Consider the following 115,343-nt stretch of genomic DNA (forward strand, 5'->3'; position numbering starts at 1 on the left):
TCAGCGATCCGTCCTCTTCCACCTGGTGTAAGGAAAGAACTCCTTTAATAATCGACATTTCCACAAAACAGTTCCAACAATAGAATTGATTTGCCCCGATTTTCCCTATATTTTTACTTTTACAATTTGGACATTCCATCTCCATATGCCTCCTAATCCAGCTATTTAAGAAGATATACACCATCCTGTCCAGTTTGAAATCATTCTATACGGCATTTGTAAAGTAATCGTTTCTTTTCAACAGAGCCTCATGTTCCTAAGGCGTGAATTACCTAGTAAAGCTAAATAGAAAAAAGCCAGAGATTTTCTCTGGCTTCTACATCGACTCTTCAATTGTCTTTTGTTCCCCAATCATTTCTTGCAATTTCTCCGTTAATTGCGTGTTTCGAACCTGATCATCTTCTGTTTGGATAGCTAGTTTAATGGCCTCTTCTTCTCCACATAAAATCAAATAATCCTTACTCCTTGTAACGGCTGTATAAAGAAGATTTTTTCGTAGCATCCGATAATACCCTCTTACAATAGGAAGAACAACAATCGGAAACTCACTACCCTGGGATTTATGAATGGAGCAGCAGTAGGCATGTGTTAATTGATTAAAGTCAGGCCTGTCATAAACTACTTCTTGTCCATCAAATGAAACAACAAGCTGATCCTGCTTTTCAATATTTTCTTTCGCAAAAAATACAGAAACAACTTCGCCCATATCACCATTGTAGACATTGTCTTCAGGATTGTTTACAAGTTGAAGAACTTTATCACCGACTCGATAAACGATATCTCCATGCAAAAGCTCTCTTCGCTGCTCTGTTGCAGGATTAAACAGCTTTTGAAGCTCCTGATTTAGCCGATCCACTCCTGCCGATCCTCGATACATTGGAGCCAGAACTTGAATATCCCGAGGAGAGTATCCCTTCTTTAATGCATTGCCACACACTTGCGAGACAACCTCAATAATCTGTGCTTGGGAACAAGGAAAGAACCTCCGATCAGGCGTTGGTTTCCGAAACTCTTCTGGAAGCTCTCCTTCTTTAATAGAGTGCGCGAGATCAATAATCGAAGAGCCTTCAGCTTGTCGATAAATGTCCGTCAGTTTACTAACGGGAACTGCATGTGAATCGATCATATCCTTGAGCACCTGTCCTGGCCCTACCGAAGGAAGTTGGTCTTCATCACCAACAACAATCACTTGAATTTGAGATGGTAAAGATTTGAATAATTGATTGGCAAGCCACACGTCAACCATGGATACTTCGTCGACAATTAACAACCTGCCTTCAATCGGATTATTCTCATCATGCTCAAATCCCGCCTCACCTTTCCACCCAAGTAATCTATGTATCGTAAAAGCCGGTAGTCCTGTTGCTTCACTCATCCGTTTCGCTGCTCTTCCTGTTGGTGCTACAAGTAGCACTGGAAACGGCTTATCCTTTGAGTAATCTTTCGGTTCGAGTGAAAGTCCATTTAACTCAGCATAGAGCTCAACAATCCCTTTAATAACCGTGGTTTTCCCCGTACCTGGTCCGCCAGTTAAAATCATAAACGGAGAAGCGATTGCTTTTTGTACCGCTTCACGCTGTGAGGGAGCGTATTGAATACCAAGTCGTTCTTCAAGGTCTCCTAGAGCACGATAGAATTCAGATTCCGGAAAAGAGTCAGCATACTCCGTTTGTGACATCACATTATTTAATCCAGTCACAAGACCTTTTTCAGCATAGTAAAGTGAATGTAAATAGATTCTCTCTCGATCAAGAATCAATTTATCACTCTCGTAAAGAGAGATCAGTTCCCTTGAAATATCTGCTTCATCAAGCTTATCACCTAGTAACTCATTCACAGATTGAATCAATGCATCGTACTCAAGATACACATGTCCCTCCTGTAACGTTTGTTCATTTAACGTATGAAGACATGCTGCCCGAATGCGATCAGGATGCTTTCCTTCAATACCAATCGATCTCCCTAAATCATCCGCACGTCGAAAACCAATACCTTCCACATCTTGAATAAGCTGATATGGATTTTTCTCAACAATCTCGAGCGTTTCTTGCTTATAGGCTTTAAAAATTTTCATCGATAGTCTCGGTCCAAATCCTAACTCAGTTAATCGAATCATAATTTGGTCAAGCCCCTGATGCTCCATTAGAGAATCATATAGTCCCTTTGCTTTTTCTTCAGATAGCTTTGGAACCTTACTTAATATTGATGGATCACGCATAATTTTAGCTATGGCGCGCTCACCTAACACATCAACAATCGATTCAGCTGTCTTTTCACCAATTCCATGGAATAAATCACTAGATAAGTATTGGATTAGCCCTGGCTTTGATTCAGGCATCTGTCTCTCAAATGATTCAACAGCATACTGTTTCCCATAACGGGGATGATCCGTAAAGCGTCCGTAAAATACATACGTCTCATCTTCAAGAAGTCGAGGAATCATTCCATTCACGACGACTTCTTTCTCATCATAAGGTTCGTTCGTTTCAGAAATCCGAAGTCTTGCCACTCCATACAAACTATCTTCATTAAAAAAAATCATTTGAATGGGTCTTCCTTTGATATACCCTTTTTGTGGCTGATCCATAAGATCTTCTCTCCAATAACTTAAAATTTAATTGTTATTGTTCATCGCTTGTTCCATTTGTTTCTTCCCGTTTCCTGCTAAGAGATGATCTGGTTGGATAGCGAGTGCACGATCAAAACAGCTTATTGCTTTCGTCAAATTTTCTTGATAAGCATAGCTCACACCTAAATTAAACCACGCATCGGCATGATCCGGATCCTCTTCAACGACTCTCTCAAACTGAGGAAGCGCTACTTCGATTGCCCCATCTTGCGCGAGACAAAGTGCATACTGAAAACGCGCTTCCGTATCTTCCTCATTGAGCTCAACAGCTCTCTGGAAGAAAGGTAATGCTAATCGAAGTGCATCCTGCATCATAAAGCACTGACCAATCATAAAGTGAACATCACTTTGGTCAAGCCCCTGCTGGATTGCTTTCTGGTACATGTCTGCAGCGTCTTTATACTGCTCTAATTCAAAGAATGCGTTTCCTGCGCCATAAAAAGCAGTCCCTTGCGTTTCATCCAAATCAATCGCTTTTTCAAAATATGCGACAGCCTGCTTAATTTCTCCTGCCTGTGCGAGGAGATTTCCAATATTCGTATAAGCAACTGGATCTTTAGGATTCTCTTCTATTGCTTCATAAAGTAGCGTTACAGCTTTTTCTAATTGTCCATTATTCATTGCTTCAATCGCTTGTTCATTTTTATTACTCATTTAAAAAACTCCTTATTTCTTTAACTTAATCTCTAGTTTAGCATAAGTTAGCGGCGGTTTCTCCACCTCAAAAAACAGCCTCATTTCATTTCGAAATGAGGCTACTTGTTAAACGTATGTTAGTTCACTTGCATTCTTAAATACTTGATCAATCGTTGCTCCGCCGAGACACTCATCACCGTTATAGAAAACAACGGCTTGTCCAGGTGTAATAGCGCGTACTGGTTCATCAAATGTTACTTTCAAGCGATCGTCATCCAGCTTTTCCACCGTAACGCCTGAATCTTTTTGACGATAGCGGAATTTCGCTGTGCAAGAGATATGCTCTTCTATCGGAAGATTCGAAACCCAGCTTGAATTCACTGCAATAAGGGAATCAGAGTATAAGAGATCATTATGGAAACCCTGGTCAACATAAAGAACATTATCGTCAAGATTCTTACCTACCACGAACCACGGTTCACCGTCGCCACCAATTCCAAGGCCATGACGCTGACCAATTGTATAATACATCAATCCATCATGTTGTCCTTTTTCTTCTCCACCAAGCGTCATCATTTTGCCTGGTTGAGCAGGAAGATATTGTCCAAGAAATTCTTTGAAATTACGCTCGCCGATAAAGCAAATTCCTGTGCTATCCTTTTTCTTAGCTGTAGCAAGACCCGCTTCTTCCGCAATCTCTCGAACTTTTTTCTTCTCGATGCCTCCAAGCGGGAACATTACTTTAGAAAGTTGCTCTTGCGTGAGCTGATTCAAAAAGTAAGTTTGATCTTTATTGTCGTCTACACCACGAAGCATTTTGACTTCTCCGTCGCGTTCGACCACTTGCGCATAGTGCCCTGTCGCAAGGTAATCTGCTCCAAGCGTTAGTGCATGTTCAAGAAATGCTTTGAATTTAATTTCTTTGTTGCACATAACATCAGGATTTGGTGTACGTCCACCTTTATATTCATCTAGGAAATAAGTAAACACTTTATCCCAGTATTGCTTCTCGAAGTTGACTGCGTAGTACGGAATGCCGATCTGGTTGCATACACGAATAACATCATCGTAATCTTCTGTTGCTGTGCATACCCCGTTTTCGTCGGTGTCGTCCCAGTTTTTCATAAAAATGCCGATCACGTCATAGCCTTGTTCTTTCAACATTAATGCAGCTACTGATGAATCAACACCTCCGGACATTCCAACCACGACTCGTATATCTTCATTCTTACGTGCTGCCATGGTTGCACCTCCTCTTCTTTAACACAAATTGTGTCCTGACTATTTTATAACTTCTTCAAACGATTGACAATCTTAACGACTTCACTCGCAGCTTTTGTGGCATCTTCAATTGCATTTCCATATCCAAAGCTAAAACGAATGGCCGTTTGTGTTCTCTCATTATCACCAAACATCGCTGTCAACACATGTGAAGGTTCATGCGATCCAGCCGTACAGGCCGAACCACTGGATACTGCAATACCTGCAAGATCTAGATTCATTAACATCGGTTCCACTTTTGCATCTAAAAAACTAACATTGAATACATGTGGAAGAATATGATCCTGATCACCGTTGATACGATAAGGAATGGATGCTTCTTCAAAAACACCTAGCATCACTTGCTTCATATTCTGATAAAGCTCCACTTTCGCTTCTCGATCAATCCGCATTAATTCAGCTGCCTTCTCCATTCCTACAATGCCAGCAACGTTCTCCGTACCTGCTCGTCGTTTTCTCTCCTGTTCACCGCCAAATGAATGAGGCAACAGCTTTGTCCCATCCTTAACATAAAGAAAGCCAACGCCCTTTGGACCGTTGATTTTATGTGCTGAAACAGAAAGAAGATCTACGCCAAGTTGCTTTACATCAAGATCGATTAAGCCATACGCTTGAACGGCATCGGTATGAAACAGAATATCAGAATCGTTTGCCAACCTGGCGATCTCTGCAATTGGCTGTACTGTCCCAACTTCATTATTACCATACATAACTGTTATTAAGATTGTCTCTGGCCGAATCGCCTTTTCTAGATCATCTATAGAAATTCTACCATTCTCATCTACAGGTAAGTACGTTACGACAAATCCTTCTTTTTCAAGTACTTTACAAGCATTCAGTGCAGCATGATGCTCAATCTCTGTTGTGATAATATGGTTTCCTTTAGCAAGGTTTCCTTTAGCAGCTCCTACAATTGCTAGATTATCTGCTTCTGTCCCCCCACTTGTGAAAATAATTTCATTAGCTCGAGCATGAATACTGCTCGCAAGATTGTTTCTCGCTTCATCAAGTGCATGACGCGACTTACGGCCAAACTGATGAATACTTGAAGGATTACCAAAATCACTTTTTAGTGATGAAACCATCGCTTCAATAACATCGGGATGGACCGGAGAGGTCGCAGCATGATCCATATAAATTGCACTCATTATTAGTCACCTCTTACTACCAGCAGTGAGCCGGCTACTAAATATAAAACATATAACTATCTTGCTCTCCTTCACCTTCATAGGTGGCAAGATCTTCTAGCGTTGTAGAATCGAGAACATCTTTCACAGCGTCTCGTATTTTTAACCACAGATCACGTTTAGCAGGTTCTTCATCGTCCATAACTTCAACAGGACTAATGGGTCCTTCTAGAACACGAATGATATCTCCCGCTGTAATTGAACTTGCTTCTTGCGCTAGAATATAACCACCATATGCCCCTCTAACACTCTTAACAAGACCAGCATTTCTTAATGGAGCGACTAGCTGTTCAAGGTAATGCTCTGATAAATCTTTGCTTCTAGCAATGGACTTTAAAGAAATCGGACCATCACCGTGCTTTTTTGCTAACTCCATCATAATTGTTAACCCGTATCTTCCTTTTGTTGATATCTTCAAATCTGCCACCTCTTTCTATCAATCGAGCCACAAGTTTTTTGCACTGTGGCAATGAATAACCCACAATTGGCCCTATCGTAATACAAAACAAAAGTGTTCCCACATGAATAGGACCATTCAAAAGCCATCCAAGAGAAAGGACAACTATTTCCATAGTAAGTCGGATATGTTGTACCTTCCATCCCGTTCGTTCTGTTAATACAAGCATCAAACTATCTCTTGGACCTGCTCCACGATCTGCTGCAATATAGAGACCGATGCCGTACCCCATGATCAGAATACCACTAACAAGCATAACCAATTTGCCTATCAAATGTTCCGGAGTTTTAAAAAAAGGAACCCATAAATAAATATCGATAAACACACCTACGAGCAGCATGTTTAGAAAAGCACCTAATTTTGGCCAGGTTCGATCTAATAATGAAGTCGAGCCTATAATCAGAAAACCAATTAGAATTGACCATGTGCCAATTGTTAATCCAAACTGCTGATACAGTCCAATATGGAAGACATCCCATGGCGCGCTACCGAATTCAGCTTTAATCATCAGAGAAATGCCAAAAGCCATAACCAAAAGACCTAATACAAATATTCCCCAGCTCATCCAGAACCATGGTATGCCTTTGTTATCTGGTTTCATCTCATCCCTCTTAACTCAATCTTCTCTCATCTATTTAGCCATTGATTCTGTTAGTAAACCTTCGCTATTATAGCACGAACCGGTTTTTCTTGCATTTCCAAAACCCGTATAGTATGTTTCAAATAACTATGAAAGGACGGGTGTTCTATGGATTTATTTGATTACCCAAAAGAAAACAACAATACTTCTTCTGGACCTCTCGCTAGCAGAATGCGACCTAGATCCATTGAAGAATTTATCGGCCAAGACCATATTATTGGTGATGGCAAATTATTGAGAAGAGCCATCCAAGCTGATCAACTTACTCCAATGATTTTTTTCGGTCCACCAGGAACCGGTAAAACAACACTTGCACGTATTATAGCCAACACTACATCTGCTCATTTCGAACAGTTAAATGCTGTTACTTCAGGAGTAGCTGACATTAGAAGACTCACGTCTGAAGCAAAAGATCGCTTAAAGCTTGATGATCAAAAAACGGTGCTCTTTATAGATGAAATCCATCGCTTTAATAAATCACAGCAGGATGCACTTCTTCCTTTTGTTGAAGATGGAACGATCGTGTTAATCGGAGCAACAACAGAAAGCCCAATGTTTGAAATTAATGCGGCTCTTCTTTCTCGTTCAAGATTATTTCGATTTGAACATCTTAATGAAACAACTATTAAAAACATTCTTTATCAGGCGATTAACGATAAGGATCGCGGCTTTGGAAGATACGATGTTGAAATCGAGGATGAAGCCATTGAGCATCTCATAGACGTTTCTAATGGAGACGCTAGAACAGCTCTAAACGCGTTAGAACTCGCCATCCTTACAACGACTCCAAATAAAGATGGGAAGCTTGTAATTAGTCTTGCAATTGCAGAAGAATCCATCCAGCAACGCGTGCTTCAATATGACAAGGATAGCGATAATCACTACGATACCGTTTCGGCCTTTATTAAAAGTATACGAGGATCTGATCCAGACGCTACGCTTTACTGGTTAGCAAAAATGATCTATGCAGGTGAAGATCCTAGATTTATCGCGAGACGCCTTTATGTCCATGCTGCCGAGGATGTTGGATTAGCCGACCCAAACGCACTTCTGATTGCCCATGCGGCCAGCTATGCGGTCGAATTTATCGGTATGCCGGAAGCTAGAATTCCACTAGCCGAAGCAGCGTTATATCTTGCCACCGCTCCAAAAAGCAATGGGGTGATTTCAGGTATAGATGCTGCACTTGCAGCAGTAAAAAAAGAAAAAAACGGAACAGTTCCTATTCATTTACGTGACTCACACTACAAAGGAGCTTCAGAACTAGGGCATGGGATTGACTACAAATTCCCGCATGACTATCCAGGAGGATATGTCCCTCAACAGTACCTTCCTGATCACATGGTCAGAAAAACGTTCTATAAACCTACTGAGCGCGGGCACGAAAGAACGATCCAAAAGAGACTTGATTATTTCGCTGAACGCATCAAATCCGATAGCAAGAAATCTTAACAGCAGGGCTTATGCTCTGCTGTTTTTTCTATTCACTCTTGCAATCTACCTCAAATTTACAAGACTTCTGTATAAATTCTTCCATACTGGCAAAGCTATGATTACTTTCAAAACGCAAAAATGTTAATCACATAAAGGAGCTGAATGAAAATGAAAGTAAGACAAGATGCCTGGTCTCATGAAGATGATTTAATGCTTGCCGAAACAGTGCTGCGGCATGTAAGAGAAGGCAGTACGCAATTAAAAGCCTTTGATGAAGTTGGTGATCGACTAAGTCGCACATCAGCCGCTGTAGGATTCCGCTGGAATGCCATTGTCCGCGAAAGATACGAGCAGGCCTTAAAGCTAGCGAAAAAGCAGCGAAAAGAAATGAAACGAGCCGAACGAAGGCAGCCTGAATACACAAATAAAGAAACACATACGACTGTTTCCACCCAAGAACAACCAATCTCACAACCATTAATTGAAACTTCAATATCATATACCGAACCGGTACAAATGAAAAAAGAAATGACTATGAGAGAAGTAATCTCATTCTTATCAAACTTAGAACAATCCGCTTCCTCAACAAACAGACTTAGAACAAATGTCGAGAAACTAGAATCAGAGAATCAACACCTAAAAGAAGAAAACACCCTTCTTCATCAAAAAATCAAAACACTCGAGAACGAACAACAAATCATGAAAGAAGATTACCAATCCCTCATCCAAATCATGGACCGAGCCAGAAGAATGGTCGTCCTAAACGACAACGAAGACCACAACGTCCCAACATTTAAAATGGATAAGAATGGGAACCTAGAAAAAGTCGCAAGGTGAAAACGAAAAGCAGAAGTGGGCGTTTAGACACGGCAGGCACTGGAGCCTTTTCATTTGAACACGCTCTTTGTGTTCGGATGAAAAGGTGAAGTGACCGAGTGGCTGCCCACTGCAGCTAGATCATGAAAAGCGGAAGCGTCCGTTTAGCCTCGACAAGCGCTGGAACCCTCTAAAAAGAACACGCTCTTTGTGTTCATTTTAGAGGGTGAAGCGATCGAGAGGCTGGGCGCTGCAGCTAGACACGAAAAGTGGAAGTGGGCGTTTAGACCCGGCAGGCACTGGAGCCCTCCAAATTGAACACGCCCTTTGTGTTCGAGTTGGAGGGTGAAGTGACCGAGAGTCTGCCCACTGCAGCTAGACACGAAAAGCGGAGACGAGCGTTTAGAAACGGAGATATTGGAGCTCTTGAACTAGAACACGCCTTTTGTGTTCTAGTTCAAGAGCGAAATATCGCAGTTTCTGTGAGTCGCAGCTAGACACCAAAAGCGGAAGTGGGCGTTTAGACACGGCAGGCACTGGAGCCTTTTCATTTGAACACGCTCTTTGTGTTCGGATGAAAAGGTGAAGTGACCGAGTGGCTGCCCACTGCAGCTGGACAAAAAAAGTGGAGACGAGCGTTTAGAAACGGAGATATTGGAACTCTTGAACTAGAACACTTAATAAACCATTCAAACAGAAAAAGCATCCGTTCAAAATGAACGGATGCTTTATTAATTGTCATAAAAATAGAAGAGCCCCAACTGTGCCGTCCTTTCCATAATCGTTGAACCTGCATTGGCAGGTGGGTGCCTTATCCCATTCTCCGTAAGTCCTCAGCTACCGAGGCATGTACTTTGAATGGAAAGAGTCAGGCTCCCGTTGTAAAAGTGTTGGCTCAAATTATTATGGAAGTAAACGAACACTTCAGGACTCTTCGTTAACTTGTAATTGAATTATAGCAGACCTTCAAACCGATTTCAATCATCAGGTATTAGGTCCTTTTTATTATTTTTTACTCTTTCTCAGCACCCACTGGCTTCTTAGCTAGCTCAAGATTCAGCTCCTTTAGTTGATCCTCACTAACTGGAGAAGGAGCTTCTGTTAACAGGCAGCTTGCGCTAGCTGTTTTAGGGAAAGCAATTGTGTCGCGAAGGTTCGTTCTTCCTGCAAGCAACATCACGAGACGATCAAGACCAAATGCAATTCCACCATGTGGTGGGGTACCGTATTCGAACGCTTCAAGAAGGAAACCAAATTCTTCCTCTGCTTCTTCTTTTGTAAATCCTAACGCTTTAAACATTTTTTCCTGAATATCACGCTGGAAAATACGTTGGGAACCTCCACCTAACTCATAACCATTTAGGACAAGGTCATATGCATCTGCACGAACTTTTCCTGGCTCTTCTTCAAGAAGATGAAGGTCTTCTTTCAACGGCATTGTAAACGGATGATGTTCCGCAAAATAACGATCAGCTTCTTCATCGTAACTCATCAGTGGGAAGTCCATGATCCAAAGGAAATTAAACTTGGAATAGTCAATAAGGTCGAGGTCTTTTCCAAGCTTTGAACGAAGAGAACCTAGACTGTCTGATACAACAGATTTACTGTCAGCTACGAACAGAAGAAGGTCACCCGCTTCTGCATCGAATGCTTCTTTTAGTTGAGATGCAAGAGCCTCGTCAAAGAATTTAGAAATAGGGCCTTTCAAACCATCTTCCTCTACTTTTAACCATGCAAGTCCTTTTGCTTTGTACGTTTTCACATACTCTGTTAAAGCATCGATATCTTTACGTGAGTACTTACTTGCTGCACCTTTTGCATTAATACCTTTAACAGCTCCACCAGAAGAAACAGCACTAGAGAATACTTTAAAGTCAGAGTCTTTTACAAGATCAGATACATCCACAAATTCCATTTCAAAACGCGTATCAGGTTTGTCTGATCCGTAGCGATTCATCGCTTCAGCATGAGTCATGCGTTGGAATGGCTTTTCAATTTCTAATCCCTTCGTTTCCTTCAATACCGCACTCATCATTTCTTCCATCATCGCAATTAAATCTTCTTTTGGAAGGAAGGATGTTTCAATGTCGACTTGAGTAAATTCAGGTTGACGGTCCGCTCTAAGATCCTCATCTCGGAAGCAGCGAACGACCTGGTAATAACGTTCAAATCCTGAAACCATTAACAGTTGTTTAAAGAGCTGCGGAGATTGCGGAAGAGCGTAGAACTCTCCTTCGTGCACACGGCTTGGTACCAAGTAATCACGAGCGCCCTCAGGTGTACTTTTTGTTAACATTGGAGTTTCAATTTCAAGAAATTCATTATGATCCAGGAAATCACGAATGACTTTAGTTGTTCGATGACGGAGCTTGAATGTCTCTTGCATCACCGGACGTCTCAAGTCCAGGTAGCGATATTTCAAGCGAATATCTTCTCCAACTTCTACATCGTTCGCAATGCTAATGGGAGGATTCTTCGCAGCATTGAGGATTTCAAGTGATTCAGCATGTACCTCAATCGACCCTGTTGGAAGATTCGGATTAACCGTTCCCTCCGCACGAGATACTACTTTACCAGTAATGCCTAGTACGTATTCACTTCTAACTTTCTCAGCAAGTTCAAGCGCTTCTTTTGAAAGGTCTGGATTGAATACAACCTGTACAATACCTGAACGGTCTCTAAAATCAATGAAGATTAATCCACCAAGATCACGACGCTTTTGAACCCAACCTTTTAATTCTACTGTTTGCCCGATCTCGCTTTCACGAATTTTCCCGCATGAATGGCTTCTTCCGATCATTCTCCAACTTCCTCCTTTAATTTCCCTTTCAGATAAGAATCAACATGTGTTAAATCTATTGATTCTTGCTCACCTGAGTTCATATCTTTAATGTTAATTTCATTCTTTTCAATTTCTTCATCACCTAGAATAGCTACGTACTTTGATTTGAGTCGATTAGCCGCTTTAAACTGACCTTTCATCTTCTTATCAAGGTAGTCTCGCTCTGTGGAAATCCCAGCATTTCTAAGCTTCTGAACAAGGCCATTAGAAACCTTTTGTGCTTCTTCCCCCATTGTGACAACATAACAATCAATTGTCTTTTCAATCGGGAGCTCAACACCTTCTGCTTCCAATGCCATTAATAGACGCTCAATGCTCATTGCAAAACCGATTCCAGGTGTTGATGGGCCACCCATCTCTTCAACAAGTCCATTATAGCGACCACCACCGCTCAACGTCGTAATAGCTCCAAAGCCGTCAGCGTCGCTCATGATTTCAAATGCTGTGTGATTATAATAATCTAATCCGCGTACAAGGCGGTCATCAAGAACATAATCAATTCCCATTTGATCTAAGGCTTCTTTTACTTTTGTAAAGTAAACAGTCGATTCCTCATTTAAATAATCGATGATGGAAGGCGCAGTTCCCATTAATTCATGGTCACGATCCTTTTTACAATCAAGAATACGTAAGGGGTTTTTCTCCAGGCGATTTTGACAATCGCTACAAAACTCTCCGATTCTTGGCTCAAAATGATTAATTAATGCCTGACGGTGTGCCTCACGACTTTCTTTATCACCGAGACTATTCAAATATAGTTTAAGCTTTTTAAGTCCCAATTCTTGATACAAACTCATCGCAAGCGCAATAACCTCGGCATCAATCGAAGGGTCATTACTTCCTAACGCTTCAATTCCGAACTGAACAAATTGTCTCATCCGCCCAGATTGAGGACGTTCATAGCGGAACATAGGGCCGATGTAATACAGTTTAACTGGCTGCTCGGGTAAACCGTACATCTTGTTATTCACATAAGCTCGAACCGCCGAAGCTGTTCCTTCAGGTCGGAGTGTTAAACTACGATTACCGCGGTCTTCAAATGTATACATTTCTTTTTGAACGATATCTGTTGTATCGCCTACTCCGCGTTGAAATAACTCGGTATGCTCAAATATTGGCGTTCGAAGTTCATGATAATTGTATCTGCGGCAAATATCTCTTGCCTTATCTTCAATGTATTGCCATAACTCCGACGTACCAGGAACAATATCCTGAGTACCTCTAGGAATTTGAAAACTCATGTTTATATCCTCCTTTAATCACTAGCAAGAAGCTCTTCTAACGGCTAATTCTAATGGGCTAAATCCTTTTTTTGGATACAAAAAAACTCCCATCCCTGAATCGAAATTCAGGGACGAGAGTTACCCGCGGTGCCACCCTAATGGAAAGATAAATCTTTCCTCTTAAAACAGTTAACGCCTGTCTACGTCGTCCCCTACTGAGTTATCTGTTCGGAGACGATCCTTGGAAGTGTCTTTCAAAAAAGCGGTATCGAGAAATGCTCTCAGCCTAGCGGCATTTCCTCTCTGATCAACCCGGTATTTTTTTACTTTTCTTCCTCATCGGAGCTTCGTATCGATTTACTGAATTGTTTTCTATCATACGAGTCAGTGATTTTTTTGTCAAGTATATTAGGATTGGTTTTACAAAACATTATCGCTTCATTTTTTGTTTCATGATTTTCACACTTTTTAATGACAGTCCAAATTCTTCCGCGAGTTCCATATTTGACAAACACTGTTCTTTTTGTAGAAAATCATGAAAGTCGATACCAAATTCCGGCTGTGACATATGATAGCTCATCATTTCTTTATTAGTTGATCTCACAAGACCCCACCCTTTTATTAGTTCAATTATTTCTTAGTTTCACCAAAAAGAATGCATTTTACTACTTAACGAAGGAATCTTTTTATCCGATAAAGAAATTATCTATGAAAGCAGCAGGCGTCATTGAAAGGAGTCATCACTTGAAAAAAATGATTTTTGCATTTTTATTTTTTGTCATATCCATTATTTTCTCTACTTCTGCTTCGGCTGAGAAAAATGCTTATTTTGAGGAAACTGTAAATGTTCGCGCCGAACCCTCTCTTACTTCATCTGTTATCACACAGGTTCATAAAGGGGATTCAGCCATCGTTCTCGAAAGTAAGACCGATTGGACAAACATTCAACTTCATACTGGGGAAGAAGGTTGGGTTTCAAGTAGACTAGTAAGCATTTCTTATGATTCCAAAGAAAGGAAATCAATACAATCAACCGTGTCTGATCTTCAAGTCCGTGCTGGCCCTGGTAAAGAATACAAAGTTATTGGAAATATCACTCAAGATTCTGAGTGGAATGTGCTTGAGACTGCAGGCGATTGGACCTCCATTCAATTTAAAGGACAGACCGGATGGGTAGCGTCCTGGTTAGTAAGTTCTACAACAGCTAGCCCAGATCAAAAAACAAGCCAGGTAAAAGAAGTAAAGGCGCGTATCTTAAACGTTCGTGACTTCCCAGGAACAGAGAACCGGATCATATCTCAACTCCCTTCAGGAACAATTGTAGAAGAAGTTCGTCAAGAAAAAAACTGGAGCTTCATTCGCTATCAGAATGGACAGACTGGTTGGGTAGACAGTACCTATTTGCAAGAAACAGACAAACAAGAGGAGTCAGAATTTCTTACAATTCTATACCAGGCAACAAACTTAAGAAGTGGGCCGGGGTTGAATTATGAAGTTATTAAACAAGCGCCTGCAAAAGCGCGCTACAAAATAGCTGCAAAAGAAGGCAAATGGTTTCGTATCCTTCTTGACGATGGTCGTTCAGCATACGTTGCTGACTGGGTCGTCTCTACTGCATCTAAACTATCCACTTCGCCTGTCTTGAAATCTGGAAAAACAGTTGTTCTTGATGCTGGTCACGGTGGCTACGACAGTGGTGCCCTAGGCATTACGACACTTGAAAAAATCCTTACATTGAAGACGACAACAACTATCGCGGAAAAATTAAAGAATGCAGGGGTTCAAGTTATTTTAACGAGAGATGATGATACATTTGTCTCTCTTTCTGAACGAACTCTTTTATCAGATCGTTATAAAGCCGACGCATTTGTAAGTATTCATTTCGATAGCACAGTTGATCCAACTGCAAATGGAGCAACAACGTATTATTATGGTGAGAATGATATGCCCCTAGCTTCAGCGATACACGCCAAAATCGGAGATGATACAACTTTGAGAGATCGCGGTATTCGATATGGAAATTATTATGTTCTAAGGAACAATAAGCAGCCTTCTGTCCTTCTTGAACTTGGCTTTCTCTCAAATCCATGGGAAGAGCAATTAGTGAATAGGTTGGATTACCAATCAAAAGTGACTACTGAAATTTCAAATGGCATCCTTACTTTTTTACAGTAGTAACGCTTAAGATGAAGAACAGTTTGACTTGCTTTTCTATCTATATGGATGAACCAAAAAACCGCAATTCCAATTAGGAATTGCGGTTTTTTGTCATTCTTTGCTCTCAATGATAAGAGTTACAGGTCCATCATTCGTAAGCTGTACGTCCATCATCTCACCAAAAACACCTGTCTGCACCTCGAGACTCTCTTCTCTAAGTAAAGCGTTAAACTTATCATAAAGTACGCTGGCTTCAGGAGGTTTTGCCGCCTTCATAAAGTTTGGACGTCGCCCTTTACGACAATCACCATATAACGTGAATTGTGATATAGATAGAATAGCTCCACCTTTGTCTTTCACTGACAGGTTCATTCGATCATTTTCGTCCTCAAATATACGAAGGTTTGCAATTTTAGTGGCAAGATAGCCTGCATCCTCTTCTGTATCCTCGTGCGTGACCCCTAGGAGCACCACAAGGCCATGTTCGATCTCACCTGTAGTTTCTCCATTCACGGTGACTGAGGCTTGCTTTGAACGTTGTATAACGGCTTTCATGGAGAACTTCCTTTCTTAACTACTGCATAATTCTACGAACAGCATAAATATCTGGAATTCGTTTAACGCGCTCAACCACTTTTTGAAGATGAGCTGTGTTCCGAATGGAGACAGTCATACTAATTGTTGCCATCTTGTTATTATCTGATCGACCTGAAACAGACGTCATGTCGGTTTTGGTTTCTGCTACAGCCTGAAGAACCTCATTCAGAAGACCTCTGCGATCAAAACCACTGATTTCGATATCAACATTATAGTTTTTTGGAGAGTCACTTTCCCATTCAACCTCTAAGAGGCGTTCCTGACCATTCTCTTCATTCACATTAGGACAGTCTTTCCTGTGAATCGAGACACCTCTCCCTTTCGTGATATAGCCCACAATATCATCACCTGGAACAGGGTTACAGCATCGTGAAAGGCGGATTAACAGGTTGTCTATCCCTTTCACTCGCACACCCGACTCTGCTCTCTTTGGCGGCCGAGAAGGTGAATGAGTCTTACCTTCAATAATTGATTTTGCTAGCTCTTCTTCCTGCTCTTTCGTCCGTTCTTTACGAGCCTTATCTGTCAGCCTTGTTGCGATTTGTGCAGCTGTAATTCCACCATATCCAACAGCTGCGTACATATCTTCTTCACTTGTAAAGTTAAATTTCTTAGATACATTTGCAATGTTATCTGAAGTCAAAACAGCCTTTAACTCAAAGCCATGGTTTTTAATTTCTTTCTCAACAAGCTCTCGGCCTTTTTCAACGTTTTCTTCACGCTTTTCTTTCTTAAACCATTGCTTAATCTTATTCTTAGCGTGGGAGCTTTGACTGATTTTTAACCAGTCTTTACTTGGACCATAAGAGTGCTTAGAAGTTAGAACTTCAACGATATCCCCTGTTTTCAACCGATGATCTAGTGGTACCATTTTGCCGTTCACTTTTGCGCCAATGCAATGATTCCCAATTTCAGTATGAATGCGGTAGGCGAAATCAAGAGGTACCGAGCCAGTAGGCAATTCAAATACGTCTCCTTTAGGCGTGAAGACAAAAACCATATCACTGAATAGATCAATCTTAAGAGACTCCATAAATTCTTCAGCATTCGAAACATCATTTTGCCATTCAAGAATTTGCCTAAACCATGATAGCTTTTTCTCAAATGAGCTATTCACCTGATTCTCATCGCCTTCTTTGTAGGCCCAATGAGCGGCAATCCCGTATTCAGCAACTTTGTGCATATCAGACGTTCGAATTTGCACCTCGAGAGGATCACCTTTTGGTCCAATGACTGTCGTATGAAGCGATTGGTACATATTCGCTTTTGGCATAGCAATATAATCTTTGAAACGACCAGGCATAGGCTTCCAGCATGTGTGAATAATGCCAAGAACGGCGTAGCAATCCTTGATGCTATTCACAACGATACGTACCGCGAGCAAATCATAAATTTCGTTAAATTGCTTATGTTGCTTAGCCATTTTCCGATAGATACTATAGATATGTTTCGGACGACCTGAAATTTCAGCTTCAATGGAAACTTCTTTCACACGCTCTTGAATTTCGTCCACAACTTCATGGACAAACCCTTCACGCTCAGCCCGTTTCTTTTGCATTAAATTCACGATGCGATAATACTGCTGTGGATTTAAATAACGAAGCGCCGTATCCTCAAGCTCCCACTTAATAGTGGAAATACCTAGACGATGGGCTAGAGGCGCAAATATTTCTAGCGTCTCATTCGCTTTTTGCATTTGTTTTTCTTTTGGCATGTGCTTAAGCGTACGCATGTTATGAAGTCTATCAGCCAATTTAATCAGAATGCACCTAATATCTTGAGCCATAGCGATCATCATCTTCCGGTGATTCTCAGCTTGCTGCTCCCGCTTGGACTTATACTTGATTTTCTTCAGCTTCGTAACGCCATCAACGAGCATGGCAAGTTCCGGGCTGAATTCATCAGAAATTTGTTCAAGCGTCACGTCGGTGTCTTCAACGACATCATGAAGAAAGCCCCCAGCCACTGTCACAGGGTCTACTTCAAGGTTCACAAGAATGCCAGCAACCTCAATAGGATGAATAATATAGGGTTCACCCGATTTGCGGTACTGGCCTTCATGTGCGTTTCGCGCGTATTCAAATGCTCTATTAAGATAAGAGAGATCGTCCTCAGACAGATACTTCTCCGCTCTTTCCATCACTTCTTCTATCGTCATCAAATCACCTTGATTACTGTTGGTATATTGCTTCTATTATCGTTAAAAAAAGTCAGCATGTAAAGAGATTAAGAGAAAAATGTCGTTTTCCCTAATTAGTAAACGCTCAATCTTTGTGTCTAAGGTGCATAAAGAGAAAGAGCGTCCGGCTATTCGGACACTCCATTCTTTAGTATGTCATTAGAGTAAAGATATCATGGCGGTCAAGGTTTTTACGCCCTTCGAGATAGGAAAGCTCAATCATGAAAGCAAGTCCTACAACAACTCCACCAAGCATTTCAACTAGCTCGATCGTTGCATTGATCGTACCACCAGTCGCAAGCAAATCATCCGTAATCAATACTCGTTGACCTGGCTTAATAGCATCCTTATGAATCGTAAGGACGTCTTTACCATATTCAAGACCATAGTCTACTTTAGCTACTTCGCGTGGTAATTTACCTTCTTTTCGAACAGGTACAAAACCGATACCAAGAATATATGAAACCGGACATCCTACGATAAATCCTCTTGCTTCAGGTCCTACAATAACATCAACATCTTTATCTTTCGCAAAATCCGCAATATCATTAACGACTCCTCGGTAAGCTTCGCCGTTTTGCATTAACGGAGTGATGTCTTTAAAACGAATACCCTCTTTCGGATAGTCTTCAACCACTGCGATATAATCTTTATAATTCATTTACTTAATGGCCTCCTCAGTGCTATTGAAACAATTAACTGATTGATCGAACCAACTTTTCAAAGCATGATAGGAGGAATAGCAAAAATCATTTTCGAGCTTTGCTTTTTCAAGCTTACTCCTATACGTTTTAGAAGAAGTTAATTCACTTTTTACAGATTGTGGATTTAGAGAAATCAGTCCATTATCCATTTTAACAAAATCTAGCTCAAAAAACACCTCTGACATAAACGGAACTGTTTCTTTTGACCAACCTTTATGCTTTGCGAGCTTTTCAGCATCGCGTAAGTTAAAGCTACCTCTCTTCATTAAGAAAGCATAGAACCATTTAAAATCCTCACGTGACGGAAGCGTTGAGAAAAAGTGATCCTCCTCATGCTCAAATACCGCATACGTTCGATCTGGTAATCCACCTTTTCGAAACAGATTGACAAGGTCTTCCTCTAAATCCGGAAGATCGAGTAGCATAACATATTTATTCTCAATTGCTAGTTTCTCTTGTTCTGTTGGATCAACAATAATGTAGTCTTTCCAATTCTCAAGTCCAAGCTTTGTCATGGTGTTTTTTTGGAAAGCTACCATAACAAGCTTATCGAGCGGCAACATTTCAAGTCGTTTTTTCAAATCTCGAATGCCACGATAATCAAAGAGCTGCCATTCATTCACAGCGATATCTTTCACAAAGATTTGTGGCTTTCGAAGTCCATTCCACTCGTTGACGGAGAGTTGGCCAATTACGCTTACAGCAGCTCTTGATGCTATTTCTTCAAATGCATAACCGAAATGAAACCCTACGCCATCTAGCGTAGCGCCGTTTTCCTCAAGACCTACCTTGAGGTGATTGTCCTGACTCCCAATCCTTCTGATTTGAGAGAGATGAACGTCTTTTAGCATAACGACTGGTTTCGGATTACTTACTCCAAAAGGAGCCAAAAGATTCATTTCTTCAATTGTCTCAAGAGTAACATCCTCTACACGACAGTGAAGATCTACTTTTGTAAGTGGTGTCAAATCTTCTTCTGTTAATTTATCTAAAGCCTGTTCGTTTAATCTTGAACGCAAATCTTCTAGGTAGCTTAAATCAATGGTCATACCAGCGGCCATTGGATGACCACCGAAGTGAGGGAGAATGTCTCTGCACTCAGAAAGGTTTGCAAACATATCAAAGGCCTCAATACTTCGTGCAGATCCTTTTGCGACACCTTTCTCACGATCAATACTCATCACGATGGTTGGGCGATAATACTTTTCAACAAGTCGTGAAGCCACGATTCCAATGACCCCCGCATTCCATCCTTCCTTAGCAATGATGAGTACACGATTGCTTTCATCACTCAAGTACTTTGACTCAACCTCTTCAATCGCTTCTTTCGTCATTGTATTAACTAGTTCCTGACGATTCTTATTAAGAGCATCAATATCAGATGCCAGCTGTTCAGCAAGAATCGGATCATCTGTTGTCAGCAGTTCAACTGCTGGGTCTGCACTATCAAGACGGCCCGCAGCATTTAGTCTCGGTCCTATCTCAAAACCAAGATGCTCTTCGTTAAGCTCCTGACCCTTTAGACCACATACATCTAGCAAAGCTTTTATTCCTGGCTTATTTGAATTTTGAAGGGCGCGAATACCTTCGCTTGCTAAAAGACGGTTCTCATCCTGAAGTGGCACAAGATCAGCTATGGTACCCATTGCGGCGATCTCTAATAAATCCCCTGGAATTCTTCCAAGCAAAGCCTGCGCAAGTTTAAATGCAACCCCTACTCCTGCTAAACCTTTGAATGGATAACCACACCCTGGCTTTTTAGGGTTTATTGTCGCGTAGGAATCGGGCAGAACCGGAGGAGGCTCATGATGATCAGTAATAATGAGATCAATACCGATTTCTTTAGCAACTTCCGCCTCATGTACACCGGATATCCCTGTATCTACAGTCACTATTAGTTGATACCCATCTTCTTTTGCCTGCCTAAAAGCAGCTTCGTTCGGACCGTATCCCTCTGTAAATCGATTAGGAATATAGTAATCAAATATAGCGCCAAGCTCGCGCAACGTATAGACAAGTACAGTCGTGCTGCTAACGCCATCGGCATCATAGTCACCAAAAATAAGGATTCGCTCACCAGAAGCAATCGCCTGTTGAATTCTTTCGACCGATTCCTTCATACCATCCATTAAATATGGGTCGTGATAAGTTAAATTCTCTTTATATAGAAATCTTTTCGCTTCTTCTTCTCCCTCAATACCTCGATTAACTAAAAGCGAAGCAGCAAGTCGAGAAATTCCAAGTTCACTCTGGAGCCGATCAATGTTTGTTTCATCTGTTTCAGCCAGTTTCCAGCGTGTTTTAGACCTTAACATCGAATCACCTCTTAACTTGTTCATTATATATAGTTTCAGGAGGTTTGACCATAGTTCAAGAAGAGGAATCTTTTACAATCCCTCTTCACTCCACTATAAAAAGCCTTGAACTTAATCAAGGCTTTCTCGTCATTATTCCCCTTCAGTACCGGTGCCCTCATCTGCTGCCTCACCATCAAGTGGAGTATGGACAGCTTTTGATTCATTTGATACTGGTTCTGTTATTAACCTTTCATTTTCTTTTTGTAACTTTCTCAGCTCTCTTTTCAGTCTGTAATACTTAACCATTCCAAAACCAAGCACAAGAATCGCACCCATCAATACAGATCCCAATATAACAAGCACAAGCGGCCAATCCGAAGTTCCAAATACATAGTTCACCTGTACAGGATCTACATTCACGACTGAAAACACCGCTATAATTAAGGCGAAAATAAGTGCTACAACTAATCCCCATTGTCCCTTCATCCTTATCTACCTCCTCTTCTACTACAATACCTATTCCATTACTCTCTCTTTTTTTCCTTCGGTTCATAAGGATTAATGTGGACTAACACATCATGCACGTCATCTTCTTCAAGAAGTCGCTTCTTCACGTCCTTACCGATGTCATGTCCTTCTTTAACAGAAATATCCGGGTCTACACCAAGCTTGATATCAATAATAACATAGTGTCCGTGCTCTCTAGCATAGAACTCATCAAGGTTCACAACCCCTGGCATCCCGGTAATCACTTTTTTATACTCCGTCGTATCCTCCTCATGCAGCACATGATCGAGTGTTGTGTGAATGGATTCGAAACCAAGCTTCACAGCCATTTTAGCAATCAGAACAGAAACGAAAATTCCTGCAATCGGATCGGCATAAATGAGCCATGGCAAGCTAAATTCGCTTCCTAAAATGGCACCTGCAATCCCTATTAAAACAGCAATAGAAGAATAGACATCTGAGCGATGTTCATACGCATTCACGATCAGTGCATCACTTTTTATCTTTTTACCCAACCGATACTTATATCGAAACATCGCTTCTTTGACCACAATCGAGATGAGAGCTGCATAGAGAGCAAGAGTACCGGGGGCCTCAATAGGTTCGAATATCGCCTTCCCTGAACTTATTCCAATTTCAACGCCAACTAATAACAACAACACAGCTACAATAATAGCTGCAATTGACTCTGCTTTACCATGACCGTAGGGATGATCTTTATCGGGTGGTAGCTTAGCGGCTCGCAAACCAACAAAAACAGCAAATGAGCCAGCTACATCTGATGCCGAGTGTGCGGCGTCGGCAATAAGAGCTCGACTATTGGAGATCGACCCAATAACGCCTTTAAGTACTGCTAGGATAATATTTCCTAGTATACCAATGATCGCTGCAATCTCAGCTTTTCGAAACCGCTCTTCTTTATTCATTTTTTCACCTCTTACGTAACAAGTCATTATAGCTTTTCCCTTATTTCAAAATCTCACACCGCACCATTTGGACACGTAAAAGCCATGGCTAAGCCATGGCTTCACTTCATCCGGGCACCCTCAAAGGAATTCTCTTATGCTTCACCTTCAACAGGGGCGAACTTTTTCTTCTTCAATTGTTTCCCCTTCCATACTGCCCAAAGCTGCGAGGCAATGAAGAGAGATGAATACGTACCTGCGACTAGTCCAATCAATAAGGCAATCGCAAATGGTCTAATTGCTTCGCCGCCAAAGGCCGTAAGAGCAGCAGCAGCAAAGACAACCGTTAGCACTGTATTAATGGAACGAGCAAGCGTTTGAACAAGACTTTTATTCACAACACGTGCGACGTCCTCAAATGTTTTAACCTTTTTTTCAAACTTCATATTTTCACGTATGCGATCAAAGGTAACGATCGTATCATTTATGGAATAACCGACAATCGTTAGTACTGCTGCTATAAACGTAATGTTCACTTCAATCTGCAGGATACTGAATACCGCAATTATGAAGAACGCATCATGGAATAACGCAACGACAGCGGCAAGCCCTTGTAACCATTCAAACCTTAGTGCAACGTATACGATAATTCCTATCGAAGCAATAGCAACTGCGATAAACGCATTCTTAGCAAGATCAACTGCTACATCAGGTGAGACCGTACTAATACTTGGTTCAGCACCATAAAGCTCTGTGAAGTGATTTTTAATTTCAGCAACTTCATCTTTGTCAAGCTCATCCTTAAATGCAGCAACGGCAATATCACCACCACCAGCAAGAGTTACTGATTCGGGTTTATATCCAAGTCCATCGAATTCGTCGCTTACTTCTTCTGTTGTTAGTTTACTATCAGATTGGAGATCAACACGTGATCCACTAGAAAAATCAATTCCTAAATTTAGACCAAATATAGCAATCGCTAACCCACCAAGAACGATTAAAGCTAGTGAAATCGCAAAAAACTTATTTCGATGTTTGACAAAATCAAACTTAATGTCTCTTACTTTAGAGCTCATCGATTTCACTCTCCTTTACGCCAAAAAGTCCGGGCTTTTTATTCAGTGCCCTGCTCTTGACCCATAGGCCGAGAAGAATTCGTGAACCCCAAACGGCAGTCAAAAAGCTAACGACGATACTAGTAATTAACATCACTGCAAATCCTTTAACAGAGCTTGTTCCATATGCAAATAGAACTCCTGCTGCAATTAACGTCGTGATGTTTGCGTCAAAAATAGTTGTAAACGAACGTCTTCCCCCAGCCTTGAAGGCCGACATGACGGATTTACCTGAACGAAGCTCTTCCTTAATTCGTTCATACGTAATAATATTCGCATCAACCGCCATCCCTACGCCGAGGATGAGTGCAGCAATACCAGGGAGAGTTAATACTGCGTTCATCCAATTAAAGACAACAAGAATCAAATAGATGTACGTAGTTAACGTAATCACCGCAATTGCTCCCGGCAAACGGTAATAGAACAGCATGAATAAGAAAATCAAACCGACTCCAATAAATCCTGCTATAACCGTTTTATCAAGAGACTGTTCGCCGAACTGTGCACCAACTGAAGTTGAATAAATTTCATCTAGCTGAACCGGTAAAGAACCTGCGTTTAAAAGCTCTTTTAGATTTTCAGCTTCTTCAAGCTGAAATGGTGGTCCTGAAATGACTACAGTATTTTGAGAAAGCACTTGATTGACCGCTGGATCGGAAATAAATTTCTGTTCATCAGCTGGCTTTGTAACTTCCTCTTTATAAGAATCGCCTTCTTCATAATCAAGCCAGATCACTAGTCGATTATCCGGCTGAGGCAATTGACTGAGGTCTCGAGTTATATTTGCAAATTTTTCGGGATCCTTAAGCGTTACCTGAACAACGGGTTGGTTGTTATCAAATACAACCTTGGCGGCGCCTTCTTTAAGATCAGCTCCGCTCATTTTCTCTTCATCATCCGTGGTTCGGAAGGTGAGCTCAGCCTGAGTGGAAAGAAGTTCACGCGCCTGGTTTTGATCTTTCACTCCAGCGAGCTGAACGCGAATGCGATCTTCCCCTTCAATCGTAATACGAGGTTCTGAAACCCCTAATACGTTAATACGCTTGTACAAAGCGCTTACTGTGCTGTTTAACAGGTCCTGACTAAGTTCCTGGCCCTCTTGAGCCGGTTCTACTTCATATAGAACTTCAAATCCACCCTGCAGATCAAGGCCTAATTTAATATCTTTTGTTACACCCATGACGGTTGTTCCAATTAATCCGCCAAGTAAAAGGACGATCAAAAAGAACGCAACGATCCGGCCTTTTTTTACCATGGAATAAAACTCCTCTCTAAACCCCCAACATTAATGCTTATGTAAAACGGATAGCACACAATATTAGCTATTATATCGAAATATGAATTTTTCTGTCAATTTTAGTCTTTTCTAAGTCTGACTTTCAAACGTTTTCGTACCTTTATACGCATGAATGGTTAACCAATTCATATATTCATTCACCGATAAACGCATAATTTCATTCACAAGTCTGTGCAACTTTACTTCTTCTAATTCATTGTTTCTTTCAAGGCGTGCAAGGAGACATTCCCAGATTTCGTCCATGGTCGCTCCACTATACCCTAACAGCAAAAACTCGTCTCTCTTGCTTTCAAGCGCTGGGGATATTTCCTTCTTCCACTCTTTCATCTCGCCGTCTCCTTTCTCAAATAAGCTAGCGTCCAACATAGCATTAAATCAAGAGGCGCTATAACCTTTCAAACATTTTACACTCTGGATTAAAAAATGGAATAAATCGCTGCGCCAACCCCAAGGCCTGCAATAATGACTCCTGTGAGGATGGAAAGAAAAGCATATTTAAAACGAATCGCAAATAAAGCAGCAGCGACACATGCGCTATATGCCCCAGTCGTCGGAAGCGGGACAGCGGTAAAAAGAATAAGCCCGATTGCACCGTACTTATCGACATTTTTACTTTTGCTTATCGTTCTATGATAAAGCCAGTCATAAAATCGTTTATACCAGCCAAATCTCATTAGCCAATTGCTTAACGGCTGAAAAAGAAGAAGCAATGGAATAATCGGTAACACATTTCCTAAAAGACTAAGTGAGAACGCCTTTAAAAATGAAAAATCAAAGGTATACGCGAGAGGTAATCCACCCCTCAGCTCTAATATTGGAAGCGCTGAAACAATAACTACAATCACTTCATGAGGTAGAAAACCAAGGTTCTCTACGACAAATTGTTTAATTTCTTCTTTCATTGAAACACTCCTATATGCCTGTCATGCTTTGTCCCCTAATAAGCATATACATAGTGATAAAAAATATCTAGACTTTTCTACAATTTCGCAGGTGCATTCTGGATAGAAAGTAGGGTGAATATGTCAAAGCAAACCTTTCTTAGAGGGACTCTTTTTCTCATTCTCGCCGGGTTAATTACAAAGGTACTAGGCTTTATTAACCGTATAGTGATGGTTCGTGTGATGGGCGAAGAAGGTGTCGGTCTTTATATGATGGCTGTCCCAACGCTAATTCTAACCATTACATTAACACGTATGGGACTCCCCGTTGCAATCTCAAAGATGGTCGCGGAAGCGGATGCCGGTGGAGATCGACAAAAGATTAAACGAATTTTAATTGTATCGCTCTCCATTACCACTGTCCTTAGTGTCATTTTTACGACAATTATGGTACTAGCTGCACCTTTCTTATCAAAAGAAGTTTTCACAGACGACCGTACCTTTTATCCTCTTATTGCTATCGCTCCAGTTGTATCGATTGTAGCTCTTTCCTCTGTGCTAAGAGGCTATTTTCAAGGATTACAAAACATGCGACCTTCTGCTTATTCCCAAGTAATCGAGCAAATTGTCCGCATTTGCCTTGTAGCGGTTCTAACAGGAGCTTTCCTCCCATACGGTGTTGAGTTTGCAGCTGCGGGCGCTATGATTTCCGTTGTTCTCGGAGAACTTGCTTCCTTACTATTTATGTTCTCGATGTTCAAAATGAAGAAGCGCATTAAAATTCGAAGCGGTTTTTTCAATTATTTAAAAGGCGGGAGGGAAACATTTAACAGCTTAATGAAAATTTCCCTACCTACAACAGGAAGCCAGTTAATTGGTTCGTTATCTTATTTCTTTGAGCCAATCATGGTTGCCCGTAGTCTGGCGATGGCTGGTGTTGCGACAACGCTTGCCACCACACAATACGGGCATTTATCAGGCCTTGCCATCCCACTCCTTTTTCTGCCTACTTTTATTACGTATTCCTTACAAGTCTCACTCGTCCCCGCAATCAGTGAGGCTCACGCTCAGAAACAATACAAACAGATTCAGCATCGTCTCAGCCAGGCGATTCGACTATCCATGGTTGCAGGTGGCCTTTCAGTTGTTGTTACGTATATTTTTGCCGTTCCTTTAATGGATATTATGTATCAAGCACCTCATGTAGCTATCTATGTGCAAGTAATGGCTCCTTTCTTTTTCTTCTACTATTTTCAAGGACCACTTGCGGCCGCACTTCAAGCTTTAGATTTAGCTAAAGCAGCGATGATCAATAGCTTCATCGGAGCAGGCGTAAAGCTCACCGCCATCTTCTTCCTAGCTTCAAGACCTGAACTCGGCATTATGGGGGCTGCTCTAGCGATTGTTATTGGGATATTACTTGTAACGCTTCTCCATTTTGCAACACTCGTAAAAGCAATTGGTTTCTCCATCGTAGTGAGTGATTTATTGAAAGGGGTTGCGTCCATTATTGGTGCCGGAGTTGCTGGTCACTTTCTGTATGAGAACCTCGCTTCTTCATCATCAGATATACTCGGTACGTTTGTTGCTATTTGTGTAACATCAATTATTTATTGCATCGTCCTTCTATTACTTGGGTTAATTAATCGAAATGATCTTAGAAGAATCCCTCTTATCGGAAAATATGTGCATTAAATGAAGAGAAAAAAAGGTAACCGCTCTGGTTACCTTTTTTCATTCTTTAAATCAATAAAAAAGCTGCCATTCTTATGAAGAGAACAAAATGAGATACGTTTAATATCCTTATGACCCACTTTTCTTAATTCCTGACGAAGCCATAAAGCTGTTTTTCCAATTCGTTCAAGATGTTCCTCCTGTACTTTCCCGTCGAGAATGAGAGGGAGTGGCATCAATGTCTCTGGATGTTCCTTCTTATCATCTTCCTCTTTTCTAATGACAGATAGCTTTCCAGAAGGCTCAAGGATGGCGAATTCCACGTCCGAAACAGAAGCAACGTTATTTTCTCTCAGTTGAATAAGCAAATCATCAAAGTTATACCGTTGTTTTTTCATTTCGATCTCATCAATTCGACCACGATCAATTAAAACAGACGGCTTTCCATCTACAATTTCTCTAACCTTCTCACTTTTTAATGAAATATAAGCCATAATCATTTGAATAAGTACTAGAATGACCATTGGAACAATTGTATTTATCATTGGCGTTTGAGGGTCTTCAATTGACATAACGGCAAGCTCAGCAATCATAATGGAGACAACAAAATCAAGAATGCTTAACTGACCAATTTCTCGTTTTCCCATGACTCGAAAAACAAAAATGATGACAAAATATAAAACAAGTGTCCTCATTATGACTGTCATAAATTCCATCCCTGAATCCCTCCTTCCAGTCTTGTTTTGATTAGTGTAACCATGTTTCAGCTCAGCATGAGGGAATGTATTGGAAAAACGGATTTTTACATTTCATTAAAATAACGTGTGAACCAAAGATAGGATGATCTTAGCACAAATAAAAAAGCTTCCCTCAATAGTAGGGAAGCAAATAGCGGAAATAAATGTAGATTGTACTAATGGCAAGTGAAACACAAACAACAGGTATTCCGATTTTCAAAAATTCAATAAAGCGAACTTCTTGTTTATCTTTCAGCGCTAGACCTGCTACTACTACGTTTGCTGAAGCACCGATTAACGTTCCGTTCCCCCCAAGACATGAGCCTAAGGCAAGCGACCACCACAATGGATCAAGGTTTGTCATTCCATAACCCGAAAATTCCGTAATGACAGGAATCATCGCTGCTACAAATGGAATATTATCTAAAAAGGCTGAAAGAAAACCAGATCCCCATAAAATCACAAGCGATGTTTTAGGCAAATCGCCGTCCGTGTATAAGAGAATACTTCTCGCCACTTCATCAATAATCCCTACTTCCTCTAATCCACCGATTAAAATGAACAATCCAATAAAGAAGAACAGGGTCACCCATTCAATTGACTCGAAAACCTCTTCAATCTTGTGTTCATTTTGTGTGATGAGTAATAAGAGGACCGCTCCTGCCATCGCAATGTTAGTTAGCTCTGTATGTAAAATAGGATGTAGCAGAAAGCCTGAAATCGTCATTAGCAGAACGACCGACGATTTATAAAGAAGAGGCCCTCTCTTTAAATAATCATCTGCATTAATTCGAAGCAACGTTTGTCGATGGTCGTCATCTACAGTCAATCCCTTTCGATATAAAAATAAAAGACCTGTCATGATCACGGCATAAATGACAACAACCACTGGTGCCAGATTATATAGAAAATCATTAAAGTCTAAATGATCAACAGCCTGCCCGATCATAATGTTCGGCGGATCACCAATCAACGTTGCTGTTCCACCTATATTAGAAGATAAAATAACAGTTACTAAAAAGGGCATGCTTGTAATTTTAAGTATCCTTGTTAAGGTAAGAGTAATTGGTACGAGAAGAAGAACGGTGGTCACATTATCTAATAAAGCTGATCCAACTGCAGTCAATGTCCCTATTACAGCAAGTAGCGGCAGCGGTTTTCCTTGTACCTGTTGCGCAAGTTTGATGGAAATATATTCAAACAATCCATTCTGACTTGTAATGGAGACAAGAATCATCATTGAAAACAATAATGCAATCGTATTCCAATCAACGTGGTTCATGAAAGCAGAATCTGTGGTTGTAATTCCTGAAAGTAGCATGAGAAGACCACCGCCACAGGCAACGATCGCACGATTAATTTTCTCAGTTAATATGCCGACATAAGCAAGAACAAATATGATGAGCGCGATGATCATTTCCAATCCATGCTGCCCCTTCCCTGTCCCGTTTCTAACATCGTATGACGAGCTGTTCGATTTCATGAATAGACTTCTATTTCCTTCTCAAACGAATAGAATGTACAAACTATCTCGTTTAAGGAGGAAGACAATGAGATCGAAACATGCAGTCTCAAGTATGGGCTCAGGGCTATTAGCAATAATCGTGATTGTGCTTGCAACTAGCGTGCTTTTTTCTTTAATTCTTCGTTTCACATCTGTATCAGAAAACGGACTGAGCCCGTTCATTATTGTTGCTACCGTTATTGCATTTTTTATAGGTGGCTTTATTTCAGGTGGGAAAGGAGGAGAACGCGGTTGGCTACTAGGAGGAGGAACAGCCATTATGTACGTCATTCTCCTCTTTCTCATTCAGTATCTGGGTTACAGAATAAACATGAATCTTGAACAATTGCTTTACCATGCTGGTTATGGTCTGATTTGCATTCTAGGAGGAATCATGGGGGTAAATGTTAGAGGCGGAAATCATCGAGAGGCTTAGACGAACAAAGAGCGCCCTCTGATGAGGACGCTCTTTATTATGTTACTTGCTGTTTTCAGTGATTGATTCGCGGATAGCCGCTCGGTCAAACACCATTTTTGTACCGTCTGTAGTACGGATTGTAATTGTACCTTCATCCATTGCATCAATGATGCCATGCATACCACCGATCGTTACAACTTTATTTCCTTTTTCTAAGCTTGCTTGCATTTCTTTCGTTTTCTTTTGACGCTTCTGTTGCGGGCGAATCAAAAGGAAATAGAAAATCGCAAACATTAGTAGAAGCGGGACTATATTCATTAACGTAGAACCCATATTCATTTCACCCCTTTCCAGCAATCATACAATCTATGGATTAAAAGTTTTTCGCATTTGGTTTATTAAACCCATATTGTTCAAAAAACTCATCCTTAAAGTCCAGGAGACGATCATCCATAATCGCCTGCCTAACTTGCTTCATCAAGTTTAACAGAAAATAGAGATTATGGTAAGTCGTTAATCTAAAGCCAAATGTTTCATTGGATTTTACAAGATGACGAATATACGCCCTTGAATAATTGCGGCAGACATGACAATCACAATTCTCGTCAAGCGGACGGAAATCACGTGCATATTTTGCATTTCGAACGACTAGACGACCATTACTAGTCATTAGTGTTCCATTTCGCGCGATACGAGTAGGAAGAACACAATCAAACATATCCACGCCTCGAATAGCTCCGTCAATAAGAGAATCTGGTGAACCAACCCCCATTAAATAACGAGGTTTCTGAGTTGGAAGGTGAGGTGTCGTAAACTCGAGCACGCGATTCATCACGTCTTTCGGTTCACCTACTGAAAGGCCTCCAATAGCATAGCCCGGGAAATCAAGTGAAACAAGATCCTCAGCACTTTGTTTTCTTAACTCTTCATACTCTCCACCTTGAACAATTCCAAACAACCCCTGGATGTCTTTTCGTTCATGAGCTGTCAGGCATCGTTCAGCCCAGCGACTCGTACGCTCAACAGAACTTTTCATGTAATCAAATTCTGCTGGGTATGGAGGACACTCATCGAATGCCATCATAATATCAGAACCGAGTGCATTTTGGATTTCCATTGCGCCTTCTGGAGATAAGAATAACTTCTCACCGCTCATGTGATTCCGAAAATGAACGCCTTTTTCCTCAATCTGTCTCAGGTCACTTAAGCTAAAGACCTGAAATCCTCCAGAATCCGTAAGAATCGGCTGATCCCAGTTCATAAATTTATGAAGGCCCCCAGCTTCTTTGACAATATCATGACCAGGACGAAGCCAAAGATGATACGTGTTACTAAGGATAACGCCAGCGCCCATTTCTTTTAGTTCTTCTGGACTCATCGTTTTCACTGTCGCAAGTGTTCCAACAGGCATAAACATCGGTGTATCAAACGTACCATGTGGCGTGTGCAACTTTCCAAGACGTGCCCCACTTTGTTTACACGTTTTTATTAATTCATAGCGAATTGGTTCTGTCATTCTTTCATACTCCCTTCCAAAATCAACATTGCATCACCAAAACTGAAGAAGCGATACTCTTCCTCAACAGCCGTGCGATAAGCAGAAAGCACAAAATCTCTTCCCGCAAGGGCACTCACGAGCATGATCAATGTTGACTGAGGCAGGTGAAAGTTTGTAATCAGCCCATCGATTGCTTTAAAAGTATAACCCGGATAAATAAAAATGTCGGTCCAACCAGAAGCTTCTTCAAATTGTCCATCATGTGCTGATGCCACGGTTTCAAGTGTTCTCGTTGAAGTAGTACCGACAGAAATGATTCGGCCTCCCGATTCCCTTACACTGTTCAACAGTTCAGCGGTGCCCTTTGTCAGTTGATAAAATTCCCCGTGCATTTCATGTTCAAGAATATTATCGACGGAAACTGGTCGGAAAGTGCCAAGACCCACATGAAGTGTGATAAATGCGACATGAACACCTTTATCTTCAAGACGCTGAAGCATTTCTTCTGTGAAGTGGAGGCCAGCAGTTGGTGCTGCTGCAGATCCTCTATGCTTAGCAAAAACGGTTTGATATCGTTCTTGATCATCGAGCGTTTCAGTAATATATGGTGGAAGAGGCATTTCGCCAAGCTGATCAAGAATTTCATAGAAAACGCCTTCGTATTGAAACTCTAATACTCGTCCGCCATGTTCAAGTGACTCTTTGCATACGGCTGTTAGACGTCCATCGCCAAATGAAATCACAGTGCCTGGCTTCACTCGCTTAGCCGGTTTAACAAGAGTCTCCCATTGATCCTCTTCCATTTGCTTAAGAAGCAGCACTTCAATTTTAGCTCCTGTTTCTTCTTTTAATCCATACAATCTAGCTGGCATGACTCGTGTATCATTCAACACAAGACAATCACCGGGATTTATGTAATCCTCTAAATTGGAGAATTCGCGATGCTGAAGCTTTTGCTTTAATGGATCTAATACCATCAATCTGGACTTAGTCCGTTCCTTTAACGGCGTTTGAGCAATTAACCGTTCTGGAAGTTCAAAATCAAAATCATTTACGTTCATTTTATTCACCACTGTTTCTAGAAAGTGTTCAACTTTATTGATTTTACCACAGCTCTACCTGTTGGCGCACCCTTAAGGGGCAGTTCCCCTTCTACCATGTTGAAAATGGCGTTTGGAAAGCTGCCCCTTATCTGAACTTACCTATAATAAAAAAGAGTAAAGACAAGGCAATACTAACGACTATTGAGGTTACAATCGGGAAAAAAAACGTAGTGTTTCCTTTTTTGATTACGATGTCACCAGGTAATTTCCCAATAAAGGACCACAACACACCAATGGCCAAGAAGGCGATCCCTAAGATAATAAACAGTTTTGAAATTCCCATCGCTATTGAGGAATCTCCATACCAAAGTGATCATATACCTGATGAGTAACCATACGTCCACGAGGTGTACGCTGAAGAAATCCAATTTGAAGAAGATAGGGTTCATACACGTCTTCAATGGTATGACTTTCTTCACCAATCGTTGCTGCAATTGTATCTACTCCTACAGGACCTCCACGGAATTTCTCTATGATGGCTAATAGAAGCTTGTGATCGATATGATCAAGTCCAAGAGGATCGACTTGCATCATCTCAAGAGCCTGAGAAGCAAGCGAATGCGAAATGACGCCATCCCCTTTCACCTGTGCAAAATCCCTTACACGTTTTAGCAAGCGATTGGCAATTCTAGGGGTCCCTCGCGATCTTCGGGCAAGTTCAACAGCAGCAGCGTGGTCCATTTCAACATCGAAAATGTCAGCTGTTCTCATTAAAATAGTTTGAAGTTCATCTTCAAGATAATACTCTAATCTACTCAGTACGCCGAAACGATCTCGTAAAGGCGCCGTTAATAGTCCAGCCCTTGTCGTAGCGCCTACTAGGGTGAACGGTGGCAGATCCAAACGAACAGATCTTGCCGTTTCGCCTTTTCCTATTACAATATCTAGACAGTAGTCTTCCATCGCAGGATAAAGAACTTCTTCAACACTTCGAGGTAGTCGATGTATTTCATCGATAAATAAAACATCCCCAGGTTCAAGGGCGGTTAATATAGCTGCAAGATCACCAGGTCTTTCAATCGCAGGACCTGATGTTGTACGCAAATTCACTTCCATCTCGTTTGCAATAATGGCCGAGAGAGTCGTTTTACCTAGACCAGGAGGGCCGTACAACAGCACATGATCTAAGGGCTCTTCACGCATTTTAGCCGCTTCAATAAACACTTCAAGATTTCGCTTTACCTTTTCTTGTCCAATATATTGACTTAATCGCTGAGGACGGAGGCTATATTCTACGGATGAGTCGTCACCGACCTGCTCTCCTGATAGAATTCGATCTTCCACTTTACTCCCTCCTTATTGCTTCAGCATAAGCTGAAGGGCTTTTTTAATATACTGATCTGTCGTTAACGTTTCTTCAACTAGCTTTGGTTTAATCTTCTTAATTTCTCGTTCAGCATACCCAAGAGCTTTCAATGCTTCTAGCGCTTCTTCTAGCTCATGAGCACCCTCTTCTTGAACTTCATCCACTGCAAACAATCCCTCAGTGGGAGCGCCAAAGCCTTTAAGCTTACCTTTTAGATCTAGAATGATTTGTCTGGCAGTTTTCTTACCAACGCCAGGAAACTTTGTTAGAAATTTCTCATCTTCCATTTCAATGGCACTCACAACTTTATCAGGTTCACCAGTCGCTAAAATGGCCACAGCTCCCTTAGGACCGATACCGGAAACATTTAGAAGCTTCTCAAACAAAAGTCGCTCTTCCCGTGTTGGAAATCCATAAAGGGCAATGAGATCTTCTCTAACGTAATGATGCGTAAAAATTTGAATCGATTGATTACGGTACTTCTGAAATTCAAAAGGATTCCCACAATAAATTTTATATCCTATCGCATTCGATTCTACAACAATGTATTCTGTATCAATATATTCAACCGTGCCTTTAATATATTCTATCAAAGCTACTCTCTCCCCTGTACATACGAACATGTATTTCTATCTCTCCATTCTACCATAAAAAGATGAAAAGCGGAGACGAGCGTTTAGAAACGGAGATAAGCGTCTAAATCAAAAGAAGAACCTGCCCTTACTGGACAGGTTCTTCTTTTTTAATTTTAGAAAAAGACTGGATGACGTCTTCAAACTGATACCATGACTCTACTGGAATTCCTTCCATAAGCTGCTCTCTTCTTTGACTTTCTAGCTTTCCTACATCAATTTGAAAAAATGTTTGAATGACTTTCTCTTCTGCCGGAATTCCATCAAATATCGTAAGAATGCCATCCTCTGTTAATCCAAAATGTCCATTTTGTTTACTCGCAGGCGAAATATCTTCTAGATTCCGTTCAAATATCATTCGTCCTTCTTCTTGATCTACAAGTTGCCAATCAGCGTATTGACTCCAAAAGTCTTCCATTGCCCATATGGTTTCATATACAGATTGGTTCGTTGAAACACCGTCCGCATAATTTGTTCTCAATACAACTTCAACAACTAGTGGTCCTTTTTCTTGAGTTTTGGTTCCTGTAACCGGTGATATGCCATCTCCTTCATAAGCCACGGCCGATGTTCCTCCAAGAACAAGAAGTATACCTAATAGAAGGAGTGGATAAAGGCTTTTCATATGTTTCCAACACCTTTCTTCCATTTTCAAGAAGTTCATGCCGTTAGCGTTTCCATTTTATTGAGGAATATGCATCAAAAAAAGCTACAGAAAAACTGTAGCTCACAATTGATCATAAACATCATCATTTATTTCAGCATTATGATAAACATCTTGCACATCATCGTTATCTTCAAGCATATCAATTAGCTTTAACATATGAAGCCCATCTTCATCTTCTAGTGGAGCATACGTTTCTGGAATCATCGTGACTTCAGTGGAAGAGAAACTTAATCCGCTCGCTTGTAATTGGTGCTTTACATCTTGGAATTCCTGGGGATCGGTATAAATCTCATAAGCATCCTCATTTGTTTCCATTTCTTCAGCCCCGGCTTCAATAACCTGAAGCATCAATTCATCTCCATCGAGATCATTTTCGGAACGATCGATCACAAGGAGACCTTTTCGGTTAAATAAGAATGAAACACAGCCATTTTCGCCCATATTCCCTTTATTTTTACTAAAGGCATGACGCACATCTGCTGCAGCTCGATTTTTATTATCGGTAAGTAGTTGAACCATAATGGCGGCACCACCTGGGCCATATCCTTCGTATGTCACGTTATCATATTGAACACCGTCTAAATCCCCTGTAGCTTTCTTAATTGCTCGATCAATGTTTTCGTTAGGCATATTTGATGATTTAGCCTTGTCCACAGCAAGCCTTAATGAGGGATTCGTTTCCGGATCGCCCCCTCCTTGCTTGGCAGCTACAAAGATTTCCTTAGCTAGCTTCATAAATACTTTTCCACGTTTAGCATCTTGAGCGTTTTTTCTACGCTGTATATTTTTCCATTTGGAATGTCCTGCCATCTAAGAGAACTCCTTTCAAATGAACTGATTTCCCAACTATATCATAGGGCTCAAGTCTCCGAAAAGAGTTTTGCATATGTAGTCGAGCAGGCTACTGCCCGCTCGTTATTTTTATTATTTATTGTTTTCAAATGGACGTTTTGCAGCATTTCCGATGTCATCTAATATGCCATTCACATCTGCCTGTACCTCTTCAAAACCATCTCCATCTTCGAGACGGTTATTAACATCGCCCATTCGACCAAACACATTTTCATCTGTTGAAATTGACACATTCTTTTGCTTTGTTACTTTTGCTACCTCGCTGCGAACCTTGTCTTTAACATCTGCATCGTTTTGGTCGTTTGTATCAACGGCAATCATAATTTGATCACCATATACGATAACTCGAGCATCATCCACGTTCTTAAGCTTATTGATTCGTTTAGCTAGTCGTGTAGAAAGCTCATTATCATAACCTGAATAATTGTTATCTGTACGCATATATCCAGGGCCATTCATGCCATTTCGCTTATCGATTTGCTTTTTGTCAGGGGCCTTAACTCCGTTTGAATAGTCACGATCAATCATATCCGTTACTGCACCTTCACGGTAATCACCGTTATTATCTTCACTCGTGTAGTAACCAATTGGACGTGCGGAGTCGTTATAACGCGTATCCATCGCCTCATTATCAGCTGTACAGCCGATCAAACCACCTGCGAGCATCATCGTTGAAAGCGTCAAGACTGTTTTCTTCATATTTAAAACCTCCTTTCACCTTTAGAATGTGAGGAGGCTTATCATTTTAATCTGTTAGTTCTAGGTAACACAGGGACCTACTTCAGAATCGAATTAATAAACCGTGATCTAAGGTTGTTTTGTTGTCTCATTTTAACTAATAGGGCACTTCTTCCATTTGGATTCATCAACCATTCTCGGTAGAAATCGGCAGGATAGGCTAGAAGCCTACACAACAAAGGGTTCTCTAAGCAATGTCGAACAGTCGGGATATGAGATCGTGACCATTCATCCAGTGACCAGTTAGAGTGAGGCAGCATTCGATTCATTAACTGCAAAAAGTCATATTCATGAGGGGCATAGTTCGCTAGGTCACCATCAATCAATAATAATGTATCCGTACGAAAGATAAAATTATGATGTGCGGGGTCGCCGTGAACAATGCATTTATCACGGAGAGCATTTCGTTCCAATTCTTCGATCGGTGTCATACCCGAAATGACTTCTTCCCCTACAGAAATATAATACTGAATGAATTGTTTTTCATTTGCAGATATTAGAGAAGATCCTACTTCATTCTTGAAGCGAATTAAACGGTTCGTCCACTTACGAGTAAGTGATACGGGAAAAATATCCTTACTGACTAATCCTATACTTTCTTGATGAAAGTGTGCTACTTTCTCAATCGCTAAAAGCCGATCTTCTTTCAATGAGTAATTGAGCGTTCGTCCCTCCATTGTTTTCATACAGGCAAAATATACTCCCCCGTCTTCCTTAAGCCAATCGCCATCTGGAAATGGAATGAAAGTAATAAAAGAATCTGAACAGTGATGTGAGAGGTGTATTTGTTTTCTTAACGTTTCCTTTTTTACAGATCCTTTCATATAAACCGATACGCCAGTAATCAATCTGCCCTTCCAAACAAATGAATTAACACGTTCTAAATGAAGAAAAAAAGGACGTACCCTTTCCAGGATACCGTCCTCTTTTTCCTTAGCGTGATTCTGCATAGCTACTTTCCATGCCCATGTAATCATCCATCATTGGCGCTTTATTCGCTCCCTGAACAAATCCCGGATTCGCATATTGCGGCATTTGGTGATATGGTGAAACGTTCGGATTCCCACCACATCCACAGTCGTGCTGTTGATAAGGTGATACCATTGGCTGGTTCGGATAACCCGGAGGCATCATCATGCCTGCTACGTTCTCATTTGGATAGCCATAAGCTCCCATTACAGCTTCAGGATATTCTTCATTTCCTTTATGGCCATAAGGTGATGGCATACCATTCCCATTCATTGAAGCACCTGCGACGTTTGGGTAGCCCATATTCATTTGCGGATAACCGGAAGCTGCACCTGCTACAGCACCTGGGTATCCACCATTGTTCCCTTTGTGTCCGTAACCTTCATACGCACCCGCTACGTTTTGATTTGAATAACCCAGGTTCCCATCATATTGCATGCCACCTACTGAGCCTGGGTACCCACCATTGTTATCTTTGTGCCCATAACCATCATACGCACCCGCTACGTTTTGATTTGGGTAACCCTGATTCCCATCATATTGCATGCCACCTACTGAGCCTGGGTACCCACCATTGTTATCTTTGTGCCCATAACCATCATACGCACCCGCTACGTTTTGATTTGGATAACCCTGGTTCCCATCATATTGCATGCCACCTACTGAGCCTGGGTACCCACCATTGTTATCTTTGTGCCCATAACCATCATACGCACCCGCTACGTTTTGATTTGGGTAACCCTGATTCCCATCATATTGCATGCCACCTACTGAGCCTGGATAGCCTGACATTTGTTGATTGGCTTTATGACCGTAGCTTGCTCCTGCTACATCTGAACTTTCTTCGCCCATTCCATAATTACTTTTATTGGCCCCACCGACCGAACTTTTATTTCCATATTGATATGCGCCTGCTACATTCTGATTAGGATAGCCGTTACCTTGATTATACGCGCCTGCTACATTCCCAGAAGGCGCACCGAAATTCGGCTGACCATACCCTTCATAAGCCCCAGCTACTTCAGAGCTTTCCTCTCCTTTATGGCCGTAATTATTCATTTCTGCTCCTGCAACTGAACCTGGATAGCCACCTTTATTTCCATAGCCTTGATACATCCCAGCCACTTCTCCTGGAGAGGCATTTTGATAACTTTTGTTCCCATAACCATCATATACACCAGCAATATTCTGGTTGTTAGGGAAGCCCATATGCGCTCCGCCTACAGAAGTTGGATACCCCGGGTAACCTCCATTGTATTCTTTGTTCGCATAATTCGTTGCACCCGCTACATTATTAGGATAGCCCTGGTTCATTGGCGGTGGGGGCATTTCCATTGATGAGGATTCAAATTCGCTCAGCACTTCTTCGTCATTCATTGGATAGAATAAATTTTCTGCTTTCTTCGCTTTCTCAACAGGTTTCTTCGCAGCTGCCTTTTTCTCTTCTACTTTCTTCTCAGCCTTCTTTTCAATAGGCTTCATTTTCTTTTCAGGCTTTATTTCTTTTGGCTTAACCTTTTTAGGCTTCTCTTCTTGAGGCATCATGTTCATATTCATGTTCATGTTCATATTCAATTCATTGTTGATCGGCATTGTCATTGAAGGCTTCTCTTTCGGCTTCATCATTGGCTTTTCTTTTTTCTTAGGCATTTCTTTTTTCATTTCTTTAATCGGCATTTCCTTCTTCTTTACCGGAACACCGCCAGATGGTATTTTCACTTTCATACCAGGCATAATCATATTAGGATTGTTAAGCTGTGAATTAACAGCTTTTAGTTGTTCAAAATCAACACCATATTTTTTAGCGATTTTCCACAAAGTATCGCCTTTTTGAACGACATGTATTTTCAAGCTAAAAAACTCCCTCCTGTAATCAGTACAATGAAATTCAGTACAGTGTATGCGTGACTGGGCAGATTGCTACCTTTTTTAAAGGATAAGATCATCACATTAATATGCAGGAGTAAGTGTAGCTATGTATAGTGTCTCTCTCTTCAATAAAAAAAGGAATCAAACATCAAGTCTGATTCCTTATCCATCATGCTCGATCAAGCATTCGATTCAATGATTTAATTGCGTAGAAAGATGTTTCTTGATCAACGATTATTTGATTCGTTTTCTTTCCACTTTGTACTTCTTCAAGCGCCCAAAGAAGGTGGGGCATATCGATTCGATTCATTGTAAGACAAGGACACATATTTGGGTTTAAAGAAACAATTCTTTTATCTGGATGTTGTTGAATGATCCGATTCACAAGATTCATTTCTGTTCCGATTGCCCATTTCGTACCTGGCTCTGCTTCCTCAATGGTTTCAATAATCATTTTAGTAGATCCTGATAAGTCAGAACGTTTAACAACGTCAAAACTGCATTCTGGATGAACAATGACGGACATATCAGGATCATTCTCTCGAATTTGTGCGATGTTTTGAACTGTAAACTTTTCATGGACGGAACAATGACCTTTCCAAAGAATCACCTTAATTGCATCATAATCTCCTTTATATTCAAGCGTATCCGTTATTGGATCCCACACTGCCATCGCTTCAAGTGGAACACCAAGGTCGTAAGCTGTATTCCGCCCAAGATGCTGATCAGGTAAAAATAGGATACGTTCTTTTTGAGTAAAACCCCACTCAACCATTGCTACAGCATTTGAAGATGTAACAGTTGCCCCTCCGTTTCTTCCAACGAATCCTTTAATAGCTGCCGTTGAATTTACATAAGTTAGGGGGAGAATGGTCTCTCCAAAAAGATTAATGAGATGGCTCCAAGCACGTTCAGTTTGATAAATATTCGCCATATCAGCCATCGAACACCCCGCTCGCATATCAGGTAAAATAACCGTTTGATCTTCTTCAGTTAAAATATCTGCTGTTTCGGCCATAAAATGAACACCACAAAAGACTATTGCTTCTGCCTTCTTATTCCGAGCGGCAAGCTGGGCAAGTTGAAGTGAATCTCCGGTATCATCTGCAAATTGAATGACTTCATCTTTTTGATAGTGATGGGCAGGTAAATACAAACGATCCCCCATCTCTGCTTTAATCGCTGTGATTTTTTCTACCATCTCTTGATCTGATAGTTCTTTGTATCGATCAGGAAGTCCGTTCGATCGCTTCAACGCATCTAAAATACTCATTTCTCTTCCCCTTTCATTCGTAAGCTAATATCAAGGCTTTTAACAGAGTGTGTTAAGCAGCCGAGTGAAATAAACTGAACACCTGAATCACGATAAGTTGCAAGGTTCTTAAGCGTGATGCCCCCAGAAGCTTCAGTTATAATGTGGTCAGGTACTAACTGCGCGTATGAAGAGACTTCTGTAGGAGAACAATTATCAAACATAATAATATCTGCTCCCGCATTCACCGCTTGACGAACTTCTATTTCAGATGACGTCTCAACTTCAATTTTGGTCATATGCCCTAAGCGACCTTTCACATGTGCTACAGCCTGTTCGATACTACCAAACTGGGCAATGTGATTATCTTTTAACATTACCCCGCTATCAAGTGTCATTCGATGATTAAATCCTCCTCCACTCCTTACTGCATACTTCTCATACATTCTTAACCCAGGCGTCGTTTTGCGTGTATCACAGATCCGAATCGATGAATCCCCCAAAATTTCCACAGCATGAGAAGTCATCGTTGCAATACCGCTCATTCGCTGTATCATATTTAAAACAACCCGTTCTCCCGTTAATATTGTGCGAACATTTCCTTTCACAGAAGCAATTACTTCACCAGTTTGAACGTGATCGCCATCTTCGACGTAAACCTCGACACAAATATCCCGATCAAGAAGTTCAAACCCGGTCTCGATTACCTGATGCCCACAAAAAACGCCAGCCTCTTTCATTACAAATAACGCCTCAGCTTGATCCTCTGAACGAAATAACAACTCACTTGATAAATCAACATTTCCAATGTCTTCAATAAAAAACTGTTCGAGATCTTTTTTGACTTTCAGCCCAATCATCGTAATATATCCCCCTGAGTATTCTTTTTTGCTTCCACTCTTGCTTCTGATCTGGATAATCTGCGCGATAATGCCCTCCTCTGCTTTCTTCACGAAGAAAAGCTGAAGTTGCCATTAACCACCCTACCTGAAACATATTGTATCGCTCGATTGACTCTATTTTTAAATCCTCAACTAGCCTCATTTCATCCAGCTGAAGCATTCTTAGCGAGTAAGCTAACCCATCACTTGTTCTCACCATTCCTACATGTTGCTCCATTATGTTTTTTAACTCATTTGTTGTTAACAAAGGTTCATGAAGTTGAAAATGTGAGCTCTCCAATTTACCTTCCGTAACGTTCCGTTTATTTTGAAGAATCCACTCCGACGCTTCACTAGCAAATACAATTCCCTCCAAAAGAGAATTGCTTGCAAGACGGTTAGCACCGTGCACACCTGTATGAGCGACCTCACCAAGAGCAAATAAACCTTCTATGGATGTTCTACCAACCTGGTCCGTCATTACTCCGCCCATAAGAAAATGGGCGCCTGGTTTCACGGGAATGAGTCCCTCAGCTAATCTTACGGCATGACTTTGACACTGCTTAGCGATTGTTGGAAATCGTTCTTCAAACTGTGAAACCTTTGATATGTCAAGGTATACAGTCGAAGCCTCTTGTTGAATCTCTCTCGCAACGACATCTCTTGGGGCGAGATCTAATTGGTCATGCTTACCTTCCATTAAACGCTTGCCTTCAACCGTTACTAAAATGCCGCCTTCTCCTCGGACAGCTTCTGAAATAAGGAACGATTGCTCGGTGTCTCCTGCATACATTGTAGGATGAAACTGCATAAATTCTAGGTCGGCTAGAACGGCTCCGGCACGATAAGCCATCGCAAGACCATCGCCCGTTATTGATAGTTCATTTGAAGTAACAGGGTAAAGTTGCCCCGCTCCTCCGGTAGCAAGAATAGTGTACGCTGCATTAATAAGCATTCTTTCACCTTCTTGATTGATCGCTTCAGCTCCAATACACTGCCCATCTTTCATTGTTAAGTCAACGATTTGATGATGCTCAATGATCGTACACTTTCTTTGAACACGCTTCATTAGCGTTAAAACAATTTCTCTCCCCGTCGCATCTCCCCCAGAATGATAAATACGTGAAACACTATGAGCTCCTTCTTTACACCTTTTATACTTTCCATCAGCTTCTTGATCAAAATGAACCCCTAAGTTTATGAGCTGATCGATTTGATCTGGTCCTTTTCTGACCAAAAGTTCCGTTAGTTCTTCATTATTATGAAAAACCCCAGCACGAATCGTATCAAAAAAATGATTTGTCCAGCTGTCTTCATCAGCTGTAGCTGCGGCAATTCCTCCTTGTGCAAGCATTGAATTGCTTTGTCCAAACTTAGACTTTGTGATAATAGTCACATTCTTTTGCGCCGAAAGAAGTTCGGCCACCATCAATCCACTCACGCCACTTCCAATTACTAATACATCTGTTTTTAGCTGATTCATGAAATCCCTTCTCTCGCTGAACAATATGGAGATTAAACCAAAGTAAATTAACATGTGTCTTGACACCTATATTTACATATATTTAAATAAATAACAAGACAGAATATAAGCGAGGAGATTAAAATGATTTATTTAGACTACGCAGCTTCAACACCGATGTCAGAAGCTGCAATTGAGGCATATACTCATGCCGCACAGCATTTCTATGCAAATACACAAAGTTCTCATGATGCTGGCACCAACGCTTCTCATTTACTAGAAGCTGCGCGTAGTTCAATCGCCTCTCACATAAATGGCGAACCATCAGGAGTTTATTTTACATCTGGTGGAACAGAATCAAATATACTTGCTCTTAGAAGTTTAGTAAAAATGTATGCTAAAGGACATTTGATTACTTGTGCTGCAGAGCATTCTTCCGTTTTGCATACATTCTCTCAGCTAGAACAGGAAGGATATGAGGTAACATATCTTTCTTATGATCATAATGGGCATGTATTACTTAGTGAATTGTTAAAGACTATTCGTGAAGACACGATTTTAGTATCGGTCGCCTTTGGCAATAGTGAAATAGGATCCGTTCAGTCAATGAAAGAAATCGGAGAAGAACTTGCGAAGCGTCACATTCTTTTCCATACAGATGCGGTACAGGCTTTCGGCAAAATCGCGATTAATGTCAAGGAGATGCATATCTCTGCATTATCCGTTTCATCCCATAAGGTATATGGACCAAAAGGTGTCGGTGCATGCTATATTGCACCGTCTTTAGCATGGAGGCAGAATTTACCCGGAACCGTTCATGAAAAAGGATTTCGCCCTGGTACCGTAAATGTTCCAGGCATTATGTCCTTTGCTGCAGCAGCAGAAGAAACGATTCATGCGTTGAACTCGAACCAAACAAAATATACAAACTTACGTGCCTACCTCGTGAATAAACTTACTCATCCGAATATTGTCATCGAGGGAGAGCAAGGACTACCACATATTATCGGACTTCGAATCAAAGGGATGGAAGGACAATATGTCATGCTAGAGCTGAATCGCAAAGGAATTGCTATTTCAACTGGATCAGCCTGTTCAGTTGGCCAACAGCAGGCTTCAAAGACATTGCGAGCAATGGGAAGATCGGATGATGAAGCTAGAGAGTTAATTCGTATAAGCTTTGGAAAAAGAACTACACAGAAAGAAATAGAGAAAATAGCAGACGTATTTAATGAAATCCTTACACGCACTTCCGTAACAAAGATATAATAAGGGTACACATCGTGGTCTTCGAAAGGAGTTTTCAATAGTGGGACAAGAAGGAGAAAAAATACTGGGTGAGAACAGGAGGTTACTCATTCTTCAATGGCTGAAAGAGAGCGAAAAGCCTTTAACAGGAAGTGATTTATCAAAACGAACCAATGTCAGCAGACAAGTGATTGTCCAGGATATTTCTTTGTTAAAAGCAAGAAATGAACCGATTATCGCTACTTCCCAAGGATATGTCATGTTCTCTTCAGATCGGAAAGATACAAAGCAAGAACAAGTGATTGCATGCAAGCATTTACCAGAAGATACAAAGAATGAACTCTATACAATAGTTGATAACGGAGGGACTGTGAAAGACGTCACCGTTGAGCATCCTCTTTATGGACACTTAACAGCTTCACTTTACGTTGGAAATCGCTTTGAAGCAGATCAATTTCTTTCTAAGCTCTCTATGACAAATGCTTCTCTTTTGTCCGAGCTTACTTCTGGTGTTCATCTTCATACAATCGAAGCAAACTCTAAATCACAGCTTGAGGCTGTTATCAACGCATTAAAACACGAAGGGTTTCTTTTAGAACAGGACTAATTCTAAAAACTTTATTTTCCAATAAAAAAGAACGGCTCAGATGCCGTTCCTTTTTATTGCATTCCTATCGCTATTTATTCGTTACAACAAAGCAGGGGTACTCTCCTAATACAGAAATACCAATACCAAGCGCTTGAATTTCTTCCATTACACCTTTTAAGAGTACATCGCGGTTAGGACGTTCGACATCAATAATAAAGAAATAGTTACCAAGTCCTGTTTTCATTGGGCGAGACTCGATTTTCGTTAAATTGAGATTACGCCATGCAAATGCCGCAAGCACTTGATGGAGGGCTCCAGGATAATCTGAAGGAAGAATAATCTTGTAAGTGACGCGGTCTTCCCGAAATAGGTTAGTTCTCGGGAGTGGTTCAGCCGTTTGATGTAAAACAAGAAAGCGAGTATCATTATCTTCTGTATCATGTATGTCAGCCTGTGCAATGGTTAATCCGTATTTTTCTGCAGCAAGTTCATTACCAATTGCTGCCTCTTCGATCTTTCCGGTACTCTGCACATATTCCGCTGCAGCACTTGTAGACGCTGCATTACTAAGCTCAGCTTGAGCTAACTCCTTTTGGAGAAAAACATGGCATTGGGCTATCGCGTGCGGATGCGAAAGAACTCGAGTAATCTTTGTCCAATCGTTTTGATCAGGATGGATCAGTAAGTGCTGTCGAATTGGCAATACAAGCTCTCCTACGATTGGAAGTGAAACTTGCTGCGAAAGAAGATCAAGCGTCATATTAACGGAGCCTTCAATCGTATTCTCTAGAGGAACAACGCCATAGTCAACAGAACCATTTTCTACTGCTTCAAGGCATGCGCGAATCGTAGGAAAAGGTGTCCGATCCTCGTCTTGAAATAACGTTTTTGCTGCGATTTCTGTAAAAGTTCCTTCTGGTCCAAGAAAACCTATCTTCTTTTGATTATCCATTTTCTCCCCCTATGCTCCAGATCCAATAATTTCAGCATTGTTTACGGCTTCGATGTCTTTAATTTTCTCAAGTAAATTGCTTAAGCGTAAGTTTGTTTCACCAATTTCCATTGTTAAAATAACCGTGGCATAGCCCTGTAGGGGAATCGTCTGGTTAATCGTCAATAAATTGCAACCAAGTGAGGCTACTGTGCTAAGCACTCTAGAAAGCGCTCCTGAACGATCTTCCAAATGAACCGAGAGCGTTACGATCTGTTCAATGATCATCGTATGAAACGGTAAGATTGTGTCACGATATTTATAGAATGCACTCCGACTTACGCCAACTTCATCAATGGCTTCTCGAACTGATTCCACAGTGCCACTTTCAAGAAGAAGCTTGGCTTGCAGCGTTTTCAACATCGAATCAGATAGGACATCTTCCCGAACGAGATAAAAATTCTTATCGTCTTTGCTCATTCTTCCCCTCTCCTCTATCGCGGCCAGCTACGACCGATAATCGTATACCATTCACAGGTTTGCTATGTTCATGTAGCTCTATGTAAAAAAAGACCGCCCTTCCATGAGGACAGTCTTCTCCGTTTATCAGTCTACGAACTCAAATTCGAACTCCAGAATTCGAACCGCATCTCCATCCTCAGCTCCACGCTCTCTTAGCGCATCATCAATTCCCATGCTACGCATTTGTTGCGCGAACCTGCGAACATTGTCTTCTCGGTTAAAGTCTGTCATCTTGAATAGCTTTTCAATTCGTGGTCCGTTAACAACGAATGTTCCGTCGCTATCACGCGTTACAAAGAACTCAGGTGCACCTTTTTCGTGACGGTACATCACGCGAGTCTCTTCTTCCTTCTCTTCATCAAGAGGGAACTCAGGTGTTGTCTCAAGCTTGTCTGCAATTTCAAACAATACTTCCTGGACACCTTGTCGCGTTACAGCAGAAATCGGATAAATCGGGAAATCTTCCTCAAGCTTTTCCTTGAAAATTTCAAGATTTTCTTCAGAATCTGGAAGATCCATTTTATTAGCGACAATGATTTGCGGACGTTCCATTAGACGCATTTTATATTGCTTTAACTCATCATTGATCTTCAAGTAGTCTTCATAAGGGTCTCGCCCTTCCATACCAGACATATCAATGACGTGAACGATAACTCGTGTTCGTTCAATGTGTCGAAGGAACTGATGGCCAAGGCCAACGCCTTCATGAGCGCCCTCAATTAATCCAGGTAAATCAGCCATAACGAAACTGCGTCCATCTTTTGTATCAACAACACCTAGATTGGGTGCAATCGTTGTAAAATGGTATGCTGCAATCTTGGGCTTCGCTGCTGATACTACGGATAGAAGCGTTGACTTACCTACACTAGGAAACCCAACAAGTCCAACATCAGCTAGAACCTTAAGCTCTAAAGTAACATCTTTTTCTTCCCCAGGTTCACCATTCTCTGAAAGCTCTGGTGCCGGGTTAGAAGGTGATGCAAAACGTGAATTCCCACGTCCGCCTCGACCGCCACGCGCTACAGTTGCTCGTTGCCCATGCTCAGTTAGATCCGCAATAACTTCTCCCGTTTCCGCATTAGATACAATTGTACCAGGTGGGACCTTTACAACCATATCTTCTGAATTACGGCCATGCTGATTCTTCGAGCGACCATGCTCACCTGTTTTGGCTTTAAAATGACGATTGTAACGGAAATCCATAAGCGTACGAAGACCTTCTTCTACTTCGAAAATGACGCTTGCGCCTTTTCCTCCATCGCCTCCTGCTGGACCGCCATCCGGTACATATTTCTCTCGACGGAAGGCAACCATACCATTTCCGCCATCGCCTGCTTTAACAAATACTTTGACCTGATCTACAAACATACTTTCACCTCATTTAATCAAAAACGTGCTAACTAGCTCCTGACCCGTTTGCTCTAATTCAATCAATTTAGCGCTTTTCACCTCAGGATTTTCGAACGCCAGCTTGAGCTTGTTTTGATCGGAAACTTCACCTTGAAAATCAAAAACAAGATGAATTTCTTCGTGGTACAACTGAAGCGTTAATAACAAGTGATGATCTGATGGAACTTTCACATGAGAATCAAGCACTGTTGTACATCGAGAGATTAACTCGATAAGATCCGCTTCATAAACGCAAATATCATACTCGTCTCCGATCACTTCAAAATCCAACTGAAATAAATGGTTACACCAGTTAAACGTTAATATATTCTGCAAGTTTCGGAGCATTTAAATTCGATAATTTTGCTTCCTGTCTCGACTGGATAATAATTTCTTCGATAATTTCCTTTGCCCTGTCTACATGATCCAGCGCAAGGTTTCCCTTGATCAGCTGCAAACGATTTAACCAATCATGACGAGAATGGCGCAGAACGTCAAAGGTATTCCAATTTTTAGACATAATTGCACTCCCAATGCTCTAACCATTTCCTTCATTATAACAATAGATCTTTTCTGTATGTTACTTTGGATTAAAAGAAAACAATCTTACGCGAATTCATTGTGCATCGTCACTTATCCATCTCATTTTCTCCATTATATCAAAAAACTCTAACCGTTCGGTTAGAGTTTTTCTTAAGTTGCTTACGCTTCCTTAGCAACTGGATATACACTTACTTGTTTACGGTCACGTCCAAGACGCTCGAATTTCACGACGCCGTCGATTTTCGCATATAGAGTGTCGTCTCCACCGCGGCCAACGTTTGTACCAGGGTAGATCTTAGTTCCGCGTTGACGGAAAAGAATCGAACCGCCGGATACGAACTCGCCGTCTGCGCTCTTCGCGCCAAGACGCTTGGAGATTGAATCACGGCCGTTTTTTGTACTACCTACACCCTTTTTCGATGCGAAAAACTGTAGATTCATTTTCAACATATTGTCCCACCTCCTATGTGTGAGTAATTTGGATGTGCTTGCCATATTCCTCGGCAATAGCAGAAATGGATACTTCCATTCCTTGAAGGAGAAGTTGAACATTCTCATCTATACGTTGTTCCAGATGATCCGGAACAGTACAGCTGAGGTAGCCGCCTTCATCCTCCATATCAACTATGAGAGTTACATCGCAAAGGGATTCAATCGCATTCACCGTCCCAATCGACACAGCAGAAACACCTGCACAAACTAAATCATAGCCATAAGGGCCAGAATCAGCGTGTCCAGAAAGGGAAAATGAAAGGATGCGATTGTTAGAATCTCGCTTCACCTTGAAACGTATCATCTTAGATATCCTTAAGCGTTAATTTTGTCGATAACTACTTTAGTGTAAGGTTGACGGTGTCCTTGCTTACGACGGTAGTTTTTCTTTGGCTTATATTTATAAACCGTGATTTTCTTACCTTTACCGTGCTTATCAACTTTACCAGTTACAGTAGCGCCATCTAGCATAGGAGAACCAACTTTAATGTCATCTCCACCTACCATTAGCACACGGTCAAAAGTAACCGTTTCACCAGCTTCAGTGTTTAGAAGCTCGATGTAGATTTCTTGACCTTCAGTAACCTTGATTTGTTTACCACCAGTTTCAATAATTGCGTACATACGTGCACCTCCTCTAATACTAAGACTCGCCATTGCAGGTGCTAGAAACTAGCTTAAAAACCTGTTCTTGAGCGGTTGTAGCTCTTTGGGTGCTTCCAAACGAACTAACCACTAAATCATACCACAGCTAAAATTGCCATGTCAATGCGATTAACGTGACTTATTTTACACAAACCGACTTAACGGAAGTCCGGACTTTTTACGTTGCATCTCAAATAGTCCTAGCTTTGTAAATCCTCCAACTTTTAAGCGTTTATCTGTTTCTTCTTTGCTTTTCATTAACGCATGAAGGTTCTGTTGCTCTTCTTTCTCGACTCGTAAAAAATCGACGACAATCAATCCACTAATGTTGCGAAGTCGAAGCTGTTTCGCAATTTCGTCCACCGCTAATCGATTCACTTCGAAATGAGTTTCATTTTTCGTCCCAAGCTTTACTCCTCCAGTATCGACGTCAATAGCTGTCAATGCATGCGTTTCTTCAATATGAAGATTCGCTTTCCCCATTTTAATGGTTTTCTTCATATTCAGAATGGTATCTTCAAGCTTATCAAGCTTTTTTTTCTTCTCATTCAATTCCATCAGGGTCGCATTCTTTGATAAAAGCGGAAAAAACGAGCTAACCGCTTCGGAGGAATTTGCCGCTAAACTACTCACCCGATGAAGGGGGTATAGTTTGCTCACTTCCTCCCCAAGGCCACTGTTTTTTTTCACCATACTAGGCGCTCGTTGTGAAGAGGATTGTTCGAGAATACGCAGCCATTCTTTACGATGAGACTGTAATTCCGCTAAAAGAGCTTCTTCCTTTATGTATCCTGCACTAGTTCTAAAGATAACACCTTCTTGCTCTATACAATATTTATCTGCAAATTGGAGTAGTTCTTCACGATTTGTAGTTAACTGCTTCGATACAGCTGAGTATCCTGCATAAGGCATGTAGACTAAGTGATCCAACGTCAGCTTAATTAGCTCTGTAACAATTGGGCCCTTCCGATCAACGCCTGGATGCTTTACTTGAACAAGAATAGCCTGTCCTTCTTGAACGCATTCAGAAACAGCCGGTAATGGTTCTCCAGCTGTCTTTTTCCCTTGCGCTAAAACAAATTCTTCTCCATTTAATAACCCGGGTTTTCCACTGCCTAAAGAGATAAAGGCGGCGTTTTTGCCATCTAATACGGAAGACACTTTTCCGAGAATAATATCTCCTTGAGAAGGCTTCCTATTCGTCAACGTTTCCGCCCATATATCTGTAAGTTCATTATTTATTTCAATAGCTGCTGCCCGCAATTGATTTCTCTCAAGAACAATTAATCGCATAGCCGTTCTCCTTTAGTAGCTTTTCTTTAGTTTACCTAAATAGCGTTCCCACTGCACAGGCAATTTGATTTTTTTTGAAATAAGCCTCCAGTAAGAAATGTTCATCTGTTTCAATATTCAAATCTTGTATGAGGATATGGTAATGCTTCCCTCGTGAAAAGGTTGCTAGCAAGTCATTTAAGCGCATATCTGGAGCAATTGTAACAACCTGTTTTTTCCCATTAAACGATTTAGAATAGCGTTCAAGTAAAAATCTAAAATAAATATAAGGATGATGTTTCCATTCTTTAAATTGTGATACAGACAGAAACACAATCACCATCCACAAATTAAGATGAAAAGGAAATAATATCGCTGTTAAAATAATAAGAAGTGAAAAGCAAAACAACGAAGAATATAGCATCATTTTGTGAGCCGATTTAAAGGGAAGACGCAAAGAATAAAGAAGAAAGAGGAGCTTCCCGCCATCGAGTGGCCAAATCGGCAGCAAATTAAACAAAAGAATCATGATATTATGAAGCATAAAGAGAGCGAACATGTCATTCCATATTCCCATATAATGGAGCGTCGCGCCAACCCCCATCATCCAAACATGCTGTAACGGCCCTGCGAGAATGACAATAAGCTCTTCTTTCAAGGGACGATTCCCATGTTCATCAACTACGGCTACGCCCCCAAATGGTAATAAAACGATCTCATTGATACGCCATCCTAAAATACGGGCTGCCCCCGCATGCCCTAACTCGTGAATGAGGACAACTAAGAAGAGCAGCAGCATCTCTCTAAACCTACCTGTTAAGATGGAAAGACCAATCGTCATCCAAAATAGTGGATGGATCGTTATCATTTTCACCATTATTTGATTGGCACAACTTGAAGCGGATCAATAAATGCTTCGTTCTTCTTAATGGCAAAATAGAACGTTCCTGTCTTCCCATCATCAGAATTCGACACGCTTCCAAGTTGATCCTTTGTTTGAACAAAATCATAGATCGATACATCCACCGAATCTAGCATCCCATACCATGATTCACTACCATCCGTATGCTGAATCACTACTGTTTGGCCAATTCCTTCTTTCTCACCTGCATATGTCACTACTCCTGCATCGATTGCTTCAACATCGGAGCTTAAAACCGTTTCAACCATGATTCCTTTGCCCGTCGATTCAAAGCTTTCAAGTACTTTTCCGCTCGCAGGAAGGGCATAGCTTGGTGCTTCCCCTACTGAATCAGTTTCAGGCGCTGTCGGGAACAATGCCACAGGATTCCCAAACTTTCCTTCATACCAACTTTTCACAGTGGCAAACTGAAATTCTTCTACCATCATGTCTGACACATACTCCTGAACAGGCGCAACCTTATCGCTCTCTGCTTTAAATAGTATTCCTGCAGCAAGAAACAAGCATGCCGCAACCATCGAGCGCATTAAAAAACTTTGCCTGTTAAAGAGAGGATGGATTTTGACCTCCGTGTTTTGAAAAGAAGATGAAGGGATAGCATCATGACGTCTTTCCATTTGGGGAACTGCTCGCCGCTGTCTTTTTCTTGAATGAAGTCGTTTCCTTACATCATCTAGGTCTCTCCGCATTCTTCACCCAACCTTCCTATAAGTAGTACTCAGTTTATGACTTGTCCTGTGGGGATATGTCATTGAGAATACTTTCTTTCACAAGGAATTGAATGAAATGAAGATCACACAACCGATCAAAAGCCGTCTTACTTTGATAAGGAAGAAGGAATAGCAAGAAACAAAAAAATCCCGGCCGCAGCCGAGATTTAGGAACGCATTCCAAAGAATTTCTTCACTTTACTAAACATCCCTCGTTCTTCCTGGAGAGAAAGAAGCGGAACAGATTCACCTAAAATTCGTCTCGCGATATTGCGATAGGCAATGGATGCTTTTGAACTAGGGTCGAGCGCAATGGGCTCTCCTTTGTTAGATGCTGTAATAACTGTATCGTCATCGCCAACAATGCCAAGTAGATCGATAGCAAGAATAGAAACGATTTCATCTACATCTAGCATTTCTCCACTTTCCATCATATGGTTTCGGATACGATTAACAACAAGTTTTGGTGCTTCAATACCTTCTTCTTTTTCAAGAAGGCCTATAATACGATCAGCATCTCGAACAGCCGACGTTTCGGGAGTTGTGACTACAACCGATTTATCCGCGCCTGCAATCGCATTCTTAAAGCCCTGCTCAATGCCAGCAGGACAGTCAATGAGAACATAGTCATAATCCTGCTTTAACTCACCAATAATCTTCTTCATTTGCTCTGGCTGCACAGCAGATTTATCTTTCGTTTGAGCTGCAGGTAGCATATAAAGCGCTTCAAAACGCTTATCTTTTATTAACGCTTGATGTAGTCGACATCGCTCTTCAGCAACATCGACAAGATCGTAAATAATACGATTTTCAAGTCCCATGACTACATCAAGATTTCGAAGACCTATATCTGTATCTACCAGACATACTTTTTTCCCCGATAGTGCAAGAGCTGTCCCAATGTTTGCTGTCGTTGTGGTCTTACCCACACCACCTTTTCCGGAAGTAATGACGATAGCGTCTCCCACACAACATTCCCCTTTCTGTCTACAACCTAGTCAAATTCGGTCGAACTTTAGTCAGTATTTGAACGCGATCAACGCTAATTTCAGATTGCCCGTCCTTAACAAAAGCACATTCTGCTTCATGAATACTTACTCCTGCTTGATCAGGTGGCCTGCTTATTAGTTCAGCGATTTTCAACTGAGATGGCTTCATAACAGATGCCGTAATCACGGCATTTATATCGCCATAAGCCCCTGCATGTGCGATGCCTCTAAGCGAACCCATTACGAATATATTCCCTGCAGCTATTACGGTGCCACCAGGATTAACGTCGCCAATCAAAAGAAGGTCTCCTTCTACTTCAAGTACCTGTCCGGAACGAACGGTTCTCGAAACAGATGTTACAGTTGTTCTTTTTCGCTCTGCTTCCGCTTCACTCCGAGAGATGACATTTGAATCAATCCGATCAACTTCAAGGTTTTGCTTAGATTGAATCATGGCACGAAGCTCTTCTTCTTGTTTGTCTGTTAAATATCGATTACCCAATTTAAGGGTAACAGTAATCGTATGACCTTCCGTCTGCTGTATATGACGAGCGGAAAGTTTTTCATCAAGTTCATTTATAACATCACGAAAAGCGCAAGAATCATCTAGAATCAGATTCAAGCCATCTTTCGTTCCTTTAATCGTGACAAAATGCTGTGTTTGCTTTTGTACCATAGACAATTTCATTCACCTCAACATAGAATAATTCAACGTTGCTAAAGGAAACTCCTTCTTTTGGCCTGATTTTCTTGTCTACGGTTTTCCGATAAATCATCCAGCAACCGTTTAACAGGATAGTAAACAATAAGCAAAAAGATTCCATTTAAAAGTAATGAAGGAAGATAGCGTTTGTAGAAAAAGGAAGAGAAAGAAAGATCCGTTACATTAATAAGTGAAAATAGTTCATACACATAGAATTCCACCAATGATACGCCCAGTAAACCGAGGATAAGCGTTGTAAACCAATTCAGGTGAAATACTTTCGATAAATAACCGATTATGTAGGCTGCAACAGACATTCCAAACATATAGACACCAACAAGATCCGTGTAGATCAAATCGTGCAATAGACCAAATACGACACCGTACACTACACCATAAGCAGGGGAGAGAATCATTCCAATCATAATCACAATCACCGTAACAAAACGTGGGATTAATTGAAATTCAAATCCAAATTGCTCAGGGGCAAACACCTGAAAAACGGTACCTTCAAGAAGAAAAAGAACAAATAGCGTTCCAATTAGAAGAAAACGCCTCATTCCTCTTCACCTTCTCCGTCATCAGGCGTAACATCCTGCGCTCCACGATCGATTACCATAACATTGTTAATATCATATAAATCGGCCGCTGGTTTCACATAAGCCGTCTGAGTCGTTCCAACGTTGTCTGTTTCAACATCTACAATTTCCCCGATGACAATACCTCGTGGAAAAATGCCTCCATTACCTGCCGTAATAACAGTTTGACCTTTTTCAACCTTTGTATCTACTGGAATTTTCGAGAACATAAGCACTTCTTTTTCAGTATCATAACCTTCTATTGTACCGAAAACGTTCTTATCTTCTTGAGTCATAGCAGCGATTCGATTCGTCCGGTCTACATCACTCACTAGCTGGACAGTCGATGAAAAAGGCTGAACGTTTTTCACTTTACCGATTAATCCATCCGGTGTGGCAACAGCCATATCCGCTTCTACCCCGTCCTGTTTACCTTTATCAATCGTTAATAAATCATTCCACCGATCTGGAGATCTTGCAATCATATTTGCGTGAAATGTTTGATAGCTAGCTAACCCAGTTGATGAATCGATGTTTAATTCGCTTTTTAAGTCTTCATTTTCCTTCTTCACTGTTTTGAGCTCTTCTGAGACAGCAACAAATTCATTAAGTCTCGATTTCAATAGCTCATTTTCTTCGTACATGTCCTTCATATCACCAATACTCTCAAATAAACCCGCTACTGAATTAGCGGGTTTATAGAAGATTGATTGAAGCCAGCCAACGGAATCTTTGAAAAATTGCTCCGGCATCGTGAGAGCATCACGTTCTTTCATAGACGTCCCAATTAACGCTACAAGAATAATGATACTGACAAGTAATACAATGAGTCGTTTATTCGAAAAAAATTGTGGCATGCCTTACACCTTCCAACTACTTCTGTTTTGAGCGGGAAGTAATACCAGCTCTAGATTTGAACAGATGAATATTTTCTAGCGCACGCCCAGTACCAATCGCTACGCACTCAAGCGGATTCTCAGCTACAATAACAGGCATTTTTGTTTCATCGCTAATCACCTGATCCAAGTTACGAAGCAATGCACCACCGCCTGTAAGAACAATTCCACGATCCATAATATCTGCTGCAAGTTCTGGCGGTGTTTTCTCAAGTGTTACTTTAACAGCTTCCATAATGCTATTAACCGTATCACGAAGAGCGCCCGACACTTCATCAGCGGATACGCTGATCGTCTTTGGAAGACCCGTTACAAGGTCACGTCCACGAATATCCATCGCTTCAATACCTTCTGTCGTTCCAGCAGATCCGATTTCAAGCTTAAGCTGTTCAGCTGTACGCTCACCAATCATTAAATTGTATGTTTTCTTCACATATTGAATGATAGACTCGTCCATCTCATCACCAGCAATGCGAATCGATTCACTTGTAACGATTCCACCTAATGAGATGATCGCAACTTCTGTTGTTCCTCCACCAATATCGACAACCATACTACCAGTTGGTTCCCAAACTGGTAGATCAGCTCCGATTGCGGCTGCAAACGGCTCTTCAATTGTATAAGGTTCACGTGCTCCAGCTTGACGAGTTGCATCTTCTACTGCTCTTTTTTCGACAGCCGTGATCCCTGAAGGTACACAAACCATCACGTTTGGCTTACGTGCGAACACAGAACGGTTTTTCTGTGCCTGTTGAATAAAATATTTTAGCATTGTAGCCGTTGTTTCAAAATCAGCAATAACGCCATCTTTCATTGGACGAAGTGCAACGATATTACCCGGTGTACGTCCAATCATGTTCTTTGCGTCGTTTCCGACTGCTTCAATAGAACCTGTATCTGTACGAAGTGCCACAACTGATGGCTCTCGAACAACAACGCCTTTTCCTTTTACATATGCCAGCGTATTAGCTGTACCTAAATCTATTCCCATATCTCTTGAAAATCCACCAAACATTTATGTTAAATCTCCCTTCAATTCAAGCAAAACTCATAAATATGATTATACTGCATCAGTATTGAAAACGGTAGTGGGAATACGTGCTATCCCACGTCCGATTTATACATACCCTTTTTCTTTTAAACTAATAAACTTCTGATCTCCGATAATAATATGATCTAGCATATCAATACCAAGCATTTTACCACATTCTGCAAGACGTTTTGTCACTTCAATATCTTCTCTGCTCGGTGTTGGATCACCGCTCGGATGATTATGAAAACAAATTAATGAAGCTGCCGACCGCCTAAATGCTTCACGAAAGACCTCACGCGGATGAACAATCGATGCGTTTAGACTTCCAACAAAGACAGTTTGACGATGCAGTACCTGATTCTTCGTATTTAAGTATAAGCAAACAAAATGTTCTTGTGATAGGAAGCGCATGTCTTCCATCACATAATTCGCACCATCTTCAGGAGAACGAATCGTATAGCGCTCTTCTAATTGAAGGCGGCTAACTCTTCTACCGAGCTCCATCGCTGCGATTAGCTGAACCGCTTTAGCAGTTCCAACGCCGTTTAGAGACGTTAACTCTTCAATACTTGCATCTTTCAGAAGTCGAAGTCCTTCAAAGTTCTGGATAATGCGATAAGAAAGCTGAAGTACTGACTCCTGCTTTGTTCCTGTCCTGAGGATAATAGCTAATAATTCTTGATTGGATAAGGTCTCAGGACCATCCTTCATCAGACGCTCTCTCGGGCGCTCTTCTTCAGGATAATCTCGAATCATTAAAGGTGTTTTCAACAACACGCTTCCTCCCTGGATTCATCTTCATGACTGACTACCGCTGAATCTCCGGAACAATTCCAAACGCACGAAGCTCTCGTAGCGTTTTCGAAATAGGAAGCCCTACCACACTATAATAATCACCATGAATTCGCTTCACAAAGGCGGCACCGAAACCCTGTATGCCATAACCTCCCGCTTTATCAAAAGGCTCTCCTGTATCCAGATAATTCTCAATCTCCTGATCTGTTAACTCCCAGAATTCTACTTCAGTTGCTTCAAAGAATTGAGAACTTCGTTCACTGGATAGAATGGCCACACCTGAATAAACGACGTGAGATCGTCCTGATAAGGCTTTAAGCATCTGCCTCGCATGCTCGCGGCTATCAGGTTTTCCAAGGACCTCATGGTCGAGTGTAACAACCGTATCTGCACCTAGCACGACAGCATCTGAAGTATTTGTATACACTTCATTTGCTTTCCCTAAGGCAAGCTGTTTCACAAGTTCTGAAGGTGGGACAGATTGAGAGAGATGCTCTTCAAAGCGGCTAACGATAATCTCAAATTGGAGATTCATTTGATCTAGAAGTTCTTTTCTTCGTGGAGACCCTGAGGCTAAGACGAGGCGCTTCATTTTACCACCCTTTTTGTAAATGATTCATAAGTGGGAAAAGGGCTTGATAACAGCTTATCAAATCCCTTTTCTTTCCACAATTTAATTTTCTAACGTTCCTCTACATTTTTCGTTTTCTTTCGTTTCTGTATGTGCATACAGTTTAAATTTGTTTAATCTTATTTTAATTCGTTAAGAAAAAGTCGTTAGGGAGGGTCGCTCCCAATACTCATATCGTACCGTTAATTGAGAATCTCCGCAAATAACTGATTATTTCAACCTTTCCACTACATTTTGAAATGCTACCATCCCGTCTAATAAATGCTGCTGAGCAACCCATAAAGACGGTACTGTTTCGTCAGAAGCGTACATTTCAAGTTCCTCCAAAGCACTGTTCAGACTTTGTTCAAGCTCTTTCCCGCCGATTTTATCCCACTCTTTTCTCCCCGAGCCACTCTCATTCCAGGCTTCAACTTCTTTTTTTATGTCACTCATTTCAGCTTCTTTCAGCTTTCCATCAGATAATGCGACAAGATCTAGCGTCGTTAATTTTTCGAGCAACGCTTTGCCTTCCTTCATCTGACCCGCCATTTCGTCACTCACAGATGCTTTCTGACCATCAATCGACCACACCTTCTTATAGACATCCTGTCCTTTTCCTTCATAATAAGCTCCAAGTGCATCCTGTCCTTCAGCAGAAGGAGATACACCTATAAACAAATAGTATTTCTCTCCTTTAAAAATAGCTGCCGGAAATCCATTCTCTTTTAACTTGTCTTGAAACTCCTTCGCAGACTCCTCTGTTTCATAAGCTCCAGATTGAACTACGTGAAAATCTAATGATAAGTCCAAATCCGTGGTCGTTGTAGCTGCTTCTTCATATCCATCATCTATCGTCGCCACGCTATCCCCACTGAATACCATTAATAAACCAAATCCAAATAAAATCCCAAGAATAATAGCAAAAGCAGCGGAAGCCACCACTTTCTTTTGTAGTGTAATAATAGGTTTCTTATTAACTAAGTGTTTTTTCTTTTTGCGTCCAACTGGGAGCCTTGGACTTTTCTTTTCATAAAAAGCTCCAGCTTTTTTTTGAATGTGCCTCTTTTTAAGTTCTACTATTTTCCTCGAATCACGCCGTTCGGGTAAAATCCACTCAAATTCCTTCTCCTCAGCTGCTGCGCTTTCTTCTTTATGTGTTTCGGGAGGCTCGCTTTTCTCCTCATCATTTAATCGGATTGAAATCGTCCGTCTCTCCTTATCCATAATCATCCTCCTCGGTACCGGCTTGTACTACAGTCTATGAATTCTGACGAAATACTAGAACTGAAAATACTAGAGTAGATCAGGATAATTCAGACGATAAAAAGAAGCCTCCGTTAACCGACAAAGGCTTCCTCCACTTGCTATATCACTTGTGATTATAAAAACATCATTACTCCGAAGCTTCTTCTTTATCAACCTTTTCATACAATGGATTGTCTTTATCTGCAGGTTCTGGATAATCAATCGATGGCGTTTGCTCTGCTAGATCCGTTAAGGTGGGATGTGAAAAGTAGCTACATTCGCCGTATATGTTAACTCATTTTTCTCAGCTTCATCTAGCAACACAGCATCCGTTTCACTAATCTACTCATAATCAAAACGAAATTCAGAAAAAGAAACGTGATGCTCGCCCCAAATTCAAGGTACAAGTAGCCTTTAATGTCATCGTTAGAAATGGCTCGCGGGATCTTCTCATAACGGAAAACAAGATAGGCATTAGGCACAAGAAAAACGACCCGCTTCCCTTTAATTCCCCACTCTTCTAAAATCACGAAGAGCGTATCACACTCCATAATTTTCCGTCCTTAACAAACCCTTCAGGTATAAATCGTTCCTGATAAGAACGAATCCCCATCGTAGAAGGCGCGAGCTCTACCACCCGAATCACATGATCATGCAGAATCAAACTAATCTGCTTTTTTTGGCTTGAAATTAAAAAGTCCTATCGTTTATTCCCTCCATCATGAAAGAAAACTAAAATACCAGCGCAAAATTTGTTCGCCATAAAAATACGTTAAGATCGCGCCTAGCGCTATCGATGGCCCAAACGGAATGTGCTGCTTTCGCTTTACTCTTCCAGTCGATAGCGCTGTTACGCCAATGATCGTGCCACATAAAGTAGAAAAGAAAAACACAAGAAGTAATTCCTGATAACCAAATACGAAGCCTAGTACCGCAAATAATTTAATGTCACCGCCCCCCATTCCCCCTTTACTAATAACAGCAATGAGAAGGAGTAATAAAAATCCTCCAGCCGCTCCAATAAAAGGGCTATACCACGGATCCATTGGAACAAGGATTCGACCAACAATAAAGTAAGCAGCAAAAAAGAGAAGAATACGATCTGGAATAAGCATATAGGTGATATCTGAAACAAAAATAATCACAAGAAGCGAAATCAATCCATAAGAAATGATCAATTCTTTTGACCATCCCACTAAAAACGGTGCAATCGTAAAAAGAAGTGCCGTAGCGAATTCAACACTGGCGTAAATAGGTGAAATGCGTGACGCACAGCCTTTGCATTTCCCGCGCTGGAATAAATATGAGAAAACCGGCACAAGCTCAAGCAGTGAAAGCTCTCGTTCACATGTTGGACAGGATGAGCGAGGGGCCACAATCGATCGTTTGACAGGCACCCGCAGACCTACGACATTATAAAAAGACCCAAGCGCAAGCCCAACTAGAAATAAATAACTATGTAAAATGCCCCCCATATGTTCCCCCCCCCTCTTCGAAAGAGTTTAGTAGGTTAAGAAAAACGGTATGTATATAAAGTGATTTCAGGATTAATAGTTGTTTTAATGCTATTAAAGTGAAACGAAAATCACCTTACCCATATATCAACAAATATTAGAAATGCGGTTATGGCTATTTCCAACAAAGAAATTTTCAAGAAAATGTACCCCCACCGACTACAAATCACTTACCAACCAACGATACTCAGAACATCTTCCTACTTCAAGACCGTACAACCCTGTGTTTTAAGTAAATTGTTGAACCCGTTCCAATTGAACGTTCCAAAAGGAATTCTTATAAAATCCCCGTTCTTCACAATTCGTGAAGAACGGGGATTTTCTTATTTATCCAACATAGCTCGCAACGCGGTTTCGCCCCTGCTGCTTTGCTCCAGTGTACATCGCTCGATCCGCGTTTCGTATCAACGTTTGCGCATCCTCTCCCTGATCAGGAGCCGTGGCCACACCAATACTAGCCGTTACGTAAATAACCTGGCGATTGCCGTTATCGAGATCATTATAAATTTCAAATGGACGATCCGCGATGGAACATCGTAAATCTTCTGCTACTTGAACACTCTTCTTATGAGAATGATTTTCTAGCAAAACGACAAACTCTTCTCCACCAAATCTTGCAACGGTGCCTCTGCCTCCAATTTCTTCTTCAAGTCGATTTGCTACCCCACAAAGCACTTCATTTCCACTAGGATGACCAAACGTGTCATTCACTTTCTTGAAATGATCCAGGTCGAGCAGAATGATAGAGAACGGATCAGGCGTTTTGTCAAAACGCTTGTATTTCTCATCCAATAACTCCCCAAAAAACCTGAAGTTGTATAAATTCGTTAATGGACATCGTTCACTTCGCCTTTTCGTCTCTTCATAATGCCTAGCATTATCAACAGCAACGGCTAAATAGTTAGCTAGTATTTGCAGGACAAGAATGTGATGTTTCTCATAAGAACGGACGCGGTCTGAAGCAAGAGTAATGATGCCTACAACATTTTTATTCCGCTTCATTGGGACGGAAATTACTGAGTTGGCAGCATCAGAAAGCACACCTTCCGTAAGATTCTTCCACTGAGACCTCTTCGTATACAAGCGGCTTCGTCCGCTTCGCCACACCCTTGAACTGATACCTTCCTGGTATAGGTTACTTTCTTCTTTTGAAACGATGCCACGCTCATTCTCATATCGTTTAATAACCGTTAGTCGCTTCACATGTTCGGCATCCATAATATAAGCATAATCCACAAGAAACATATCTTTCACTTCATTTAAGAAGACATTTAATATTTCATCAGTATCGAGAGATTGTGTGATTTGCTGTCCTATTTCACTTGTCTGCTGAAGAAGATTATTTACTTTTTGGCTGGAATAATAGAGCCTGAGCATAAGAGAAGCCAGTATAAATGGTACGCCTACAAAGAAAATAGCGACTGTACCTAGATATGTATGTAGCATATATAGTAAGAAGCCAACAGGAAGAGTCACCCCAGTTGATATCGCTTCCCAGAGCATATCTTTACCAAAAAATTTAGTATCAGCTTCTTTGTAAATATAAATTTTTAAAAAATGTAGGAGAATTTGATTTACAACTATAAGCGATAAGATGTATGCAATTGAAGGAACGAGCTGCGTAATCGCATCACCAGAGAATTCACCTACTGAACCACCGAGTAAATAGAAAAGTCCTCCGGAAACGAGTGAAACAAGCATAAACATCAGCATGTTAACAGGATAACGATGACTATCTTTTTTTGTGACACGTAAGTTTAAAAGAAAAACGAGTATCGCTAACTGAGTTAAGATCATTTCGACAAATAGACCATACCTTAAGAACACAGCAAGCGAGATCCCCTGGATAAAAAAAAGGTCAGTCCCCTTTACATTAATTGGAATCATAGCAACAACAGCAAGAAGCACAAACAATGCAAGAACATCTGCCCAATTTCCTGATAATACAGGAGGAAAGAAATAGAACGTTGCAAAAATGAGTAGTGGCCAGAACAAAAGCCATACCAACCAAACTTTACGTTTCATTAATGCAGTCAATTGTTTCCCCCTCCATCTTCCAAACTCAGGAAGAATATTTTTCCATATTAATGTGGTTAAGTTCTATTTTAGCAAAAAATGGCGAAAAAGTCCTAGCTTTTTCTATAAAATTCTAATTTTTTAGAAAACGGCGAACTTCAGAGACAAAGTAAAGAGAGCCCGTTATCAGAAGCAGGTCATTTTCAATCATCTCATCCATCATCACCTGGATGGCTTTCCGCCAGTTTTCCTCATATCTCTTATTAGCAAAAGTCGCTTTATTCGACAACTCCTCACCTGATATAGCTCTTGGAAATTCAAAGGTAGTAAACGAAATAGTCTCAATTAGAAGATAAAGTGGTTTTAGCATCGATTCAATATCTTTATCACCAAGAGCACTAAAGATAACATGTATGCGTGTCTCAGGGTAATGCTGCTTAAGCGTGTTAGCAAGACTTTCGACACCTTCCGGATTGTGCGCACCGTCCACAACAATAGTCGGATTTGAACGAAGCTGTTCAAATCGACCTGGCCACGTTGCTCTCTCCAGTCCGCGCTGAATCATATCCTGTTCAATATGTAGACCATAGAAAACACGTAAATATTCAAGTGTCATAAGCGCTGCGCCTGCATTTTTTACCTGGTGCTCACCCTTCATCTGAATGTGTAGATTTTCTAGTTTACGGTAAGGTGATTGAAAAGAAAAACGCTCCCCTTCCTTATCACTCATTTGCTCCTTAATAGAAAACTCTTCATTCAATCGATAAATTTTCGTCTTTTTCGATTTGGTCGTTTCATGTAAAAGAGTGAGTACCTCTTCTTTTTCAGCAGTTGTCACAAGAGGAACCCCTGACTTAATGATCCCCGCTTTTTCATAAGCAATTTGCTTAATATCACTCCCAAGGATGTGCGTATGATCGTATCCGACATTTGTAATCACACTTACAAGCGGGTGAATAATATTGGTTGAATCAAATCGTCCGCCAAGACCAACTTCCATCAAAACAAGGTCTGGATAGGCAATTGTCCCAAAATATAAGAGAGCGATAACCGTAATCACTTCAAATTCAGTTGGTGACCCAAGCGGAGAGACAGCAGCCATCTCAACAAGAGGCTGAACACGATTGCATAGAGCAACTAAGTCTTCTTCATTAATCGGTTGTCCATTAATAGCGATTCGTTCGCTAAACGATTCAATATAAGGAGAAGTAAAGCTTCCTACTTCATATCCTGACTCTTCGAGCACCGTCCGCAAGTACGTAACGGTTGATCCTTTTCCGTTCGTTCCGCCAACGTGTACCGTTTTTAACCGTCTTTCTGGATGATCGAGCTGATCCAGCATCCATTCCATACGCTCTAAACCTGGTTTTATGCCATGATTTAATAAACTATGAATCCAACTCACCGCTTCGTCATATGAGTGAAACATGCGTCCCGCTCCTTCCTTAAAAGAAGACGAATCTCTAAAAGAGATTCGTCATTTTCTTATTTTTTTAGTTCGTTTATACGAGCTTCTACGTTGCTTCGTCTCTCAAGATAATCCTTTTCTTTCGCTCGTTCTTCTTCGACGACTTTCTCAGGAGCTTTGCTAATAAAGCGTTCATTAGCGAGCTTCTTCTGAACACGATCAACTTCAGAATCTAGCTTCTTCATTTCTCCTTTTAGACGCTCGATTTCTTCATCAATATTGATTAACCCTTCAAGCGGCAAGAATAATTCAGCTCCAGATACAACAGCCGTCATCGATTTTTCCGGTGCCTGAAGTTCCGCTGAAATAGTCAAGGTTTCTGGGTTACAGAAGCGTTCGATGTATTGACTATTTTGCTCAAGCTGTTTCTGAGTATCAGCTGATTTCGGCTTAATACGAAGTTCAATCGGCTTGCTTGGTGCCACATTCATTTCAGCTCGAATGTTACGTACTGAACGAATAACTTCCGTTAGAAGCGCCATATCAGCAGCAGCTTCTTGGAAGTGAAGTTCTTCGTTCTTTACTGGCCAGCTTGCAACGGTAATCGATTCACCTTCATGAGGAAGGTGTTGCCAGATTTCTTCAGTAAGATAAGGCATGAATGGATGCAGAAGACGCATCGTTTGATCAAGTACATAAGCTAGAACAGAACGAGTTGTTTTCTTAGCTACTTCGTCTTCACCATAGAGCGGTAGTTTAGCCATTTCAATATACCAATCACAGAAGTCATCCCAGATAAAGTTGTAAAGGTAGCGACCCACTTCACCAAACTCATAGTTATTAATCAGGCGCGTCACTTGTTCAATCGTATCGTTTAAGCGAGTTAAAATCCATTTATCAGCTGTCGATTTTTCACCTGTTAAATCAAGTTCTTCATACGTCATGCCATCCATATTCATTAAAGCAAAACGAGAAGCGTTCCAAATTTTATTAGCAAAGTTCCACGTAGACTCTACCTTTTCCCAATAGAAACGGAGATCCTGACCTGGTGATGAGCCAGTGGATAGGAAGAAACGAAGGGAATCAGCACCGTACTTCTCAATGACATCCATTGGATCGACACCGTTACCGAGCGATTTACTCATCTTACGTCCTTCAGAATCACGTACAAGTCCATGAATGAGGACGTCGTTAAACGGGCGCTGCTCTGTAAATTCAATACCCTGGAAGATCATACGAGCTACCCAGAAATAAATAATGTCATAACCCGTTACTAGAACGTTTGTTGGGTAGAAACGGTTAAAGTCTTCAGCGTCTTCGTTTGGCCATCCCATTGTAGAAAAAGGCCAAAGCGCTGAACTAAACCACGTATCTAGAACATCAACGTCTTGCTCCCAGTTTTCAATATCAGCTGGCTCTTCCAGTCCAACGTGGATCTCTCCAGTTTCTTTATGATGCCACGCCGGAATACGATGCCCCCACCAAAGCTGTCTTGAAATACACCAGTCACGAATGTTCTCAATCCAATTTAAATACGTTTTTTCAAAACGCTCAGGTACAAAGTTCACTTTGTCGTCTGACTTCTGAAGAGCAATCGCCTGCTCAGCAAGAGGCCCCATTTTAACAAACCACTGTGTTGAAAGATAAGGTTCGACAACAGCACCGCTTCGCTCAGAATGACCTACGGAATGAACGTGCTCTTCAATGTTAAATAAGATTCCTTTATCCTGTAAATCTTTCACAAGTTTCTTACGGCATTCAAATCGGTCCATGCCCTTGTACTCTCCGGCATTCTCATTCATTGACCCATCTTCATTCATTACGAGAATGCGCTCAAGGTTATGACGGTTACCAATTTCGAAGTCATTCGGATCGTGAGCTGGAGTGATTTTCACAGCGCCTGAACCAAATTCCATATCAACGTAATCATCCGCAACAATTTCAATTTCACGACCTACAATTGGCAAAATCGCTTTCTTGCCAACTAGGTGCTTGTAGCGCTCATCTTTTGGATGAACCGCAATACCTGAGTCACCTAGCATTGTTTCAGGACGCGTTGTTGCAATTTCGATATGTCCTGAGCCATCTGCAAGAGGATAGCGCATATGATAGAAGTGACCAGTTACTTCCTGGTGAATAACTTCAATATCTGAAAGGGCCGTTTTTGTTTGTGGGTCCCAGTTGATAATATATTCACCGCGATAAATTAAGCCCTTCTCATATAGCTTCACAAATACTTCACGTACTGCATCAGAAAGACCGTTATCAAGTGTAAAACGCTCTCTTGAATAATCTAGAGAAAGACCAAGCTTCGCCCACTGGCTACGAATAAAATCCGCATACTCTTCTTTCCATTCCCACGACTTCTCTAGGAACTTCTCTCGGCCAAGGTCATAGCGCGAGGTACCTTCTTCGCGGAGCTTCCCTTCAACTTTTGCCTGTGTCGCAATCCCAGCATGGTCCATTCCTGGAAGCCAGAGAACATCATATCCCTGCATACGCTTTACACGCGATAGAATATCTTGAAGCGTTGTATCCCAAGCATGCCCGAGGTGTAGTTTACCTGTAACGTTCGGCGGGGGGATTACAATTGTATAAGGTTCTTTATCTTTATCACCTGTTGCCTCAAAAAATTTGCCATCTACCCAATACGGGTACCATTTCTGCTCTGTTGCCTTCGGGTCGTACTTCGTCGGCATCGTTAGCTCTTTATTCGCCATTGTCACTCTTCCTTTCCATTCAATAAGTCTCAGGACATTTCTTCGGCTTTCCTTGTTCTCTTTCCACGAAGGTGTAAGCTTTTTAGACAACAAAAAAACTTCCTCCATCCTTAGGAAAAGGACGAAAGAAGTATTTTCGCGGTACCACCTTTATTTACAGCTAAATAAACGTTAGCTGTACGCTTCATTCGAATAACGGGATTACCGGATTCTCCTACTACTCGTTCAGAGAAACAGCTCAAGGGCGACTTCGAATGCTACGATCCTGAGAAATCTTTCAGCAAATGACTTCTCTCTCTGAAGGGTTCACATTCTACTACTCCCTATCTTTGCCTGTCGACTATTTGTATCACTAAGTTTACCTTTTTGATTCGAGATCGTCAAGATCATAAGAGCCCTTTTTCTTAGCTTAGCCAGTTCGCTCCCGCCTTAATCACCCAATTCCAACTTCCCACATAGTCTATTTGTAACAATAACTGAAAACAAAGGGGAATACCTGATATGAAAAAACGGTTTGGTGGAATGAATCGCTTTCAGATCCCACCCTCGTTATATAAGTTCAGAGATATTTGCGCTCAGTTCGTACCTCCGTTTATTGTGTTTCAAACGATCCGAACAATCCTTTTTCCAACATCTATAGATGTACTCATATTAATAATCCTTGTTGCCTTAGAAGTGTGCTTTTACTTTGAATGGATCTAGAAGCTTTCTAGAACGTTATTTATCCCATTCATCACTTCTATTTTTTTCGTAAATAGGCGGACATGCTTAATATGTGGCCATTGTTGTCGGTTTTCATTAAATAATGACACGCTATTAAAAACCGACTCTGGAAAATATAAATAGCTTGCAAGAAGCTCCTTTTCCTCATCATTAAGAGAAAATTGGGCTTCATATCTGGCAAGATGAGCAGTTGTGGCAGCAGGGTTGAATTGAAAAGGTTGAATAGATGAGCGAATAAAATAAGCAACATCCCTTATAGGAGTATCGCTAACTGACTTTTCGAAATTAATGAAATACCCTCTCCCCCCGCTTGATACATAATGAGAAGGAGAGCATTTTCCGTGACAGAGAACACTTCGATACCGTTTTGTTTCCAGAATTTGCTCATACCAGTCATCTAATCTTCTTTTCGCGAGCTCACAATACCTCATCAGCATGTGAAAATGTGATACAAAGGTAAGCTCAAATGGCGAAAGATAAATGCGTTTTTCAATTTGACTTACGTATTTCTCCATTTCAAATTGTCTACTTTCTCTTAATAAAACCATTTTCTGATACGACTGTTTGATCACTTCTTCAGAAAAAGCTTGCTCTTTAGCAGTATAGCCATGTAATTCAGCTAGGTTATGAACGAGAAGCTCATTTTTCTGAGCCGGACTTGTTTCCCTTTCATCTACCCATGGCGTTAAATAAACGATGTTGTTCCCTTGATAAACGAAGGAATCCCCATACTTTGTTCGAACAAGCGGTACATAACCTTCGAATTTCAGCTGTTTAAACCGCTCCTCTAGATAAAGCATACGATCCATCTGTTCTTTACTAAGCTTCGTTTTTTTTAAAGCAAACGCGCCTCTCTCTGTTTCGATCTTTGTGATTTTCCCCATTTGTACAACCCGTTCAGGATATAAATCATATTGAAATAAGAGTGCTGGATCGCTCATTAGAAGGTAACCCTCCTATCTGAAAGGGAGAGCTCAAGTTCCCTTAACATATCTCTATTTGCTTCCCACTTATCAATAAACTCTTTCATGACCTGATCAGGGTCATTCATATTCGATTGCAATGCCTGAATACACTCCTGCCACTCCCATGGAGCAAAAATAGCCTGAATAAGTCTGTGTTTCATATCGTCTTCCACGCCATTCACTAACGCTTCAAAGCATTTTACAAAATGATGGGAGTTTTTAAGAGCATACCAGGATTGAACTTCTTTCCTAATAACTTCGGAAGCAGAAACAGGTGATTCGTCGCTACTTTCAAAGTAGATTTGGCCTAAAACCTCTTTTAAAACTTGGTGAGTAAATGGAATGAATGGAAGCGAATAACACACCTCAAAATTCAGACGCTTTTTCACTTCTGGAATAAGGTTAACAAGTAACAAGTATTGTTCCTTATACGTTAATTTTATAGATGATAACTCTTCTAACGTCTTACGATAAGGGAAATCTAATGTAAGAGTAGCCTTCTCATCTCCGGTACTTAGTAGTGTCGCAAGTAAATATCCTTTCATTTCAGGAACGACGTCCAATGGGTAAACTTCTTCTACATGATCATGTATAGTCAAATAATCGTTTTCTATTCGGATAAATCCTTTCCCTTCACTTGTTCGAATCATTCGATTACAAAGAAGTCCATGTTGAGAAAAAAGACGGTCACGGAAGTTGAGATGATACTCAAGCAAATCCCGATCCCGCCAGTATGATAGTTTTCTTTTACCTAAATGGGTCATGATCAATTGTGGTTTCTCTAACCATTGGACAACTTTTAGATCATACTTCTCTTCAATGATCGCTACGAGATCCATTTCAATTACCCCTTTATCCCCTACCTTATTTGCAACATTCCAAAAGGTAGGGGCAGCAAACAATTTAAGTTAACGATTGACAGGAATATATAAGATCTGTCCTTCCTTCACTTCATCTTCCTCAAGTCGATTAACGCGCGCAAGATGACTTGGTAGGACTCGATAGCGTTCCGCTATTTCGGTTAACGAATCCCCAGGCTGGATAATACACATCTTCATTCTCGAAAATTGTTCTTCTTCTTTTGTCAGCATACTTGTAAGATAGAGCGCATTTTCTTCGCGCGGTGCTTGATTCCGGTTTTCCTGACGCTCTTGTTCCTCCTCTTCATAGTTATAATGATCGTCTTGATATGACCTCGTTTCTTCTACGATTGGCTGGTTATTATATTCATTGGAACCATCCATTTGCCTAGCCATTCTCGTGAGAAAGTCATACGTGGGTTCCGGCTGCTCTTGATCATCGTTCTCTAGTTCATTTACTTCATATGAGTCTGACTTAGCTCTCATACCTACTTGTGGAGCGCGTAAATGATAGGCCTGTTCCAATGATTCTTCCTCATTGTCATCAACGTATTTAATATCATTCTCCCAGATTGCATCTTCCTCTGTTGTATAATCCTCTGTCCCTTCGTCCTCTTCTACAACGTATAGTTCAGCTTCGTCCTCTTCCACACGATTTTGATCCCCCTGAATGCCACTAATGGAAATATCTGCTTTCAACTGAAGGCAATTCTCTTCCACTAGAGAGTAATCAAACGTGTCAACCGTAACGAAAATTTCCTCGAGACTCCTTATACGGCTTGCTGGAATCGTAATATCAACAGGGAAACGATGCCCCATTGACGCTGTACCATCTTCTCTAACGTTCACCTCATGAATGGAACGATAAGGGGAAGCTTCGTTAATAACTTCCTCATCTGTTTGGTCACGCTGCAAATATTCACCCGTTAAATATAAACAGCCTTTCACAGCTACATAATCCTCATACTCTTCAATCGAAATTTCAGGGTCAAGTGAGATAGATAGAACCTCTTCAACTTCCTGTCCTTTCTTTAACCAGACCTGCTCCTCCACGGAGAAATGCAAATATGAGCCTTCAGGCATGCCTTCTCCTCCTTTCAAACATTATCCATACATTACACATGTATGAGTGATTCACAGGATTATGTCTAAATTGAAAAAGAATGAAGAAGTTTTCAATTTCTTATCATAGAAAAAGCTACCGGCAAATGCCGGTAGCTTTAGGTTAGACTAGTTTAGAGAAAGCCGCTTCTGCAGCCGCAATCGTTTCATCAATATCGTGATCTGTATGGGCGGTTGACAAGAACATTCCTTCAAATTGAGAAGGGGGAAGTGAAATCCCTTGTTCAAGCATTTCTTTAAAATAGTTTGTAAAATGTTCAAGATTTGAAGAGGATGCTGTTTCAAAATTAATCACATCTTCATTAGTAAAGAAGAAACCAACCATCGATCCTGCACGATTTACTGTATGAGGGATATTGTATTTTGCAGCAGCTTTTGAAAGTCCTTCTCCAAGTCGCTCTGCTTTCCGTTCAAATTCCTCATAACTTTCTGGTGTGAGTTGCGATAAGGTTTCATACCCAGCCGTCATAGCTAGCGGATTTCCACTTAACGTTCCCGCTTGATAAATCGGACCGCTTGGTGCGATTTGGTCCATGATTTCTTTCTTACCGCCGTAAGCGCCAACAGGGAGCCCACCGCCAATAACTTTACCTAGACACGTAAGATCGGGTGTAACATTGTAATATCCTTGAGCGCAATTATACCCAACGCGGAAGCCTGTCATAACTTCATCAAAAATAAGAAGTGTGCCATTCTCTTCCGTTATCTTACGAATTTCTTCAAGATAGCCCTGCTGTGGTGGGACGACCCCCATGTTACCTGCTACAGGTTCAATAATGACGCCGGCAATGTCATCTCCAAATTCTTTGAATGCGTAACGTAAGCTTTCAAGATCATTATATGGAACCGTAATCGTGTTTTTCGCAATTCCCTCAGGTACGCCAGGACTGTCAGGTAGCCCAAGCGTTGCAACACCTGAACCTGCTTTTATTAATAACGAATCCCCATGACCATGATAGCAGCCTTCAAACTTAAGGATTTTATTACGGCCAGTATATCCTCTAGCTAAACGTAAAGCACTCATAGTGGCTTCCGTTCCTGAATTCACCATACGAACAATTTCAATAGATGGGACTCGATCAATCACTAGTTCAGCTAGTTTCGTTTCATACTTACTTGGTGCACCAAAGCTCGTTCCAAGCTCTGTCACAGCTTTAAGGCGATCAACAACCTGTTCATCAGCATGACCGAGAATAAGTGGTCCGTACGAAAGGACGTAATCAATATACTCATTTTGGTCGATATCATAAATTTTAGATCCTTTTCCTTTTTCCATAAAAATAGGATCCATACCAACTGATTTAAACGCCCTAACTGGACTGTTCACACCACCTGGCATTACTTTAGATGCTTCTTGAAAAGCTTCCTTAGAACGATCAAAATTACCCATTTTTACAACCCCTCTCTTTCAGTTCTATTGATCTAGCCAGCGAGCAGCATCTTTCGCAAAATATGTGATAATTAAATCTGCTCCTGCGCGCTTCATGCTTGTTAATTTCTCAAGGACAACCTCTTGTTCATTTAGCCACCCGTTCTGACTCGCAGCCTTTATCATGGAATATTCCCCACTTACATTATAGGCAACCATCGGTAGAGGATAACGATCTTTCAGTTCACGAATGATATCAAGATAAGAAAGAGCCGGTTTAACCATTAAGAAATCTGCCCCTTCTGCGATATCGCTCTCTGCTTCTCGAATAGCTTCGAGTCGATTAGCAGGATCCATTTGATACGTTTTACGATCTCCGAACTGCGGAGTACTATGAGCCGCATCGCGGAAAGGACCATAGAAAGCAGATGAGAATTTCACAGCATAGCTCATCACCGGGACGTCAACAAAGCCCGCTTCATCAAGACCCTTGCGAATAGCTGATACAAACCCATCCATCATATTCGACGGTGCAATCATATCTGCTCCAGCTTTCGCTTGAGAAACCGCTGTTTTAGTAAGTAACTCTAGAGACTGGTCATTTTGTACATACCCGTTTTCGATCACACCACAATGGCCATGATCCGTATATTGACAAAGACATGTATCTGCAATAACAGTTAATTCAGGAAACGCTTCTTTAATTTGTGCAATAGCTCTTTGCACGATTCCAGTATCACAGTATGCTTCTGATCCAACCGCATCCTTGTGATTTGGTACACCAAACATCATAATTGACTTAATGCCAAGGTCAACAACTTCCTGTACCTCTTCATTCAAACGGTCTAATGAATAGTGATAAACACCAGGCATAGAAGGAATTTCGCGTTTTACATTCTCTTCTTCAACTGCAAATATGGGATAGATGAAATCCTCTTTATGTAAATAGGTTTCTCTCACGAGTGATCTCATTGATTCAGATCGTCTTAAACGACGATGACGATGAAAGTTTCCTGTTTCCATTATACTTTCCTCCTATTTTTCAAAGAAATGCTCAAGGCTATCAAGCATTCCTTCAATTGTATATTGATCAGGGACTACCTGAGGTACGATCCCATAAGACAGTAGCGTCTTTTCAGTAATAGGTCCGATTACCACTATTGTGATCCCTTTAAGCTTATCTTTCAAATTCTCGGCTTGAAGAAGTTGATTAAAATGGTGGACCGTTGACGAAGAAGTGAACGTAATCACATCACACTCCCGCTCTTCAATCACTCTTTTCAATGCTGCCCTGGACTCGTAAGGAATGACTGTGTCATAGATAGGTAAGTCAGTTACGTTAAATCCAAGATCCCTTAATTGCCCCGGCAATACTGCTCGACCAAGATTCCCTCTTGGTAATAGCATCTTCTCATTTGGGTCAGCCTTGCGAGACAAAGCAGCTACAAGCCCTTCTGCTATAAAATCCTTTGGCATAAGATTGATTTCAATCCCATATCGCTTTAGGGCCTTAGCTGTTTTACTTCCAACCGCTGCAACCTTTACACCTATTGGAACCTTCGCTTGCTTCAAGAAAAACCGCACACCATTCGCACTTGTAAACACAATCCAGCTATATTCACTCAACGTGATCGAATTCAACAATTGATTCCGAGATTCGAATGAAATAAGAGGGATTTCAATAGAAATCCCCTCTTTTTCTTCAATTAATTTCGTAAATGATGTTGCCTGCTCCCGAGCTCTCGTGACCAATACACGCTTTCCTGAGAGCGGCGAGATCATTGGTCTAATTCTTCTTTCACACGGTCGAGGATATCCTTAGCTCCCTGTTCTTTCATTCTATTTGCAAGTGTGTTCCCTACCTGGATAGGATCATCACCAATTTCCATTTCTTTAATAATGATCGAACCATCAGGTTCTCCCACTAATCCAGTAACCGTAAGCGTCTCATCCTTAAGCGTCGCATGACCGGCAATCGGCACCTGACATCCACCTTCGAGGGTATGAAGAAAAGCTCGCTCCGCTAATACTGTTTTCGTCGTTTCATAATCACTGAATTGATTTAAAATAGCTCGTAGCTCATCATCACTTTCTCGACATTCAATCGATAAAGCACCTTGTCCAACAGCCGGTACACACAAATCAGGATCAAGGTATTCTGTAACAATCTCCTTTGACCACCCCATACGGTGTAGACCCGCTGCAGCTAGTACAATGGCGTCAAAATCTTCATCTGTAAGCTTACGTATACGCGTGTCAATATTTCCGCGAATCCACTTAATCTCCACATCCGGACGAATGGCTTTCAACTGTGCACCACGTCTCAAACTGCTAGTTCCTATTACGGCACCTTCTGGAAGCTCTCTGAACGTCTTCTTCGATTCAGAAATAATCACATCTCGATGATCTTCACGTTCAGGTATACACCCAATCATTAATCCTTCAGGCAAAATAGAAGGCATATCCTTCATACTATGAACCGCCATATCAATATCTCCTCTTAACATGGCGTCTTCAATTTCCTTCACAAATAGTCCTTTTCCCCCAACTTTTGAGAGCGTAACATCAAGAATTTTATCACCACGAGTGACAATCTCTTTGATTTCAAAATCAACATCCGGATTTAATTCCTTTAGTTTACTGATCACCCATTTTGTTTGAGTGATCGCTAATTTACTTCTTCTTGAACCAACTACGATTTTACGCATTATTTATCCTCCAAACTTTCAGTGCTCCCCTTATACATACCAGAAATGGAATTCTGAAAATGTTCCAGAAAGGAAGACATTAATTAAAACGATAAGAAACGCCGCTACGTTCCATAAAGCAAGGGATTTCCCTTCCATATCTCTAGCTACCTTTTGATATAAATACGTACTATATGCGCCAAGAACAAAGAAAGAGATAATAACCTTTGCATCCAGTAAGCTGAATGTATCTACTTTCAAGATCGCCCATACGATTCCTAAAATCAGGCTCAGTAACAAAAGCGGCACACCCAGAACGCTACATAAATAAGACAATTTCTCAAGCTGTGACAAATCCCCAAATCTTCTCAGTCGTTTGCTCCACTTCTTGCCTTTTAACATTTGATAGAGAGTTAAATACATAATCGAGAAAATAAAGGAAAGTGAAAATGCTCCATATGATAAGAAAGCCATCGTAATATGAATAATCGAAAGCTCAGACATAAGCTGTTCTGTGAGTAAACTCGATGCCTGCTCTCGAGTAGCAAATAAGTTGATGGCCATGATACTGAAACCGAGTACATTTGCAAAAAAGACAAAGAAATCGACTCGAAAAAACCAATTAATTAAGAGTGATAGTGAGACAATCACCCACGCATAAAAAAATAACCCCTCAAAAGGTGTTAAAATCGGGAAGCCGCCAATTTCAATAATCTGCGTTACAAGAAACGCACTTTGCAGGATCCAGACAATAGAAAGCAACCAGAAAGCAAACTGATTTACTTTCCGGTTGTTCTGCAAGAAATCAATAAAATACCCAAGTACACTAAGTGCATAAAGTAATATCGTTATATCATAAAGCCAGCTGGCGTTCGTCACAAATCATGTCTCCTCTCCTAGGAGCGCAACTGCGATACCTGTAATAAAGGGGAGTAGTCAACGGATTCATGCTGTCTTTTTTCTTCGTTTTCTTTCACTCTTTGCTTATGGAGTTCTCTCTCAATCTCTTCTTCAATCGCAAATATTTTAGTGAAGATCTCAAGCGACTCTTCTGCATTTGGCTCTGCAGCCATCTCCTTCACTCGCACTATAGGATCACGTAGCAGCTGGTTCACTATACTTTTCGTATGCTTACTCAATACTTTTCGTTCCCGATCTGTTAAATTAGGCAGTTTGCGTTCAATACTATTCATTGTTTCTGCTTGAATCGCAAGTGCCTTCGTACGTAATGCTGTAATCATCGGTACAACTCCAAGTGTATTGAGCCAATCTCTAAATTGAACTAGATCTTCTTCAATCATAAGTTCAATTTTCTCTGCTTCCTTCTTACGCTCTGCAATGTTTGTTTCGACAATCCCTTCTAGATCGTCAATATCGTATAAGAAAACAGAGTCCATATTATTAAGTGATGGATCTAGATCTCTTGGAACAGCAATATCTACCATAAACAATGGACGACCTCTTCGCTTTTTAAGTAGAGGTTTGACATTTTGTTCTGTTAGAACATAACTTGTTGAGCCTGTTGAACTGATTAGAATGTCTGCATCAGCAAGCGCAGTTTCTACTTCATCCATAGAACGAGCCTGTCCTTTAAAACGCGAAGCAAGCTCTGTCGCTTTCTCAAGCGTTCGATTTACGACCGTCACTTGGTCTACACCGTTGCTTTGCAAATTCTTAGCAGTGAGTTCCCCCATTTTGCCTGCGCCAAGAATGACAACGTGTTTATTTTGAAGTCCACCAAAGATCTTCTTGGCTAATTCGACCGCAGCATAGCTCACCGAAACGGCATTTTCTCCAATTTCGGTTTCGGAATGTGATCGTTTAGCAAGAGTAATCGCTTGTTTAAAAAGCTGGTTAAAAATCGTTCCTGTTGTCTCTGAATCCTGAGCAAGCAAGAAAGCATCACGAACTTGTCCAAGGATTTGCGTCTCCCCGATGACAAGCGAATCAAGTCCAGCGGCTACACGATAAAGATGTTCTGTTGCCGCATCGTTTTCGCGAATCACTAGATATGGTGAAAATTCTTCTTTCTCAATTCCAAACCATTCAGATAGAAAAGCTTTTGAATAATATCTCCCTGTATGAAGCTGATCAGCAACAACATATAACTCTGTACGGTTACATGTTGATAAGATCACCGCTTCTAGAATACTTTTAGAGTGACGCAACTTATCTAGCGCTTCAGGCAATTCGTTCTCCTGAAAGGAAAGTTTCTCTCGTATTTCAACAGGGGCTGTTTTGTGGTTCAACCCTACGACCAGGATGTGCATCGTTCCACCCCCAAAAAATTGTTAGCTAAAACTAATCTTTTGCTATCATACCGTCTCTAATTATTGTAACATGTGACAAAACTCACAGAGTTATGAAATGTGAACAGACTATGAAAGCAATTATGATATGATGAAGAAAGTATTATCTCTGCATATTATTAGTAGTCATACAACTATTAATGTACCAGAAAATCAATTGTATAGCAAAAAATGCGTATTTCTGACAATAGGAGGATTTTCATTGAAACGTCAAAGTATTTTTCCGGGTGTTTTATTTATTGGAATCGGCCTTTATTATCTCTCACAAACGTTAAATCTGCCTTTTTCTGAACAACTAATGAATTGGCAAATAATCCTAATCGTTATCGGTGTAGCGATGATGATTCAAGGCTTTATTGCGAGAGAAGGAAACATGCTTTTTCCTGGAGTACTCCTACTTGGCCTTGGTGTCCATTTCTACTTCGTCAATAAACTCGCTATCTGGCCAGACAGCTGGGGCATGTATACCCTTATATTAAGTGCTGCCTATCTCGTTACATATTATAAGACCAAGAAAACAGGCCTCATTCCAGGTTTAATTCTACTTGCCATATCCATTATTGAACTTCTATACACCGGGTTAGAAATTTGGCTTACGACTACTTTTTCTTTCGTAGGAAAATTCTGGCCTCTTGCTTTAATTGCAATCGGTATCTATCTTGTAACAAAAAAAAAGTAAGGAGCAGCAGCTCCTTACTTTTTTATAGAATTGAACTTAAAAAGTCTTGTGTTCTCTGTTCTTTTGGATCGTTGAACAGTTCGTTCGGGTGACCCTTCTCTACAATTTTACCGTCGTGCATGTATACGACCCAGTCTCCCACTTCGCGTGCAAAGCCCATTTCATGTGTGACCACCACCATGGTCATTCCCTCTTTCGCTAATTCCTTCATAGTTGAAAGAACCTCTCCTACAAGTTCAGGATCTAGCGCCGAAGTCGGCTCATCAAAAAGCATAATGTCTGGCTTCATCGCGAGTGAACGTGCTATTGCAACTCGCTGCTTTTGCCCACCTGAAAGTTTGTTCGGATACACATTTGCTTTATCAGCTAGCCCTACTTTCGCAAGAAGTTCTTTGCCTTCTTTCTCAGCCTCAGCACGCTTCAATTTCTTAACCATTAACGGTGCTTCGATAACGTTTTCTAAAACGGATTTATGGGGGAATAAGTTGAAATGTTGAAATACCATTCCAACACGCTGCCTTACTTTATTTAGATCATTTCTTTTAGGATCGATTGTTTCACCCTCAATGATGACATTCCCGCTATTCTTGATTTCAAGAAAATTCATACAGCGTAGCAATGTGCTTTTACCTGAACCACTAGCTCCAATCAGAACAACAACGTCACTTTCATTAACTTCAAGATCAATATCCTTAAGGACATGGAGGTCACCAAAGGATTTGTTCAATTTCTCTACTCGAATCATTTCAGCTTTTTCGGCCATTTCTAACACCTCTCTGGTTTCTTAATCACTAGCTGATAGTCGTTTCTCAAGAAGGTTAACTAAGAACGTAAAGATTAGAACCAACACAAGATAATATACAGCAACTATAAGTAAATACGTCATTTCATCAAACGTTCTTGCTCCCTGCGTAGTCGCAACGCTAAACAATTCTGGTAGAGCAATAAAGGCTGCTAGAGAGGAATCTTTCAAACCAATGATAAATTGGTTACCCAGTGGCGGAAGTGCTCGTCTGAATGCTTGTGGAAGGATAATCCGTCTCATAGCAAGAGTATGACTCATTCCAAGAGAGCGTCCTGCTTCCATCTGACCTTTGTCGATTGATTGAATCGAACCTCGAAAGATCTCTGCAATATAAGCCCCATTATGGAGAGCAAGTCCGATCGAAGCAGCCCAGAATTTCGGAATGTTGAATTCAGTTAAACCAAAATAGAAAATAAAGATTTGCACAATAAGTGGTGTACCTCGAATGACAGCGATATACACATTCGCAATCCAATTAAGTATTTTTGATTGAGATATTTTAAAAAGTGCAAAAAACAGTCCAATAAAAACAGCTATCAAAACAGATACAAATGTAACTCGAATCGTTAGCCATAAACCTTCAAAGAAAACTGGGTAGCTTTCTAATAATGTTTCAAAAAAATGAGCAAAAGTTGGCAAGTGCGATCAGCTCCTTAGAATTCGGTAACGTAACAGGTTAAAAAAAGGAATGTGCGCACATCGCACACATTCCTTTTCCTTACTCACTGTCAGGACTCTGGGTGATGTCTACTCCGATGTATTCCTCACTTAGCTTTGTTAGTGTTCCATCTTCTTTTAACTCTTCTAAAGCTTTGTTAACGGCTTCAAGAAGATTTGAGTTCTCTTTCTTAATGGCAACAGCTTGTTCACTTGTACCAAGTTGCTCAACCTTCTCAATCTTGAAACCTTCTTCGATTGCTTGTTTACCTGTAATGTCATCTGTAATAACTGCATCATGCTTTCCTTCACTTAATGCACGCAGTGCAGTTTGATCACTATCGTAATTTGAAATCTTATCAGTGTACTCTTCGGCTGATTTTTCGTAAGTGGAACCTTTAGATACAGCGACATCTTTGCCACTTAGATCTTCTACACTCTTAATATCGCTCCCAGGCTGAACATAAAGTACAGGTCCCGAATAGTAGTATGGTTCACTAAAATTAACTGCTTCTTTACGCTCATCCGTAATCGTATGACTAGCTACTGCCGCATCATAACGACCTGACTGAATGGCCGATACCATACCGCTAAATTTAAATTTCTCTACAGCGGGTTCAAGATCTAACTTTTCTGCGATGGCTTTACCAACTGCTACGTCAAAGCCATCAAGATCTCCATTCTTATCTACTGTACTAAACGGTGGGAATTCACCCGAAACGACGTAGCTGAATTTACCGTCTTCTGTTAATTCTAGACCGTCGTCTCCTTCAGAACCAGATGATCCACTTTCTTCTTCGTTCCCTCCACAAGCGGCTAAAACAAGCACAAACAATAACATTATTGCGGTTAGAAAACTCCATTTTCTTTTCATCATCACGTGTCCCCCTTGAACGACTTTTCAAACTTGCAGTTATGATTATGTAAACTGCGATACTTTTATAATACCAATTTTTAGACATTTCTATCAATTCTGACTTGTGGCTTGTACACCTCCTAATTCCTCCTAAGAGTGGATAACAGAAAACCAGCCTCTATATCCTTCTGTTTGCTTCATTTTATTTCCATTCCCTTTCTATTTGAATTAAAAACCTTAAATTGCTAATTATCTGAAAAATAATCATAAAGAAAAACCCGATCTATTGACCGGGCTTGATAACTACAAATAAGATTTAATTGCACCCCATACATTTTCTTTACCTTGTCCAGTATGAGAAGAAAACGTGACGAGCTTGTCGGATGGTTCAATTTTCAGCGTCTGGTTAACAACTTTTAAATGTTTATCCCATTTTCCTTTAGGGATTTTATCCGATTTCGTCGCTACAACAATTACTGGTATTTCATAGTGCTTTAACCAGTCGTACATCACGACATCATCATTAGATGGAGAGTGACGTAAATCAACAATTTGAATGACCGCTTTAAGCTGATCTCGATCAGTTAAATAAGTCTCAATCATACGCCCCCAGGCATCTCTTTCTTTCTTGGATACTTTAGCAAAGCCATAACCAGGAACATCCACAAAATACAAAAGCTCATTAATCAAATAAAAATTAAGCGTTTGGGTTTTACCAGGTCTTTGTGATGTTCTAGCAAGATTCTTTCGATTAATTAGCGTGTTAATAAGAGAAGATTTCCCTACGTTAGATCGGCCAGCTAAGCCAATCTCAGGTAAACCATCTACAGGATATTGCTCTGGCTTAACAGCACTAATTATAAAATCTGATTTCGTTACTTTCATTTATTCTCCCCCACAAGTGCGGTTTTTAACACTTCATCCAAATGTGAGACTGGAAGGAATGTTAAATCTTTGCGAATGCTTTCTGGAATATCATCCAGATCTTTTTCATTTTCCTTTGGCATGATGATAGTGGTTAAACCAGCTCGATGCGCACTAAGCGATTTTTCTTTAAGTCCACCAATCGGCAGAACACGTCCACGTAACGTAATCTCACCGGTCATCCCTACATCTCTTCGAACAGCCTTGCCTGTTAATGCGGATACAAGAGCCGTGGCAATTGTAATCCCTGCTGATGGACCATCTTTTGGAGTAGCCCCTTCTGGTACGTGAATATGAATGTCGTTCGACTCATGGAACGACGGGTCAATGGATAGCTCTTCTGACTTAGAGCGAATATAACTAAACGCAGCTTGAGCTGATTCTTTCATCACATCGCCAAGTTTCCCTGTTAGAATGAGCTTACCTTTACCAGGTGATAGGGAAACTTCAATAGCAAGGGTGTCTCCACCAGCCGTCGTATAAGCTAGACCCGTGGCCGTTCCAATTTGATCTTCCTTCTCAGCTTCACCATAACGAAATTTCGGATGTCCAAGCAGCTCTTCAAGCATAGTTTCAGTAACAATAACGCGTTTTTTCTTACCTGAAACAATTAATTTCGTTGCTTTTCGACAAACCGTAGCAATTTGGCGCTCAAGATTACGAACACCAGCTTCCCTCGTATAGTGACGCACAAGCTTATAAAGACTCTCTTCTCTGAGCTGAAGATTTCCTTTTTTCAATCCGTGCTCTTCAAGCTGTCTTGGTACAAGATAATTCTTAGCAATATTCACTTTTTCAATTTCAGTGTACCCTGCAATTTGAATGACTTCCATACGATCAAGAAGTGGTTCCGGTATCGTTGCAAGATTATTAGCTGTTGTTACGAACATCACTTTCGACAGATCATACGGCTCTTCAATATAGTGATCACTAAATGTGTTGTTTTGTTGCGGATCAAGCACTTCCAATAAGGCAGATGATGGATCACCACGGAAGTCATTAGACATTTTATCGATTTCATCTAATAGAAAAACAGGGTTAACAGTGCCTGCTTTTTTCATCCCTCTGATGATTCGACCTGGCATAGCTCCAACATAGGTTCTACGATGACCTCGTATTTCAGCCTCGTCACGCACACCACCAAGAGAAATTCGCACAAACTCTCGTCCAATGGAACGAGCGACAGATCTTGCAAGTGATGTTTTACCTACACCAGGTGGTCCAACAAGACAAAGAATTGGTCCTTTGAGCGATTTGGTGAGTTGCTGAACAGCAAGATATTCTAGCACACGTTCTTTTACTTTCTCAAGACCGTAATGATCTTCATCAAGAATCTTTTCTGCATGATTAATATCTAGGTTATCCGTCGTTTCTTTTGACCAGGGTACTTGAATTAACCAATCAATATAATTACGAATAACAGAACTTTCAGCAGAGCTTTGCGGAATTTTCTCATACCGATCAAGCTCTTTATACGCCATTTCTTGAACGGATTCGGGCATATCCGCTTCTTCAATTTTCTCTTTCAGTGTTGCGATCTCACCAGTTTTACCTTCTTTTTCACCCAGTTCGTTTTGAATCGCCTTCATTTGTTCGCGAAGATAATACTCTTTTTGTGTTTTCTCCATCGACCGTTTTACACGCTGACCAATTTTCTTTTCAAGATCGATTACATCTTTTTCATTTTGAAGAATTTCAATCAGCTTATTTAATCGTTCTTGTGAACTATAGGTTTCTAGAATTTCTTGCTTTTGGCGAATCTTTAATGAAAGATGAGAAGCAATAATATCAGCAAGCCGTCCGGGCTGCTCGATATCACTTACAGAAGCAAATGTTTCCGCGGTCACTTTCTTCGAAACTTTAATGTATTGTTCAAATAAATCAAGAACTGTTCGCATTAATGCCTCTTCTTCAACATTCTTATCTGCGCTTTCATTAATTTGCTCTACTTCAACCTCATAAAACTCTTCTGTATCTTTAAATTCTACAATTTTTCCTCGTTGGAGCCCTTCAACAAGCACTCTTATTGTGCCATTTGGCAATTTCAGCATTTGCTTAACCGTTGCAAGTGTTCCAATTTCGTAGATATCTTTTACTTCAGGTGTTTCAATTTCCACCTCTTTTTGTGTAGATAGAAAAATTTTCTGGTCATCCATCATAACCTTCTCAAGTGCTTGTACAGACTTCTCACGTCCTACATCAAGATGTAAAACCATTGATGGGTAAACAAGCAAACCTCTTAAAGGCAGCAATGGCAATGTTTTATGTTCATTCTTCAATCACGGCACCTCCAGACAACAAACTAAAAAACGTTATGATTCGCAATTATCCGAGCTTATTCTATTGATAAGTTGTACTTCATTGTATCCTAAGTTTCTTCTACTTGTCTAATCATCCCTGCTCAAACTCCAAAAAAACTTACTTACAATAGAAAAACGCGCCTGGCAGTCTTTTTTAGCTATGTTAGCTGATCTAATTTATTTCACCTTTTTCTTTAACTTTTCTTCAATGCACAAAGAAAATCCCCGCCCCCTAACTTCCGGGCTGGGATTTTCCTATTACAATGGAAGGAAATTCTTGCGCTTTTTCAATCATAAAGGCTGCGTCAAATACTTCTGACAGATGTTTTACCGGTACTACAGTAATACCTTTTATGACTTTCAGCATTTCTTCATTATTCTCATATGGGATGAGGACTAATTCAGCACCAGCATCCCGTGCAGCTGTTACTTTGGCAAAAACGCCCCCGACAGGTTTAACAAACCCATGAATGCTAATTTCGCCAGTCATTGCAACTTTATGATTAACAGGACTTCCCTTAACAGCAGAGTATATACCTGTCGCAATAGCAACCCCTGCTGAGGGACCATCTACAGGAACACCTCCAGGAAAGTTAATATGTAGATGATAAGCCCCCACTGGTATCCCCATCGACTTTAATACGGTCATAACGTTTTCAACAGAAGATTTCGCAAGGCTCTTTCTTCGAATCGACTTTGACTGATTCCCGATGCTTTCTTCCTCAACAATACCTGTAATAGTAACAGAGCCTTCTTTTTCTAGTTTCCCTTTAACGGCTGTCACTTCAATTTCAAGTAAAGCTCCCATGTTTGGTCCATAAACTGCGAGCCCATTAACAACACCTGTTGCTGGGGAAAGAGGGATTTTTCTTTCTGGTCTCGGCGTAAGTCGACTGGCATGGATGACCCATTCCATATCTGCCGCAGTAATGCTTCCTCTATTTTCTGTAATCGCCAGTCCTGCCGCAATTTGCATTAAGTTAACCGCTTCACGACCATTTCTAGCATAGCGACTAACCCGCTCAATACCATCGTTATCGAGCGTAAGGTTTAATTTCTTCGCTGCTCTAGTCGCTATATGAGCGATTTCTTCCTGGCTCAGCTCACGGAAATAAACTTCCATACATCTAGAACGAATGGCCGGCGGAATATCTTCTGGAGTTCTCGTAGTCGCTCCAATCATTCTAAAATCTGCTGGTAATCCATTTTGGAAAATGTCGTGTATATGGTTAGGAATATTTGTATTTTCTTCATTATAATAAGCACTCTCAAGATACACTTTTCGATCCTCTAGAACTTTTAGCAGCTTGTTCATTTGAATGGGATGAAGCTCTCCAATTTCATCAATAAAGAGAATCCCTCCATGCGCATTCGTAACAGCTCCTTGCTTTGGCTGAGGAATGCCTGCCTGCCCCATAGCTCCCGCACCTTGATAAATAGGGTCGTGAACAGAACCAATTAAAGGATCAGCAATTCCTCTTTCATCAAAGCGGGCCGTAGTAGCATCTAGTTCTACAAAAACGGCTGAATTTTTGAAAGGCGTTCCACGGTTTCGCTTAGCTTCCTCTAGAACGAGGCGGGCGGCCGCTGTCTTGCCTACCCCAGGCGGTCCATATATAATCACGTGCTGCGGATTAGGTCCACAGATGGCGGCTCTTAACGTACGAATCCCTTCTTCTTGACCAACAATTTCAGAAAACCCAGTTGGCCGAATACGTTCTGATAGCGGTTCGCTTAGCGAAATACTTCTTAATCGACGTAAATGCTCCATTTCTTTTCGCGATTCTTTATCTATTGAAACTTTCTGGGTTCGCTGATTTCGAAGCAAATTCCAGAAATACAATCCGATCACTATTCCAAAAAATAATTGTATCGCAAGTGCTATCCCTGTCCAATTCATACTCCTACCTCCTGAAGATTGATCAATAGAACTAGTATCTCCTGAGGTTTCGTTCCATAAACCGGCAATCCACAAATTGGATAGGGCATCTCACAAAAAAGCCAATCACCCGCAGGCGATTGGCTTTGAAATTATGCACTTTCTTTAGGTGATTTCTTATCTTCGTCGATAACAGAACCATCTTCGAGAATCAATTTAGGCGTAGTCTTCTCACTTACTGTAGAAGCTGACAAAACGCACTTCTTAATCTCTTCACGAGCAGGAAGGTCATACATAACATCAAGCATAATTCCTTCAATAATCGATCGAAGTCCACGTGCACCAGTTTTTCTTTCAATTGCTTGTTTCGCAATTTCTACTAGTGCATCATCTTCAAACTCCAGTTCAACATCGTCAAGTTCAAGAAGTTTTTGATATTGCTTCACTAATGCATTTTTAGGTTTTGTAAGAATTTCTACTAGTGCTTCTTCGTCTAGAGGCTCAAGGCTTCCAATAACCGGAAGACGGCCAATAAATTCAGGAATCAGTCCAAAACGAAGGAGGTCTTCAGGAAGAACCTTACCTAGGTATTCACCTGGTTTAAGATCTTCTTGTTTTGCTTCGCCACTAAATCCAATAATTTTCTTACCAAGACGACGCTTGATAATTTGTTCAATTCCATCAAACGCTCCCCCGCAAATGAAGAGAATATTTGTTGTATCAATTTGAATAAATTCTTGATGAGGATGCTTACGTCCACCTTGCGGAGGCACACTAGCAGTTGTACCTTCAAGAATTTTGAGTAGCGCTTGCTGAACACCTTCACCAGAAACATCACGTGTAATAGAAGGATTCTCAGATTTACGAGCTACCTTATCAATTTCATCAATGTAGATGATCCCTTTTTCAGCTTTTTCTACATCGTAATCTGCAGCTTGAATGAGTTTAAGAAGAATATTCTCAACATCTTCCCCAACATACCCAGCTTCAGTTAATGAAGTAGCATCCGCAATAGCAAAAGGCACATTCAGAATTCTAGCTAGCGTTTGTGCGAGAAGCGTTTTACCGCTCCCTGTTGGTCCAATTAGTGCAATATTACTTTTCGCAAGCTCAACATCATCAGGTTTAGATGATGCATTAATACGCTTATAGTGATTATAAACGGCTACTGAAAGTGATTTTTTCGCCTTTTCCTGCCCAATGACATAGTCATCAAGAATTTGGCAAATTTCATGAGGTTTCGGTACTTCTTTGAAGTCCACCTCTTCTTCAGTTCCAAGTTCTTCTTCAACGATCTCAGTGCATAATTCAATACACTCATCACAGATATAAACACCTGGTCCTGCTACTAACTTACGGACTTGATCCTGCGTTTTACCACAGAAAGAACATTTAAGTTGTCCTTTTTCATCGTTAAATTTAAACATGAATTCACCCCTAACCTTTGATCTCGATGAAATCCGAGTAGGTCTATCTGCAAAGGAACTCCGTCAGTCCAATTGAACTTTAATTACTCATGAAGTAATCTTAACGGGCATCCACCACTGGTTTCTCATCCTATTTATGTAATGAAATTGTATCATATAACGCAAAAGGATACGAAATAAAACGACTCTTTAAAGCTTATTATGTATCAAGTTCTTTGTCTTACTACTATGTTTAGCAAATTTGTTACATTTCATTACTACTTCTTTTTGTAAAAACAAGGCGCGATTAAGCGCCTTGTTTTAAATAAGCCAATCTAATAGCTTGTATTAAGCTTTTTTACTGTTGTCTACAAGAACATCGATTGCTTTACGGATGCGTAGGTCACCTTTAAGTGCATCAGTGCCGCCCTGCATAGTAAGCATTGAACGAATTTGTTCTTCTTCCATGTTGTACATTGCAGCCATTTTAGAAAGTTCTTCATTCACTTCTTCTTCAGAAACTTCCACATTTTCAGCTTCAGCAATTGCTTCAAGAGTTAGGTTAGTACGCACGCGCTTTTCACCGTCTTCTTGCATTTGCTCACGAAGTGCTTTTTCATCCTGACCAGAGAACTGGTAGTACATTTCAAGGTTCATACCTTGTTGTTGAAGACGCTGTTCAAATTCTTGAAGCATGCGGTCAACTTCTGCATCTACCATAGCGGATGGAAGGTCAATCTCGCTGTTTTCAGTAGCTTTTTCAATCAACGTGTCTTTCTTTTGAACATCAGCATCTTCTGCTTTTTGTTTCTCAAGATTTTCTTTCGTTGTTTTCTTAAGCTCATCAAGTGATTCTACTTCTTCGTTTACATCTTTAGCGAACTCATCATCAAGCTCAGGAAGTTCTTTACGCTTAATGTCGTGAATTTTAACTTTGAATGTCGCTTCTTGACCAGCAAGATTCTCAGCATGATACTCTTCAGGGAAAGTAACTGTTACTTCCTTCTCAGCACCAGCTTTCTCACCAATTAGTTGCTCTTCAAAGCCAGGAATGAAAGTGTTTGAACCAATTTCTAATGAATAGTTGTCGCCTTGTCCACCTTCAAATGGTTCTTCACCAAGGAAACCTTCGAAGTCGATTACTGCTGTATCGCCTTCTTGAAGTTCTCCATCTTCAACAACAACAAGCTCAGCTTGCTTTTCTTGAAGTGACTTAAGCTCTGCTTCCACTTCTTCATCTGTAACGCTTGTCTCTTGTTCTTCAACTTCAAGACCTTTGTATTCGCCAAGTTTTACTTCAGGCTTAACAGTTACTGTTGCTTTGAAGATCAAGTTTTGACCTTTTTCCATTTGCTCCACGTCTACTTCCGGACGATCAACTGGCTCGATACCAGATTCATCGATAGCTTCTGAATAAGCTTTAGGAAGAATAATATCAAGAGCATCTTGATAAAGAGATTCTACACCAAAACGCTTTTCGAAAAGAGAGCGTGGCATTTTACCTTTACGGAATCCAGGTACATTAACCTGTTTCACGACTTTTTTGAACGCTTCGTCCAGCGCACTATTAACCTCAGTAGCGTCTACTTCTACTGTAAGAACGCCCTGATTACCTTCAAGCTTTTCCCAATTTGCAGTCATTTACACATTACCTCCAACAATAAATATATTTCCACTAATCGAGCGTTTAAAAAAGATGACGCCTTTTGGAGTATAAAAGCGTCTGCTGTCTTTTAAACGGTCTCTTTTACTAGTAAATATGGGTTTGCAACCATTTTATTATAACATAGAACAGTTACTTTTCAACACATACGGTATGATTGTAAACCGCGTAACCATAGTACAGCTTACCTATGTTCCCGAATGATCGCAAGGCAAAACATTCTATTTCCATGTATTTCTACTCAAACGGGCGATAAAATGGCTGATTTTCAATGTTCATGATCCGATTTGCAGCCACCTCAAATTCTGAAGACTTAACTTCATAATAATCGCTAAGCTCCTCATTTAACAAGTCTTCACCATTCATTTCAGAAGCCACTTTATGAACAGCTGCCGCCCAAACAGCACTGTTCGATGGTTCGGCTTCAAATGGCGAAATGGCGAACAAATAATGCCACCAAATTTGCATACACATCTCAAAAAGAGCTGGGTTTTTCTGTTCCACCACATGAGAAAGTTTCGATTTAACGCTTAAAGAAAAGTCCTGCAGAAAAATATCCTTCAATTCGGAAGGATTTACAGTAATCTCTCTTCCAAACTTATGTACGATAACTTCTTGATTCAACTCTTTTTCTCTTAAAACCTGTAACACCAGGCTTTTAAGGAGGGGATCCTTATCTGTTGCATTTAAATATGTAAGATAAACTGGAATAGACTTTTTCTCATTAACAGCGCTCAGTTTCTGTATAGCCAACCACTGTTTTTCCGTCTTATTGCTTTCTAAATAAGCAATTAGCTTGTCTGCATCTTCCTCTTGGACAGTTTCAAACTCATCGTCAGAATCGATATCATAACTCGTCATTTGCCTGCTGAAATGCAATAGCTGATAGAGCGATTCCGCTATATTTGACGGAAGTTGATTTTCTTGCAATACCGCTTCGATCATCGTAACTACATTCTGATACTTTCCAAGCTGAACTAAAATTGATATGTATACTTGAAAAATGTCGTAATAGTCCCCGATACCCTGCTGCATCATTGTTTCACAGCGTTCAGATGCTTCTTTTAAATCGCCCATTTCAACCAGGCTTAGGACCATTCCAAAATTCCCTTGAGGATGATCTGGTTCGATTTCAAGTAGCTGACTAAAATGTTTATGTGCCTCTTTAATTTCTTTAGCTTTAAGTGCTGCCATTCCTTTTTCGACAAGCTTGCCTGCCACGTTTGGAAAATAAACTATTTTCCTCTCATGCTTTTCTTTATCCATGACGTAATCGCTCCACTCTCTTATATTCTCTATTAAAAGAGTTTACAGCAGGAAAGGCGCAGCTACGATTAGGTATCAGTTTATCAGTATCCACCTGTAAACTCAAGTTGAAGCACGTTACAGGTTCTATTCCCGCTTGTTTATTGTTTAACACGCTCTATTAGTAAAGCGCTACGATAAGTGATTGTTCCCCTGAAAGCAAGTCACAGTACAGCACCGTTTCTGAACGTACTCATTAATGTGTAAGCTATGTTAGGTTATATTGATGAAATGTCGTTTTGGGCTCATTCAAGTGAAACCTTATTTTCACATCGTGAAAATAAGCCAAAAATCAACAACGTTCATTCACACAGCTCAAAGTATAAAAAAAAAGCCATCTTATCACAATGATAAATGCCTTTACGTTATAGATATGGTGTCCCAGGAGAGATTCGAACTCCCGACCCACAGCTTAGAAGGCTGTTGCTCTATCCTACTGAGCTACTGGGACATTGTTTAGTTTGTAGCGACATTTATTAATATAACGAATATCAAAAATAATGTCAATAGAAAAACTAGAAAAACACAGCCTTCGCTGTGTTTTTTCTTAAGTGAGAGAAAATATTTTTGAAAGATCTTCTACTATTTCCCCAGTTTCATCACGATACGTCACGCTAACATCATTTTCAGACCATTCTACAATCGCATAAGTTTGAATCGGCGGTTTTCTCGGAAGTTTGACACTACCAGGATTAAGAAACAGTGTTCCTTCCTCATATACAGATAGGACCTCATGAGAATGACCAAAACAAACAAGATCCGCTTGTACTTCTTCAGCTTTATACTGCAATTTCATTAACGTCATTTTCACATTATATAAATGTCCATGGGTCGTAAAAACAGTTTTGTCCCCTACTTTATCGACCGATTCATCTGGATAACGATGGTCGTAATCACAGTTTCCACTCACTCTCACCTGAAAAGGTAGCATTTCAGATGCATCATAATCAAATTCTGAATCTCCACAGTGGATCATACATTCGACTTCATTTTGATGTCTCTCTACAAGATTCTGCAATTCTTCCTTAGAACTATGATTATCACTTACAACTAGAACTTTCATCTCACGTCACCTCTTCAATTTAGAGTCGAGTCATGAATGCTATTAATGTTAACTCAGGCAAAGAAGCCGTATATTCAACGAGTTCAAATCATTAGTTATCCATATGTTTTAAAATAAATCCTTAAATCCCTTTTCTAAACGATCAAGAGCTTGTCCTCTATGTGAGATAGCATTTTTTTCTTCAGGAGAAAGTTCAGCCATCGTTTTACCGTATGAAGGCAGGTAGAAAATCGGATCATATCCGAACCCGTAGTTTCCAGAACGTTCAAAAGCAATTGTCCCATTGCATGAACCCGAAAAAACTTCCGTGTTTTGACCAGGGATGGCGACCGCTAGAATACATTGAAAAGAAGCTCCACGATCTTCTTCAGGTACATTCTTCATTTCTTCGAGAACTTTGTCCATGTTTGCTTCATCATTTTTATCGAGTCCTGCATATCTAGCCGAATAAACCCCGGGATCACCATCAAGTGCATCTATGACAAGCCCAGAATCATCCGCAATAACCGGTTGGTTTGTTAATTTCATAATGGCTTCGGCTTTTAGTACGGCATTCTCCGCAAAAGTATGACCAGTTTCTGCCACGTCAGGCGCGTCTTCGAGATCCAATAAAGAAACTACAGTAAGCTCTTCTGACTCGAACCTTCTCTTAAATTCCCTTACTTTACCTTCATTCTTTGATGCAATAAGAAGTTTACGCATCGTCCGTAGATTCCTCCTTTATTTTTGAAGCAAACTCACCGATCACTTCTGTTTGCTTCTGAATCAATTTCTCAACACCATCTTTACCTAGCGCAAGCATTTCATTTAATTGATTCATATTAAACGTTGCTTCTTCACCTGTTCCCTGTAGTTCCACGAATTCCCCACTACCAGTCATAACAATATTCATATCCACATGAGCTGAGGAATCTTCCTTATAGCAAAGGTCCAATAAAGCCGTTCCACCTTGATCAATTCCTACCGAAGTGGCTGCAAGAAAATCAGTTAATGGCATTTTCTTAATTTGCTTTCGATTCATACCTTTTTCTACAGCCAGTGCAAGTGCTACAAATGCGCCAGTAATAGAAGCAGTTCGAGTGCCGCCATCTGCCTGAATCACATCACAATCAATCCAAATCGTGCGTTCTCCAAGCGCTTCAAGGTCAACTACCGTACGAAGTGCTCTTCCAATTAGACGCTGAATCTCCATTGTGCGACCAGCAACTTTTCCTTTACTTGATTCACGAATGTTTCTTTGTTCAGTAGCTCTTGGCAACATAGCATACTCGGCTGCAATCCACCCTTTCCCCTGTCCTCGCATAAAAGGTGGTACGCGATCCTCTATTGATGCAGAGCAAATCACTTTTGTATCTCCTACAGTAATTAATACAGAACCTTCCGGATGCTTTATATAATCTCTTTCAATATGTATCGCTCTAAGCTCATCTTCCTTACGTCCATCAATTCTCATACTCTTCCTCCTGTTCCCCATCTCTTTCATTACTAAATCATAACCATTTAATGAAACTACCTTTTATCTTTTCTAGACTATGTTAATAAACGTTACTGAATTTTAGATGACCCATGAATTTAAACGTAATAAGCCTAACTAACCTTCATTTAAATAGAAAAAGAGGCAGTACACCTGCCTCTTAATCGTATCATATTCTATTTTAAAAACCCACTTTGTTAACGTCTACTGGCCTTGAAACTGGTTCTGACAAAGCATTACCAGCTTCATCAATGACTTCTGGGTGACCATCAACAGTAATAGCTACTTCACTAATGCTTTCCTTCTCGGTTAACGAAAGAACCAGACTATTTATAATATCTTTCTGAATAACCATCTCTTCTGATCCAGTTAAGATCGCTTCATTAAAATCTAGCGTTAATAAACCATCTTCCTCTTTAGCCTTCAATAATTTTACGTCTTTAGATAGTTGACTAAATAAGCCGGAATGAACTGCCGGTCCTTCCATTAGTCCTTTCAATACGCCTCGCACATCATCCGAGACGCCTTCCATCCGTTTTGTAACTGGGACGTAGTATGCATAGTCTTCACTTTGAGCCATGAAATAGACGGTTACATCTTCGCTATTGGAAACATCAACCACATTACCCATCTCATGGTTAATCCCATTTGCCCTGCTAACACTCTCACCGATTGGCGTCCCATTCACAGGCATTTCCTGTTGATCATAGCCATTGATTTGAATTTTCACCTTCTCAATTCCGTCAAATTGAGTTAATGTCCAAGTGACAGCCTCAAGAATTTGTTTCTCATTTTCTGCAGCATAATCTTTAAACTCATTTGAGAAATCCACAACCACCGTTTCATCAACTTGATCAACGCCCTGGATAACAGTTCCAGCAGGCAACACAGCTTTAAAACCGTTAGGAAGCATTTCTGTCACTGGACCATCAACAACAAGGTATTCTAACGCTTGCTTTGCAGCACCTTCTACGGCAGGAAGTTGAACGCTCTGTGGCACAACCATTCCATTGGCATCAAGTAAATAGAGTTGACGAGTCGTCATTCCATTGGCTTCATCAGCCGCCTCTTCACCCGTCGCTTCTTCTACTTCACCTTCTTTTGTAGCACCTGTCTCATTATCCTCCATCTGTTCTCCATCTTTTACATAATCGACTTTAGGAGGATCGATTTCCTTTAATGATTTTTCAAAACCGAAACCGCAACCAGATATTGTTAATATACATGAAAGCAACAATAGCGCGAACCCAATTCCGCGTAAACGCATAGCTATCCCTCCCCGGATGGTTTGTACTACCATTTATACGAGTTATATTTCAATTTATACCTGAGTAATTTGAATAACTTGTTTTATCATTTATTAGGAGAGATACGAGCTTCAAAAATTGGCTACGATATTGAACCTTGGTGATTTCTAGAAATTTTTTGAGAAAGATTAATTTTTTGATAACTAAAAAAACTCTAATCTTTGATAGATTAGAGTTCGATACGTTCAACATTAGCTACAGGATAATCGAGCCAATGGCTCGCAATCCTAGCGAAGTTGTCAATTGATCCAGTTGTAAGAAATGTATGCGATGGACGTTCATCACCTGTATATAAAAGTGAACTGTACTCTAGAATACCACTCACTTCATATGCTGTTTCATCGCCTGAACAAATAATGGCTGTATCGTCTCCCATGACTGATTGAATCACTGATTCTAATAATGGATAATGTGTACATCCTAATATCAGGGTATCGATTCCTTTATTCATCAATGGGGCAAGCGTGCTTCTGACAGTCTGATACGTTTCTTCACTGTTCAGATTTCCGGTTTCGACCAGCGGCACAAAGGGAGGGCACGCAAGACTTTCCACTTTAATATCATTATCAATAGCTTTAAGGGAGTACTCGTAAGCTCGACTTTTTACAGTACCAGTCGTTCCAATTACTCCAATATACTTATTTGTCGTTTCTTTCAAAGCACTTCTTGCTCCAGGGTGAATAACACCTCTTACGGGGATAGATAGTTCATCTTGAATCTCTTTAAGAACGACAGCGGTCGCAGTATTACAAGCAATAATGAGCATTTTAATATGGTATTGCTCTAATAGGTAATTCGTCATTTCCCAGGTGAACTGCCTCACCTCAGAAACCGTTCTTGGCCCATAAGGACATCTTGCTGTATCACCTAAATAAACAATTTCTTCTTTTGGTAGCTGTCGCATAATCTCTCTTGCTACCGTTAGTCCGCCAACACCTGAATCAATAACCCCGATTGGTTTCTTCAAAATATTTCGCCTCTCTACTTACCGGTCCAGTTAGTTCTTTTTCATTTCGTCATAAAGTAAATGCAAACTTTCTTCAAGTGCTTTTACTTGATCCCCCGAGAATTTCTGGGTAATGTTTTCCAAATAGACCTGTCTTTTATGAATCACTTTTTTAATTATTTCATTTCCCTTATCTAATATATGAATTCGTACGACTCGTCGATCGTGTGGGTCTTTCACTCGTTTTACTAGCTCCGTTTTTTCCATACGATCCACGAGATCCGTCGTCGTACTACAGGCAAGATACATTTTATTAGACAGTTCTCCAATAGTTAAATCACCGTATTCAGAAAGCCATTGGAGCGCAAGAAATTGAGGAGGTGTAATGGAAAATTCACTCAAAAGTTCCCGTCCATGTTGTTTAATAATACCAGCAACCATACGAAGTGATTTCTCTATATCAACAATTGACGCTGGTTCTCTTGTTAATTCTTCAGACATCTAGTCTCCCCCTTATAATATCTTACATTCTATTTTGATTGTAACCGATATGAATTGCAAGAGATGACTCCTTCTAACTTCTTATTCATATGCCCATGTATAAGAAGTAGCGTAAAAAACTTACCGAATTCATCATTGCCCAAAAACGAATCATGAACATATGTAAATAAAAAAAGAAGAGCTATAGTTTCCTATAGCTCTTCCGTTGCGAAATGTTCTTGTACATAGGCAACCACTTCTTCATTTGTTGCAAGTGAAAGAATGTGATCGATATGAGAAGAAATCTCTTCTTTAGATAGCTTCGTCATTTGACTTCTAGCAGGCAAAATCGAAGTAGCACTCATGCTGAATTCATCGAGTCCAAGACCAAGAAGGATTGGGATCGCAATCTGATCTCCCGCCATTTCACCACACATACCAGCCCACTTGCCTTCTTTATGAGCTGCATCAATGACCATTTTAACAAGTCTAAGAATTGCAGGATTATATGGTTGGTAAAGGTAAGATACCTTTTGATTCATACGATCAGCAGCCATCGTATATTGAATAAGATCGTTAGTTCCAACACTAAAGAAATCAACTTCTTTAGCAAAAACGTCAGCCATTGCCGCCGTTGCTGGAATTTCAACCATCATACCAATTTCAATATCTTCTGATACCTGAATACCTTCCCCGATTAGCTCCTCTTTAACAGAAAGAAGCATCTCTTTAGCCTGACGGAATTCACCGACAGTTGCAATCATAGGAAACATTACTTTTAAGTTACCGAATACGCTAGCGCGAAGAAGTGCACGCAGTTGAGTACGGAAAATTTCCGTCTCTTCAAGGCAAAGGCGAATCGCACGGAACCCAAGGAACGGATTCATTTCTTTCGGAAGATTTAAGTAAGGTAGCTCTTTATCTCCACCGATATCAAGTGTACGGATTACGACAGGCTTACCATCCATTTTTTCAAGAACTTCTTTGTAAGCCTTGAACTGCTCTTCTTCTGAAGGCAATTCGTTACGGCCCATATATAGAAATTCAGTACGGTATAGGCCGACGCCTTCTCCACCGTTTTCAAGGACACCTTTTACGTCTTCAGGAGTACCGATGTTTGCTGCAAGCTCAACATGTTTCTCATCTTTCGTTGTTGTTGGCTCATTTACAAGCTTCGCCCACTCTTGTTTTTTAGCTTCAAAGTGTTCCTTTTTCTTTGTATATTCCGCAATTTCTTCTTCAGAAGGATCAACAATCACATTACCATCGATACCATCAATGATAACTAATTTACCTTCCACATCTTCAGAAGTAATAGTTTTCGTTCCAACGACAGCTGGAATTTCCATTGAACGAGCCATGATAGCAGAGTGAGATGTTCTACCACCAATATCCGTCGCAAACCCTTTAACAAACTGCTTATTTAATTGAGCAGTGTCAGAAGGAGTGAGATCTTCAGCTAGAACAATAACTTCATCGGTGATTGCACCTGGAGATGTAAACGTAACGCCAAGTAAATGAGCCAGTACACGTTTAGATACGTCTCGAATATCAGCAGCACGTTCTTTCATGTACTCATTATCCATGTTCTCAAACATGCTAATAAACATATTCGAAACTTCACTCATTGCACTTTCAGCATTTACTTTTTCATTATTAACTTTATCTTTCACTGCATTCAACAACTCTGGATCAGATAAAACGAGAAGATGAGCAGCAAAAATCGCTGCTTTATCTTCTCCGAGCTGTTCATTGGCGTGATTCTTAATGACTTCTAGTTCTTCTTTAGCACGATGAACGGCCGCTTCAAAACGTTCAATTTCAGCACCAGCATCAGTAATTGATTTTTGTTCAATTTCAAGTGCCGGATTTTCAAGTACGAACGCTTTAGCAATAGCAATTCCCGCAGAAGCGCCAATTCCAGTCAGTTGGTTAGACATTACTTGCCTAGACCTTCATTTTCCATAACTTCAGTTAGTCCTGCAATCGCATCGTCAGCATCTGATCCTTCTGCTTTGATAGTGATTTCAGAATTTTGTTGGATACCAAGGCTCATAACACCCATGATGGATTTCAAGTTTACAGACTTCCCGTTGTAATCAAGCGTTACGTCAGAGCTGTATTGACCTGCTTTGTTTACTAGTGCTGTCGCTGGGCGTGCGTGGATTCCTGATTCGCTTGTTACTGTGAAATTTTTCTCTGCCATTTTCAATTCCCTCTTTCAAATGTTATATTTTTTATTTTGATATTGTAATAATATCTTTGTCTTCCCGAGAAACAGTTCCTTCTTTCGAAAGATCAATTGTTTCTCCCTCTTCAAGGTTAGTAAATACAATAGGTGTAATAGTTGATGTTGCATTCTCTTTAATAAATGAGAGATCAACCTTCATAAGCTTCTGTCCTTGCTTAATCTCATCGCCTTCGCTAATGAATACTTCAAAACCTTCACCTTTGAGGTTAACCGTATCAATTCCAACGTGAATTAGAATCTCACGTCCATTAACAGACTCAATACCAATTGCATGCTTCGTTGGGAACACATTCATTATTTTGCCATCAACCGGTGCGACAATCAAGCCATCAGTTGGTTCAATCGCAAAACCGTCTCCCATCATCTTACCAGAAAAGACCTGATCAGGCACTTCCGTGATTGGCATAATCTTACCCTCTAGAGGAGAAATAAGATGATCAGAACCCTTCACTCCAGAAGCTTGCTCACTCTTTTCTTCTTTTTTCTCATCTTGAAGTGGCTTTGGTGTCTTTCCACTCATGATATCTCTGATCTGTCCTTTCAAACCATCGGACTGAGTTCCAAAAATAGCCTGAATGTTATTTCCTACTTCCATAACACCTGATGCACCAAGACGTTTCAAACGCTTCTTATCCACTTCGCCTTTATCTGAAACAGAAACACGAAGTCGTGTAATACAAGCATCAAGACTTGTAATATTGCTTTCACCGCCAAGAGCTTGAAGCACATTGTAAGCAAGCGCTGTATTGTCTTGACCATCGTCAGCAATTTCATCCTCTTCATCTTCTTCTCGTCCAGGAGTCATTAAGTTAAACTTACGAATCGCAAAACGGAAGCCGAAGTAATAGATTAATGCGAATACTAACCCTACTGGAATAACAAGCCACCAGGCAGTTCTACCTTGAAGTACTCCGAATAGAAGGAAATCAATGACACCACCAGAGAAAGTCATACCAATTTTAACATCAAGTAAAGCCATTGTCATAAAAGAAAGACCTGCAAAAATCGCATGAATTCCAAAAAGGACTGGAGCTACGAATAAGAAAGAAAATTCAAGCGGCTCAGTTATCCCTGTTAAGAAAGAAGTAAGTGCAGCAGAGCCCATGATTCCTGCTACAACCGCTTTCTTTTCTGGTCTAGCTTCATGATACATAGCAAGCGCTGCTGCAGGAAGACCAAACATCATAAACGGGAATTTACCAGTCATGAATGTACCAGCAGTTAACTCAGCACCATCTTTCAACTGTTCGAAGAAAATCTTTTGATCTCCTCGAATGATTTCACCTGCAGCATTTGTATATTGTCCAAACTCAAACCAGAATGGTGAGTAGAAAATATGGTGCAGTCCGAATGGAATTAACGAACGTTCAATAACACCGAATACAAATGCAGCAAGTGCTGGATTAGCATCAAGCATGTTGTGTGAAAAAGCATTTAGGCCAGATTGTACAGGTGGCCAAACGAAAATCATAATTACACCAAGAATCAAAGCTGAAACCGCCGTAGCGATTGGAACAAATCGTTTCCCAGCAAAGAAACCAAGATATTGAGGAAGTTGAATATTATAATACCGTTTATACATATAGGAGGCAAGAATACCGACTATAATTCCTCCGAAAACCCCTGTTTGTAATGTAGGTATACCCAGCACATTAGCATATGATGCGCTTTCAGCAACTTGATCAGCTGATACGCCTTCAAGTACACCCATTGTAATATTCATAACAAGGAAACCTACAATTGCAGCAATACCCGCAACGCCGTCTCCATCAGATAAACCAATTGCTACCCCAACCGCAAATAGTAGTGCAAGGTTAGCAAATACTATCCCACCAGACTCCTCCATGACAGTAGCAAGAAGCTGGAACCATTCAGCTGACAAGAACGGTAGTTTTTCAAGTAAAGTTGGATTTTGAAATGCATTACCAAAACCTAGCAATAGTCCAGCAGCAGGTAAAATTGCAACTGGAAGCATTAGCGCTTTACCAACGCGCTGTAAAACCCCGAAAGCCTGTTTAAACATGTGTTTTCCTCCTTTTATTTTTCCCCCAAAAAATTTGAATATAAAAAAGGCATGAGTGGACGGTATGACAACTCAATCAGGATATACTATACCCCAATCAGTTTTTGTCATTCCGGCTTCACTCATGCCTGATCGTATCAGTAACACGTTACCGTTAAGTATGAAATTATTTAGGAGAAAGCCTTTGCAAGTGCATCGTTAAGTAGACCGCTTCTGCATCAGGAAAATTCGTACGAAGTTCCTTCTGCATAATTTTAATCAACTTCCATGACAGATTATAGCACACTGGATATTCTTCTTTCAACACTTTTTCTAATCGTTCATGCGCTTCCACGGGTTGATTTAACTCACTACGTTCAATCGCATGTCTCAGATGACGTACAAGACGCAAATAATCAATTCCTGTCCGACTAATTTCAATTCGAAGAGATTCTTCAATGACTTTAACGAGTTGACTAATTAAAGCCGAATATTTGTTAAGCTTACCTACGCTTCTATTTGTAATAGCACTGTGAATGTGTAACGCAACAAACCCAATCTCTCCATCAGGAAGAGCCACATCAAGCTTATGATTAATTAACTGTATCACTTCTTCAGCAATTGTATACTCTTTTGGATACATTGTTTGCGTTTCGACTAGAAAAGGATTCTTTACATCCAATCCTTGACGAAGGCGTTTAATCGCAAAGGAAAGGTGATCCGTTAAGGAAACGTGGATATGCTCGTCTAACTCCGCATCCAGCTTATCTCCGATCAGCGAAATCGTATCATTCATCATGCCGATAAAAGATTCTGGTACATGTGGAACTAATAACTTATATTGTTCCTGCTCATGCTTATCTATAAGAACAAAATACTTGTCTACTTTGGATTCATCGAGTCTTTCGCCTTGTTTCTGATTGAAGCCAATCCCTTTTCCAGTTAAAACGACTTCATTATTATTCTCCGAAACGGCAATTACGACATTATTATTTAGAATTTTCTTTATTTCAAATTCACCATTCATGTTCAATTTCCCCTCATTAAACCGGTTTCATTTGTGATTATGAACGTACTAATGATAGTAAATAACAGATCGAACGTCAATGAGAAAACGTTCCATTAGGTTGCCCCTTACTCATGTAATATAGTTGATATCATAATCTATTGCTTCATTTATAACAACCCGAAGATATTTTTCTATCTTCCATTCATTTCATATGCCGCTATTTTATTATGTTATTATCAAACAAAAAGAAAATCTACTAAAAAGCTACGCTTGTTTGTATAAGAGTCTCTTCTTCGCTTGAAACCATCTCGGTACATACCTTTTTGTTATTTTAACATACTATTCATTCTTTTTTATTTTATCCTACTCACTTCATTGACCGATCTCTAGGATTTTCTTTTCCTTACTCTTTATCATGAAGTTAAAGTTCCTATCTATCTCATTCTTTCTTTTTCACAGAGTGACATTTAACTCGAATTAAGAAATAATCTAGAATTAACAGTATTAGCTAACTTGACGTTTCACATAAGAAAAAACCGGCTTTTTGAGCCGGCACAGTTATATTTCTAATTCTCCCAGTCGAAGCAATTCAACAACAGCCTGAGAACGCCCCTTTACCCCCAGCTTTTGCATCGTGTTCGAAATATGGTTCCGAACTGTTTTTTCGCTAATAAACAATTCTTCTGCTATTTCTCTTGTCGTTTTGTCTTGAACAAGCAATTCGAAAACTTCTCTTTCTCTTTTGGTTAATAGTGGCTTTGGTCGGTAGTGGTTCCCTTTCAACATTCCACCCTCCTCGATAGGGCAACAAAGCAACTTCGATTGAAATTATATAGTCCTTACAATATATGAATTTCTATCTTACGTGTTACATTAATTCACACATTGCATAAAAACAGTTTAGAGAATTTATTATGACAACCTTCGTTCTTCTTCATCATTTCCTGAGAAATATCGTAATAAGATTTTATTCTTTTCTTAAGACTTGGCTCTTTTAAAGAAGCTGTAGATCTTAGAATCAATTAAGTTCTGTCATGATCAATCGCTTCGCAGAAAAAATCGAGAACCCACGGTATAAGCTAACATAGCTTAAGAATTATCTGAAACTAAAAAAAGACCCCCTTGTAGGGGATCTTTTCCTAGTGATCACTTCCAAAAAAGTTTTTGAACGTTTGAAGTGACGTTGCTCTATTCATTGCAGCAATAGAAGTTGTTAGTGGAATTCCTTTCGGACAAGATTGCACACAGTTCTGTGAGTTACCACAGTTCCCAAGTCCACCCTCTCCCATTAAGCCTTCCAGACGCTCCTCTTTGTTCATCTCACCTGTTGGATGTGAGTTGAATAATCGAACCTGTGAAATAGCAGCTGGTCCAATAAACTCCGAGCGACTATTTACATTCGGACACGCTTCAAGACAAACACCACATGTCATACATTTTGATAGTTCATATGCCCACTGTCGCTTATTCTCAGGCATTCTCGGACCAGGTCCAAGATCATAGGTACCATCGATCGGAATCCATGCTTTCACTTTCTTAAGTGCATCAAACATTCTGCTTCGATCTACAGCAAGATCTCGCACAACCGGGAATGTGGTCATTGGCTCTAAGCGAATTGGTTGCTCAAGTTGATCTAGTAAAGCAGTACAAGATTGACGTGGTTTTCCATTAATGACCATCGAACAAGCTCCGCATACTTCTTCTAGACAACCCATTTCCCAAATAACAGGTGTAGTTTTCTCACCGTTTGCATTAACTGGATTACGACGAATTTCCATTAAAGCAGAAATAACGTTCATATTTTGACGATATGGAATCGTAAACGTTTCTTCATATGAATTAGATTCAGGTCCATCCTGCCTTTTTATCTTAAGTGTGACAGTTTTATTCTCACTCATCATTTATCCCCCGCTTTCTTCTTAGAATAATCGCGTTTACGAGGTGGAATTAATGATGTATCTACTTCTTCATAGTAGAATTCTGGTTTGTTGTTGACTGCATCGTATTTAGCCATTGTTGTTTTAAGAAATTCTTCATCATTACGCTCAGGGAATTCAGGCTTGTAGTGAGCACCGCGACTTTCGTTACGGTTTAAGGCCCCGATTGTAATTACCCGTGCCAACTGAAGCATGTTAGATAATTGTCGAGTAAATGAAGCCCCCTGATTACTCCACTTGGATGTATCATTAATATTGATGTTCTCGTAACGCTCCATCAACTCTTGAATTTTCTCATCTGTTTCCTTTAACTTGTCGTTGTTTCTTACAACCGTTACGTTAGCTGTCATCCATTCGCCAAGCTCTTTATGAATTTGATAAGCATTCTCTGTTCCATTCATCTTCATGATTTCGTCCTGCTTTGCCTGCTCTTCTTGTTGATGCTTTTCAAATAATGAAGAAGAGAGATCCTCAACCGTTGCTTCTAATCCATTAATATAGTCAACCGCATTTGGACCAGCAACCATGCCACCATAAATAGAAGATAATAGCGAGTTTGCTCCAAGACGATTGCCACCGTGTTGAGAATAATCACATTCACCAGCAGCAAATAGCCCAGGAATATTAGTCTGCTGGTTAAAATCAACCCATAAACCACCCATTGAATAGTGTACAGCAGGGAAAATTTTCATAGGGACTTTACGAGGATCGTCACCCATGAATTTCTCATAAATTTCAATAATACCGCCAAGCTTAACATCAAGCTCTTTTGAATCTTTATGTGAGAGGTCAAGGTAAACCATGTTCTCTCCATTAATACCAAGCTTTTGACTAACACACACATCAAAAATTTCTCTCGTAGCAATATCACGCGGTACAAGGTTTCCATATGCTGGGTATTTTTCCTCAAGGAAATACCATGGTTTACCGTCTTTATACGTCCAAACGCGGCCACCTTCGCCACGTGCAGATTCACTCATAAGACGAAGCTTGTCATCACCAGGGATTGCTGTTGGATGAATTTGAATAAATTCCCCATTAGAATAAATAGCCCCTTGCTGATAAAGCGCACCAGCAGCAGAACCTGTATTAATAACAGAGTTTGTACTCTTACCGAAGATAATACCAGGTCCACCAGTCGCCATAATAACCGCATCTGCTTCAAAACTTCTTATTTCAGAAGTTGTTAAGTTTTCACCAACAACTCCTCGGCATACACCTTCATCATCTAAAATAGCGGAGAGAAATTCCCATCCTTCATATTTTGTAACGAGGCCTGCTACTTCATGGCGACGAACTTGCTCATCAAGCGCATATAGAAGCTGTTGCCCGGTTGTTGCACCGGCAAAAGCAGTGCGATGATGTTGTGTTCCACCAAAGCGTCTAAAATCTAGTAGACCTTCTGGTGTTCTGTTAAACATTACGCCCATACGATCCATTAAGTGAATGATACCAGGCGCTGCATCACACATTGCTTTTACTGGAGGTTGATTTGCAAGGAAATCTCCTCCATAAACTGTATCATCAAAGTGCTCCCAAGGAGAATCTCCTTCTCCTTTTGTATTAACAGCCCCGTTAATTCCCCCCTGCGCACATACAGAGTGAGAACGTTTTACCGGAACGATGGAAAGAAGATCTACTTGCATTCCAGCTTCCGCAGCTTTGATGGTAGCCATCAAACCTGCAAGGCCGCCTCCAACTATCACTAATTTACCTTTACTCATAAGAACAGTTCCCCCTTAAATGCTGGCTCTGTCTGAAAGTTATGTATCAGACGTGGTGAAGACAGTTCACTTTCTTAAACGAATGCAAATAATGCGCGCATGCCAACAACTGAAAGTGCAACGAAAATGACCATTGTTACGTATGTCATCGTACGCTGTGATTTTGGTGTTACTGTGAAGCCCCAGCTTACAAAGAAAGACCATAAGCCATTTGCGAAGTGGAAGACAGTACCAAGTACACCAACGATGTAAAAGATCATCATTCCTGGATTAGACAAGATATCAGCCATCATTTGGAAGTTTACTTCTGCTCCCATCGCAGCTTGTATTCTCGTTTGCCAGACGTGCCAAGTTACAAATATTAATACGATAACGCCAGAAATCCGCTGCAAATAAAACATCCAGTTACGTAAATAGCCATATCGACTTACGTTGTTTTTGGATTGAAATGCGATATAAACACCGTAAATCGCATGGAATAAGAGCGGTAAGAAAATGACGAAAATTTCAAGCAAATACCTGTAAGGAAGGCTCTCCATAAAATGAGCTGCGTCATTAAACGCCTCGGGCCCTCTTGTTGCAAAATAGTTAACAGTGAGATGCTGAGTAACATAAAGTCCGAGCGGAATTACTCCTAGAAGCGAATGCAATTTTCGGCTTACAAAGTCTCGACTTGCGGCCATGTTTTGTGTGTCCCCCTTTTAAGTTGTTAAGCTACCATCTGCCAGTGCATTTTTTTCTAATAAAGAAGTCTTTGCATGCACAGAAATCATCGCTTTCTGTCGATTATATTGTGACATACCCATTGTACTCCCATCATTTAGGACCGTCAAGAAAACGTGTACATTTAGATTTTTCAAAATTCCCTTGCAACACCTGCGTATATCTCAATTGAATACGCTTTCTATATATATAAATTCTATCTATGGTGCTATGGAGGATTTGTCGATAAAACGTTATAATTATTTTGTAGAAAAGCTGGGAGGAATTTATGTTTAAGAAGCGCACAAACTCGATTGATTATAGTCATGAAATAGAAACAACTGCTTTTGGATATGAATTTTATAGAGAAGTTCTTATTCCTGAACTTCTTGGTAGTGAACAGCCGGCTGTTTTATATTGGACTGGAAAAGAAATGGCTAGGCAATTCCCGCTCTCCACTCGAGAAGAGATCGAGGATTTTTTTCAGCGTGCTGGATGGGGTAAATTATCAATTGCACAAGAAAAAAAGAATGAAGTAACGTTTGATCTTCAGTCAGCTCTTATCACTGAGCGAAGAAATACTAGTCGAAATGCTTGTTATCAACTAGAAGCAGGTTTTCTTGCTGAACAATATCAAAATATGCTTCGTTGCATCGCTGAAGCCTATGAAACTGATAAAAAGAATGAAATTCAATTCACAGTAAAATGGGACCCAAAAGATCAGATTGAATAGAAAGGAGACCACATGTGGTCTCCTTTTTGATTACATTTGTTTAACAGGGGTTCTTTCATCTAGTTGAAATTTATCGTGTAGCGACTCAATAGCATAAATCATTTTATCTTCTGGAACGATCGTTGACACTTTGATTTCTGATGTACTCACCATCTTCATTTCTACCCCGTGTTCAGCAAGTACTTCAAACATTTGTGCCGCAACACCAGGGTTAGAAATCATACCTGATCCTACTATGGATACCTTAGCAAGTTCTGATTCGTGATAAATATGTTCGTAGGGAAGTTTCACTTTAATGCGACGGAGCACATCAAGAGTTAATTCAAGAGAGGCTGTTTCAATTGAGAATGAGATACTCGTTGTATTTTTCTCTCCTGTACTTTGAATGATCACATCTACATTAATACCATTTGCCGCAAGAGATGAGAACAAGGAAGGAAGTGTTGTAATCTCATTCGGCAAACCTGAAATTGTTATTTTTGTTACATTACTTTCAAAAGCCAGACCTCTAACCACCAAATTTTGTTCCATTGATACGACCTCCTCAATTAGCGTTCCAGGTTCATTCGTAAAGCTCGAGCGGACCTCAAGCAAGATGTTATAGTTTTTTGCAAACTCAACCGCTCTAGGATGTAAGACACCAGCCCCAAGGTTAGCAAGTTCAAGCATTTCATCATAAGAAATCGTAGAAAGCTTTCTTGCACCTTTCACATATCGAGGATCTGTCGTATACACGCCATCCACATCTGTATATATCTCACAACGATCCGCTTTAAGAGCTGCTGCAATCGCCACAGCTGTTGTATCGGAACCACCACGCCCTAGCGTCGCGATGTCAGACGTATCAGTTAGCCCCTGGAATCCTGCTACTATCACAATTTTCCCTTCAGCAAGGTGTTGATTCATACGTGATGCATCAATATCGAGGATTCTGGCATTGCCGTGAAGCGACTCTGTTTTAATTCCTGCTTGCCAGCCAGTTAATGAAATAGCATCGTACCCTTCTTCATTTAATGCCATCGAAAGAAGCGCTGTTGTTACTTGTTCTCCAGTCGTTAGAAGCATATCAAGCTCTCTTGCAGACGGTGTAGCTGTTATCCCTTTTGATAATCCTAAAAGCTCATCCGTTGTTTTGCCCATCGCTGAAACAACCGCAACAACCTCATCTCCATTATTTACAGCTTCCATAAGCCTTTTGGAAACATTTTTGATTTTCTCTACATCTCCAACAGACGTACCTCCGAATTTCAATACGCGTAGTCCCACTCTCTCCATCCTTTCTTTCATGCAGCTCGTTATCCCTCATAGTGCGTAATCATCGCACGTTACAAACACTCACTAACTAAGAGTCGAAATGGATATTAAAAAACTCGGCCACTCACCAGATTGAAATAGCGATAGCCTTCATTTTTTATACTTTAAACTTGTAAAGCGTTTATTAAAGTATAAAAAAACAACAATGAGAAAAACCTCACTGTTGTTTTCATAACAAATCCAAGAAAACGTCCCTTTGTGAGATAGTTCTCCATCCAATTCCCGGGTAGGTATTGGATGACAGCTCTGCACTTATTCAATACAGATCCAGCTTCAGACGGATAAGCGTCTTTCCACTTCGGCAAATCCCCCTTTCAGCTCCTATCACTGAGTCTTAACACTCTTCAGTAAGCTTACTATTGGTTTTTGCGCCTCTACCATCACTTCAACTTTCGAAGTGTGGAACTATTAAATTTCACTCATTATAACGAACTTACGTGAATGCCGCAACATGTTCTTACAAATTAATTTGATTGACTTTCAAATCGAGCGACTACTTCCTCTGCAACATTCATTGGTAGTCCTGCGTTGTGTAAGTCTTCAACGCTTGCTTCTTTCATCTTTTTGATCGATCCAAAATGATTTAGCAGCTTCTTTTTTCTCTTCTCTCCGATACCGGGAATATCATCAAGACTTGACTTAAGCATCGATTTTCCTCGAAGCTGTCGATGAAACGTAATCGCAAATCGGTGTACTTCATCTTGAATCCTTTGCAACAGGTAGAATTCCTGACTATTTCTTGGTAGATAAACAGCTTCAGGAGGATCACCAATAAGAAGATGAGAGGTTTTATGTTTCTCATCTTTCGTCAGCGAGCAAACCGGTATGTCCAGACCAAGCTCATTCTCGAGCACATCCTGTGACGCCTGTATTTGAGCTATTCCGCCGTCAATAATAATTAAGTCAGGAAGCGGACCATTTTCCTTAAGCATTCTTGAATATCTTCTTCTCACAACCTCTTTCATAGAACCTACATCGTTTGGTCCTTCCACTGTTTTGATTTTGTACTTGCGATACTCATTTTTCTTTGGCTTTCCATCAAGAAAAACAACCATAGCGGATACAGGGTTCGTGCCCTGAATGTTCGAGTTATCAAAAGCTTCAATTCTGAGCGGAGCTTCTATATTAAGCTTTTCTCCCAAGTTTTCAACAGCATCAATCGTTCTTTTCTCGTCGCGTTCAATTAATGAAAATTTCTCATTAATGGCAATGGTCGCATTTTTCATTGTAAGCTCGACAAGCTCTTTTTTCTTGCCTCTTTTTGGCTGGTGAACTGGAATTTGTAGAAGTTCTTCTACCATTTGAGCATTAACCTGCTGAGGAAGCAATACTTCTTTTGGCTTAGGATGATTTTGTTGAAGATAGAACTGACCGATATAAGTTAAGAAATCTTCTTCAGCATCATTATAGAAAGGGAAAAGTGAAACATCTCTCTCAATTAACTTCCCTTGTCGTACAAAGAAAACTTGAACACACATCCATCCTTTGTCGAAACTATATCCAAAAATATCCCGATCAATACCATCGTTAGATTGGATCTTTTGCACTTCCATAACTTTATCAATATGAAACATTAAATCACGAAACTCTTTTGCTCGCTCGAAATCCATATTCTCAGATGCTGTGGTCATCTTTCTTTCTATGTCTTCTTTAACTTCCTGGTGACCTCCGTTTAGAAAACGCGTAATCCCGTCAATCATCTCTTTATTTTGCTCTTTAGAGACGTCGTTGACACATGGAGCCAAACACTGGCCTATATGATAATAAAGACAGACGCGATCAGGCATTTTACGACATTTACGTAAAGGATATAGTCGGTCCAAAAGCTTCTTTGTTGCACTAGCTGCATAAGCATTCGGATATGGACCAAAATACTTACCTTTATCTTTTTTTATTTTACGTGTCGTAATTAAGCGGGGCTGTTCTTCTGCCGTTATTTTTATATAAGGATAGCTTTTATCATCTTTAAGCATCACATTATATTTCGGATCATGTTTTTTGATTAAATTAAGTTCAAGAATAAGAGCTTCAAGATTTGTGGAGGTTACGATATACTCAAAATCACGTATTTCACTTACAAGCCGCTGCGTTTTTCCATCGTGTGATCCACTAAAATAAGATCTGACTCTATTTTTTAGCACCTTTGCCTTCCCAACATAAATAATCGTTCCCTGGCGATCTTTCATTAAATAACACCCGGGCTGGTCAGGAAGGATTGCTAGCTTATTTTTAAGATGTTGTTCCATGCTGCCTCACCTCACTACTCCTTTTCAAGGCGTATCTATATTCCCCTCTCATTGTAACACATTACCTCAATTTTCTATTATCTTAAGAACTCATATAAAACAATGTCATGATAGACAGGATCATACAATGTGGAGGATTGGAATTCTTTGACCTTTTTGATCTGACCATCCATCGATATATTCTGTTTCTTAAATCCATCGAGAACCTGTCCTGTTAAAAATACGCGATGCTCATCATAATATTGAAGATCAGATAGAAAGGTTGAATACGTATAAATTTGTTCGTGTTCAAATGACACCTTGTTATAGGACATTACCCTAGTTTCTTCCCAAGTATACACAATGACCGGCTCGTTAATTTGCTCTACATAATCCATCAATTGATAAACAGCTGCTGGATCGTTTGCTTCTTTCATTGTTGAATAGGAAACAAGTGATTGTATGCTAATCATTACGGCTAAACCAAGCATTATTTTCGTTGAGTTATTACCCTGTCTTCCTAACCCTATCCAGAGAAATCCTAACATTATTATCCCAGGTAGAGGCAGGATATGTCTTGGCTTATCAATGTTTTGTGCCAAAAGGGCCCATAGAAAATAGCTAAATGCCATAGCGACAAATGCCCATCCAAACCATGAAATTTCTCGCAATGTTCTCCCACTATTTTTCACCCCTTGGAAGATCATGAACGTAAAAAAGGTTAGATATAGTAGTAAAATCATTAGCGATTGACCGCTAAGACCTGTCCAAACTATATTATTCAATATCAGATGTGATATTCGTTCCAAAAGTGGGGCTGAGGCTGAAACCGCAGTTCCACCCCACTCTTCAAAGTGACCTTCAGAGAACCCAAAGGCTAGCTGTAAAAATGCAGCTACGCCACCTTCAGAAGCAGCAAGACCCCCTACCCAAATTAATTGAAAGATGACGGCTATACCGACCTGGGTGAGTAAAAATAAACTGTAGGATTTAATGGACTTATGCTGCTTTTTTCTCTGTATTAATAGTAGTAGAAGGCCGACACCAAAAGGTAAATAAGATAAACGAACTCCTAAAAGTAAACTAAACAACAAAGAAGCGACAACGATGCTCGTGAATGAATGTTCGCGATGAAATGCTTTTTGCAAACTCCATAAGTACCACCATAGAATAGCCACCGCTGCCGCCTCGCTCATCGGTTGAATGGTTAACACGTTGACAAATACCATTGATTGAATAAGAGCTACTGATGCCATACTAAGTGTTTTTGAAAGAAAAGAGCGACTAACTGCATATGCTGGATACATAGAAAGCGACATTAATAGTCCATTCCATAACGTTAAAGCCTCAACGGGATTTCCTATCCATTTATTTAACAACATCCCACCTAGAATAAAATAGGGATATCCGGGAAAGTGAGGTTGCATGGCAAATAAATCAAATCGATTTAAAGCTAGTGAGAAATCGACTTGATCCCAAGAACGTGGTAACTCAGTTGCATAGGCGGTTCTCCACCAAATAATCAACAAGATACTGCTCATTGAAATCAGCCAGATGAGTATTTTAATGTTTCTAGCTCGTATAAGGTATCTACCTGATCGATCCAATCCTAATCATCCTTTATAATTCTTGGTATGGGTCATACGTTAATCTATCCTTTTTAAATACCTCCGATGAAAAAAAGTACAAGACGAAGAATTTCGCCTTGCACTTTGGAAATTTATTTAACTGTCGATTGCTTCATTTCGTTTGTCGCTTTAAAAATCGCTTTACTCGGTTCTTTCACTTCTGATTTTACAGGTTCATTCTTTGAGTTCACAAGAAGATAAATCACTGCAAAATAACCAACGTACGCGATGATTTCTTCAATGGAAGGCATTGAAGAGTAACCGAACAACGCTTTAAAGAAAATTCCAATGTCTCCTGAGAGAAGAGGTGCCACACCATGATCACGAACATAATGCGCGTAGTCAATCGGATGTTCTGGCAAGAACCATGTAAGATCGTATACATGAGGCATTACGCTACCAATTAGTTTAATATCCTGCATCATCGAAATTCCCTGTACAAATAAGCCACCGGCAATAAGTACAATAAAGATTCCAGTAATCTTAAAGAACGATTTAAGCGGAATGCGCATCGTGCCCTTAAAGAAAAAGTACGATACAGCGGAAGCAATCAAGATTCCAGTAATCGCTCCCCATCCTTCAAATCCTTTACCAATATCGCCACCAGTAATTGCAGCAAAGAAAAATACGGTTTCTACACCTTCACGAAGGACAACGAGAAAAGAATGAATGACCATGCCTACCACGTTACCCGTTGTAATGTATTCCGTCATTTTCCCTTCTGTCTTTCCTTTAAGATTGCGACTATGTGAAGCCATCCAAAATACCATTTGAGTTAATAATACGGCGGAGATTAGCATAATGGAAATTTTCAGGTAAATCTCGCTTCCCATCGCTGCGAACCCGGTGAAAACAACCTGGAACAACATGGCTACGCCTACACTTGCAACTACAGCAAGCCCAGCACCTAACCAGACATATTTATTATACTGGCATTGTCCCATTCGTTTCATATAGGTAGTTATGATTCCAATTATGAGAAGCGCTTCAAGTACTTCTCTGAACATGATCAGTAATGCCTGAATTTCCATTAAACTTTCCCCTTTCCGTAAACAAAGATTTTAGGAGCGTCGCCGTTTTCTTGTTGTGTAAATTACTACTCCTGCAATCACAACGATGAGAATAATGATTGGCACCCAATTCGATAGCTGACCGAGATCAGTCCAATCCGTTTTTTCACTACCAGCGCTTTCATCCTCTGTTGCACTTTCTCCAAAGTGACCAATTTCAACTGATTTCATATCAAAATGATTTTTTAGTCCATCAAGTATAACTTTCTTACTTTCAGCGTATTCCTCTTCATCTGAATCTTTCTCCCCCACTCCAAAAAGGCCAGGGTTACCAAGCGAATCAAGCAATACCTCAAATTCATTCTTTATCTTTTCATCAAGTTCGGGATTCGTTTGTTTTACCACGGGAGAGAGCGTTTTATATGTGGCATCTGCTTTGCCAACTAGCTTTCTTGTTGTATCATATTCTTCAAAATCTGTTTCAGCGTTTTCAAGTCGACGTGAAATATTTAAGACCAGGACTTGCTGCATATTCGTTATAACAGCTTCCTTGTCTTCGTTGTCTAGCTCCTTTTGAACAGCTTGAACCGCATCTTCACCCATATGTAATTGAATTTCGTCTTTAACGGAAGCAAAAATTTTATTCGCTTCTGCAAAATTCGGAGGAGATTCATTAAGTTTTGCAGACATCTCACTGTATGCTTCAGCTACTTTCTCTTCGGTTGGGTCACCATAAGAGTATGCACTGGCAAGATCAGGAACTGCTAGTATACAAATTAGTGTCATTATTAATGCTGATGACAGAATACGTTTTATCATTTGAAATATCCTCCTCATTGATAATGATAATGATTATCATCATTGAAGTCAATAACAGATCTGCAATTAGTGTGACTTTTCTGCCACCATACTTGTCATGTGTCCAGGCAAGATTTTATGCGCACTATAGTCAATCGATACCTTTTGAACTGGTCGCATCATTTCTTTCAAAATAGCCGGTAAAACAGATGTTAAATACGCTTTAAACTTAATATATGATTCACCAGTAGATCGAACCTGGTACGTAATTGGAACTTCTTTAACTCTAAATCCTTTTCGAACAAGGTTCAATGTAATGACTTGTGCATAGTTGTAGTCATGAATGATTTCTCCATGCTCCATAGCTTGTCTAGAGAAAACTCTCATCCCAGACTGACCATCATAAATCCACCTTTGTAAAAGAAGGGACTGAATAAATGTAAAACAATAATTGCCTAAACGACGATGAAGTCGCATCCCATCAATCGTACCTTTAAAACGAGAACCCATCACATAGTCTGCCTCCCCTTTGAATAGAGGTTCGAGAAGGTCAGCTAATTGCCAGGCAGGGTATTCATTATCCGCGTCAAGCATCACACCTATGTCAGCACCTAATTCTACTGAATAGGAAAGCCCCTTTCGAACTGCGGCACCAAGACCCTGATTGTTATCAAAAGAATAAATATAGTTAGCTCCAGCCTTTTTAGCTACTTCTACTGTCCGATCTGTTGAGCCATCATCGATCACGAGAACGCTCACCTGAACAGAAGGATGAATACTTCTGGGAATTTGCTTAATCACTTCTCCAATGGCATGCTCTTCATTATGCGCGGGTAAAAAAACAATCACATGCTGTTTCATTTGATAATGTCTTCCTTCCTATCCTGAAGCGCTTCTTCTAATATCGCTCCTCTACTATGTGAAGGGATAGGGGCACCTAATAAATGAGCAACGGTTGGCGCTACTGAAGTAAGACTATGCCTTTCTTCTACAATTTTCCCCTTTTCGATAAATGGCCCATTCATAAAGAATGGAACAAATCGTTCTCCTTCATCTAGATGACCATGTCCCCCAATGCCATCTGCTTGTCCATGATCGGCACAAACAATGAGTGTTGTATTTTCCATAAACCCATTCACTTCAAGAAAACCAACGTAATCTTCCACTAATTTATCAGCTTCTTCAATTTTTTGAATGTAATCATCATACAAGACTCCTCTCGCATGACCAGTTTGGTCGGTCCCAATAAGCTGTACAGTGAAAAAGTCAGGGTTTTTATCTAACATAATCTGACGAGCGCCCTCCATAATTTTCGTATCAGCCACATCGTTATTCATAACTGCCGTTACAGTATCTACGTCATCTCCCATAGCGTCAACAAGGTGGGCAATACCGAGTAACCTTCCTGTTTTCCCAACTTTTCTTAACGAATCAAAGATCGTCTCTACTTTCACGCCAAGATTCCAAACCATATTGGACTTAATACCATGCTCAAGAGGATATGTACCTGTCATCATCGAGGAGAAGCAAACAACTGTACGCGCAGGGTATACCGTCTCCATTTGACTGTATTCTGTCCCATTTTTCTTTAATGAATCAAGAAAAGGCGTATTGGCTTCCTGGAATCGTTCTTTTCGCATTCCATCGATTACAATCATAATGACACGCTCATTAGTCGACGTAGGTGGCACAGCTTTCGTATAATCTGATTTAATTGCGGGCTTCCAGTCAAATAAGTAATGGTGAAGAATAAAACTAAATAACCAAATTCCTGCATAAAAGAAAACAAGAGTCGTCCATTCAAAAGTCATTTCATTCTTTACTGAAGAGTCAATAACCATCACCCATAATGGTAGAATTAATAAAAACTTCGGAAGTTGTTCTTGCGCGTTACCACTAGTAGAATCACTATTCTTAAGCACTAACTTCCAAAAACGAGTGAAGTTAAGCCAGCTCGTTCCAATTCGAAGATGGTAATAGAATGTTCCCCAGAAAAAGACAGTAAAGAAAAAATAGAGACCTATACCTAGCATGGCTACTTGAAGTGAAAATGAATCAAAAATCAGCAGGTACCCAATTAGAGGCATCCATAAATAATTTCGTAAAAATAATGGGTAATCATAAACGTAGTAGAGTACTAAAAGAGGCAATACGACGCCTAGTCCAACAAAGAAAGCCCCCCAGAACTCTATAGAAGTCCATTGTGAAATGTAAAATAACAAAATTGTCCCTGTAACAAAGATTGGTGTAAATGGCTTACCTTCATTTAACAGATTCCAGCATCTTGCTGCTATCTTTTCAAAGCCTGACGCTTGTTTCATGATGTTTCTCCTTTCTTATTCATAAACGACTTCAACTCCTGTAATCGAAGAGGATAAAGATAAAACGCCACTAATCCAGCGCCAAAAGAATAAATATACTTAAATGCATGCGTGACAATCGCAATTGAAAGGGCTTCTTCCCATCCGAAACCTACCCGATTAAGTGAAAAGCTCATCACACTTTCGTAAGTCGCAAAGCCACCTGGAGCTAATTGAAAGACACCAGATCCGACTGATAATGATGTAACCCACATGGCATCTGAATATGTAAACAGATGTCCAATAAGACTCGCTACGCTAAATACGACGATTCCTTCAGCTACCCAGCTTATACAAGATAGCGTTAGAACAAGCACCATATGTGGTGAACTTACAAGAGTCTGCATGGTAGTTATCTGCTTATTAAAAAAAGAAGCAGCGTGATGTTTTTTCAGATAGATAATCAACCCACTCACGGTAACACCAAAAATAACAAGCGCTGTTATGAAAAAAGTCAGGTTGATATCAATCCCAATAAGGTCCGCCCCAATAACTGAAAAAACCCCCAACCAGAAGAGATCAATTAACCTGAGAACGAGCACGGATTGAATAGCCATTCCCCATCGCCCTTTTTGTTTCTGCGCAAGCACTCCCATACGCACAGCCTCTCCGCCCTTGAAAGGAAGTAGATGGTTAAAAAAGAGACTATAAAAAACCCCTGCTAAATAAACCCTAATTGATATATTCTTATCAACAAGTAATCGCCAGCACCAACTACGCAGTAAAAAAGAACATGTGTATCCAGTTATCAT

At 40.5% G+C, this 115,343-nt stretch carries 107 protein-coding genes, 1 tRNA gene, 1 other RNA gene, 1 pseudogene, 1 riboswitch and 3 other annotated features (2 of these 114 running past the window's edge); of the genes and pseudogenes, 9 read left to right on the forward strand and 101 right to left on the reverse strand.

Annotation, left to right across the window (positions count from 1 at the left end; translation table 11 throughout):
- The 7 genes from AC0VYV_RS15130 to AC0VYV_RS15160 form a co-directional block, all read right to left on the reverse strand.
- On the reverse strand, positions 1-139 hold the 5' portion of the coding sequence (locus AC0VYV_RS15130) for a hypothetical protein (protein WP_194219443.1). The gene continues 50 nt to the left of window position 1, outside the view; 139 of the gene's 189 nt are visible here — the first part of the coding sequence; the start codon lies at positions 137-139; its stop codon lies off the left edge, out of view.
- A 177-nt stretch (positions 140-316) separates the two neighbouring features.
- Complete coding sequence (gene recD2 / locus AC0VYV_RS15135; RefSeq protein ID WP_475373958.1) at positions 317-2,587, reverse strand: SF1B family DNA helicase RecD2; 2,271 nt, start codon at positions 2,585-2,587, stop codon at positions 317-319.
- Between the two features lie 27 nt (positions 2,588-2,614).
- A complete protein-coding gene (locus AC0VYV_RS15140; protein WP_475373959.1) occupies positions 2,615-3,283 on the reverse strand; it encodes a tetratricopeptide repeat protein in 669 nt (222 codons plus the stop codon).
- Positions 3,284-3,391: 108 nt separating this feature from the next.
- Entirely contained in the window at positions 3,392-4,507 is a 1,116-nt protein-coding gene (gene mnmA, locus AC0VYV_RS15145; protein WP_194219440.1) for a tRNA 2-thiouridine(34) synthase MnmA, read from the reverse strand.
- Between the two features lie 44 nt (positions 4,508-4,551).
- Complete coding sequence (locus AC0VYV_RS15150) at positions 4,552-5,694, reverse strand: cysteine desulfurase family protein (protein WP_475373960.1); 1,143 nt, start codon at positions 5,692-5,694, stop codon at positions 4,552-4,554.
- 37 nt (positions 5,695-5,731) lie between these two features.
- A complete protein-coding gene (gene cymR / locus AC0VYV_RS15155; RefSeq protein ID WP_160918687.1) occupies positions 5,732-6,151 on the reverse strand; it encodes a cysteine metabolism transcriptional regulator CymR in 420 nt (139 codons plus the stop codon).
- Complete coding sequence (locus tag AC0VYV_RS15160; RefSeq protein WP_475373961.1) at positions 6,084-6,791, reverse strand: YczE/YyaS/YitT family protein; 708 nt, start codon at positions 6,789-6,791, stop codon at positions 6,084-6,086. Before AC0VYV_RS15160 ends, cymR begins: the two co-directional genes overlap by 68 nt.
- A gap of 147 nt (positions 6,792-6,938) precedes the next feature.
- Here AC0VYV_RS15160 and AC0VYV_RS15165 point away from each other — a divergent pair, with 147 nt between their 5' ends.
- Both AC0VYV_RS15165 and AC0VYV_RS15170 read left to right on the forward strand, forming a co-directional pair.
- A complete protein-coding gene (locus AC0VYV_RS15165) occupies positions 6,939-8,282 on the forward strand; it encodes an AAA family ATPase (RefSeq protein WP_194219437.1) in 1,344 nt (447 codons plus the stop codon).
- A gap of 150 nt (positions 8,283-8,432) precedes the next feature.
- A complete protein-coding gene (locus AC0VYV_RS15170) occupies positions 8,433-9,101 on the forward strand; it encodes an RsfA family transcriptional regulator (RefSeq protein WP_430244084.1) in 669 nt (222 codons plus the stop codon).
- Positions 9,102-9,830: 729 nt separating this feature from the next.
- Here AC0VYV_RS15170 and ssrS read toward each other — a convergent pair.
- The 4 genes from ssrS to AC0VYV_RS15190 all read right to left on the reverse strand — a co-directional run bounded on the left by ssrS (position 9,831) and on the right by AC0VYV_RS15190 (position 13,749).
- Positions 9,831-10,014, reverse strand: a non-coding RNA gene (gene ssrS / locus AC0VYV_RS15175) — 6S RNA.
- A gap of 78 nt (positions 10,015-10,092) precedes the next feature.
- Positions 10,093-11,880, reverse strand: a complete 1,788-nt coding sequence (gene aspS / locus AC0VYV_RS15180; protein ID WP_283153941.1) for an aspartate--tRNA ligase — start codon at positions 11,878-11,880, stop codon at positions 10,093-10,095.
- Positions 11,877-13,163 (reverse strand): histidine--tRNA ligase, encoded by a 1,287-nt coding sequence (hisS, locus tag AC0VYV_RS15185; protein WP_194219433.1) that lies wholly within the window; start codon positions 13,161-13,163, stop codon positions 11,877-11,879. The genes aspS and hisS overlap by 4 nt, the downstream gene beginning before the upstream one ends.
- Positions 13,164-13,269: 106 nt before the next feature.
- Positions 13,270-13,494 (reverse strand) — a binding site (T-box leader).
- An 81-nt stretch (positions 13,495-13,575) separates the two neighbouring features.
- On the reverse strand, positions 13,576-13,749 hold the full coding sequence (locus tag AC0VYV_RS15190; protein WP_194219659.1) for an RNA polymerase subunit sigma-70: 174 nt from the start codon (positions 13,747-13,749) through the stop codon (positions 13,576-13,578).
- Positions 13,750-13,898: 149 nt separating this feature from the next.
- On the opposite strand from AC0VYV_RS15190, the gene AC0VYV_RS15195 reads away from it, so the two are divergent.
- A complete protein-coding gene (locus AC0VYV_RS15195; RefSeq protein ID WP_475367499.1) occupies positions 13,899-15,320 on the forward strand; it encodes an N-acetylmuramoyl-L-alanine amidase in 1,422 nt (473 codons plus the stop codon).
- A 93-nt stretch (positions 15,321-15,413) separates the two neighbouring features.
- Here AC0VYV_RS15195 and dtd read toward each other — a convergent pair whose 3' ends face one another.
- The 9 genes and pseudogenes from dtd to AC0VYV_RS15240 all read right to left on the reverse strand — a co-directional run bounded on the left by dtd (position 15,414) and on the right by AC0VYV_RS15240 (position 25,805).
- A complete protein-coding gene (gene dtd / locus AC0VYV_RS15200) occupies positions 15,414-15,857 on the reverse strand; it encodes a D-aminoacyl-tRNA deacylase (RefSeq protein WP_194219431.1) in 444 nt (147 codons plus the stop codon).
- 19 nt (positions 15,858-15,876) lie between these two features.
- Entirely contained in the window at positions 15,877-18,039 is a 2,163-nt protein-coding gene (locus tag AC0VYV_RS15205) for a RelA/SpoT family protein (protein ID WP_371018278.1), read from the reverse strand.
- Positions 18,040-18,226: 187 nt separating this feature from the next.
- Positions 18,227-18,739, reverse strand: coding sequence for an adenine phosphoribosyltransferase (locus AC0VYV_RS15210; protein WP_194219429.1), 513 nt, complete (start codon positions 18,737-18,739; stop codon positions 18,227-18,229).
- The gene (gene recJ, locus AC0VYV_RS15215) at positions 18,740-21,097 is read right to left on the reverse strand and encodes a single-stranded-DNA-specific exonuclease RecJ (protein WP_475373962.1); all 2,358 of its coding nucleotides are present in this window, start codon (positions 21,095-21,097) and stop codon (positions 18,740-18,742) included.
- A 132-nt stretch (positions 21,098-21,229) separates the two neighbouring features.
- Positions 21,230-21,565 carry a LapA family protein gene (locus AC0VYV_RS15220; RefSeq protein WP_430244078.1) on the reverse strand — a complete coding sequence of 112 codons (336 nt, stop codon included), beginning with the start codon at positions 21,563-21,565 and terminating at the stop codon, positions 21,230-21,232.
- A gap of 38 nt (positions 21,566-21,603) precedes the next feature.
- Complete coding sequence (locus tag AC0VYV_RS15225) at positions 21,604-22,512, reverse strand: cation diffusion facilitator family transporter (protein ID WP_475365540.1); 909 nt, start codon at positions 22,510-22,512, stop codon at positions 21,604-21,606.
- 134 nt (positions 22,513-22,646) lie between these two features.
- Positions 22,647-24,861 (reverse strand): annotated as a pseudogene (gene secDF / locus AC0VYV_RS15230) (protein translocase subunit SecDF).
- Between the two features lie 111 nt (positions 24,862-24,972).
- Positions 24,973-25,230, reverse strand: a complete 258-nt coding sequence (locus tag AC0VYV_RS15235; RefSeq protein WP_226614507.1) for a post-transcriptional regulator — start codon at positions 25,228-25,230, stop codon at positions 24,973-24,975.
- A gap of 89 nt (positions 25,231-25,319) precedes the next feature.
- Positions 25,320-25,805 carry a COG2426 family protein gene (locus tag AC0VYV_RS15240; RefSeq protein ID WP_194219422.1) on the reverse strand — a complete coding sequence of 162 codons (486 nt, stop codon included), beginning with the start codon at positions 25,803-25,805 and terminating at the stop codon, positions 25,320-25,322.
- A 120-nt stretch (positions 25,806-25,925) separates the two neighbouring features.
- Between AC0VYV_RS15240 and spoVB the strand changes: the two genes are divergently transcribed.
- A complete protein-coding gene (gene spoVB, locus AC0VYV_RS15245; protein ID WP_475365542.1) occupies positions 25,926-27,479 on the forward strand; it encodes a stage V sporulation protein B in 1,554 nt (517 codons plus the stop codon).
- Between the two features lie 29 nt (positions 27,480-27,508).
- On the opposite strand, the gene AC0VYV_RS15250 is transcribed toward spoVB, so the two are convergent.
- Positions 27,509-28,174: a YetF domain-containing protein gene (locus AC0VYV_RS15250; protein WP_430244073.1), complete on the reverse strand. Its 666-nt coding sequence runs from the start codon at positions 28,172-28,174 to the stop codon at positions 27,509-27,511.
- Positions 28,175-28,328: 154 nt separating this feature from the next.
- Complete coding sequence (locus tag AC0VYV_RS15255) at positions 28,329-29,678, reverse strand: ArsB/NhaD family transporter (protein ID WP_430244071.1); 1,350 nt, start codon at positions 29,676-29,678, stop codon at positions 28,329-28,331.
- A gap of 67 nt (positions 29,679-29,745) precedes the next feature.
- Between AC0VYV_RS15255 and AC0VYV_RS15260 the strand changes: the two genes are divergently transcribed.
- Positions 29,746-30,135, forward strand: a complete 390-nt coding sequence (locus tag AC0VYV_RS15260; protein WP_194219419.1) for a TIGR04086 family membrane protein — start codon at positions 29,746-29,748, stop codon at positions 30,133-30,135.
- Between the two features lie 42 nt (positions 30,136-30,177).
- Here AC0VYV_RS15260 and yajC read toward each other — a convergent pair whose 3' ends face one another.
- The 14 genes from yajC to nadB form a co-directional block, all read right to left on the reverse strand.
- Positions 30,178-30,450 carry a preprotein translocase subunit YajC gene (gene yajC / locus AC0VYV_RS15265; protein ID WP_194219645.1) on the reverse strand — a complete coding sequence of 91 codons (273 nt, stop codon included), beginning with the start codon at positions 30,448-30,450 and terminating at the stop codon, positions 30,178-30,180.
- Between the two features lie 40 nt (positions 30,451-30,490).
- Positions 30,491-31,633, reverse strand: a complete 1,143-nt coding sequence (gene tgt / locus AC0VYV_RS15270) for a tRNA guanosine(34) transglycosylase Tgt (RefSeq protein ID WP_194219418.1) — start codon at positions 31,631-31,633, stop codon at positions 30,491-30,493.
- Positions 31,630-32,676 carry a tRNA preQ1(34) S-adenosylmethionine ribosyltransferase-isomerase QueA gene (gene queA, locus AC0VYV_RS15275; RefSeq protein ID WP_475365543.1) on the reverse strand — a complete coding sequence of 349 codons (1,047 nt, stop codon included), beginning with the start codon at positions 32,674-32,676 and terminating at the stop codon, positions 31,630-31,632. The genes tgt and queA overlap by 4 nt, the downstream gene beginning before the upstream one ends.
- A 127-nt stretch (positions 32,677-32,803) precedes the next feature.
- Positions 32,804-33,001, reverse strand: a complete 198-nt coding sequence (locus AC0VYV_RS15280) for a DUF2905 domain-containing protein (protein WP_194219416.1) — start codon at positions 32,999-33,001, stop codon at positions 32,804-32,806.
- A gap of 2 nt (positions 33,002-33,003) precedes the next feature.
- Positions 33,004-34,002, reverse strand: a complete 999-nt coding sequence (ruvB, locus tag AC0VYV_RS15285; RefSeq protein WP_194219415.1) for a Holliday junction branch migration DNA helicase RuvB — start codon at positions 34,000-34,002, stop codon at positions 33,004-33,006.
- Positions 34,003-34,014: 12 nt separating this feature from the next.
- On the reverse strand, positions 34,015-34,617 hold the full coding sequence (gene ruvA / locus AC0VYV_RS15290; protein WP_283153937.1) for a Holliday junction branch migration protein RuvA: 603 nt from the start codon (positions 34,615-34,617) through the stop codon (positions 34,015-34,017).
- A 127-nt stretch (positions 34,618-34,744) separates the two neighbouring features.
- Complete coding sequence (locus AC0VYV_RS15295; RefSeq protein WP_430244061.1) at positions 34,745-35,281, reverse strand: BofC C-terminal domain-containing protein; 537 nt, start codon at positions 35,279-35,281, stop codon at positions 34,745-34,747.
- Between the two features lie 102 nt (positions 35,282-35,383).
- Positions 35,384-36,133 carry a YebC/PmpR family DNA-binding transcriptional regulator gene (locus tag AC0VYV_RS15300; protein ID WP_475365544.1) on the reverse strand — a complete coding sequence of 250 codons (750 nt, stop codon included), beginning with the start codon at positions 36,131-36,133 and terminating at the stop codon, positions 35,384-35,386.
- A 114-nt stretch (positions 36,134-36,247) separates the two neighbouring features.
- A complete protein-coding gene (locus tag AC0VYV_RS15305) occupies positions 36,248-36,874 on the reverse strand; it encodes a YhcN/YlaJ family sporulation lipoprotein (RefSeq protein WP_404681463.1) in 627 nt (208 codons plus the stop codon).
- Between the two features lie 77 nt (positions 36,875-36,951).
- Positions 36,952-37,863 carry a phosphotransferase gene (locus tag AC0VYV_RS15310; protein ID WP_475365545.1) on the reverse strand — a complete coding sequence of 304 codons (912 nt, stop codon included), beginning with the start codon at positions 37,861-37,863 and terminating at the stop codon, positions 36,952-36,954.
- Positions 37,847-39,733 carry a SafA/ExsA family spore coat assembly protein gene (gene safA / locus AC0VYV_RS15315; protein WP_475373963.1) on the reverse strand — a complete coding sequence of 629 codons (1,887 nt, stop codon included), beginning with the start codon at positions 39,731-39,733 and terminating at the stop codon, positions 37,847-37,849. Before safA ends, AC0VYV_RS15310 begins: the two co-directional genes overlap by 17 nt.
- Before the next feature lie 187 nt (positions 39,734-39,920).
- Positions 39,921-41,024: a quinolinate synthase NadA gene (gene nadA, locus AC0VYV_RS15320; RefSeq protein ID WP_475365547.1), complete on the reverse strand. Its 1,104-nt coding sequence runs from the start codon at positions 41,022-41,024 to the stop codon at positions 39,921-39,923.
- Positions 41,021-41,863 carry a carboxylating nicotinate-nucleotide diphosphorylase gene (gene nadC, locus AC0VYV_RS15325; protein WP_430244046.1) on the reverse strand — a complete coding sequence of 281 codons (843 nt, stop codon included), beginning with the start codon at positions 41,861-41,863 and terminating at the stop codon, positions 41,021-41,023. Before nadC ends, nadA begins: the two co-directional genes overlap by 4 nt.
- Positions 41,817-43,367, reverse strand: coding sequence for an L-aspartate oxidase (gene nadB, locus AC0VYV_RS15330; protein ID WP_475365548.1), 1,551 nt, complete (start codon positions 43,365-43,367; stop codon positions 41,817-41,819). Before nadB ends, nadC begins: the two co-directional genes overlap by 47 nt.
- A gap of 123 nt (positions 43,368-43,490) precedes the next feature.
- Between nadB and AC0VYV_RS15335 the strand changes: the two genes are divergently transcribed.
- Together AC0VYV_RS15335 and AC0VYV_RS15340 are read left to right on the forward strand one after the other, a co-directional pair.
- Complete coding sequence (locus AC0VYV_RS15335; protein ID WP_475365549.1) at positions 43,491-44,615, forward strand: IscS subfamily cysteine desulfurase; 1,125 nt, start codon at positions 43,491-43,493, stop codon at positions 44,613-44,615.
- Between the two features lie 40 nt (positions 44,616-44,655).
- Positions 44,656-45,201: a transcription repressor NadR gene (locus AC0VYV_RS15340; RefSeq protein WP_370314245.1), complete on the forward strand. Its 546-nt coding sequence runs from the start codon at positions 44,656-44,658 to the stop codon at positions 45,199-45,201.
- Positions 45,202-45,271: 70 nt separating this feature from the next.
- Here the strand turns inward: AC0VYV_RS15340 and pheA are convergent, their stop codons facing one another.
- The 33 genes from pheA to hemA form a co-directional block, all read right to left on the reverse strand.
- Positions 45,272-46,135: a prephenate dehydratase gene (gene pheA, locus AC0VYV_RS15345; protein WP_194219405.1), complete on the reverse strand. Its 864-nt coding sequence runs from the start codon at positions 46,133-46,135 to the stop codon at positions 45,272-45,274.
- A gap of 9 nt (positions 46,136-46,144) precedes the next feature.
- Positions 46,145-46,594 carry an ACT domain-containing protein gene (locus AC0VYV_RS15350; protein WP_194219404.1) on the reverse strand — a complete coding sequence of 150 codons (450 nt, stop codon included), beginning with the start codon at positions 46,592-46,594 and terminating at the stop codon, positions 46,145-46,147.
- Between the two features lie 126 nt (positions 46,595-46,720).
- Positions 46,721-48,004 (reverse strand): GTPase ObgE, encoded by a 1,284-nt coding sequence (gene obgE, locus AC0VYV_RS15355; RefSeq protein ID WP_194219403.1) that lies wholly within the window; start codon positions 48,002-48,004, stop codon positions 46,721-46,723.
- 9 nt (positions 48,005-48,013) lie between these two features.
- Positions 48,014-48,361 (reverse strand): Spo0B C-terminal domain-containing protein, encoded by a 348-nt coding sequence (locus AC0VYV_RS15360; protein ID WP_475373964.1) that lies wholly within the window; start codon positions 48,359-48,361, stop codon positions 48,014-48,016.
- A complete protein-coding gene (locus AC0VYV_RS15365) occupies positions 48,339-48,545 on the reverse strand; it encodes a Spo0B domain-containing protein (RefSeq protein ID WP_475373965.1) in 207 nt (68 codons plus the stop codon). Before AC0VYV_RS15365 ends, AC0VYV_RS15360 begins: the two co-directional genes overlap by 23 nt.
- Positions 48,546-48,727: 182 nt before the next feature.
- Positions 48,728-49,018 carry a 50S ribosomal protein L27 gene (rpmA, locus tag AC0VYV_RS15370; protein WP_098444403.1) on the reverse strand — a complete coding sequence of 97 codons (291 nt, stop codon included), beginning with the start codon at positions 49,016-49,018 and terminating at the stop codon, positions 48,728-48,730.
- A 13-nt stretch (positions 49,019-49,031) separates the two neighbouring features.
- Positions 49,032-49,364: a ribosomal-processing cysteine protease Prp gene (locus AC0VYV_RS15375; protein ID WP_430244036.1), complete on the reverse strand. Its 333-nt coding sequence runs from the start codon at positions 49,362-49,364 to the stop codon at positions 49,032-49,034.
- A gap of 11 nt (positions 49,365-49,375) precedes the next feature.
- The gene (rplU, locus tag AC0VYV_RS15380) at positions 49,376-49,684 is read right to left on the reverse strand and encodes a 50S ribosomal protein L21 (protein ID WP_048312605.1); all 309 of its coding nucleotides are present in this window, start codon (positions 49,682-49,684) and stop codon (positions 49,376-49,378) included.
- A 12-nt stretch (positions 49,685-49,696) separates the two neighbouring features.
- Positions 49,697-49,771: a sequence feature (ribosomal protein L21 leader region), on the reverse strand.
- Positions 49,772-49,849: 78 nt separating this feature from the next.
- Positions 49,850-50,998 (reverse strand): ribonuclease E/G, encoded by a 1,149-nt coding sequence (locus AC0VYV_RS15385; protein WP_475367774.1) that lies wholly within the window; start codon positions 50,996-50,998, stop codon positions 49,850-49,852.
- Positions 50,999-51,029: 31 nt separating this feature from the next.
- Positions 51,030-51,854, reverse strand: a complete 825-nt coding sequence (locus tag AC0VYV_RS15390; RefSeq protein WP_475365551.1) for a M50 family metallopeptidase — start codon at positions 51,852-51,854, stop codon at positions 51,030-51,032.
- Complete coding sequence (locus AC0VYV_RS15395; protein WP_475365552.1) at positions 51,854-52,516, reverse strand: peptidoglycan DD-metalloendopeptidase family protein; 663 nt, start codon at positions 52,514-52,516, stop codon at positions 51,854-51,856. Before AC0VYV_RS15395 ends, AC0VYV_RS15390 begins: the two co-directional genes overlap by 1 nt.
- A 260-nt stretch (positions 52,517-52,776) precedes the next feature.
- Positions 52,777-53,577: a septum site-determining protein MinD gene (gene minD, locus AC0VYV_RS15400; RefSeq protein WP_194219398.1), complete on the reverse strand. Its 801-nt coding sequence runs from the start codon at positions 53,575-53,577 to the stop codon at positions 52,777-52,779.
- Between the two features lie 19 nt (positions 53,578-53,596).
- Positions 53,597-54,274: a septum site-determining protein MinC gene (gene minC, locus AC0VYV_RS15405; protein ID WP_475367500.1), complete on the reverse strand. Its 678-nt coding sequence runs from the start codon at positions 54,272-54,274 to the stop codon at positions 53,597-53,599.
- 41 nt (positions 54,275-54,315) lie between these two features.
- Positions 54,316-54,861: a rod shape-determining protein MreD gene (mreD, locus tag AC0VYV_RS15410; RefSeq protein ID WP_430244027.1), complete on the reverse strand. Its 546-nt coding sequence runs from the start codon at positions 54,859-54,861 to the stop codon at positions 54,316-54,318.
- On the reverse strand, positions 54,858-55,736 hold the full coding sequence (mreC, locus tag AC0VYV_RS15415; protein ID WP_475365553.1) for a rod shape-determining protein MreC: 879 nt from the start codon (positions 55,734-55,736) through the stop codon (positions 54,858-54,860). Before mreC ends, mreD begins: the two co-directional genes overlap by 4 nt.
- 16 nt (positions 55,737-55,752) lie before the next feature.
- Positions 55,753-56,790: a rod shape-determining protein gene (locus tag AC0VYV_RS15420; RefSeq protein ID WP_194219395.1), complete on the reverse strand. Its 1,038-nt coding sequence runs from the start codon at positions 56,788-56,790 to the stop codon at positions 55,753-55,755.
- Positions 56,791-56,892: 102 nt separating this feature from the next.
- Entirely contained in the window at positions 56,893-57,564 is a 672-nt protein-coding gene (radC, locus tag AC0VYV_RS15425; RefSeq protein ID WP_194219641.1) for a RadC family protein, read from the reverse strand.
- Positions 57,565-57,616: 52 nt separating this feature from the next.
- Positions 57,617-58,195: a Maf family protein gene (locus AC0VYV_RS15430; protein WP_430244024.1), complete on the reverse strand. Its 579-nt coding sequence runs from the start codon at positions 58,193-58,195 to the stop codon at positions 57,617-57,619.
- 249 nt (positions 58,196-58,444) lie between these two features.
- Positions 58,445-59,440 carry an SPOR domain-containing protein gene (locus AC0VYV_RS15435; protein WP_475365554.1) on the reverse strand — a complete coding sequence of 332 codons (996 nt, stop codon included), beginning with the start codon at positions 59,438-59,440 and terminating at the stop codon, positions 58,445-58,447.
- 335 nt (positions 59,441-59,775) lie between these two features.
- Complete coding sequence (locus AC0VYV_RS15440) at positions 59,776-60,012, reverse strand: hypothetical protein (protein ID WP_475365555.1); 237 nt, start codon at positions 60,010-60,012, stop codon at positions 59,776-59,778.
- A 168-nt stretch (positions 60,013-60,180) separates the two neighbouring features.
- Positions 60,181-60,936, reverse strand: coding sequence for a prepilin peptidase (locus AC0VYV_RS15445; protein WP_475365556.1), 756 nt, complete (start codon positions 60,934-60,936; stop codon positions 60,181-60,183).
- A gap of 366 nt (positions 60,937-61,302) precedes the next feature.
- Entirely contained in the window at positions 61,303-63,012 is a 1,710-nt protein-coding gene (locus AC0VYV_RS15450; RefSeq protein ID WP_475373966.1) for a sensor domain-containing diguanylate cyclase, read from the reverse strand.
- Positions 63,013-63,124: 112 nt separating this feature from the next.
- Entirely contained in the window at positions 63,125-64,420 is a 1,296-nt protein-coding gene (locus tag AC0VYV_RS15455; protein WP_475367777.1) for a bifunctional folylpolyglutamate synthase/dihydrofolate synthase, read from the reverse strand.
- A gap of 56 nt (positions 64,421-64,476) precedes the next feature.
- A complete protein-coding gene (locus tag AC0VYV_RS15460) occupies positions 64,477-67,119 on the reverse strand; it encodes a valine--tRNA ligase (RefSeq protein WP_430244348.1) in 2,643 nt (880 codons plus the stop codon).
- A 114-nt stretch (positions 67,120-67,233) separates the two neighbouring features.
- Positions 67,234-67,458, reverse strand: a binding site (T-box leader).
- A gap of 359 nt (positions 67,459-67,817) precedes the next feature.
- Positions 67,818-68,783: a phosphotransferase gene (locus AC0VYV_RS15465; protein WP_475365559.1), complete on the reverse strand. Its 966-nt coding sequence runs from the start codon at positions 68,781-68,783 to the stop codon at positions 67,818-67,820.
- Entirely contained in the window at positions 68,783-69,646 is an 864-nt protein-coding gene (locus tag AC0VYV_RS15470; RefSeq protein ID WP_430244008.1) for a hypothetical protein, read from the reverse strand. The genes AC0VYV_RS15465 and AC0VYV_RS15470 overlap by 1 nt, the downstream gene beginning before the upstream one ends.
- A gap of 69 nt (positions 69,647-69,715) precedes the next feature.
- A complete protein-coding gene (gene spoVID, locus AC0VYV_RS15475) occupies positions 69,716-70,750 on the reverse strand; it encodes a stage VI sporulation protein D (protein ID WP_475365560.1) in 1,035 nt (344 codons plus the stop codon).
- 142 nt (positions 70,751-70,892) lie between these two features.
- Positions 70,893-72,179: a glutamate-1-semialdehyde 2,1-aminomutase gene (gene hemL, locus AC0VYV_RS15480; RefSeq protein WP_404681437.1), complete on the reverse strand. Its 1,287-nt coding sequence runs from the start codon at positions 72,177-72,179 to the stop codon at positions 70,893-70,895.
- A 24-nt stretch (positions 72,180-72,203) separates the two neighbouring features.
- Positions 72,204-73,181 (reverse strand): porphobilinogen synthase, encoded by a 978-nt coding sequence (gene hemB, locus AC0VYV_RS15485; RefSeq protein ID WP_430244006.1) that lies wholly within the window; start codon positions 73,179-73,181, stop codon positions 72,204-72,206.
- A 12-nt stretch (positions 73,182-73,193) separates the two neighbouring features.
- Positions 73,194-73,910, reverse strand: a complete 717-nt coding sequence (locus tag AC0VYV_RS15490; protein WP_475365561.1) for a uroporphyrinogen-III synthase — start codon at positions 73,908-73,910, stop codon at positions 73,194-73,196.
- A gap of 26 nt (positions 73,911-73,936) precedes the next feature.
- Positions 73,937-74,866, reverse strand: a complete 930-nt coding sequence (hemC, locus tag AC0VYV_RS15495) for a hydroxymethylbilane synthase (RefSeq protein ID WP_475365562.1) — start codon at positions 74,864-74,866, stop codon at positions 73,937-73,939.
- 30 nt (positions 74,867-74,896) lie between these two features.
- Complete coding sequence (gene ccsA / locus AC0VYV_RS15500) at positions 74,897-75,724, reverse strand: cytochrome c biogenesis protein (protein ID WP_194219380.1); 828 nt, start codon at positions 75,722-75,724, stop codon at positions 74,897-74,899.
- Between the two features lie 17 nt (positions 75,725-75,741).
- The gene (gene hemA / locus AC0VYV_RS15505) at positions 75,742-77,115 is read right to left on the reverse strand and encodes a glutamyl-tRNA reductase (RefSeq protein ID WP_475365563.1); all 1,374 of its coding nucleotides are present in this window, start codon (positions 77,113-77,115) and stop codon (positions 75,742-75,744) included.
- Between the two features lie 241 nt (positions 77,116-77,356).
- Here hemA and AC0VYV_RS15510 point away from each other — a divergent pair, with 241 nt between their 5' ends.
- Positions 77,357-77,833, forward strand: a complete 477-nt coding sequence (locus AC0VYV_RS15510; RefSeq protein WP_475365564.1) for a LiaI-LiaF-like domain-containing protein — start codon at positions 77,357-77,359, stop codon at positions 77,831-77,833.
- Positions 77,834-77,855: 22 nt separating this feature from the next.
- On the opposite strand, the gene AC0VYV_RS15515 is transcribed toward AC0VYV_RS15510, so the two are convergent.
- The 24 genes from AC0VYV_RS15515 to AC0VYV_RS15630 all read right to left on the reverse strand — a co-directional run bounded on the left by AC0VYV_RS15515 (position 77,856) and on the right by AC0VYV_RS15630 (position 104,504).
- Positions 77,856-78,596 carry an amino acid ABC transporter ATP-binding protein gene (locus AC0VYV_RS15515; protein WP_276511803.1) on the reverse strand — a complete coding sequence of 247 codons (741 nt, stop codon included), beginning with the start codon at positions 78,594-78,596 and terminating at the stop codon, positions 77,856-77,858.
- A gap of 21 nt (positions 78,597-78,617) precedes the next feature.
- On the reverse strand, positions 78,618-79,277 hold the full coding sequence (locus tag AC0VYV_RS15520) for an amino acid ABC transporter permease (RefSeq protein ID WP_160918640.1): 660 nt from the start codon (positions 79,275-79,277) through the stop codon (positions 78,618-78,620).
- 79 nt (positions 79,278-79,356) lie between these two features.
- The gene (locus AC0VYV_RS15525) at positions 79,357-80,172 is read right to left on the reverse strand and encodes a transporter substrate-binding domain-containing protein (protein WP_430243993.1); all 816 of its coding nucleotides are present in this window, start codon (positions 80,170-80,172) and stop codon (positions 79,357-79,359) included.
- 282 nt (positions 80,173-80,454) lie between these two features.
- Entirely contained in the window at positions 80,455-81,036 is a 582-nt protein-coding gene (gene yihA, locus AC0VYV_RS15530; protein ID WP_194219377.1) for a ribosome biogenesis GTP-binding protein YihA/YsxC, read from the reverse strand.
- Positions 81,033-83,354 carry an endopeptidase La gene (lon, locus tag AC0VYV_RS15535; protein WP_194219376.1) on the reverse strand — a complete coding sequence of 774 codons (2,322 nt, stop codon included), beginning with the start codon at positions 83,352-83,354 and terminating at the stop codon, positions 81,033-81,035. Before lon ends, yihA begins: the two co-directional genes overlap by 4 nt.
- 253 nt (positions 83,355-83,607) lie before the next feature.
- Positions 83,608-85,275: an ATP-dependent protease LonB gene (gene lonB / locus AC0VYV_RS15540; protein WP_475365565.1), complete on the reverse strand. Its 1,668-nt coding sequence runs from the start codon at positions 85,273-85,275 to the stop codon at positions 83,608-83,610.
- Between the two features lie 131 nt (positions 85,276-85,406).
- On the reverse strand, positions 85,407-86,681 hold the full coding sequence (clpX, locus tag AC0VYV_RS15545; RefSeq protein WP_194219374.1) for an ATP-dependent protease ATP-binding subunit ClpX: 1,275 nt from the start codon (positions 86,679-86,681) through the stop codon (positions 85,407-85,409).
- Between the two features lie 327 nt (positions 86,682-87,008).
- On the reverse strand, positions 87,009-88,301 hold the full coding sequence (tig, locus tag AC0VYV_RS15550) for a trigger factor (protein ID WP_194219373.1): 1,293 nt from the start codon (positions 88,299-88,301) through the stop codon (positions 87,009-87,011).
- Positions 88,302-88,560: 259 nt separating this feature from the next.
- On the reverse strand, positions 88,561-89,589 hold the full coding sequence (locus AC0VYV_RS15555) for a tetratricopeptide repeat protein (protein WP_475365566.1): 1,029 nt from the start codon (positions 89,587-89,589) through the stop codon (positions 88,561-88,563).
- Between the two features lie 413 nt (positions 89,590-90,002).
- Positions 90,003-90,079: transfer RNA gene (locus AC0VYV_RS15560), tRNA-Arg, on the reverse strand.
- Positions 90,080-90,175: 96 nt separating this feature from the next.
- Positions 90,176-90,691 carry a metallophosphoesterase gene (locus AC0VYV_RS15565; RefSeq protein ID WP_475365567.1) on the reverse strand — a complete coding sequence of 172 codons (516 nt, stop codon included), beginning with the start codon at positions 90,689-90,691 and terminating at the stop codon, positions 90,176-90,178.
- Between the two features lie 108 nt (positions 90,692-90,799).
- On the reverse strand, positions 90,800-91,393 hold the full coding sequence (locus tag AC0VYV_RS15570; protein WP_475365568.1) for an XTP/dITP diphosphatase: 594 nt from the start codon (positions 91,391-91,393) through the stop codon (positions 90,800-90,802).
- A complete protein-coding gene (gene rph / locus AC0VYV_RS15575) occupies positions 91,386-92,144 on the reverse strand; it encodes a ribonuclease PH (protein ID WP_194219369.1) in 759 nt (252 codons plus the stop codon). Before rph ends, AC0VYV_RS15570 begins: the two co-directional genes overlap by 8 nt.
- A 202-nt stretch (positions 92,145-92,346) precedes the next feature.
- Complete coding sequence (locus AC0VYV_RS15580; RefSeq protein WP_475365569.1) at positions 92,347-93,432, reverse strand: GerMN domain-containing protein; 1,086 nt, start codon at positions 93,430-93,432, stop codon at positions 92,347-92,349.
- A 209-nt stretch (positions 93,433-93,641) separates the two neighbouring features.
- Entirely contained in the window at positions 93,642-94,439 is a 798-nt protein-coding gene (racE, locus tag AC0VYV_RS15585; protein WP_303532037.1) for a glutamate racemase, read from the reverse strand.
- A gap of 30 nt (positions 94,440-94,469) precedes the next feature.
- Positions 94,470-94,919: a MarR family winged helix-turn-helix transcriptional regulator gene (locus AC0VYV_RS15590; protein WP_194219366.1), complete on the reverse strand. Its 450-nt coding sequence runs from the start codon at positions 94,917-94,919 to the stop codon at positions 94,470-94,472.
- 191 nt (positions 94,920-95,110) lie between these two features.
- Positions 95,111-96,838 carry a phosphoenolpyruvate--protein phosphotransferase gene (gene ptsP / locus AC0VYV_RS15595; RefSeq protein WP_194219365.1) on the reverse strand — a complete coding sequence of 576 codons (1,728 nt, stop codon included), beginning with the start codon at positions 96,836-96,838 and terminating at the stop codon, positions 95,111-95,113.
- Positions 96,838-97,104, reverse strand: a complete 267-nt coding sequence (locus AC0VYV_RS15600) for a phosphocarrier protein HPr (protein ID WP_136947743.1) — start codon at positions 97,102-97,104, stop codon at positions 96,838-96,840. The genes ptsP and AC0VYV_RS15600 overlap by 1 nt, the downstream gene beginning before the upstream one ends.
- Positions 97,105-97,135: 31 nt before the next feature.
- Complete coding sequence (gene ptsG, locus AC0VYV_RS15605; RefSeq protein ID WP_475365571.1) at positions 97,136-99,172, reverse strand: glucose-specific PTS transporter subunit IIBC; 2,037 nt, start codon at positions 99,170-99,172, stop codon at positions 97,136-97,138.
- A gap of 166 nt (positions 99,173-99,338) precedes the next feature.
- On the reverse strand, positions 99,339-100,178 hold the full coding sequence (glcT, locus tag AC0VYV_RS15610; RefSeq protein WP_194219363.1) for a glucose PTS transporter transcription antiterminator GlcT: 840 nt from the start codon (positions 100,176-100,178) through the stop codon (positions 99,339-99,341).
- A 540-nt stretch (positions 100,179-100,718) separates the two neighbouring features.
- Positions 100,719-100,946, reverse strand: coding sequence for a helix-turn-helix domain-containing protein (locus tag AC0VYV_RS15615; protein WP_369810531.1), 228 nt, complete (start codon positions 100,944-100,946; stop codon positions 100,719-100,721).
- A 353-nt stretch (positions 100,947-101,299) separates the two neighbouring features.
- Positions 101,300-102,058 carry a succinate dehydrogenase iron-sulfur subunit gene (sdhB, locus tag AC0VYV_RS15620; protein WP_194219362.1) on the reverse strand — a complete coding sequence of 253 codons (759 nt, stop codon included), beginning with the start codon at positions 102,056-102,058 and terminating at the stop codon, positions 101,300-101,302.
- Positions 102,058-103,821: a succinate dehydrogenase flavoprotein subunit gene (sdhA, locus tag AC0VYV_RS15625; protein WP_475365572.1), complete on the reverse strand. Its 1,764-nt coding sequence runs from the start codon at positions 103,819-103,821 to the stop codon at positions 102,058-102,060. Before sdhA ends, sdhB begins: the two co-directional genes overlap by 1 nt.
- A gap of 74 nt (positions 103,822-103,895) precedes the next feature.
- On the reverse strand, positions 103,896-104,504 hold the full coding sequence (locus AC0VYV_RS15630) for a succinate dehydrogenase cytochrome b558 subunit (protein ID WP_194219360.1): 609 nt from the start codon (positions 104,502-104,504) through the stop codon (positions 103,896-103,898).
- Between the two features lie 308 nt (positions 104,505-104,812).
- On the opposite strand from AC0VYV_RS15630, the gene AC0VYV_RS15635 reads away from it, so the two are divergent.
- Positions 104,813-105,256, forward strand: a complete 444-nt coding sequence (locus AC0VYV_RS15635; protein WP_475365574.1) for a YslB family protein — start codon at positions 104,813-104,815, stop codon at positions 105,254-105,256.
- A gap of 30 nt (positions 105,257-105,286) precedes the next feature.
- Here the strand turns inward: AC0VYV_RS15635 and AC0VYV_RS15640 are convergent, their stop codons facing one another.
- The 8 genes from AC0VYV_RS15640 to AC0VYV_RS15675 all read right to left on the reverse strand — a co-directional run.
- Positions 105,287-106,522, reverse strand: coding sequence for an aspartate kinase (locus AC0VYV_RS15640; RefSeq protein WP_194219358.1), 1,236 nt, complete (start codon positions 106,520-106,522; stop codon positions 105,287-105,289).
- 244 nt (positions 106,523-106,766) lie between these two features.
- A riboswitch (Lysine riboswitch) is annotated at positions 106,767-106,955 on the reverse strand.
- Between the two features lie 79 nt (positions 106,956-107,034).
- Positions 107,035-108,816 (reverse strand): excinuclease ABC subunit UvrC, encoded by a 1,782-nt coding sequence (uvrC, locus tag AC0VYV_RS15645; RefSeq protein WP_475365575.1) that lies wholly within the window; start codon positions 108,814-108,816, stop codon positions 107,035-107,037.
- 77 nt (positions 108,817-108,893) lie between these two features.
- Positions 108,894-110,402, reverse strand: a complete 1,509-nt coding sequence (locus tag AC0VYV_RS15650) for a hypothetical protein (protein WP_475365576.1) — start codon at positions 110,400-110,402, stop codon at positions 108,894-108,896.
- Positions 110,403-110,515: 113 nt separating this feature from the next.
- A complete protein-coding gene (locus tag AC0VYV_RS15655; RefSeq protein ID WP_404681417.1) occupies positions 110,516-111,454 on the reverse strand; it encodes an FTR1 family iron permease in 939 nt (312 codons plus the stop codon).
- Between the two features lie 30 nt (positions 111,455-111,484).
- Positions 111,485-112,252 (reverse strand): hypothetical protein, encoded by a 768-nt coding sequence (locus tag AC0VYV_RS15660; RefSeq protein ID WP_475365577.1) that lies wholly within the window; start codon positions 112,250-112,252, stop codon positions 111,485-111,487.
- Positions 112,253-112,318: 66 nt separating this feature from the next.
- Positions 112,319-113,092, reverse strand: coding sequence for a glycosyltransferase family 2 protein (locus tag AC0VYV_RS15665; RefSeq protein WP_430243959.1), 774 nt, complete (start codon positions 113,090-113,092; stop codon positions 112,319-112,321).
- A complete protein-coding gene (locus AC0VYV_RS15670; RefSeq protein WP_430243957.1) occupies positions 113,089-114,552 on the reverse strand; it encodes an alkaline phosphatase family protein in 1,464 nt (487 codons plus the stop codon). The genes AC0VYV_RS15665 and AC0VYV_RS15670 overlap by 4 nt, the downstream gene beginning before the upstream one ends.
- A protein-coding gene (locus tag AC0VYV_RS15675) for a lysylphosphatidylglycerol synthase transmembrane domain-containing protein (protein WP_475365578.1) crosses the window boundary here: on the reverse strand, positions 114,549-115,343 show its 3' portion. It continues 150 nt past the right edge of the window; 795 of the gene's 945 nt are visible here — the last part of the coding sequence; its start codon lies beyond the right edge, outside the window — the gene reads right to left on this strand; it ends in the stop codon at positions 114,549-114,551. The genes AC0VYV_RS15670 and AC0VYV_RS15675 overlap by 4 nt, the downstream gene beginning before the upstream one ends.

The sequence above is a fragment of the Anaerobacillus sp. QJM3NY_17 genome, from assembly GCF_056173665.1.

Excerpts from the sequence above, each read along its gene's own strand:
- recD2 (WP_475373958.1), bottom strand. The coding sequence starts at position 2,587 with ATGGATCAGCCACAAAAAGGGTATATCAAAGGAAGACCCATTCAAATG.
- AC0VYV_RS15140 (WP_475373959.1), bottom strand. The coding sequence starts at position 3,283 with ATGAGTAATAAAAATGAACAAGCGATTGAAGCAATGAATAATGGACAA.
- mnmA (WP_194219440.1), bottom strand. The coding sequence starts at position 4,507 with ATGGCAGCACGTAAGAATGAAGATATACGAGTCGTGGTTGGAATGTCC.
- AC0VYV_RS15150 (WP_475373960.1), bottom strand. The coding sequence starts at position 5,694 with ATGAGTGCAATTTATATGGATCATGCTGCGACCTCTCCGGTCCATCCC.
- AC0VYV_RS15160 (WP_475373961.1), bottom strand. The coding sequence starts at position 6,791 with ATGAAACCAGATAACAAAGGCATACCATGGTTCTGGATGAGCTGGGGA.
- AC0VYV_RS15165 (WP_194219437.1), top strand. The coding sequence starts at position 6,939 with ATGGATTTATTTGATTACCCAAAAGAAAACAACAATACTTCTTCTGGA.
- AC0VYV_RS15170 (WP_430244084.1), top strand. The coding sequence starts at position 8,433 with ATGAAAGTAAGACAAGATGCCTGGTCTCATGAAGATGATTTAATGCTT.
- aspS (WP_283153941.1), bottom strand. The coding sequence starts at position 11,880 with ATGATCGGAAGAAGCCATTCATGCGGGAAAATTCGTGAAAGCGAGATC.
- hisS (WP_194219433.1), bottom strand. The coding sequence starts at position 13,163 with ATGAGTTTTCAAATTCCTAGAGGTACTCAGGATATTGTTCCTGGTACG.
- AC0VYV_RS15195 (WP_475367499.1), top strand. The coding sequence starts at position 13,899 with ATGATTTTTGCATTTTTATTTTTTGTCATATCCATTATTTTCTCTACT.
- dtd (WP_194219431.1), bottom strand. The coding sequence starts at position 15,857 with ATGAAAGCCGTTATACAACGTTCAAAGCAAGCCTCAGTCACCGTGAAT.
- AC0VYV_RS15205 (WP_371018278.1), bottom strand. The coding sequence starts at position 18,039 with ATGGAAAGAGCGGAGAAGTATCTGTCTGAGGACGATCTCTCTTATCTT.
- AC0VYV_RS15210 (WP_194219429.1), bottom strand. The coding sequence starts at position 18,739 with ATGAATTATAAAGATTATATCGCAGTGGTTGAAGACTATCCGAAAGAG.
- recJ (WP_475373962.1), bottom strand. The coding sequence starts at position 21,097 with ATGTTAAGGTCTAAAACACGCTGGAAACTGGCTGAAACAGATGAAACA.
- AC0VYV_RS15220 (WP_430244078.1), bottom strand. The coding sequence starts at position 21,565 with ATGAAGGGACAATGGGGATTAGTTGTAGCACTTATTTTCGCCTTAATT.
- AC0VYV_RS15225 (WP_475365540.1), bottom strand. The coding sequence starts at position 22,512 with ATGAATAAAGAAGAGCGGTTTCGAAAAGCTGAGATTGCAGCGATCATT.
- AC0VYV_RS15235 (WP_226614507.1), bottom strand. The coding sequence starts at position 25,230 with ATGAAAGAGTGGAAGAAGGAAATATCCCCAGCGCTTGAAAGCAAGAGA.
- AC0VYV_RS15240 (WP_194219422.1), bottom strand. The coding sequence starts at position 25,805 with ATGAAAGAAGAAATTAAACAATTTGTCGTAGAGAACCTTGGTTTTCTA.
- spoVB (WP_475365542.1), top strand. The coding sequence starts at position 25,926 with ATGTCAAAGCAAACCTTTCTTAGAGGGACTCTTTTTCTCATTCTCGCC.
- AC0VYV_RS15250 (WP_430244073.1), bottom strand. The coding sequence starts at position 28,174 with ATGGAATTTATGACAGTCATAATGAGGACACTTGTTTTATATTTTGTC.
- AC0VYV_RS15255 (WP_430244071.1), bottom strand. The coding sequence starts at position 29,678 with ATGAAATCGAACAGCTCGTCATACGATGTTAGAAACGGGACAGGGAAG.
- AC0VYV_RS15260 (WP_194219419.1), top strand. The coding sequence starts at position 29,746 with ATGAGATCGAAACATGCAGTCTCAAGTATGGGCTCAGGGCTATTAGCA.
- yajC (WP_194219645.1), bottom strand. The coding sequence starts at position 30,450 with ATGGGTTCTACGTTAATGAATATAGTCCCGCTTCTACTAATGTTTGCG.
- tgt (WP_194219418.1), bottom strand. The coding sequence starts at position 31,633 with ATGACAGAACCAATTCGCTATGAATTAATAAAAACGTGTAAACAAAGT.
- queA (WP_475365543.1), bottom strand. The coding sequence starts at position 32,676 with ATGAACGTAAATGATTTTGATTTTGAACTTCCAGAACGGTTAATTGCT.
- AC0VYV_RS15280 (WP_194219416.1), bottom strand. The coding sequence starts at position 33,001 with ATGGGAATTTCAAAACTGTTTATTATCTTAGGGATCGCCTTCTTGGCC.
- AC0VYV_RS15295 (WP_430244061.1), bottom strand. The coding sequence starts at position 35,281 with ATGAAAAGCCTTTATCCACTCCTTCTATTAGGTATACTTCTTGTTCTT.
- AC0VYV_RS15300 (WP_475365544.1), bottom strand. The coding sequence starts at position 36,133 with ATGGCAGGACATTCCAAATGGAAAAATATACAGCGTAGAAAAAACGCT.
- AC0VYV_RS15305 (WP_404681463.1), bottom strand. The coding sequence starts at position 36,874 with ATGAAGAAAACAGTCTTGACGCTTTCAACGATGATGCTCGCAGGTGGT.
- AC0VYV_RS15310 (WP_475365545.1), bottom strand. The coding sequence starts at position 37,863 with ATGCAGAATCACGCTAAGGAAAAAGAGGACGGTATCCTGGAAAGGGTA.
- nadA (WP_475365547.1), bottom strand. The coding sequence starts at position 41,024 with ATGAGTATTTTAGATGCGTTGAAGCGATCGAACGGACTTCCTGATCGA.
- nadC (WP_430244046.1), bottom strand. The coding sequence starts at position 41,863 with ATGATTGGGCTGAAAGTCAAAAAAGATCTCGAACAGTTTTTTATTGAA.
- nadB (WP_475365548.1), bottom strand. The coding sequence starts at position 43,367 with ATGAATCAGCTAAAAACAGATGTATTAGTAATTGGAAGTGGCGTGAGT.
- AC0VYV_RS15335 (WP_475365549.1), top strand. The coding sequence starts at position 43,491 with ATGATTTATTTAGACTACGCAGCTTCAACACCGATGTCAGAAGCTGCA.
- pheA (WP_194219405.1), bottom strand. The coding sequence starts at position 46,135 with ATGGATAATCAAAAGAAGATAGGTTTTCTTGGACCAGAAGGAACTTTT.
- AC0VYV_RS15350 (WP_194219404.1), bottom strand. The coding sequence starts at position 46,594 with ATGAGCAAAGACGATAAGAATTTTTATCTCGTTCGGGAAGATGTCCTA.
- obgE (WP_194219403.1), bottom strand. The coding sequence starts at position 48,004 with ATGTTTGTAGATCAGGTCAAAGTATTTGTTAAAGCAGGCGATGGCGGA.
- AC0VYV_RS15365 (WP_475373965.1), bottom strand. The coding sequence starts at position 48,545 with ATGTCTAAAAATTGGAATACCTTTGACGTTCTGCGCCATTCTCGTCAT.
- rpmA (WP_098444403.1), bottom strand. The coding sequence starts at position 49,018 with ATGTTGAAAATGAATCTACAGTTTTTCGCATCGAAAAAGGGTGTAGGT.
- AC0VYV_RS15375 (WP_430244036.1), bottom strand. The coding sequence starts at position 49,364 with ATGATACGTTTCAAGGTGAAGCGAGATTCTAACAATCGCATCCTTTCA.
- rplU (WP_048312605.1), bottom strand. The coding sequence starts at position 49,684 with ATGTACGCAATTATTGAAACTGGTGGTAAACAAATCAAGGTTACTGAA.
- AC0VYV_RS15385 (WP_475367774.1), bottom strand. The coding sequence starts at position 50,998 with ATGCGATTAATTGTTCTTGAGAGAAATCAATTGCGGGCAGCAGCTATT.
- AC0VYV_RS15390 (WP_475365551.1), bottom strand. The coding sequence starts at position 51,854 with ATGGTGAAAATGATAACGATCCATCCACTATTTTGGATGACGATTGGT.
- AC0VYV_RS15395 (WP_475365552.1), bottom strand. The coding sequence starts at position 52,516 with ATGGAAAGACGTCATGATGCTATCCCTTCATCTTCTTTTCAAAACACG.
- minC (WP_475367500.1), bottom strand. The coding sequence starts at position 54,274 with ATGGTACAAAAGCAAACACAGCATTTTGTCACGATTAAAGGAACGAAA.
- mreD (WP_430244027.1), bottom strand. The coding sequence starts at position 54,861 with ATGAGGCGTTTTCTTCTAATTGGAACGCTATTTGTTCTTTTTCTTCTT.
- mreC (WP_475365553.1), bottom strand. The coding sequence starts at position 55,736 with ATGCCACAATTTTTTTCGAATAAACGACTCATTGTATTACTTGTCAGT.
- AC0VYV_RS15420 (WP_194219395.1), bottom strand. The coding sequence starts at position 56,790 with ATGTTTGGTGGATTTTCAAGAGATATGGGAATAGATTTAGGTACAGCT.
- radC (WP_194219641.1), bottom strand. The coding sequence starts at position 57,564 with ATGATTCGAGATTATCCTGAAGAAGAGCGCCCGAGAGAGCGTCTGATG.
- AC0VYV_RS15430 (WP_430244024.1), bottom strand. The coding sequence starts at position 58,195 with ATGAAGCGCCTCGTCTTAGCCTCAGGGTCTCCACGAAGAAAAGAACTT.
- AC0VYV_RS15435 (WP_475365554.1), bottom strand. The coding sequence starts at position 59,440 with ATGGATAAGGAGAGACGGACGATTTCAATCCGATTAAATGATGAGGAG.
- AC0VYV_RS15440 (WP_475365555.1), bottom strand. The coding sequence starts at position 60,012 with ATGGAGTGTGATACGCTCTTCGTGATTTTAGAAGAGTGGGGAATTAAA.
- AC0VYV_RS15445 (WP_475365556.1), bottom strand. The coding sequence starts at position 60,936 with ATGGGGGGCATTTTACATAGTTATTTATTTCTAGTTGGGCTTGCGCTT.
- AC0VYV_RS15455 (WP_475367777.1), bottom strand. The coding sequence starts at position 64,420 with ATGTTTCACTCATATGACGAAGCGGTGAGTTGGATTCATAGTTTATTA.
- AC0VYV_RS15460 (WP_430244348.1), bottom strand. The coding sequence starts at position 67,119 with ATGGCGAATAAAGAGCTAACGATGCCGACGAAGTACGACCCGAAGGCA.
- AC0VYV_RS15465 (WP_475365559.1), bottom strand. The coding sequence starts at position 68,783 with ATGAGCGATCCAGCACTCTTATTTCAATATGATTTATATCCTGAACGG.
- AC0VYV_RS15470 (WP_430244008.1), bottom strand. The coding sequence starts at position 69,646 with ATGGATCTCGTAGCGATCATTGAAGAGAAGTATGATCTAAAAGTTGTC.
- spoVID (WP_475365560.1), bottom strand. The coding sequence starts at position 70,750 with ATGCCTGAAGGCTCATATTTGCATTTCTCCGTGGAGGAGCAGGTCTGG.
- hemL (WP_404681437.1), bottom strand. The coding sequence starts at position 72,179 with ATGGGTAATTTTGATCGTTCTAAGGAAGCTTTTCAAGAAGCATCTAAA.
- hemB (WP_430244006.1), bottom strand. The coding sequence starts at position 73,181 with ATGGAAACAGGAAACTTTCATCGTCATCGTCGTTTAAGACGATCTGAA.
- hemC (WP_475365562.1), bottom strand. The coding sequence starts at position 74,866 with ATGCGTAAAATCGTAGTTGGTTCAAGAAGAAGTAAATTAGCGATCACT.
- hemA (WP_475365563.1), bottom strand. The coding sequence starts at position 77,115 with ATGCACATCCTGGTCGTAGGGTTGAACCACAAAACAGCCCCTGTTGAA.
- AC0VYV_RS15515 (WP_276511803.1), bottom strand. The coding sequence starts at position 78,596 with ATGGCCGAAAAAGCTGAAATGATTCGAGTAGAGAAATTGAACAAATCC.
- AC0VYV_RS15525 (WP_430243993.1), bottom strand. The coding sequence starts at position 80,172 with ATGATGAAAAGAAAATGGAGTTTTCTAACCGCAATAATGTTATTGTTT.
- yihA (WP_194219377.1), bottom strand. The coding sequence starts at position 81,036 with ATGAAAGTAACGAAATCAGATTTTATAATTAGTGCTGTTAAGCCAGAG.
- lonB (WP_475365565.1), bottom strand. The coding sequence starts at position 85,275 with ATGAATTGGACAGGGATAGCACTTGCGATACAATTATTTTTTGGAATA.
- clpX (WP_194219374.1), bottom strand. The coding sequence starts at position 86,681 with ATGTTTAAATTTAACGATGAAAAAGGACAACTTAAATGTTCTTTCTGT.
- tig (WP_194219373.1), bottom strand. The coding sequence starts at position 88,301 with ATGACTGCAAATTGGGAAAAGCTTGAAGGTAATCAGGGCGTTCTTACA.
- AC0VYV_RS15555 (WP_475365566.1), bottom strand. The coding sequence starts at position 89,589 with ATGGATAAAGAAAAGCATGAGAGGAAAATAGTTTATTTTCCAAACGTG.
- AC0VYV_RS15565 (WP_475365567.1), bottom strand. The coding sequence starts at position 90,691 with ATGAAAGTTCTAGTTGTAAGTGATAATCATAGTTCTAAGGAAGAATTG.
- AC0VYV_RS15570 (WP_475365568.1), bottom strand. The coding sequence starts at position 91,393 with ATGCGTAAACTTCTTATTGCATCAAAGAATGAAGGTAAAGTAAGGGAA.
- rph (WP_194219369.1), bottom strand. The coding sequence starts at position 92,144 with ATGAGAATTGATGGACGTAAGGAAGATGAGCTTAGAGCGATACATATT.
- AC0VYV_RS15580 (WP_475365569.1), bottom strand. The coding sequence starts at position 93,432 with ATGCGTTTACGCGGAATTGGGTTCGCGCTATTGTTGCTTTCATGTATA.
- AC0VYV_RS15590 (WP_194219366.1), bottom strand. The coding sequence starts at position 94,919 with ATGTCTGAAGAATTAACAAGAGAACCAGCGTCAATTGTTGATATAGAG.
- ptsP (WP_194219365.1), bottom strand. The coding sequence starts at position 96,838 with ATGTCTAACCAACTGACTGGAATTGGCGCTTCTGCGGGAATTGCTATT.
- AC0VYV_RS15600 (WP_136947743.1), bottom strand. The coding sequence starts at position 97,104 with ATGGCAGAGAAAAATTTCACAGTAACAAGCGAATCAGGAATCCACGCA.
- ptsG (WP_475365571.1), bottom strand. The coding sequence starts at position 99,172 with ATGTTTAAACAGGCTTTCGGGGTTTTACAGCGCGTTGGTAAAGCGCTA.
- glcT (WP_194219363.1), bottom strand. The coding sequence starts at position 100,178 with ATGAATGGTGAATTTGAAATAAAGAAAATTCTAAATAATAATGTCGTA.
- AC0VYV_RS15615 (WP_369810531.1), bottom strand. The coding sequence starts at position 100,946 with ATGTTGAAAGGGAACCACTACCGACCAAAGCCACTATTAACCAAAAGA.
- sdhB (WP_194219362.1), bottom strand. The coding sequence starts at position 102,058 with ATGAGTGAGAATAAAACTGTCACACTTAAGATAAAAAGGCAGGATGGA.
- sdhA (WP_475365572.1), bottom strand. The coding sequence starts at position 103,821 with ATGAGTAAAGGTAAATTAGTGATAGTTGGAGGCGGCCTTGCAGGTTTG.
- AC0VYV_RS15630 (WP_194219360.1), bottom strand. The coding sequence starts at position 104,504 with ATGGCCGCAAGTCGAGACTTTGTAAGCCGAAAATTGCATTCGCTTCTA.
- AC0VYV_RS15635 (WP_475365574.1), top strand. The coding sequence starts at position 104,813 with ATGTTTAAGAAGCGCACAAACTCGATTGATTATAGTCATGAAATAGAA.
- uvrC (WP_475365575.1), bottom strand. The coding sequence starts at position 108,816 with ATGGAACAACATCTTAAAAATAAGCTAGCAATCCTTCCTGACCAGCCC.
- AC0VYV_RS15655 (WP_404681417.1), bottom strand. The coding sequence starts at position 111,454 with ATGGAAATTCAGGCATTACTGATCATGTTCAGAGAAGTACTTGAAGCG.
- AC0VYV_RS15660 (WP_475365577.1), bottom strand. The coding sequence starts at position 112,252 with ATGATAAAACGTATTCTGTCATCAGCATTAATAATGACACTAATTTGT.
- AC0VYV_RS15665 (WP_430243959.1), bottom strand. The coding sequence starts at position 113,092 with ATGAAACAGCATGTGATTGTTTTTTTACCCGCGCATAATGAAGAGCAT.
- AC0VYV_RS15670 (WP_430243957.1), bottom strand. The coding sequence starts at position 114,552 with ATGAAACAAGCGTCAGGCTTTGAAAAGATAGCAGCAAGATGCTGGAAT.